Source organism: Pseudoalteromonas sp. AS71, assembly GCF_038900275.1.
Classification (GTDB): Bacteria; Pseudomonadota; Gammaproteobacteria; order Enterobacterales; family Alteromonadaceae; genus Pseudoalteromonas.
The window spans coordinates 1-115,343 of record NZ_JBBMQZ010000013.1; the positions used below are offsets into that span (position 1 = coordinate 1).

General features: G+C 38.8%; 96 protein-coding genes and 2 pseudogenes (1 of these 98 running past the window's edge). 52 read left to right on the forward strand and 46 right to left on the reverse strand.

Annotated elements, in window-relative coordinates; genetic code table 11:
- Window positions 1-908 precede the first annotated feature (908 nt).
- From WNY98_RS11070 to cyoE, 6 genes are all read left to right on the forward strand, one after another.
- A complete protein-coding gene (locus WNY98_RS11070; RefSeq protein WP_342877976.1) occupies window positions 909-1,328 on the forward strand; it encodes a hypothetical protein in 420 nt (139 codons plus the stop codon).
- A 318-nt stretch (window positions 1,329-1,646) separates the two neighbouring features.
- Window positions 1,647-2,600 carry a ubiquinol oxidase subunit II gene (gene cyoA, locus WNY98_RS11075; RefSeq protein WP_076925151.1) on the forward strand — a complete coding sequence of 318 codons (954 nt, stop codon included), beginning with the start codon at window positions 1,647-1,649 and terminating at the stop codon, window positions 2,598-2,600.
- A 2-nt stretch (window positions 2,601-2,602) separates the two neighbouring features.
- Complete coding sequence (gene cyoB, locus WNY98_RS11080; RefSeq protein ID WP_076925150.1) at window positions 2,603-4,591, forward strand: cytochrome o ubiquinol oxidase subunit I; 1,989 nt, start codon at window positions 2,603-2,605, stop codon at window positions 4,589-4,591.
- The gene (cyoC, locus tag WNY98_RS11085) at window positions 4,588-5,229 is read left to right on the forward strand and encodes a cytochrome o ubiquinol oxidase subunit III (RefSeq protein WP_076925149.1); all 642 of its coding nucleotides are present in this window, start codon (window positions 4,588-4,590) and stop codon (window positions 5,227-5,229) included. Before cyoB ends, cyoC begins: the two co-directional genes overlap by 4 nt.
- Window positions 5,229-5,585: a cytochrome o ubiquinol oxidase subunit IV gene (cyoD, locus tag WNY98_RS11090; protein ID WP_076925148.1), complete on the forward strand. Its 357-nt coding sequence runs from the start codon at window positions 5,229-5,231 to the stop codon at window positions 5,583-5,585. The genes cyoC and cyoD overlap by 1 nt, the downstream gene beginning before the upstream one ends.
- Before the next feature lie 9 nt (window positions 5,586-5,594).
- Complete coding sequence (cyoE, locus tag WNY98_RS11095) at window positions 5,595-6,479, forward strand: heme o synthase (RefSeq protein ID WP_010555184.1); 885 nt, start codon at window positions 5,595-5,597, stop codon at window positions 6,477-6,479.
- Window positions 6,480-6,580: 101 nt separating this feature from the next.
- Here cyoE and WNY98_RS11100 read toward each other — a convergent pair whose 3' ends face one another.
- From WNY98_RS11100 to WNY98_RS11110, 3 genes are all read right to left on the reverse strand, one after another.
- Window positions 6,581-7,246 carry a hypothetical protein gene (locus tag WNY98_RS11100; RefSeq protein ID WP_342877916.1) on the reverse strand — a complete coding sequence of 222 codons (666 nt, stop codon included), beginning with the start codon at window positions 7,244-7,246 and terminating at the stop codon, window positions 6,581-6,583.
- 149 nt (window positions 7,247-7,395) lie between these two features.
- Window positions 7,396-9,354 (reverse strand): phytase, encoded by a 1,959-nt coding sequence (locus WNY98_RS11105; RefSeq protein WP_342877917.1) that lies wholly within the window; start codon window positions 9,352-9,354, stop codon window positions 7,396-7,398.
- Between the two features lie 78 nt (window positions 9,355-9,432).
- Window positions 9,433-11,736, reverse strand: a complete 2,304-nt coding sequence (locus tag WNY98_RS11110) for a TonB-dependent receptor (RefSeq protein ID WP_342877918.1) — start codon at window positions 11,734-11,736, stop codon at window positions 9,433-9,435.
- 297 nt (window positions 11,737-12,033) lie between these two features.
- Between WNY98_RS11110 and WNY98_RS11115 the strand changes: the two genes are divergently transcribed.
- Complete coding sequence (locus WNY98_RS11115; protein WP_076925143.1) at window positions 12,034-12,954, forward strand: GGDEF domain-containing protein; 921 nt, start codon at window positions 12,034-12,036, stop codon at window positions 12,952-12,954.
- Window positions 12,938-13,939 carry a helix-turn-helix domain-containing protein gene (locus tag WNY98_RS11120; RefSeq protein ID WP_342877919.1) on the forward strand — a complete coding sequence of 334 codons (1,002 nt, stop codon included), beginning with the start codon at window positions 12,938-12,940 and terminating at the stop codon, window positions 13,937-13,939. Before WNY98_RS11115 ends, WNY98_RS11120 begins: the two co-directional genes overlap by 17 nt.
- Window position 13,940: 1 nt before the next feature.
- Here WNY98_RS11120 and WNY98_RS11125 read toward each other — a convergent pair whose 3' ends face one another.
- The 4 genes from WNY98_RS11125 to ettA form a co-directional block, all read right to left on the reverse strand.
- On the reverse strand, window positions 13,941-14,444 hold the full coding sequence (locus tag WNY98_RS11125; RefSeq protein ID WP_342877920.1) for a TlpA disulfide reductase family protein: 504 nt from the start codon (window positions 14,442-14,444) through the stop codon (window positions 13,941-13,943).
- A gap of 62 nt (window positions 14,445-14,506) precedes the next feature.
- A complete protein-coding gene (locus WNY98_RS11130; protein ID WP_024598273.1) occupies window positions 14,507-15,415 on the reverse strand; it encodes a histone deacetylase in 909 nt (302 codons plus the stop codon).
- Window positions 15,416-15,468: 53 nt separating this feature from the next.
- On the reverse strand, window positions 15,469-15,837 hold the full coding sequence (locus WNY98_RS11135) for a PilZ domain-containing protein (protein WP_342877921.1): 369 nt from the start codon (window positions 15,835-15,837) through the stop codon (window positions 15,469-15,471).
- 146 nt (window positions 15,838-15,983) lie between these two features.
- Window positions 15,984-17,657, reverse strand: a complete 1,674-nt coding sequence (gene ettA, locus WNY98_RS11140; RefSeq protein ID WP_024598271.1) for an energy-dependent translational throttle protein EttA — start codon at window positions 17,655-17,657, stop codon at window positions 15,984-15,986.
- Window positions 17,658-17,879: 222 nt separating this feature from the next.
- On the opposite strand from ettA, the gene metA reads away from it, so the two are divergent.
- From metA to WNY98_RS11185, 9 genes are all read left to right on the forward strand, one after another.
- Complete coding sequence (gene metA, locus WNY98_RS11145; RefSeq protein ID WP_007376156.1) at window positions 17,880-18,827, forward strand: homoserine O-succinyltransferase; 948 nt, start codon at window positions 17,880-17,882, stop codon at window positions 18,825-18,827.
- A complete protein-coding gene (locus WNY98_RS11150; protein ID WP_076925138.1) occupies window positions 18,817-19,890 on the forward strand; it encodes a homocysteine S-methyltransferase family protein in 1,074 nt (357 codons plus the stop codon). The genes metA and WNY98_RS11150 overlap by 11 nt, the downstream gene beginning before the upstream one ends.
- A gap of 9 nt (window positions 19,891-19,899) precedes the next feature.
- On the forward strand, window positions 19,900-22,530 hold the full coding sequence (gene metH / locus WNY98_RS11155; RefSeq protein WP_342877922.1) for a methionine synthase: 2,631 nt from the start codon (window positions 19,900-19,902) through the stop codon (window positions 22,528-22,530).
- Between the two features lie 223 nt (window positions 22,531-22,753).
- Window positions 22,754-23,221, forward strand: a complete 468-nt coding sequence (locus WNY98_RS11160) for a hypothetical protein (protein ID WP_342877923.1) — start codon at window positions 22,754-22,756, stop codon at window positions 23,219-23,221.
- 1 nt (window position 23,222) lies between these two features.
- Entirely contained in the window at window positions 23,223-23,588 is a 366-nt protein-coding gene (locus tag WNY98_RS11165; RefSeq protein ID WP_342877924.1) for a hypothetical protein, read from the forward strand.
- 212 nt (window positions 23,589-23,800) lie between these two features.
- Window positions 23,801-24,415: a hypothetical protein gene (locus tag WNY98_RS11170; RefSeq protein ID WP_342877925.1), complete on the forward strand. Its 615-nt coding sequence runs from the start codon at window positions 23,801-23,803 to the stop codon at window positions 24,413-24,415.
- 31 nt (window positions 24,416-24,446) lie between these two features.
- Window positions 24,447-25,202, forward strand: coding sequence for a hypothetical protein (locus WNY98_RS11175; protein ID WP_342877926.1), 756 nt, complete (start codon window positions 24,447-24,449; stop codon window positions 25,200-25,202).
- A gap of 187 nt (window positions 25,203-25,389) precedes the next feature.
- Entirely contained in the window at window positions 25,390-25,887 is a 498-nt protein-coding gene (locus WNY98_RS11180; protein WP_342877927.1) for a (2Fe-2S)-binding protein, read from the forward strand.
- On the forward strand, window positions 25,884-28,145 hold the full coding sequence (locus WNY98_RS11185) for a molybdopterin cofactor-binding domain-containing protein (RefSeq protein ID WP_342877928.1): 2,262 nt from the start codon (window positions 25,884-25,886) through the stop codon (window positions 28,143-28,145). Before WNY98_RS11180 ends, WNY98_RS11185 begins: the two co-directional genes overlap by 4 nt.
- Before the next feature lie 74 nt (window positions 28,146-28,219).
- On the opposite strand, the gene WNY98_RS11190 is transcribed toward WNY98_RS11185, so the two are convergent.
- Together WNY98_RS11190 and WNY98_RS11195 are read right to left on the reverse strand one after the other, a co-directional pair.
- Window positions 28,220-28,663, reverse strand: coding sequence for a hypothetical protein (locus WNY98_RS11190; RefSeq protein WP_342877929.1), 444 nt, complete (start codon window positions 28,661-28,663; stop codon window positions 28,220-28,222).
- Window positions 28,664-29,052: 389 nt separating this feature from the next.
- On the reverse strand, window positions 29,053-29,250 hold the full coding sequence (locus WNY98_RS11195) for a CsbD family protein (protein WP_166378494.1): 198 nt from the start codon (window positions 29,248-29,250) through the stop codon (window positions 29,053-29,055).
- 279 nt (window positions 29,251-29,529) lie between these two features.
- Here WNY98_RS11195 and WNY98_RS11200 point away from each other — a divergent pair, with 279 nt between their 5' ends.
- The 5 genes and pseudogenes from WNY98_RS11200 (at window position 29,530) to WNY98_RS11220 (ending at window position 33,788) form a co-directional block, all read left to right on the forward strand.
- Window positions 29,530-29,943, forward strand: a complete 414-nt coding sequence (locus WNY98_RS11200) for a group II truncated hemoglobin (protein WP_342877930.1) — start codon at window positions 29,530-29,532, stop codon at window positions 29,941-29,943.
- Between the two features lie 83 nt (window positions 29,944-30,026).
- The gene (gene hrpB, locus WNY98_RS11205) at window positions 30,027-32,453 is read left to right on the forward strand and encodes an ATP-dependent helicase HrpB (RefSeq protein ID WP_342877931.1); all 2,427 of its coding nucleotides are present in this window, start codon (window positions 30,027-30,029) and stop codon (window positions 32,451-32,453) included.
- Window positions 32,454-32,526: 73 nt separating this feature from the next.
- Window positions 32,527-32,955 carry a hypothetical protein gene (locus WNY98_RS11210; RefSeq protein WP_170072028.1) on the forward strand — a complete coding sequence of 143 codons (429 nt, stop codon included), beginning with the start codon at window positions 32,527-32,529 and terminating at the stop codon, window positions 32,953-32,955.
- Window positions 32,956-33,009: 54 nt separating this feature from the next.
- Window positions 33,010-33,383, forward strand: a pseudogene (locus tag WNY98_RS11215) (nuclear transport factor 2 family protein); the annotation flags it as partial.
- 60 nt (window positions 33,384-33,443) lie between these two features.
- Window positions 33,444-33,788 (forward strand): hypothetical protein, encoded by a 345-nt coding sequence (locus tag WNY98_RS11220; protein ID WP_076925131.1) that lies wholly within the window; start codon window positions 33,444-33,446, stop codon window positions 33,786-33,788.
- A gap of 98 nt (window positions 33,789-33,886) precedes the next feature.
- On the opposite strand, the gene WNY98_RS11225 is transcribed toward WNY98_RS11220, so the two are convergent.
- Complete coding sequence (locus WNY98_RS11225; RefSeq protein ID WP_342877932.1) at window positions 33,887-34,711, reverse strand: alpha/beta hydrolase-fold protein; 825 nt, start codon at window positions 34,709-34,711, stop codon at window positions 33,887-33,889.
- Window positions 34,712-34,743: 32 nt separating this feature from the next.
- Entirely contained in the window at window positions 34,744-34,959 is a 216-nt protein-coding gene (locus WNY98_RS11230; protein ID WP_010555169.1) for a hypothetical protein, read from the reverse strand.
- 170 nt (window positions 34,960-35,129) lie between these two features.
- On the opposite strand from WNY98_RS11230, the gene WNY98_RS11235 reads away from it, so the two are divergent.
- The 4 genes from WNY98_RS11235 to WNY98_RS11250 all read left to right on the forward strand — a co-directional run bounded on the left by WNY98_RS11235 (window position 35,130) and on the right by WNY98_RS11250 (window position 40,395).
- Window positions 35,130-37,037 carry a DUF1800 family protein gene (locus tag WNY98_RS11235; RefSeq protein ID WP_342877933.1) on the forward strand — a complete coding sequence of 636 codons (1,908 nt, stop codon included), beginning with the start codon at window positions 35,130-35,132 and terminating at the stop codon, window positions 37,035-37,037.
- Between the two features lie 9 nt (window positions 37,038-37,046).
- Entirely contained in the window at window positions 37,047-38,387 is a 1,341-nt protein-coding gene (locus WNY98_RS11240; RefSeq protein ID WP_342877934.1) for a DUF1501 domain-containing protein, read from the forward strand.
- Window positions 38,388-38,495: 108 nt separating this feature from the next.
- Window positions 38,496-39,209 (forward strand): DUF1499 domain-containing protein, encoded by a 714-nt coding sequence (locus WNY98_RS11245; protein ID WP_170072034.1) that lies wholly within the window; start codon window positions 38,496-38,498, stop codon window positions 39,207-39,209.
- Window positions 39,210-39,348: 139 nt separating this feature from the next.
- On the forward strand, window positions 39,349-40,395 hold the full coding sequence (locus WNY98_RS11250) for an NAD(P)-dependent alcohol dehydrogenase (RefSeq protein WP_197185402.1): 1,047 nt from the start codon (window positions 39,349-39,351) through the stop codon (window positions 40,393-40,395).
- A gap of 342 nt (window positions 40,396-40,737) precedes the next feature.
- Here WNY98_RS11250 and WNY98_RS11255 read toward each other — a convergent pair whose 3' ends face one another.
- On the reverse strand, window positions 40,738-41,943 hold the full coding sequence (locus tag WNY98_RS11255) for an MFS transporter (RefSeq protein ID WP_170072036.1): 1,206 nt from the start codon (window positions 41,941-41,943) through the stop codon (window positions 40,738-40,740).
- 358 nt (window positions 41,944-42,301) lie between these two features.
- Here WNY98_RS11255 and WNY98_RS11260 point away from each other — a divergent pair, with 358 nt between their 5' ends.
- The 3 genes from WNY98_RS11260 (at window position 42,302) to WNY98_RS11270 (ending at window position 47,112) form a co-directional block, all read left to right on the forward strand.
- A complete protein-coding gene (locus tag WNY98_RS11260) occupies window positions 42,302-43,600 on the forward strand; it encodes a PAS domain-containing methyl-accepting chemotaxis protein (protein ID WP_342877935.1) in 1,299 nt (432 codons plus the stop codon).
- A gap of 132 nt (window positions 43,601-43,732) precedes the next feature.
- Window positions 43,733-45,907: a TonB-dependent receptor gene (locus WNY98_RS11265; RefSeq protein ID WP_342877936.1), complete on the forward strand. Its 2,175-nt coding sequence runs from the start codon at window positions 43,733-43,735 to the stop codon at window positions 45,905-45,907.
- Window positions 45,908-46,149: 242 nt separating this feature from the next.
- Window positions 46,150-47,112: a TDT family transporter gene (locus WNY98_RS11270; RefSeq protein WP_342877937.1), complete on the forward strand. Its 963-nt coding sequence runs from the start codon at window positions 46,150-46,152 to the stop codon at window positions 47,110-47,112.
- A gap of 2 nt (window positions 47,113-47,114) precedes the next feature.
- Here WNY98_RS11270 and WNY98_RS11275 read toward each other — a convergent pair whose 3' ends face one another.
- A complete protein-coding gene (locus WNY98_RS11275) occupies window positions 47,115-47,306 on the reverse strand; it encodes a DUF2986 domain-containing protein (RefSeq protein ID WP_083707585.1) in 192 nt (63 codons plus the stop codon).
- A 136-nt stretch (window positions 47,307-47,442) separates the two neighbouring features.
- On the opposite strand from WNY98_RS11275, the gene WNY98_RS11280 reads away from it, so the two are divergent.
- Window positions 47,443-48,930, forward strand: a complete 1,488-nt coding sequence (locus WNY98_RS11280; protein WP_342877938.1) for a dipeptidase — start codon at window positions 47,443-47,445, stop codon at window positions 48,928-48,930.
- 49 nt (window positions 48,931-48,979) lie between these two features.
- Here the strand turns inward: WNY98_RS11280 and WNY98_RS11285 are convergent, their stop codons facing one another.
- Entirely contained in the window at window positions 48,980-49,756 is a 777-nt protein-coding gene (locus WNY98_RS11285) for an EAL domain-containing protein (protein ID WP_342877939.1), read from the reverse strand.
- Window positions 49,757-49,974: 218 nt separating this feature from the next.
- Between WNY98_RS11285 and WNY98_RS11290 the strand changes: the two genes are divergently transcribed.
- Complete coding sequence (locus tag WNY98_RS11290) at window positions 49,975-50,160, forward strand: 2TM domain-containing protein (protein ID WP_342877940.1); 186 nt, start codon at window positions 49,975-49,977, stop codon at window positions 50,158-50,160.
- A 70-nt stretch (window positions 50,161-50,230) separates the two neighbouring features.
- Here the strand turns inward: WNY98_RS11290 and WNY98_RS11295 are convergent, their stop codons facing one another.
- The 3 genes and pseudogenes from WNY98_RS11295 to WNY98_RS11305 form a co-directional block, all read right to left on the reverse strand.
- A complete protein-coding gene (locus WNY98_RS11295; RefSeq protein ID WP_342877941.1) occupies window positions 50,231-50,668 on the reverse strand; it encodes an OsmC family protein in 438 nt (145 codons plus the stop codon).
- Between the two features lie 130 nt (window positions 50,669-50,798).
- Window positions 50,799-50,933 (reverse strand): annotated as a pseudogene (locus WNY98_RS11300) (DUF2256 domain-containing protein).
- Window positions 50,934-50,935: 2 nt separating this feature from the next.
- On the reverse strand, window positions 50,936-52,447 hold the full coding sequence (locus WNY98_RS11305; RefSeq protein WP_342877942.1) for a deoxyribodipyrimidine photo-lyase: 1,512 nt from the start codon (window positions 52,445-52,447) through the stop codon (window positions 50,936-50,938).
- Window positions 52,448-52,562: 115 nt separating this feature from the next.
- Here WNY98_RS11305 and WNY98_RS11310 point away from each other — a divergent pair, with 115 nt between their 5' ends.
- The 6 genes from WNY98_RS11310 (at window position 52,563) to WNY98_RS11335 (ending at window position 59,580) form a co-directional block, all read left to right on the forward strand.
- Window positions 52,563-53,171 (forward strand): flavin reductase family protein, encoded by a 609-nt coding sequence (locus tag WNY98_RS11310; protein ID WP_342877943.1) that lies wholly within the window; start codon window positions 52,563-52,565, stop codon window positions 53,169-53,171.
- A gap of 43 nt (window positions 53,172-53,214) precedes the next feature.
- The gene (locus tag WNY98_RS11315) at window positions 53,215-55,146 is read left to right on the forward strand and encodes a S9 family peptidase (RefSeq protein WP_342877944.1); all 1,932 of its coding nucleotides are present in this window, start codon (window positions 53,215-53,217) and stop codon (window positions 55,144-55,146) included.
- A gap of 74 nt (window positions 55,147-55,220) precedes the next feature.
- Window positions 55,221-56,882 carry a YHYH protein gene (locus WNY98_RS11320; RefSeq protein WP_342877977.1) on the forward strand — a complete coding sequence of 554 codons (1,662 nt, stop codon included), beginning with the start codon at window positions 55,221-55,223 and terminating at the stop codon, window positions 56,880-56,882.
- Between the two features lie 9 nt (window positions 56,883-56,891).
- Window positions 56,892-57,422 carry a hypothetical protein gene (locus WNY98_RS11325; protein ID WP_342877945.1) on the forward strand — a complete coding sequence of 177 codons (531 nt, stop codon included), beginning with the start codon at window positions 56,892-56,894 and terminating at the stop codon, window positions 57,420-57,422.
- Window positions 57,422-58,867, forward strand: coding sequence for an ATP-binding protein (locus tag WNY98_RS11330; RefSeq protein ID WP_342877946.1), 1,446 nt, complete (start codon window positions 57,422-57,424; stop codon window positions 58,865-58,867). The genes WNY98_RS11325 and WNY98_RS11330 overlap by 1 nt, the downstream gene beginning before the upstream one ends.
- Before the next feature lie 38 nt (window positions 58,868-58,905).
- Entirely contained in the window at window positions 58,906-59,580 is a 675-nt protein-coding gene (locus WNY98_RS11335) for a response regulator (RefSeq protein ID WP_182695987.1), read from the forward strand.
- Between the two features lie 24 nt (window positions 59,581-59,604).
- Here the strand turns inward: WNY98_RS11335 and WNY98_RS11340 are convergent, their stop codons facing one another.
- Window positions 59,605-60,462 carry a PA4780 family RIO1-like protein kinase gene (locus WNY98_RS11340; RefSeq protein WP_002958167.1) on the reverse strand — a complete coding sequence of 286 codons (858 nt, stop codon included), beginning with the start codon at window positions 60,460-60,462 and terminating at the stop codon, window positions 59,605-59,607.
- Between the two features lie 302 nt (window positions 60,463-60,764).
- On the opposite strand from WNY98_RS11340, the gene WNY98_RS11345 reads away from it, so the two are divergent.
- Together WNY98_RS11345 and WNY98_RS11350 are read left to right on the forward strand one after the other, a co-directional pair.
- Complete coding sequence (locus WNY98_RS11345) at window positions 60,765-61,040, forward strand: EF-hand domain-containing protein (RefSeq protein ID WP_076925422.1); 276 nt, start codon at window positions 60,765-60,767, stop codon at window positions 61,038-61,040.
- Between the two features lie 12 nt (window positions 61,041-61,052).
- Window positions 61,053-61,508, forward strand: a complete 456-nt coding sequence (locus WNY98_RS11350) for a hypothetical protein (protein WP_165744080.1) — start codon at window positions 61,053-61,055, stop codon at window positions 61,506-61,508.
- 88 nt (window positions 61,509-61,596) lie between these two features.
- Here WNY98_RS11350 and WNY98_RS11355 read toward each other — a convergent pair whose 3' ends face one another.
- The 5 genes from WNY98_RS11355 to WNY98_RS11375 form a co-directional block, all read right to left on the reverse strand.
- Entirely contained in the window at window positions 61,597-62,976 is a 1,380-nt protein-coding gene (locus WNY98_RS11355) for a VCBS repeat-containing protein (RefSeq protein ID WP_342877947.1), read from the reverse strand.
- A gap of 520 nt (window positions 62,977-63,496) precedes the next feature.
- On the reverse strand, window positions 63,497-65,437 hold the full coding sequence (locus WNY98_RS11360) for an EAL domain-containing protein (RefSeq protein ID WP_342877948.1): 1,941 nt from the start codon (window positions 65,435-65,437) through the stop codon (window positions 63,497-63,499).
- Window positions 65,438-65,699: 262 nt separating this feature from the next.
- Window positions 65,700-66,545 (reverse strand): glutathione-dependent disulfide-bond oxidoreductase, encoded by an 846-nt coding sequence (yghU, locus tag WNY98_RS11365; protein WP_342877949.1) that lies wholly within the window; start codon window positions 66,543-66,545, stop codon window positions 65,700-65,702.
- A gap of 77 nt (window positions 66,546-66,622) precedes the next feature.
- Complete coding sequence (locus WNY98_RS11370) at window positions 66,623-67,204, reverse strand: rhomboid family intramembrane serine protease (protein ID WP_342877950.1); 582 nt, start codon at window positions 67,202-67,204, stop codon at window positions 66,623-66,625.
- 116 nt (window positions 67,205-67,320) lie between these two features.
- On the reverse strand, window positions 67,321-68,004 hold the full coding sequence (locus WNY98_RS11375; RefSeq protein ID WP_342877951.1) for a type 1 glutamine amidotransferase domain-containing protein: 684 nt from the start codon (window positions 68,002-68,004) through the stop codon (window positions 67,321-67,323).
- Window positions 68,005-68,161: 157 nt separating this feature from the next.
- On the opposite strand from WNY98_RS11375, the gene WNY98_RS11380 reads away from it, so the two are divergent.
- Complete coding sequence (locus WNY98_RS11380; RefSeq protein ID WP_197183997.1) at window positions 68,162-69,085, forward strand: LysR family transcriptional regulator; 924 nt, start codon at window positions 68,162-68,164, stop codon at window positions 69,083-69,085.
- A 43-nt stretch (window positions 69,086-69,128) separates the two neighbouring features.
- Here the strand turns inward: WNY98_RS11380 and WNY98_RS11385 are convergent, their stop codons facing one another.
- The 5 genes from WNY98_RS11385 to WNY98_RS11405 all read right to left on the reverse strand — a co-directional run bounded on the left by WNY98_RS11385 (window position 69,129) and on the right by WNY98_RS11405 (window position 75,320).
- Window positions 69,129-69,863: a dienelactone hydrolase family protein gene (locus WNY98_RS11385; protein ID WP_342877952.1), complete on the reverse strand. Its 735-nt coding sequence runs from the start codon at window positions 69,861-69,863 to the stop codon at window positions 69,129-69,131.
- A 510-nt stretch (window positions 69,864-70,373) separates the two neighbouring features.
- Window positions 70,374-71,705 carry a glycerophosphodiester phosphodiesterase family protein gene (locus WNY98_RS11390; RefSeq protein WP_342877953.1) on the reverse strand — a complete coding sequence of 444 codons (1,332 nt, stop codon included), beginning with the start codon at window positions 71,703-71,705 and terminating at the stop codon, window positions 70,374-70,376.
- A gap of 69 nt (window positions 71,706-71,774) precedes the next feature.
- Window positions 71,775-72,626 carry a carboxylate/amino acid/amine transporter gene (locus tag WNY98_RS11395; RefSeq protein WP_342877954.1) on the reverse strand — a complete coding sequence of 284 codons (852 nt, stop codon included), beginning with the start codon at window positions 72,624-72,626 and terminating at the stop codon, window positions 71,775-71,777.
- A 138-nt stretch (window positions 72,627-72,764) separates the two neighbouring features.
- Window positions 72,765-74,900 (reverse strand): M3 family metallopeptidase, encoded by a 2,136-nt coding sequence (locus tag WNY98_RS11400; RefSeq protein ID WP_342877955.1) that lies wholly within the window; start codon window positions 74,898-74,900, stop codon window positions 72,765-72,767.
- Window positions 74,901-75,110: 210 nt separating this feature from the next.
- Window positions 75,111-75,320: a hypothetical protein gene (locus tag WNY98_RS11405; protein WP_076925434.1), complete on the reverse strand. Its 210-nt coding sequence runs from the start codon at window positions 75,318-75,320 to the stop codon at window positions 75,111-75,113.
- A 200-nt stretch (window positions 75,321-75,520) separates the two neighbouring features.
- On the opposite strand from WNY98_RS11405, the gene WNY98_RS11410 reads away from it, so the two are divergent.
- From WNY98_RS11410 to yegD, 6 genes are all read left to right on the forward strand, one after another.
- Window positions 75,521-76,381, forward strand: coding sequence for a mechanosensitive ion channel domain-containing protein (locus WNY98_RS11410; RefSeq protein WP_076925435.1), 861 nt, complete (start codon window positions 75,521-75,523; stop codon window positions 76,379-76,381).
- Between the two features lie 433 nt (window positions 76,382-76,814).
- Window positions 76,815-79,079: a TonB-dependent receptor gene (locus WNY98_RS11415; RefSeq protein WP_076925511.1), complete on the forward strand. Its 2,265-nt coding sequence runs from the start codon at window positions 76,815-76,817 to the stop codon at window positions 79,077-79,079.
- 105 nt (window positions 79,080-79,184) lie between these two features.
- Complete coding sequence (locus WNY98_RS11420) at window positions 79,185-79,484, forward strand: hypothetical protein (protein WP_007376885.1); 300 nt, start codon at window positions 79,185-79,187, stop codon at window positions 79,482-79,484.
- Window positions 79,485-79,557: 73 nt separating this feature from the next.
- A complete protein-coding gene (locus WNY98_RS11425; RefSeq protein ID WP_342877956.1) occupies window positions 79,558-80,214 on the forward strand; it encodes an HAD family phosphatase in 657 nt (218 codons plus the stop codon).
- A 33-nt stretch (window positions 80,215-80,247) separates the two neighbouring features.
- Window positions 80,248-81,090 carry a DNA ligase gene (locus WNY98_RS11430; protein WP_076925437.1) on the forward strand — a complete coding sequence of 281 codons (843 nt, stop codon included), beginning with the start codon at window positions 80,248-80,250 and terminating at the stop codon, window positions 81,088-81,090.
- A gap of 62 nt (window positions 81,091-81,152) precedes the next feature.
- Window positions 81,153-82,517, forward strand: a complete 1,365-nt coding sequence (gene yegD / locus WNY98_RS11435) for a molecular chaperone (RefSeq protein WP_170072065.1) — start codon at window positions 81,153-81,155, stop codon at window positions 82,515-82,517.
- Between the two features lie 9 nt (window positions 82,518-82,526).
- Here the strand turns inward: yegD and WNY98_RS11440 are convergent, their stop codons facing one another.
- Genes WNY98_RS11440 through WNY98_RS11450 form a run of 3 tightly spaced genes read right to left on the reverse strand, consistent with a single transcriptional unit; the run spans window position 82,527 to window position 84,870 of the window.
- Entirely contained in the window at window positions 82,527-82,991 is a 465-nt protein-coding gene (locus WNY98_RS11440) for a methylglyoxal synthase (protein ID WP_076925439.1), read from the reverse strand.
- Between the two features lie 38 nt (window positions 82,992-83,029).
- The gene (locus WNY98_RS11445; protein WP_076925440.1) at window positions 83,030-83,674 is read right to left on the reverse strand and encodes a LysE family translocator; all 645 of its coding nucleotides are present in this window, start codon (window positions 83,672-83,674) and stop codon (window positions 83,030-83,032) included.
- Complete coding sequence (locus tag WNY98_RS11450) at window positions 83,671-84,870, reverse strand: multidrug effflux MFS transporter (protein WP_342877957.1); 1,200 nt, start codon at window positions 84,868-84,870, stop codon at window positions 83,671-83,673. The genes WNY98_RS11445 and WNY98_RS11450 overlap by 4 nt, the downstream gene beginning before the upstream one ends.
- Before the next feature lie 185 nt (window positions 84,871-85,055).
- On the opposite strand from WNY98_RS11450, the gene WNY98_RS11455 reads away from it, so the two are divergent.
- Entirely contained in the window at window positions 85,056-85,529 is a 474-nt protein-coding gene (locus tag WNY98_RS11455) for a hotdog fold domain-containing protein (protein WP_342877958.1), read from the forward strand.
- A gap of 21 nt (window positions 85,530-85,550) precedes the next feature.
- Here the strand turns inward: WNY98_RS11455 and WNY98_RS11460 are convergent, their stop codons facing one another.
- The 12 genes from WNY98_RS11460 to bcsR all read right to left on the reverse strand — a co-directional run bounded on the left by WNY98_RS11460 (window position 85,551) and on the right by bcsR (window position 105,540).
- Window positions 85,551-86,033, reverse strand: a complete 483-nt coding sequence (locus WNY98_RS11460) for a polymer-forming cytoskeletal protein (RefSeq protein ID WP_342877959.1) — start codon at window positions 86,031-86,033, stop codon at window positions 85,551-85,553.
- The gene (locus WNY98_RS11465; protein ID WP_076925443.1) at window positions 86,023-87,186 is read right to left on the reverse strand and encodes a M23 family metallopeptidase; all 1,164 of its coding nucleotides are present in this window, start codon (window positions 87,184-87,186) and stop codon (window positions 86,023-86,025) included. Before WNY98_RS11465 ends, WNY98_RS11460 begins: the two co-directional genes overlap by 11 nt.
- 143 nt (window positions 87,187-87,329) lie before the next feature.
- Window positions 87,330-88,643 carry a fumarylacetoacetase gene (gene fahA / locus WNY98_RS11470; protein ID WP_342877960.1) on the reverse strand — a complete coding sequence of 438 codons (1,314 nt, stop codon included), beginning with the start codon at window positions 88,641-88,643 and terminating at the stop codon, window positions 87,330-87,332.
- A gap of 135 nt (window positions 88,644-88,778) precedes the next feature.
- Window positions 88,779-89,825 (reverse strand): 4-hydroxyphenylpyruvate dioxygenase, encoded by a 1,047-nt coding sequence (gene hppD, locus WNY98_RS11475; protein WP_024589439.1) that lies wholly within the window; start codon window positions 89,823-89,825, stop codon window positions 88,779-88,781.
- A 318-nt stretch (window positions 89,826-90,143) separates the two neighbouring features.
- Window positions 90,144-92,876 (reverse strand): metallophosphoesterase, encoded by a 2,733-nt coding sequence (locus WNY98_RS11480; protein WP_342877961.1) that lies wholly within the window; start codon window positions 92,874-92,876, stop codon window positions 90,144-90,146.
- A 147-nt stretch (window positions 92,877-93,023) separates the two neighbouring features.
- On the reverse strand, window positions 93,024-94,517 hold the full coding sequence (locus tag WNY98_RS11485) for a peptide MFS transporter (RefSeq protein ID WP_170072070.1): 1,494 nt from the start codon (window positions 94,515-94,517) through the stop codon (window positions 93,024-93,026).
- A 246-nt stretch (window positions 94,518-94,763) separates the two neighbouring features.
- Complete coding sequence (locus tag WNY98_RS11490) at window positions 94,764-98,582, reverse strand: cellulose synthase subunit BcsC-related outer membrane protein (protein ID WP_342877962.1); 3,819 nt, start codon at window positions 98,580-98,582, stop codon at window positions 94,764-94,766.
- The gene (gene bcsZ, locus WNY98_RS11495) at window positions 98,573-99,703 is read right to left on the reverse strand and encodes a cellulose synthase complex periplasmic endoglucanase BcsZ (protein ID WP_342877963.1); all 1,131 of its coding nucleotides are present in this window, start codon (window positions 99,701-99,703) and stop codon (window positions 98,573-98,575) included. Before bcsZ ends, WNY98_RS11490 begins: the two co-directional genes overlap by 10 nt.
- Window positions 99,703-101,949, reverse strand: coding sequence for a cellulose biosynthesis cyclic di-GMP-binding regulatory protein BcsB (gene bcsB, locus WNY98_RS11500; protein ID WP_342877964.1), 2,247 nt, complete (start codon window positions 101,947-101,949; stop codon window positions 99,703-99,705). The genes bcsZ and bcsB overlap by 1 nt, the downstream gene beginning before the upstream one ends.
- Window positions 101,942-104,611, reverse strand: a complete 2,670-nt coding sequence (bcsA, locus tag WNY98_RS11505) for a UDP-forming cellulose synthase catalytic subunit (RefSeq protein ID WP_007581342.1) — start codon at window positions 104,609-104,611, stop codon at window positions 101,942-101,944. Before bcsA ends, bcsB begins: the two co-directional genes overlap by 8 nt.
- 1 nt (window position 104,612) lies before the next feature.
- Window positions 104,613-105,329: a cellulose biosynthesis protein BcsQ gene (bcsQ, locus tag WNY98_RS11510; protein ID WP_342877965.1), complete on the reverse strand. Its 717-nt coding sequence runs from the start codon at window positions 105,327-105,329 to the stop codon at window positions 104,613-104,615.
- Between the two features lie 31 nt (window positions 105,330-105,360).
- Window positions 105,361-105,540 (reverse strand): BcsR/BcsP family cellulose biosynthesis protein, encoded by a 180-nt coding sequence (gene bcsR / locus WNY98_RS11515; protein ID WP_170072212.1) that lies wholly within the window; start codon window positions 105,538-105,540, stop codon window positions 105,361-105,363.
- 114 nt (window positions 105,541-105,654) lie between these two features.
- On the opposite strand from bcsR, the gene bcsE reads away from it, so the two are divergent.
- From bcsE to tyrR, 3 genes are all read left to right on the forward strand, one after another.
- A complete protein-coding gene (bcsE, locus tag WNY98_RS11520; protein WP_076925453.1) occupies window positions 105,655-107,277 on the forward strand; it encodes a cellulose biosynthesis protein BcsE in 1,623 nt (540 codons plus the stop codon).
- 169 nt (window positions 107,278-107,446) lie between these two features.
- The gene (bcsG, locus tag WNY98_RS11525) at window positions 107,447-109,027 is read left to right on the forward strand and encodes a cellulose biosynthesis protein BcsG (RefSeq protein WP_165744523.1); all 1,581 of its coding nucleotides are present in this window, start codon (window positions 107,447-107,449) and stop codon (window positions 109,025-109,027) included.
- Between the two features lie 194 nt (window positions 109,028-109,221).
- Window positions 109,222-110,778: a transcriptional regulator TyrR gene (gene tyrR / locus WNY98_RS11530; protein ID WP_342877966.1), complete on the forward strand. Its 1,557-nt coding sequence runs from the start codon at window positions 109,222-109,224 to the stop codon at window positions 110,776-110,778.
- A gap of 28 nt (window positions 110,779-110,806) precedes the next feature.
- On the opposite strand, the gene WNY98_RS11535 is transcribed toward tyrR, so the two are convergent.
- Window positions 110,807-111,301 carry a hypothetical protein gene (locus WNY98_RS11535; protein WP_342877967.1) on the reverse strand — a complete coding sequence of 165 codons (495 nt, stop codon included), beginning with the start codon at window positions 111,299-111,301 and terminating at the stop codon, window positions 110,807-110,809.
- Between the two features lie 105 nt (window positions 111,302-111,406).
- Here WNY98_RS11535 and WNY98_RS11540 point away from each other — a divergent pair, with 105 nt between their 5' ends.
- Window positions 111,407-111,943 carry a thioesterase family protein gene (locus WNY98_RS11540; protein ID WP_024603739.1) on the forward strand — a complete coding sequence of 179 codons (537 nt, stop codon included), beginning with the start codon at window positions 111,407-111,409 and terminating at the stop codon, window positions 111,941-111,943.
- 85 nt (window positions 111,944-112,028) lie between these two features.
- Here WNY98_RS11540 and WNY98_RS11545 read toward each other — a convergent pair whose 3' ends face one another.
- The gene (locus WNY98_RS11545; RefSeq protein ID WP_076925456.1) at window positions 112,029-112,682 is read right to left on the reverse strand and encodes an OmpW family outer membrane protein; all 654 of its coding nucleotides are present in this window, start codon (window positions 112,680-112,682) and stop codon (window positions 112,029-112,031) included.
- 263 nt (window positions 112,683-112,945) lie between these two features.
- On the opposite strand from WNY98_RS11545, the gene dapE reads away from it, so the two are divergent.
- Entirely contained in the window at window positions 112,946-114,130 is a 1,185-nt protein-coding gene (gene dapE / locus WNY98_RS11550; protein ID WP_342877968.1) for a succinyl-diaminopimelate desuccinylase, read from the forward strand.
- Window positions 114,131-114,176: 46 nt separating this feature from the next.
- Here dapE and WNY98_RS11555 read toward each other — a convergent pair whose 3' ends face one another.
- Window positions 114,177-115,343 carry the 3' portion of a lysophospholipid acyltransferase family protein gene (locus WNY98_RS11555; RefSeq protein ID WP_342875443.1) on the reverse strand. It continues 540 nt past the right edge of the window, so the window shows 1,167 of its 1,707 coding nt (coding positions 541-1,707); its start codon lies off the right edge, out of view — the gene reads right to left on this strand; the stop codon is at window positions 114,177-114,179.

The window sequence follows — 115,343 nt, forward strand, 5'->3', positions numbered from 1 at the left end:
TATATTGTGTGTGAAGATGTTGTCAGTGTGAAAGGCAACTCAAGTTCGGTGGTGACTGAGTTTGAGTTGTTTTTATTTCCTACAATGCCACGCAGTGTAAACCAAGAATCTTTATATTGTGTGTGAAGATGTTGTCAGTGTGAAAGGCAACTCAAGTTCGGTGGTGACTGAGTTTGAGTTGTTTTTATTCCCTACAATTGCCATGCAGTGTAAACCAAAAATCTTTATATTGTGTGTGAAGATGTTGTCAGTGTGAAAGGCAACTCAAATTCGGTGGTGACTGCATTTGAGTTGTTTTTATTTCCTTACAATGCCACGCAGTGTAAACAAAAAATCTTTATATTGTGTGTGAAGATGTTGTCAGTGTGAAAGGCAGCTCAAATCCGGTGGTGACTGTATTTGAGTTGTTTTTATTCCTTACAATGCCACGCAGTGTAAACCAAAAATCTTTATATTGTGTGTGAAGATGTTGTCAGTGTGAAAGGCGGCTCAAGTTCGGTGGTGACTGAATTTGGGCTGTTTTTATTTGTGCCACACAATTATTACTCCCTCCTAAAAAGCTATAATTCTATTAAATATTTCTATTTAAATCTTTTTTATTTGATCTAATCGATTGTTTTTTATCTTGTTATTTTTTATTAACAAAATAGCTTCTAAAGCTTAACTCAAATTAATTGATTTTTAGTTGAACAGAAAATTCTCTTTGTTATACTCACGTTCGAACTTTCAGTAAGTTTTGAAAGTTTGATTGATACGGATCAATTTTCACAAGGTGAATTTGTGCTAACCGGATTTGATCGTATTTAGCACCTGGTTTTAGGGCTTACAGCGGCAATGTTTTTTTAATTTTTCCATTGCAAACTGTATTACTCTAATTTTGTTATAGTCATTTTAGTAGGTTAATGTCTTTGAACATACTTTCTTTACGTCATACCAATACTGATTTCGCCCCAAGCGAACCAGTTACGTGTGAACGCTTGAATAAAGCGGGTAAGGGCGTGTGTGTAGCTATAACTTTATTAGTGTTTAATACTGTAATGTTGCTAAGCGGTGCATTAGAGGATGCCTTCAAGCTTGAAGCATTATTGAGTGATGGGTTTATTGTAGAGCCCCTGTTACTTACTATTGCTGGATTTTTAGCTCATCCAATCATATCAAGTCAGTTACTTATTGGCCTTTGTTGGTTATTGTTCCATATTTGTCCAGCGCGTCGTGCTGGCATAATCCTCCGTAAAGCAGCCTTTGCTTTTAGCGAGGCTAAAGTTCTTCAGCCTGTGATCTCTTCACATGGTTGTCGTGCTCCACCTAGCTTTACAGGTTGCCTGTAACGCTGCATCTTGTTGCTGGTTTTAATTATTTGTTCTTGCTGTAAATAATTAAGGTTAGCTAAAACAAAGTAGCTCTGTGTTTTTTAAACACATTTCAGCCAACCACCACTCACCCAAGTTAACTTTTATTACGTTATATAAATGCGTTTAGAAAGCTGGGTTTGTTGCTAGGTCATTAATGGCATGAGCTTTAGGTTTTGAATAGCCCCCTTATTTTTATAATTTAATTCTAGTTAACTTGGGTTTTTATTGAAAAATCGTTGCTTTGGTTTTTATTTTAAGCAGCAAACTGAAACTCTAGGTTTGTAGGATACTCCCTTGTTAATTCGTAACCTTTGTAATATTGCTTTAGCTAGTACAGTGCTGGCGTTGTCAGGCTGTAAAGGCGGGATACTCGATCCAAAAGGGCAAATAGGCATTGATGAGAAAAATTTAATCATCATCGCAACCGTGCTTATGTTGCTTGTAGTCGTTCCCGTTATTGTGATGACTTTGTATTTCGCTTGGAAATATAGAGACACGCAAACTCATGAAATTTATGCTCCAAAATGGGCTCATTCAAATAAAATTGAAGCCGCAGTTTGGGCAGTCCCTGTTGTTATTGTAATCATTTTAGGTGTTATTACTTGGGTGTCTACTCAAGAGCTTGACCCATACAAACCAATTGAAGGTAAAGGTAAACATCTTACTGTTGAAGTGGTTTCATTAAACTGGAAGTGGCTATTTATATATCCTGAGCAAGGTATTGCTACGGTGAACGAACTAGTTTTTCCGGCAAATGTACCTGTTGAATATAAAATCACTTCAGAGAGCACAATGAATTCATTTTTTATTCCGCAATTGGGTAGTCAAATATACTCAATGGCTGGGATGGAAACCAAGCTTCACTTAATTGCAAATGAGCCCGGCACGTTTAAAGGTTTTTCGGCAAATTACAGTGGCGCTGGTTTTACTGGTATGAAATTTAATGCCATTGCTACCCCTACTCAAGCAGATTTTGATAAGTGGGTTAGTAACATTAAAACAAATGCTAATAACCTAACTCATGCAAATTATGTTGAGCTTGCAAAAGCGAGCGAAAATAACCCTGTTGCTTATTACGGCAAAGTTGATGACGGCTTATTTCATACCATCGTTATGAAATACATGCAGGCACATGGCGACATGAATAAAAAACATCATGCAATGGGCGAACATGGGCAAATGAGTAAAAAACATCATGAAATGGATGAGCATTCAATGCCTTCATCTCACAGCCAAGGCGAGGAATAATAATGTCGTTATTAGGTAATCTTTCTCTCGACGCAATTCCGTTTCATGAGCCAATTCTTGTGTTCACGATGTCGGTTATTGCGATAGCTGGGCTTATTATTGCTGGGCTTATTACAAAGTATAAAAAGTGGGGCGTGCTTTGGCGCGACTGGATCACGTCTGTTGATCACAAACGCTTAGGCGTAATGTATATTCTTTTAGCACTAATAATGCTGTTTCGTGGCTTTTCTGATGCAATAATGATGCGTGCGCAGTTGGCACTTGCTACCAGTGGTGCGCCAGGTTACTTACCACCTGAGCACTACGACCAAATATTTACTGCCCACGGCGTAATTATGATCATATTTATGGCAATGCCATTTATGATTGGCTTAATGAACATTGTATTACCACTTCAAATTGGTGCTCGCGATGTTGCATTCCCATTTTTAAATAACTTAAGCTTTTGGTTTACAGCCAGCGGTGCCATTTTAATTAATATGTCGCTAGTGTTTGGTGAGTTTGCTAAAACAGGTTGGGTGGCCTATCCGCCGCTTTCGGAGTTGACCTTTAGCCCTGGGGTGGGGGTAGATTATTATATTTGGGCCTTGCAAATATCCGGGCTCGGTACACTTCTAACAGCAGTAAACTTTTTAGCGACCGTGTTTAAAATGCGTGCACCAGGTATGACCCTAATGAAAATGCCTATTTTTACATGGGCATGTACATGGGCAAACATCTTAATTGCAGCATCATTCCCAATCTTAACTGCAGTACTTGCAATGCTAACGCTTGACCGTTATCTCGACTTTCACTTCTTTACCAATGCAGCGGGCGGTAACGCCATGATGTACATCAACCTGTTTTGGGCATGGGGTCACCCTGAGGTATACATATTAGTATTACCAGCGTTTGGTATTTTCTCTGAAATTATTTCGACCTTTGCAGGTAAGCGTTTATTTGGTTACAAATCGATGGTTTACGCCAGCGGTGCAATCTCAATTTTAGGCTTTATTGTTTGGCTACATCACTTCTTTACTATGGGGTCGAGTGCTAACGTTAACGCTTTCTTTGGGGTAATGACCATGGTTATTGCCGTACCAACTGGGGTTAAGTTGTTTAACTGGCTATTTACCATTTACCGAGGTCGTTTACGTATTAGTGTACCCGTACTTTGGACTCTTGGTTTTATGGTTACCTTTACCGTAGGCGGTATGACTGGTGTATTACTTGCTATTCCAGGTGCCGATTACGTACTGCATAACAGCTTATTTTTAATTGCACATTTCCATAACACAATTATTGGTGGTGCTGTATTTGGTTATCTTGCCGGTTTTGTATTTTGGTTCCCTAAAGCAATGGGCTTTAAACTTAACGAAAAATGGGGCAAAGCATCATTTTGGTGTTGGATTATTGGTTTCTTCGTAGCATTTATGCCGCTGTACGTACTTGGTTTCTTAGGTATGACACGTCGCTTAAACCACACTAATAATCCAGATTGGAACATATGGTTATACATTGCTGCAGGCGGCGCAGTAATTATTATGTTCGGTATTATTAGCCAAGTTATTCAACTATATGTGAGCTTTAGAGACCGCGAAGCGCTTGACGATACAACAGGTGATCCGTGGAACGGCCACACACTTGAGTGGGCTACAAGTTCTCCGCCACAAATTTATAACTTTGCAACTATTCCACACATTGATGACATTGATGCATGGACCGAAGCGAAAGAAAAAGGCCAAGCTTATCAAACAAAAGCAAGCTACAGCCCAATTCATATGCCTAAGAATACCTCCGCAGGTGTATTTATGGCAGCCAGCCTAACCGCTTTTTGTTTTGCAATGATTTGGCACATTTGGTGGTTAGCTGTTGTAGGGCTAGTGGGCGGAATTGCCATATTTATCAAGCGTTGTTACACCAGCGATGTTGACTACTACATACAACCTGATGAAATTGCACGCATTGAAGCTGCATATAATTCAAGTGGGAATAAGGAGCTAAAAGCGTGAGTACACTTTCAGCAAATTTAGAATCAGCAAGTTTAGACTCTGTATCACACGATGACCATGCCCACGCGCATGATCATCACGACACATCTGGCGATACGATATTTGGCTTTTGGTTATATCTAATGACCGATTGCCTATTGTTTGCCTCGTTTTTTGCCACTTACGCTGTTTTATTTATGAACACAGCAGGTGGTGTATCGGGTAAAGATATTTTTGAACTCGACTTTGTAGCAGTAGAAACTGCTGCACTACTTATTAGTAGTATTACCTTTGGCTTTGCCATGATTGCCGCTCAAGGGCAAAAAAAGGCACTAACACTGACTTGGTTATTTGTTACGTTTTGTTTAGGTGCTGTGTTTATTGGTATGGAAGTATACGAATTTCATCATCTAATTGTGCACGGTAATGGCCCACAACAAAGTGCCTTTTTAACATCGTTTTTCTCATTAGTTGGCCTACATGGTTTACATGTAACAGCCGGTCTAATTTGGATGACCATAATGATGATTGAAGTTGCTAAACGTGGTCTAGGTAAAGCAACCGTAACGCGTTTAAGCTGCTTAAGCCTATTTTGGCACTTCTTAGACATTGTCTGGATTTGTGTATTTACCGTTGTTTATTTGATGGGAGCAATGTAATGAGCCACAGCGAAACGCATGCGTTAAAGCAAACGCAAAGTGATCATCATGATGAATCTCATGGCAGTGTTAAAACTTACTTAATTGGCTTTGTGCTATCGGTAATTTTAACTGCTATACCGTTTTACATGGTAATGGAAGGTGACTTCTCAAAAGTAACAACGCTTTGGAGCATTGTTACTTTAGCAATCGTACAAATTTGGGTGCATTTAAAATACTTTTTACACCTTAATTTTACGACCGAAAATGGCCGTGCAAGTACTTTCTCATTCCTATTCAGTGCCCTGATCATCGTAATGGTGGTTGGGTTATCTGTTTGGATCATTTATGAATCTAACGCAATGATGATGTACTAGGAGTTGAAGATGTTTCGTCGTTATTTATCAGTGACTAAGCCGGGTATTATCATGGGCAATTTAATCAGCGTAGCGGGCGGGTTTTTACTTGCCTCGCGCGGTGATATAGATCCATGGTTAATGATTGCCACATTAATTGGCTTGTCGCTAGTGGTTGCATCGGGTTGTGCTATCAATAATGTAATTGATAGAGACATAGATGTAGCCATGGCTCGTACTCGTACGCGAGTAACAGTAACAGGCGAAATGTCGGCCTTTGCTGCACTTAGCCACGGTATTTTATTGGGCGTTATTGGCTTTGGTTTACTTATCGCCTATACCACTCAAGCCGCGGTATTTTTTGCAGCCTTTGGCTACGTAATTTATGTAGGGGTTTATAGCCTCTACATGAAACGTAACTCAGTATATGGCACTTTTGTAGGCAGCCTTTCTGGCGCTGTACCGCCAGTAGTAGGTTACTGCGCCGTAACAGGGCAGTTCGATATGGGCGCATTAATACTGCTAGTTATGTTTAGCTTGTGGCAAATGCCGCACTCTTACGCTATCGCTATTTTTCGCTTTAAAGATTACCAAGCTGCAGGTATTCCTGTATTACCAGTAGCTCAAGGTATTGATAAAGCAAAGCGCCATATCGTACTTTACATCGCTGTATACGCATTAGTGGTGATGTTATTGCCAATTACTGGCTACACAGGTGCTGCTTTTATGGCTGTTGCTTGTATTACCAGCTTTTGGTGGTTGTTAATGGCGCTGCGCGGTTATCGTCGTAATATTGATATGAGCAGTTGGGCACGTAAAGTGTTCGCATTTTCAATTATTAATATTACAGCGTTAAGTATTGCTATGGCTGTTGATTATCACAGCGTTGCTCCACAGCTATTAACGCTTACCTAATTTAAAAATTTTTAACTATTCCAAAGTTAATCCAAAGGCTCGAAAGAGCCTTTTTTTATGCCTAAATATTAAAGTAATTGAACATTTTTATTCTCGCTCTTTTACTTTTTTAAATCATCAGCATTGTAATAAAGTGGTTTAAGCGTACCGCAATTAATAAATTTATAGGTAAGCTCATTTTCAGGTGGTACACGTTTAGATGTCCGAAATTTTTGCATACAGGCGTTAACTAAATCGACAAAAATAAGATGGTTATAGCTCGGCGCTTTTTGAATTTTATGAATATAAATACGCTCAGTACCGTTTAGTGTGATCATGTCGTAGTCTTGCCATTGTGATGATTCACTCAACTCTTTAAGCTCTCTAGCATACAATTGCTTATCCAAGACCAGTTCTTTTTTTGAATAAATTAAACTGCCACCTTGTTGATAATCACCCTCGTAAATATCGGCAGTAATTGTAATTTCCTCACCACGCATTAAATGCTGAATATTAAACGCTTGTGGCTTTACGGTGATTAGTTCTGCATTTCTAACAAAGCCCAAAAATGCAACATCGGGGTTCCCTATTTTATAAACTACTTGCACATTATTGGGTGAATTATAAGCAGGTAAATTCATTGCTATAATAGACGAACCTTGATTAACCAACACCATAGGGTGCTCAGCATTGTAAGCGGGGTCTACCGGTGGAAGTTCTGCTTTTTCTTCTTCAGCTGCGGCAAAGCCACTTAAAGTGATTAGTAATAAAGTAAGTAGTAGGCGCATTATAATCTCAATTAATTTATGAGCTTAAATTGTAGTATAAAAATATATATTACATTGTGCTAATTACACTTAATATTCAAATGTTAGGCATATTGTAAAAGGCTCAAATGAGCCTTTTACAATTGAGGGTAAGCACAATTAAATAAGCGTTACTTAATTGCTTTTTTTACTTCTCGCCAATCTATTATTTTAAAGTTTTGTGGTTGCTGCGGTAGTCGGTTATATCCATCTTGTACAACTAAAATACCTTCAGGATAACCCGGTAGCGCTTTCGATGTTACGGTTAACCCATCAGTTTCTGATGCGCCATCAAGACCGTTAGCCAAGTCACTTACTATATTAAACTTACCTGCAAACTCTAAACTGGGTGTTTTAACATCCTGATTATTATTACTTATTTTATACAGCACGTAGCTATCATCGCCTTGGCTAGAAACAACTAAGTAACGTGCGTTTGTGCCGTGGTAAATTTCCATACCCTCAACATCATCAACAAGTTGCTCATTTATGCCTTGTAGCATAACCGGTGTATTATCAGCTGTAGGCTCAGCGCCTATATACCAAATACCGGCGTCTTCCTCACCTGCAAAAAGTTCACCACGCGCATCATCTGCACTACAGCCTTCTGGTTGGCTAGGTAGATTAAATTCTCGAACTAATTTACCTGTTACTTTATCGCCACTTTCGTCGAGTTTATATTGCTGATAAAGACCTGACTTATCATTAACAAATACATAATTCCCTGTTGCTGATGAATACATACACATGCCATATATTTCGCTGAGATTGGTTGCAATATCATTAAGGTGTTTTACCTCGTTATTATCAACTGTTAAAACACTTATGCTGTTATTTGTCCGATTACTCGCGGTTATTAAAGTATTCGTACTATTTTTAATACTAGGGTGTTGGCGAACATCTACATTATTTAAGCGACCAATCTCAATTGATTGTTCAAGCCAGCCTTGTAAGTTGTAAACCATTAAGCCTCGACGTTTATCTGTGCCTAAAATTAAGCTTTTTGCAGGGTTACTTGAGTTTACCCAAATAGCGGGATCATCTGCGGCATCACCAAATGCTTGTACAGGCGTTGTTTGTGCACTGGCATGTATATGTGTCAATTTTTTAACAGTGTTTTTACCCGCATTTTTAACTGGTGTTGCTGGTATTGTACTTTGTGTATATGCGCCTGTTTCATCGTTATATAACACCGCAATAGCCTTATTGTTTGCGGTGTATTTAACCGCAACAGACTCTAAAGCTAAATTGCCATTTAGTTGCCAATTATTAATGCTTTTAGTAACAGGGTTATAGGCATACATTGTATTATCATGTGTACTTGTAAACCACAGCGTGCCGTCGGTTGATGTAAAAAGAGCGCCTATTTCGCTATTTAGTGAGCCAAAAGGAGCAACGAGTGCTATTGGTTTTTTATCAGCTTGCGACTCTGCATTGGCATTTATAGACCAAATTCCCACTTCACCTTCACTTACAAAAAGTGTGTTGCTTTGCTCGCTCACAGCGCATCCTGCAGCTTCGCTTACTCCTGCAAATTCACGCATGCTTACATTTGTTGTTTCATTATTACTTGTGTCGTAAATAACAGTTTCGGTAATCAAACCTCGTACATCAGGCACAAATGCCGACACAGTATTATTGTCTTTATTATTAAATAAACACACTGTATCGGGCTGAGCTTGTGGTGGACTAATACGAGTTAACTCTTTTATATTCCAGCTGTTATTGGCTTGCTGTAATTTAAAAATAACGACATTATCTTGGTCATTATCAATGGTCGCTAATAAATAAGTGGAGTTATTAAGTGCACTTATAGAAAGCGCCTCAAAACTACCTTTAGCAATGTTTTTACTCTGCTGGTTTTGGCTGTTTACCATTACTAAGCCTTGGCTTTCGCTTGCTAGTAGCCAGTTGTTGTCATTAATCCATACGGCTTGCGAGCCTTGCATATTCTCGCTTGGGCCAAAAGCATTGCTCTCGATAGACTCAAATGCTTTTTTAGTTGATATGTTATAGCTACAAGCACTTAAGGTGCTTATTAGCAGGCTTGTAAGCACTAAACCTTTTGCTTTATTTAATTTAAAATTCATTATAATTCCTTTGCTGATCAGAGCGTTTTGAGTAACGTATAGAAAGTCACTTCATTGTTACCACGCAAACACCATGATTTAAAATGCGTAACGCAGCATTAATTGGTAAACCGGACCCGCTTCTTCAGATTCAATTTCGTACTCATCAAAGCTACGGTCGAACTGATCTGATACGGTATCAAACTTATTAAAGGTTTCGTCTTTACTTGCATCAAGCAGGTTGGAGCCCACTAAACGCAGCGTTACGTTTTCCCAGCGTTTTTCTATAAACACTTCAAAATCGGCACTGTAAGATGTTGTTACTTCTTCACCTACAATACGCCCATAAGTATCACCTTGCTTACGGTAAGTTGCCCCAAATGCAGCTTTGAGATCGGGTAAGTCTTGAATAAACCCAACGTTATAAACGTAGTCTGATTGATCGTTAAATTTTCGAGACCCAAAAAAGTCGGTTACTTCACTATCAAGCCATGAGTAATTTAAAAATACTCCAGTATTAGGCATGCTAAATGCGCCAAGCGGAGTAGATAAATCAAGCTCAACTCCTTTTACGTTACCGTCGCCTGTGTTGCGAGGCTGCAATACAAATGTACCTTCACCTTCAGAGCCTTCTTGTCCTGTATTTGCTATTTCTATTAGGTCGTTTACTTTGCGGTAAAATAAATTAATGCCTACAACGCCACTTTTACCTAAGCGGTATTCGTAGCCTAAATCCATACCCCAAGCTGATTCTGGTTTTAATTCTGGGTTACCTAGTTGGTCGTTATCGCCAAGTTCTTTTTCGATAAGTGCTGGTGTTAGAAAATCAAACTCGGGGCGTCGTAAACTACGCGCAACAGAGGCGCTAACGCGTCCATTTTCACTCACGTTATAACGAAAATGTGCTGAAGGTAGAACAAAATCGTAATTGTTATCTTCGGTTACACCAATTGTTTTATCATTAATTTTTGAATCAGTAGACTCCCAGCGAACGCCCAATTCCCAGGCAAATAAATCATCTTGGTGTTTAATAAGGGCAAACACATCAAAGCGATCTTCCTCTAGCGTGTTTACGCCACCAACAACCGGTTCAAATTCACTGGTAAATACAGCCAAAGATAAAGGTGTTCCCGCATATTGATCCCAGCTTGTAAGTGCTAATTCAAGCTCGTCTTCGGCTTCAAAAATATTGCTATCGCGCTTTTTATTTTGTAAAAATGCACCAAACTGAATTTCTTTGCTGTCACCCCAAGGTTGGCTATGTTGCCACTGCAGGGTCCATTCTTTATCGTCTATGTCACTTTGAGCTTGTTCTTCTTCAAATATCATTGGCAGCTCTGACGTATCAAGCTCTACTTCTTGCTCGTATACCGACTCGTCAAATTTGGCGATACCAAACTTTAATTTACTTGTGCCGTTTAGCAGTGGAAATTCATAGGCGGTATTGATGTTGTAATTAGTTTGGTCAATATACTTAACATTGGCATTATCGGTTTCTAGGTTTCCGCCATTTACAATATCATTGCTGGTTGCAGTGGTATCGTCGTATTCAAACGAACGTTCATCTTCAGTGCGCTCTGTATCAACCCACATAGCGCTAATATTAAACTGACTATCGTTATCAAAAACAATTTCGTAACTGGCGTTTAGTGATGTGTCGTCGCCATCGCGAGTGTCAGATTGGTCTTCGCGGTTATCAAACTCTTCGGTTTGAAAATTTACATTGTTTTCTGGGCTATCGCCGTAGCGCAGGCTCGTTTTTTGTTTTGGGTTATATCTGCCTTGTAAATTTGCACCAAGTAATAAACGACCCCCCGCAAATTCAGTACCGTACACTGCAGCCAAGCTTTCTTTAAACTCGCCATCATCATAAAGTAAGCCACCAGCGCGTAAGTAACCACCATCTAAGCTGTAACCATCGCGCAGTACAATATTTAAAGTGCCCGCTATCGCGTCGGCTGAGCGATTGGCACTTGATGAGCGAATAATTTCAACGCGTTCAATTAATTCAGCCGGAATTCGGTCAACAAAAAATGAACGGTCGGCACCTGCGCCAGGTACTTCTTCACCGTTTATAAGTACCTTTGTATAAGCAGGGCTCAAGCCCCGCATACGTGCACCGTCAGATTCAAGTACATCCGATAAAAATGTAACACTAGGTACACGTTTTAATGCATCGCCCGCAGTTAATGGCTCAAAACGCTGAAAGTACTCTTGTGAGTATTCTAAGGTTGGCGCGAGTTCGTCAGAGCGATTTCTATAACCAATTTCACCATATACAACAATTTTATCAGAAACTTCTATATCTTTTTTCGTGGTTTCTTTTGCATCATCTTCTGCATAAGCCGTTAAGTTACATAAAGCTAATGCGGCTACCAGTGCTTTTATTTTAAAGTGTTTCATTGTATTTGCTCTTGGTTATTACAGGGTTGTTTCTTGGTATGGCGAGCAAGCTAAAGATAATTGATTACGTAAATGTGACAGGGTTTATTTTAAATACATGTATTTAGAGGTACTTGAGCAATATGCAGAGCGTATTGAGCTTTTATCACTCCCTGTAAAGGCTGGTGTTATCTACTGTGCAGGGCTGTTTTTAAGGTATGTATCATCTAGTTGTCACATAGCTGAGCTAATATGACCCTGCTAACACAAGCTTGTATGAACTAACTTTAAAGCTCATTTATAAACGAGATACTGCACATGCGATTTAACCCTTTTATCAGCCACCGATTACTAATAAACGCTATTATTGCGATGTTTTTTAGCGCTGTATTTTTAAGTAGTTATTTAGGAGTATTAAAAACTTACGCCAGTATTCAGTGGCTCGATATTATGGGAGAGGGCGGTATTGTATTAATGACACTTGTATGGATTATCGCGTTATTAATTTCAAGACCACCGAGTAAAGTAACCACTTACTTAGTGATAGGAGTAGGGCTGTTTATGTTCTCGGCAACGCTCGATTTACTTGATGAATGGCTAATGCACCCTGCGCACCAATGGCTGAGTTGGATTGAATCTCTGCCCGCTCCGTTAGGCATGTTATTAACAAGTATAGGTTTGTATTATTGGCATCAAGAGCAGTACGTATTAAATCGTCAGCTACGCCGCCGTGAAGCGCATTTACGTGAGCACGATAAGGTGTGTTCAATAACGGGTCTTTATAAGGCGCAGTATCTAGATTCAGCAATTAATGAGCAATCAATTAACACACAGCCGTTTTGGTTAGGAGCTATTGATATACGCGACTTTTCTCATTTTAATAGTGAGTTTGGCTTTAGTGAAGGCGACCGGTTACTACGTGAAATTAGCGAGTTATTATTAATGAACTGCCGACTAAGTGATGTAGTGTGCCGCTACGCAGGAGACTGCTTTATGGTATTAATGCCAGCCACTACAGAGCAGCAAGCTAAAGAGCTGATGGCGCAAATTAAAGGGGCGCTAAAACACTGTGCATTTAAAGTTGAAGCATCTAAAAAAGCAAAATTTCAATATGTCACTACCGCCTTAATACAAGGTAATAAGCATAGCAGTACAAGTAAACTAACAAGCCAACTGCATAGTCAATTACAACAAAAAAAGCATCAACAAAAAGTAGTGCACCGTGCATACGTTTGTTAGCCAAGACGATAAATATTTAAGCGCTCAAGGGCTTATTACGTCAGCTGTAGAGCTTGCTCAAAGCCGAGATATAAATTTACATAAACTGCTACGCGGTACCGGTATTTTTGAACAAGACTTACTTAATTTTCAACATGCATTTAGTGTGTCTCAGCAGGTGCGTTTATTAGCTCAATTTAAGTTATTGATGAAAAGTACTGACAGTGGTTTTTTACTCGGTAGTCAACTTATTAACGACACTCGAGCTGAAGCTCAGGCATTAATATATAGCGATAATTTAGCTCAAGTATTAAAGCAATTATCACTTTTAAGAATGCAATTAGCGCCTTTATTATTTAGCCAAACGTATATTAAAAACGATAACGTTTATATTTATATTCAGCCAGCACATGGGCTTGATGAAAGCCTTTACCGCTATGTGCTAGAGATATATAGCACTGCATTTTATAGTTTACTTAAACGAGTGAGCGAAAGTTACCCGTATTGTCAGTTCGACTTTGCTTTTAAACGCCCTAGGCATATTCAAGAATACGAACAAAATTTAGGGCTAAAGGTAAGTTTTGATAAGCCATGTACTCGCTGGGTATTAAATAAAGCCATGTTAAGAGCTAAAAACCCGCATGCGAGTCAATTACGATTCATGCAAGCGCAGTCGCAGCTAGATAATAAAAACGTAGTTAGCATGACTTTTATTGAAGCCGCTTGTAGATACTTATACTCTCACCCAAGTGCTAATTTAGAGTGTACAGCAAAGCACTTTGATATGAGTTCAGCTACATTTAAGCGCAGGCTCAAACTCAATGGGGTACGCTTTTCAGCGTTAATAGATGAGCAAAATAAGCACAAAGCTATTTACCTACTTACTCTGTGCGCTAAACATAACGAACAAGTCGCTGAGCATTTAGCTTTTTACGATATACCTAACTTTCGGCGAGCCTTTAAGCGCTGGACAGGTCTAACACCTAATCAATTAAAAACGCAATAAGTCACTCAGTTGCCATATCGATGGAGTGCAACAAAGTTCGTGCCTTTAAATGTAGGTTTGGATCTTCTGGGTTTGACGTATTAGTCAGCCAAATTACATTGCCTTCTTTATTTACAAATAATGTAGTAGGTGTGCCTCGTATACCTAATTGCTGTGCTATTGTATCGGCTTTTACGGCTGTTTTAAAAGTATAACCTCTGCTTGAAAGTGCTTTAGCAGGAGCAGCATCGTCATCTTCTTTAAAGCTCACGGCAATAACTTTTAAGCCCATATCATCAATTTTTTGAAGTGCTGGCTGTAGCTTTTTACAGTACGGACACCACGTTGCCCAAAAGTGTAAAACGTAAGGTTGACCTAATAAATCTTGAGTATTGAGAGCAGAACCATCAGCCATTTGTAAATTTAATGTAGGTAGCTTAGGGTATGTTTCTTGCGTGCTTTCTTCTTGAGAATAGCTTGTAAAGCTTATAAAAATTAGTGCGATGGCAATAAATAGTTGTTTCATAATATGTTCGTTCTTATTTTACATATTAAATAAGAACGAGAATTTAACATTTTTATTTCAAACTAAAAGCCAGCAGCTTGCTCAACAACAATAGCATGGCGTTTAGCGAGGCGAAGGTGGTCTTTATCGTAGCCACCACCTATTACTGTGGCAACGGGCGTGTTGTGCTCAAGGCAGCGTTTAAGCACTAAGTGGTCGCGTTTGATTATTCCATCCCAACTGATATCTAATTTACCCAAGCCATCACCTTGCCAAATATCAACGCCTGCATCGTAAAGTACCAAGCTTGGGTTTAGCTCTTTTAGTAAATAACTCAAGGTTTCGTCAACTATGGCAAGGTATTCGTCGTCTTTCATGTTGTCGGCTAAACCAATATCTAAATCGCTAGCGGACTTTCTAAAGGGGAAGTTTTTTTCACAATGGATAGAACAAGTATAAGCGTATGCTTGATGCTCTAACATTGCGGCTGTGCCATCACCTTGGTGCACGTCTAAATCAAAAATAAGTACGTTAGTTACTTCACCCGATTCAATTAAAGTTTGCGTAGTAAAGGCTAAATCGTTAACCATGCAGTAGCCTGAGCCAAAATCGGTATGCGCATGGTGTGTACCACCAGCTAAGTGGCACGCTATACCATGTTTAAGTGCTAAACGAGCTGTTTGCAGCGTACCTTGAGGTGCTGTAAAGGTACGTGCCATAAGCTCTTTTGACCAAGGTAGGCCAATGCGGCGCATTGCTTTTTCATCTAGGCGGTTATTCCACAAGTCATGTATATAGTTTTCGCAGTGTATTAGCTCAAGCGGCTCTGGCGTACCGAGAATTGGTTCTACCAGGTTACTGCCGATTAAACCAAGCTCTGCAACATGCTGATATAAATGTGCAAACTTACTCATTGCAAAACGATGCTTTGGATCAAAATTAAACGAGTAGTTAGGGTGATATACCAAAGGTAAATGTGGATTTAAAGTCATGTTTGCACAAGTTAAAAAGTTTGCACTATGGTAATCAACTAATCCAAATGAGTCTATTCTTGTGTGTCGTGAATCAACATGGCGAGTTCGCGATGTAATAGTTCGTCATCAGCTAAGTTTAGCTCTATTAAACGCTTTAAATAAGTAATGCTGTCTATATCAATATAATGGCATTTTAAACCAATATGATCGGCTTCAATGTGGCAAATTACCACTTCCATTTTAATTTCTATATCGCTTTGAGGAAGCGAAAAACGCAAAGCAGCTTGGCTATTTTGGTTGCCAATAAAAGCATCACAATTTGTAATCAATGCGCCATGTAACGATACATCAAGTAATTTACATGGATACTTGTGGTCATCAAAACATAACAAAGCGGTAGTCGAAAATAACACACGAGAAAACTGACGACGATTTTGCATAACCCAATTTAGCCTTACTGTTTTTATAATAAATTAAGCATAGCGGGTAATTCTCTACATGCTAGCAATATATGCTCCTGTAATGCTGGTGGCATAAAAAAGCCCCGCATAAATGCAGGGCTTAAGAATTTATCTAAAATCAGCTATTAACCGATTTTTTTGTACTTAATACGTTTAGGTTCAGTTGCTGCTGCACCTAGTGTCTTTTTAAGCCACTCTTCGTATTCAGTATAGTTACCATCAAAGAAGTTAATTTGACCTTCGTCGCGGTAATCTAAAATGTGCGTAGCAATACGGTCAAGGAACCAACGGTCATGTGAGATACACATTACACAACCAGGGAACTCTAAAATAGCATTCTCAAGTGCACGTAGTGTTTCAACGTCCAAGTCATTAGTTGGCTCATCGAGTAGTAACACATTGCCGCCAGCTTTTAATAACTTAGCAAGGTGTAAACGGTTACGTTCACCACCTGATAGGTCTTTAACAAACTTTTGCTGATCGTTACCTTTAAAGTTAAAGCGACTTACATACGCACGGCTTGGGAACTCAAAGTTACCAATTTTTAGTACATCTTGGCCGTCTGATATTTCTTGGAAAACAGTTTTGCTTTCGTCCATACCATCGCGGAACTGATCAACTGTCGCAAGGTGTACAGTTTCGCCAACGGTGATGCTACCGCTGTCTTGCTCTTGCTCACCGCTTATCATTTTAAATAACGTTGATTTACCCGCGCCATTCGCACCGATAATGCCCACAATGGCACCTTTTGGCATGCTAAAGCTTAAATCGTCAATTAAAACGCGATCGCCAAAACTCTTACGAAGATTAGTTACTTCAAGTACTTGGTCGCCTAAGCGCGGGCCAGGTGGAATAAACATCTCGTTAGTTTCGTTACGTTTTTGGTAATCAGACTGCTGCATCTCAGTAAACTGAGCCATACGTGCTTTTGACTTAGCTTGACGACCTTTAGGGTTTGAACGAACCCATTCAAGTTCTTGCGCAATTGATTTTTGACGTGCTTTTTCAGATTTTTGTTCTTGCTGTAAGCGCGCATCTTTTTGTTCAAGCCAAGAAGAGTAGTTACCTTCCCATGGAATACCTTCACCACGGTCAAGCTCCAATATCCAACCAGCTACATTATCAAGGAAGTAACGGTCATGCGTTACCGCCACAACAGTCCCTTCGTAATCGTGTAAGAAGCGCTCTAACCATGCAACCGACTCAGCATCTAAGTGGTTAGTTGGTTCATCGAGAATAAGCATGTCTGGTTTTTCAAGCAATAATCGACATATAGCAACACGACGACGCTCACCACCTGAAAGGTGCTCAATTTTAGCATCCCATTCTGGCAGGCGAAGTGCATCAGCAGCACGTTCTAAAACGTTATCAATGTTATGACCATCGTGCGCTTGAATAACAGCTTCAAGCTCGCCTTGCTCTTTTGCAAGTGCGTCAAAGTCAGCGTCTTCCATGGCGTATTCGTTATACACTTCGTCAAGACGTTTAAGTGCGTGTTTAACTTCGCCAACAGCTTCTTCAACAATTTCACGAACTGTTTTACTTTCGTCTAAAACAGGCTCTTGCGGTAAATAACCAATTTTTGTACCAGGCTGAGGATGTGCATCACCTTCAAAATCTTGGTCAACACCGGCCATAATACGTAGTAACGTAGATTTACCAGAACCGTTTAAGCCAAGCACACCAATTTTAGCGCCAGGAAAAAAGTGTAACGAAATATCTTTTAAGATAGTGCGCTTAGGTGGCACAACCTTAGATACTCGACTCATCGAGAATATAAATTTATCAGGTAAAACCATGGAGGAAAGCCTTCAAATAGTAATAAAAATTTCAATGTTGTATTGTAGTGGCTGACGGGTGAAACAGTCAACGAATGGCGGGTTTTAAAGCACCAAAGCATGCTTGTAAGTAAAGTATAAAATCATGAATAAATTTCATTTGGACATCTATACATCTAGAGGTTGATATTTTTTACTTTCAGTTCATAATTGACCTTCGGTTTTTATGAGCAGGAGTAAAGTATGCCAATTACAGTAAAAGACGAGTTGCCGGCCATTGCACGTTTACGTCAAGAAAACGTATTTGTAATGCCAAAAACACGTGCAAAAACGCAAGAAATACGCCCAATGCGTTTGGCTATTTTAAACTTAATGCCTAATAAAGTAGAAACCGAAGTTCAGTTTATTCGCTTGCTTGCCAACTCGCCTTTGCAAGTGAACGTAGAGCTACTGCGCCTCGACACTCACCGCAGTAGTAGCAACTCAGAAGAGCACCTTGATACCTTTTATCGTTATTTTTCAGAAGTAAAAGACAACAATTACGATGCGCTAATAGTAACTGGTGCGCCACTCGCCCATTTAGAATACGACGATGTAGCGTATTGGGATGAGCTAAAGGTCATTATTGATTGGGCCGAGCAGCACGTTACCTCTACGTTATTTTCGTGTTGGGCAGCACATGCAGCGCTATATCATCGCTACAATTTAAAGCGCGATTTAAAAGACGACAAACTGTGTGGCGTATTTACCCACCAATGTTATTTTGATCACGGTGCACTGACTCGCGGATTCGACGACACCTTTTTAGTACCGCACTCACGTTATGGCCACATTGATATAAATAAAATAAACGCCTGCGATGAGCTAGTAGTACTGGCAGGTTCTGAGCGAGTGGGGGCTTACTTACTTAAAAATAAATCGGGTAGCCAAGTGTTTATAACCGGTCACCCTGAGTACGACGCCGACTCGCTAAAAGCAGAATACGAGCGCGATTGTAAAAAAAGTCCTAATGCACCAAAACCCGAAAATTACTTCCCAGATGATGATGCAACCAAACAACCTTCAAAAACGTGGCAAAGCCATGCTTTTTTACTTTTTTCGAACTGGTTAAATTACTACGTGTACCAAACCACACCGTATGATATTAATTTAGTTAGCCAAGATGTGAGGACTAACAACTATGCCGAATAACGCGCCTACAAATAATAAACACGCCGAAATAAGTGCAGCATTAAAAGAACGCATTTTAATTTTAGATGGTGCTATGGGCACCATGATCCAAGATCATAAGCTAGAAGAAGAAGACTATCGCGGCGAGCGTTTTAAAGACTGGCATGTATTAATTAAAGGCAATAACGATTTATTAAGCCTAACCAAGCCCGACTTAATCACTGATATTCATAGTGGTTTTTTATCAGCGGGCGCCGATATTATCGAAACCAACACGTTTAACTCGACCACTATTTCGATGGAAGATTACGATATGGCGAGCCTAAGCCGCGAAATAAACGTAGAGTCAGCTAAATTAGCACGCGCAATTTGCGATGAATTTACGGCTAAAACGCCAGAAAAACCGCGCTATGTAGCCGGTGTTTTAGGGCCGACATCTAAAACGTGCTCAATTTCGCCAGACGTAAACGATCCGGGTTATCGAAATGTCACCTTTGATAAGTTGGTTACTGCGTATGTGGAGTCTACCCTTGCATTAATGGAAGGCGGCGCCGATTTAATATTAATCGAAACTATATTCGACACCCTTAATGCAAAAGCCGCCTCGTTTGGCGTAGAAGAAGCTTTTGAGCAAGCAGGGCGCACATTGCCAGTTATGATTTCGGGGACTATTACCGACGCCTCAGGCCGTACGCTTTCAGGGCAAACAACCGAAGCATTTTATAATTCTATTCGCCATATTAAGCCTATATCAATCGGCTTAAACTGTGCGCTTGGCCCTGATTTACTGCGTCAATACGTAGAAGAGCTATCACGCGTGTGCGAAACATTTACATCGGTTCACCCTAATGCGGGCTTGCCTAATGAGTTTGGTGAATATGACTTAGAAGCACCTGAAATGGCAACCGAGATTATTGACTGGGGTAAATCGGGCTTTATTAATATAGTAGGCGGGTGCTGCGGTACAACACCTGCACATATTCGCGCGTTTGCAAAAGGGCTTGAAGGCGTTAAGCCTCGCCAATTGCCAGAGCTTGAAGTACGCATGCGTTTATCGGGCCTTGAAGCCTGTAACTTAAATTAAGGAGCCAGCATGACACAGCAAATAGCAGTATTTACCAATGTTGGTGAGCGTACCAATGTAACTGGTTCGGCTATGTTTAAACGCCTAATCATGGAAGAAGATTTTGAAGCAGCGTTAACAGTTGCACGTGAACAAGTAGAAAACGGCGCACAGGTTATTGATATAAACATGGATGAAGCCATGTTGGATTCAAAAGCCGCCATGGTTAAGTTTTTAAACTTAATAGCCTCAGAGCCTGATATTTCACGCGTACCAATTATGGTCGACTCCTCAAAGTGGGAAGTAATAGAAGCCGGCTTAAAGTGTATTCAAGGCAAGGCAATTGTTAACTCAATATCGTTAAAAGAGGGCGAAGAGCCGTTTATTCGCCAAGCTAAAATAATAAAACGCTTTGGTGCAGCCGCTGTTGTAATGGCGTTTGATACCGACGGGCAAGCCGACACGGCAGACCGTAAGTTCGCAATATGTGCGCGCAGTTATAAAATATTGGTAGAAGACATTGGCTTTGCGCCAGAAGATATTATTTTCGACCCTAATATATTTGCCGTAGCCACCGGTATTGAAGAGCACGACAACTACGCCGTAGAATTTATTGAAGGTACACGCCGCATTAAGCAAAATTTGCCGCACTGTAAAGTGTCGGGCGGTGTATCAAATGTATCGTTTTCGTTTAGGGGTAATAACCCCGTACGTGAAGCTATTCACTCGGTGTTTTTATATCATGCGATTCAAGCTGGCATGGACATGGGTATTGTAAATGCGGGGCAACTCGCCGTTTACGATGATATACCAGCAGAGCTTCGTAAAGCCGTTACCGACGTAATACTTAACACCGACCCAGGCGCAGGTGAGCGCTTAGTTGAGCTTGCACCTAAGTATTCGGGCATGGCACAAGCCGAGCGAGTAGAAGATTTAGAGTGGCGCACATGGCCCGTGGCAAAACGCCTTGAGCACGCGCTTGTTAAAGGTATTACTACCTTTATTGATGAAGATACCGAAGAATGCCGTGCTGCTGCCGATAAACCTATTCACGTAATTGAAGGGCCGTTAATGGACGGCATGAACGTAGTAGGCGACTTATTTGGCGCAGGTAAAATGTTTTTACCACAAGTGGTTAAATCGGCGCGCGTAATGAAGCGAGCTGTAGCCTACCTAGACCCATACATTGAGCTTGAAAAAGAAGAAGGCTCAACTAACGGTAAAATAGTGATGGCGACCGTAAAAGGCGACGTACACGACATAGGTAAAAATATTGTGGGCGTGGTACTGCAATGTAATAACTATGAAGTAATCGATTTAGGCGTAATGGTACCGGCTGATAAAATACTACAAACCGCCATCGACGAAAAAGCCGATATTATTGGGTTATCGGGCTTAATTACCCCATCGCTTGACGAAATGGTACACGTAGCAAAAGAAATGAAACGCCGTGGTTTTGAACTGCCGCTACTAATTGGTGGTGCAACTACCTCTAAAGCGCATACCGCAGTAAAAATTGAGCCGCAATATGACAAAGGCGTTGTGTATGTAAATAATGCCAGTCGTGCGGTTGGTGTGGTTTCAAACTTATTATCAAAAGATATTAAACCTGACTTTTTAGCTAAAACTAAAGCTGAATATGTAAAAGTGCGCGAGCAGCAAGCGCGTAAAAAACCACGCTCTAAGCCGGTTACCATTGGGCGTGCCCGCGATAACGCTGCACAGCTTGATTGGGATAACTACACGCCACCGGTGCCTAAAAAGCTCGGCGTGACTGAATTTAAAAACGTATCAATCGCGACTTTACGTAAATACATAGACTGGACGCCATACTTTATGACGTGGTCAATCGCCGGTAAATACCCGCGCATAATGGACGACGAAGTAGTAGGCGAGCAAGCACAAAGCTTATTTAAAGATGCTAACGACATGTTAGACGACCTTGAAAAAGCATGCAGTTTGCAACCACTTGGCGTAATTGGTTTATTCCCAGCAAACCGCGTTGGGGACGACATAGAAATATACACCGACGAAACACGCAAAGAAGTATTAACTACTTCGTGCCATTTACGTCAGCAAACCGAAAAAACCGACTTTGCTAATTACTGCCTAGCCGACTACATAGCACCCAAAGGCACGCCTGACTATTTTGGCGCGTTTGCAGTAACGGGCGGTTTAGAAGAAGACGACTTAGCAAATGCGTTTGACGCACAGCAAGACGATTACAACAAAATAATGATTAAAGCGGTTGCCGACAGGCTCGCCGAAGCGTTTGCAGAATACTTACACGAAAAAGTACGTAAAGAGTATTGGGGTTTTGCACCAGACGAAAATCTAGCAAACGATGAGCTAATACGCGAAAACTACCAAGGTATTCGCCCAGCGCCAGGTTACCCTGCGTGCCCTGAGCACACTGAGAAAAAGAAAATTTGGCAATTATTAGACACCGAAAAGCGCATTGGCATGCAGCTAACTAGCTCGTACGCCATGTGGCCAGGTGCTGCTGTTTCAGGTTGGTATTTCTCACACCCAGAGGCTAAGTACTACGCAGTAGCCGCAGTGCAAAAGGATCAGGTAGAAGACTATGCTAAACGAACCAATATGACGCTTGAAGAAGCTGAACGTTGGCTATCGCCTAACTTGGGGTATGATCCGGAGTAGAGCGAAGCTTTAAGAGGTAAACTATCAGCCGTCAGTTTAATGATTTGCTCCTCTTAATTAAAGTCGGGGTTTTAATTTTGCGTACCATGGATACTTAGTAAGTATTAGTATTTTTTATTTATTAAAATCCAATTTTTATTGTACCTGTATTGAAATATATCGAGGGTCAGTATAATATTTGTACCTCGCATCTAAAAATTAAGGAAAGTTAGTGGAAAATCTCATGGAAATTAGATTAAGTATTAGTGGTTTTGGTATTGGCTTAGCTAACACAGGATTTGGTGTTAATGCCGTTTCTGGTTGTTACGTTGAAATTCGTGAAAATAGAGGCGCTTCAACCAGAGTATATGGCGTTACAGATCATTTATCTCTAGGGTCAGATTCAAGTACGATATTAGTCGGGCATGTTTCTACCGAATGGATGAAAATAAATGAAGGTAAGCCAAGAGAATTATTAAAACATATAAACCTAGTAGGCAAACTATCAGATATAACAGTTTCAGGGACTACTATTGGCTCTAGCAACGCGGATGTAACTGTTAAGGTTGTGGATGAAACGGGATCGCCTGTCACTGTAATTGAAAAAATGGGGATTAAGGCTTCTGGCTTCCAGATATCTTCGACTAAAATAAGAGGGAAGCTTAAATCACTCATAACAAAGCAACAATTAGAAGCTGTCAAAGGGAAATAAAATGACTCTCTTATCTTCTAATAAAAATGAGAGGGTCAGCTTGTGGAAACGGATTCTGAATTCTGCGTTGTTGTTTTCCCATATAGTTTTGTTATTAGGGATTTCAGTTATAGCATTCGACCGCGAGAGATTTAAAGGCATTAGCGATGCAACATACGGTGATAATGCTCTTTTAATGGAATCTAACTTGGCAGATATATTCGTTTCCCCTTGGTTTGCATATTTGTGCTTAGCTTTGATTCCAATAGCTTTAATAAAAGAGCGTTTATTGAAGAGTTATAACCTTAGGATTTACTTAAATGCATTAGCTTCTCTTATATTCGGAGCAATGACTTTTATATTTATTGTTAATCTTTATAGATTTTAATAAATCTATAAGCAGACAATATTATCAATCTACTAATAAAGATAAGCGAGCCTAATTAGGCTCGCTTTTTTGTGGTCAGGTTAGTGAGCAACTTTAAATTTTTTCTCTTAGCTGCTTATGGAATGTATTGATCTACTTTGTTAAGTGAGATGTTGTTTATCGTTAAATAATATAGAATTAGTTGTCATCGTTGCACAGGGAAGTTTAAGTTTATGAAAAAGTGGATAATTCCAATAGTATTATTAGGCTGGGTTATTTTGGCTCTCAGTTTATATTTCTCTACATTTCATGGCGAGCTATCAGTCCAATCAAGTGATTGGGGCAGTTTTGGTGGTTATATCTCAGGTGTTATTACAGTCCCTTTTAGCGTAATTAGTGCGTACTTTCTATTTCAAACATATATAGATACTCAGAAGTCATATTCTCATACTTTATATGAGAGCAAGATCAATATCTCACATTCAGCAATACGTGAAGCTGCATTATATTTAGAAAAAGCACTTGATGGTAAAATAGTCATAGATGAGAAAGAGTTAAGTTTTAGAGATGTTCATAGTAACCCTAAAATAGCTAAAGAGATCTTCCAGTATATTAAATCAGATAGTAACCTGAACGCCCATTATAGAGTCACTGTTGGGAAAGCATATATTTGCTTATATGACTTTTTGAACTCTTCTGAAGATAAGTATCGCCAAACTGATGTAATCAAGTTTTACAAGCTCCAATATCAGTGGATCATAAAAATTCATAATGAATATGAATTAGAAGTTATTAGATTTAGTAAAGTTAATTCAAAAGGAATCGAGAAATATTTTTATAATACTTAATATCTTCATTCTTGTAGCTAGATGGTTATAAATGAAACGTCTAAACCACATCCTACTGTGCCTATCTCTACTTTTTACATCTAACACATTTGCTCTTGAGCAAAAATATCACGAGTTCATTTCACCTGTTATTGCTGCATTTGAAGCTAATGACAAAGCCGCAATTGCAGCACTTGTTAGTTACCCGCTGAAACGACGATACCCGATACCTGACATTAAAAATAAAGCTGAGTTTATTAACCGCTTTGATGAGATATTTAATGATGAACTCGCCGCAGTTATTGGTAGCTCTAATATTGATACCGATTGGGACAGTGTCGGTTGGCGTGGCATTATGCTAAATAACGGCGTTATGTGGATTGATACAGACGGTAAAATTATTGCTGTAAATACACAAAATACTAAAGAGCAGGCACTTGCTAAAAGCTTAATCGAACAAGGTAAGCAATCCTTGCACACAAGTATTAATACTTTTGAAAAGCCAGTACTCGATTGGAAAACGTCTAGCTACCATATTCGAGTTGATGATTTAGGCGATCATCATTATCGGTATGCAGTGTGGGGTATTAATAAAAAACCAAGCGACAAGCCCGATATGGTTTTACTAAATGGCGATATTACATTTGAAGGTAGCGGTGGGAATCATCATTATACCTTTAAAAATGGTCGCTATAGTTATGTGCTACAAGTAACTATTATTGGCTGCGATACATCACCGCCAGGTTGGCTTGAAGTTTATAAAGACGATGAGAGGTTGTTGTCTGAAGATGTTATAAGCACTCATTAATGTATTTTTTAGTATGCTTGGTAATGTAGATCTGTTTTTAGCAGTTAAACGTTCTAATAATTAGTATTTTTATAAAACAGATCTAAGTGGTAGGCTAAAAGTAGTAAGTATAAAATAGTAAGTAATTAAAAATAGTTCTCGCGCAACAAGGAACCGTCCTTTAAAGCGCTTTGCCAAGGAGTTTAGTATGATCACGCTTACCATTAATGGTAATAAACATGAGTTTTCTGGCGATCCGTCAACGCCAGTATTATGGTACCTGCGAGACGAATTGAATTTAACTGGGCCTAAATTTGGCTGTGGTATGGCTCAGTGCGGTGCGTGTACCGTGCATATTGATGGGGTAGCTCAGCGCTCGTGTGTATTGCCTGTAGCGGCAGTAGAGGGTCTTTCAATTACAACAATTGAAGGGTTAAGCGAGCAGGGCGACCATCCCGTGCAACAAGCATGGGTTGAGCATAAAGTACCGCAGTGTGGTTTTTGCCAGTGCGGCCAAATGATGCAAGCTGCGAGTTTATTAGCAGCAAACCCAACCCCTACCGATGATGAAATAGTAAGTAATATGTCAGGTAATATTTGCCGTTGTGGTACGTATCCGCGCATTCATAAAGCAATTAAATCAGCTGCTAAAACAATGGCGAGTGTTCAATATTTTGACCCAAATGAACAAGGGGAAGGAGTATGAACCAAGATAACAAATACTTTGATTTAAACCGCCGTCAATTTTTAAAAACCAGTGCAATAGGTGCGTTGGTACTCGGTACTTACTTTGTAGGCAGTGCGCCAAGAGCGATTGCTGGCGTGTTAGAGCAGCCATCTGAGCAAGCAAAGCGCGCAAACTTATTTATTGCACTGCGCCCGGATGGCATGGTTGAAATAACCTGTCATCGCTCTGAAATGGGTCAGCAAATTCGCACTGCAATTGCACAAATAGTTGCCGATGAAATGGAAGCCGCGTGGGATAAGGTTATTGTTATTCAGGGGAAGGGCGACCCTAAATACGGCGATCAAAATACCGATGGCTCGCGCAGTATTCGCTACAACATGCAGCGCCTACGTGAAATGGGCGCAAGTGTGCGTTACATGATGCAGCACGCTGCCGCTAAGTATTGGAAAGTTGACCCGCAAACCTGTACTGCTAATCAACACGTTGTTACTCACAGCTCAGGTAAATCACTTACTTATAAAGATTTAATCGACTTAGCGCTTACAATAACGCCACCAGAAGCTGATAAACTAACACTTAAAACACGCAAAGAATGGCGCTATATTAATACCGGCATGGCGCACATAGATTTAGCCGATTTAGTAACAGGTAAAGCAATATTTGCAGCCGATGTACGCGAACCACAAGCGTTGGTGGCTATAATTGAACGCCCGCCAGTAGTGGGCGGTGTTGTTAAGTCATTTGATGCCAGTGCTACAAAAGCGATAAGCGGCGTTATAGATGTTATTGAAATCCCTGCACCAAAAGGCGCACCGCAGTTTCAGCCAAAAGGTGGCATTGCGATTATAGCTAAAAATACATGGGCTGCATGGCAAGGGCGTAAAGCATTAAAAGTCGTGTGGGATGATGGCAAAAATGGCGATTACAATTCAGAAGAATTTAAAAAGTCATTATTACAAACAGTACAAACTCCACAGGCAAACATACGTGATAAAGGCGATGCCATGGGCGTGTTGGCTAAATCGAGCAATAAATTGGTAGCTGATTATTACGCGCCGCACCTTGCTCAAGCCCCAATGGAGCCGCCTTGTGCAACAGCTATGTACAACAAAGACAGTATTGATATATGGGCTGCTACGCAAAATCCACAAGCCGATATGAAAACAGTGGCTGCAATGCTTGGCATGGATGAGAGCAAAATTAATGTTCACGTTACTATGCTCGGCGGCGGCTTTGGGCGTAAATCAAAACCTGACTTTTCAGCAGAAGCAGCTTACCTTTCAATGAAAGTAGGCAAACCTATTCGTGTTCAATGGACGCGTGAAGACGACATACAACATGGCTTTTACCATGCAGTTTCGGCTCAGCACATTGAAGCATCGCTAGATAAAAATGGCGCTATAGAATCTTATTTACACCGCACCGCGTTTTCACCAATTACCTCTACCTTTTCAGAAGGGGCGACTACGCCAGGGAGCTTTGAACTGCGCTTAGGATTTACCGATAACCTCATTAACACACCTAACATGAAGTTAGAAAACGGTGATGCGCCTGCCAAAGCACGAATTGGTTGGATGCGTTCTGTATCAAATATTTTTCATGCTTTTGCTATTCAGTCATTTATTGGCGAAGCAGCACACAAAGCAGGTCGCGACCAAAAAGACTATTTACTAGACACTATAGGTCCGAGTCGTATTGTTGATGTAACTGAGCAAAATGCTACATACGATAATTACGGTGGCGATAAAGCGGTTTATCCGTTAGATATTGGCAGGCTGCGCCATGTTATTGAAAAAGTAGCTGACATGAGTAAATGGGGGCGAGAACTTCCTAAAGGGCGAGGTTTAGGTATAGCAGCACATAGAAGCTTTTTAACTTACGTAGCGACGGTAGTAGAAGTAGAAGTGTCGGATGCTGGCGATTTAAACGTAATTAAATCGTGGGTTGTCATTGACGCGGGTACGGTTGTAAACACCGACACCGTTAAAAACCAAACCCAAGGTGGCTCTATTTACGGAATTACAACTGCAATCAGCGATGGTATTACCTTTGACAAAGGCCGCGTGCAGCAAAGTAATTTTCATGATTATCGAGTACCGCGTATGAGCGACGTACCTCTTGAGATTGACGTTGAAATTGTACAAAGTGATGCACCACCAGCAGGGATAGGCGAGCCGTCTACACCAGTTTATGCGCCAGCATTATGTAATGCTATTTTTGCAGCGTGCGGAAAGCGTATTAGGCAGTTACCGATTGGTAACCAATTAAAAACGTAGCTAAATAACCTACAGCTTAAACAAAAAACCGCCAAAAATGGCGGTTTTTTTAAAGCGGTTAACGCACTTAAAACTCATAAATTACATATTTTTTTCACTAAATCATTATTAATTTGATTCGGTTTAAACGCACTTATATGTTTAGGTATATCAGCTTGTGTATATTCGAGCTGAACATATTCATATGACTGAGGTTCAACAACCTCTTCAAGTAGATAGCTCTGCTTTGACTTTTTACTAAATAACACAGAGTAATTTTTCAACTCAGTATGAGTAAGCTGGTTGGCTTTATACACATTAAAGAATTCATTGTTTGAAGCGACAAAGCTATTGAGAGTTGATGACCAATCTGCATACCATTGTGATTCTTCAAGCGGTACGTTTCCAATAATAACAACAGCTTGGTCGTTATTATAGTCGTCGCATAGCTGTTTTTCTAAAGATGTTTGTTCAGCTATTACTACTCCAGTGCATCCCATAATGCAAAAAGCTAAGCATCCTAAAAGGCTTTTTTTCATTTTAGTATCCTATATAACAAGTGGAATCACCTGATTGTTTGAAATTGATGACTGGTTAAAAAGTAATTAGCTTAATGGGCAAATGTTGAGGTTGTGGGACTTATAAAGTGCAGTGAGTCCATTTTGGATAAATTACCATCCCACCTTAGCTCCCAGCAATATTTGGAGTCCTTAGAGCTATTTAAACTCTTTTTCCTCAAGATAAACATCGTAGTATTGGACTAAATAGTATAACTAACTAAATATAAAAGATAGGCTCAATATTTATCGTAAAATCAGTATGTAAACATATTAAAAGACAAAAAATAGGGTCTTAATTTTTTATGAAATTTATAACCCATAACAAAAAACCGCCAAAATGGCGGTTTTTTTAAAGCGGTTAACGCGGCTTAATGGCCTTTTTCAAATTCATCTACTTCGCGCTCAGCTTCTTCTTTAGATTTACCGTATTGCTGTTGAATTTTACCAACAAGCTCTTTACGGCTACCTTCAATTTTATCTAAATCATCGTTGGTAAGATCGCCCCATTTTTGTTGAGCCTTACCTTTAAGTTCTTTCCAATTACCTTCGATACGATCGCTGTTCATAAGTTTATCCTTACTTTAGGTTAGTGAATTGACTGTCAATTATAAAGTAGCAAGCCTTATACCAAGAGATAATGATGAATTTATTGTTTTTATTATCAGTTGGTTATATTTTTATGTTGAGTGTTGTTGTTTTTAATATTGTGTTTTTATTAAAAAATATACATAGCAGCCTGTAATTATTGCTGACATAAGTTACGCCGCTTTGATGTAACTCATTCTTAAACTTTTGTTTTAAGCTAATATGCAGGTATTAAATAAAGTAGTTAACCTGAGTGAGTTATGAATATTAAAACGTGTGAATATGGGGTAGGTGACTGCTCATACAAAATGGCAGGTGAGTTAGCAGGTATTACACAATTGGTGAATGCGTTTTACGATAATATGGTCGCTTTAAAAGAGGCTGAAAATATAAGGAGTATGCATTCAAAAGACTTATCGGCATCGCGAAAAAAGCTCACTTATTTTTTGTCGGGCTGGCTAGGTGGTCCTAAATTATACGCTGAACATTTTGGCAGTATTAACATTCCTCAAGCGCACAAACATTTACATGTAGGAATTGAGCAAAGCGGTGCATGGCTGTTATGCATGCAAAAAGCGGTTGATGAGCAACCTTACGAAGCCTCATTTAAAATTTACTTAATGGAGCAATTACGCGTACCTGCTGATCGAATTAGAATGGTATCCGGTAGTTAATAGCAATTATTAATAAACATCAATCGCAGCTAGGCTTTGGTTTTTTGTTACAATGCCTGCAAAGCAATTTAGGGTAAATAGCTGTGCTGCCTGTTCAAGACATATATCAACAACTCATTACTACATTACAACGTAATCCTATTACGTTACTACAAGCGCCGCCTGGTGCTGGTAAATCTACGTGGTTGCCGCTACAGCTTATGCGCGACGGGCATTTTAAACGTATTGTAATGCTAGAGCCTCGCCGAATAGCTGCACGTAATATTGCCAGTTATTTAGCAAAGTGCCAAAACGAGAGTGTTGGGCAAAGTGTGGGTTTGCGGATTAGAGGCGAGAGTAAAGTAAGCGCTAATACGCGCCTCGAAATAGTCACCGAAGGCATGCTTACGCGCATGCTGCAAAACGACCCCGAATTAAGCGATATAGATTTACTTATATTTGATGAATTTCATGAGCGTTCAATTGCAGCAGATACCTCACTTGCCTTTGCGCTCGAGACCCAAAGTGCACTGCGTGAAGATTTAACCATCATGCTTATGTCGGCAACGCTAGATACTGAGCGTTACACTGCGTTTTTTGATTGCCCTGTAATTCAGTCAAGCGGTCGCAGCTACCCAATAGACGAAATATACATACCCATAAAAGATGAAAGCCGCTGGCTTGATGCAATTCCTACCATAATAAAACAAGCACTTAATGAGCAAACAGGCAGTGCATTGGTATTTTTACCTGGGCAATTTGAGATACTACGTGTGCAACAAGCACTGAACGATTTACCCAGTAACTGCATAGTCGCAACGCTATTTGGCGAGCAAGATAAAGCTAATCAGCAAGCTGCTATTGCCCCTGCACCAAACGGTATGCGCAAAGTAGTGCTTACCACCAATGTAGCCGAAACCAGTTTAACTATCGAAGGTATTCGCATTGTAATTGACAGCGGCAAGCGCCGTGCAGCTACCTTTAATTTAAAAACAGGGGTTACTGAGCTCACAACACAAAGTATATCGCGCTCCTCTGCTGTGCAGCGTGCAGGACGTGCAGGGCGAATAGAGCCGGGTATTGTATATAGGCTTGGTTCAAAGCAAACCTTTGAGCGCCGTAATAGCCACGACAATCCCGAAATACTCACATCAGACATAAGCCAACTTATGCTAGAGGCAAAGCAATGGGGAGCCAGTATTGATGAGCTAACCTTGCTCGATAAGCCCACTGAGCAGCAATGCGAGCAAGCAAGTAACCTGCTTAACATGCTAGAAGCTATTGATAGCAAAGGTAAGCTTACCCAGCTTGGCAGTAAAATGTTAGGTTTTGGTGCTGATATTCGTTTGGCGCATATGCTACTAAAAGCCCATATGCTTGATGACCAACTCCCTGGTATTTTTAGGCTCGCTATTTATTTAGTGGCATTACTTGAGAGCCGAGTAAACAATGCAAACGAGTTGAGTTTAGCGTTGCATAGCCAACAGCAACGTCCACATCCGGTATTTAAACAACAGTTAAAGTATTGGCAAAACCGCTTAAAAGTAAAAGACGAAAACAGCGAATTAAATACGCATTATATAAGTTTGCTAGTGGCATTGGCATACCCAGATCGTATTGCTAAAAAACGCGGTAATGGTTACCTACTTGCCAATGGTGCAGGTGCTGAGTTAAACGCCGATTACTGGCACAACGACGATTACTTAGCCATAGCAACCATGGGTGGGCACAAAGGAGGGCGTATATTTACAGCCACTGCGCTTAACCCATTTGAGTTACAAGAATTTTTACCGCATTTATTTAGTGAACTTACTCGCTGTGAGTTTGACGAAAAATCAGCACGTTTTATTCATCAAGATGAAGTAAAGCTCGGGGCTATAACACTCACCAGCCAACCTAGTAAACAAAAACTAGATAAGGGCGAGCGCGCTAAAGCGTGGCTTAACTTATTTGCTAAACACGGTTTTGCATTATTTAACGAGCAACCTGATGCGCAGCAATTGCTGATACGCATGAGCTTAGCAAGTAAGTTAATGCCCGATAAATTCCCGCAAATAAATGAGCAACAACTCATTCAAAGTGCAGCGCAGTGGCTAGGCGTGTTTTTAGAAGATATTAAAACGCTCACGCAGCTTAAAAAGTTTAACTACTTTGAAGCATTACAAAACTGCTTTGATTGGCAACAACAAACCGCTTTAAAAACACTGTTACCACTGCGCTTAACTGTGCCCAGTGGCTCAAATATAAAAATAGAATACCAACTTGATGGCCCCGCAAAGCTAAGCGTGCGTATGCAAGAAGTTTACGGCTTGACCAGTACACCTATGCTCGGTAACGGTAAACTGCCATTACTTATGGAGTTGCTATCGCCAGGTAAACGCTCACTGCAACTTACTCAAGATTTAGCACACTTTTGGGCTAGCAGTTACCGCGATGTGCAAAAGGAAATGAAAGGCCGCTACCCTAAGCATTTTTGGCCGGACGAACCTGCCAACAGCGTTGCAACAAATAGAGTAAAGAGCAAAATGTAATTTGCCGTATTTTATAACTTTATTTACTTTAAATAGTGTGTTTTTATATTAGAAACAATAAGGAATGTTAAAAATGAAAATAATATTTGCTGCTTTACTTCTACTCTCATCGGGTGTCAGTGCTAACAATTACCAAGAAGAAGTTGATAAATTTTTTGAATTGTACGCTGATGAAAAAACAAGCGATGCTGTTGATTCCATTTACGCAAGTAATAAATATGTGTCGTCGATACCTGATCAGGTAAAACAGATAAAAACACAGCTATCCTCACTTGATGATCTTGTTGGTGAAATTAATTTCATTAATAAGGTTTCTGATTATAAAGTTGGGGAGCTTTTTGTTCATGTAACCTACCTAGTAACCTACGATAGGCAGCCTATTCGTTTTGAATTTCAATTTTTTAAAGTGAAAGAAGGTTGGAGAATTTATTCAATGTCTTTTGATGACAATATCGATGAAGATATAAAAGAGCTTGCAAGAAAAGCTGCGCTAAAAAATTAATGTATTAATAAATTTAGTCGTTTTAGTAAAAATACTTTTTTAAAAGTAATCGTTATGAAGTGTAAGCTAAGCTTTCTATTAATTATATTTTTTAGCTTTTCAGCCCGTGCCGATGAGACGTTAGACCTAAAGTTGTTTGCACAAAGTTATTACAATGCCATGACCGCAACACAAGCACCTAACGCAGGTGCTAAAGAGCTTGAAGCTTACCTTGCATTGTTAACCGATGATATTGGCAATCAACATATTCCGTATCAACCGGATGACTCACGTACTCCAGATGGTAAAAGCAGATGCGCAAAGGTATGAGTTTTTACTTAGGTGCGCACACATTGTTTGAAAGCACACTGCTTCATACATTTGTGTTTAACGATACAGGCTTTGCTATTCGTTATAAAAACTATGTAAAAGGTATTCATCCGCAAAATGGCGATGATCCGCAAGTATCACGAATAAACGAATAACTAATAAAACAAATAAGGATATATATGAAACATTTACTTATCGCATTATCAATATTAATGCTTAGTGCATGCGTTAGCACAAAAAATGATTTTAGATTTGATGGCTCCACACCAGAGACAACTCAAGTGGGAGTTAATAAAGTTTTAAAAGCATTAAAGCCTCAAGATTCCATGCGTTTTTTAGGCGCTTTAATCGCAATTCAGTTTTCTGACGTGCAAAGCGCAGAAGATATAATAGGCGACCCGACCATGATGGGAGAAATGAATTACTTTATTATTGGCAAAAAAATAGATGGTTTAAATTATTACGAAGTACTGGATCTTGCGAGTTCGTCTCCATCAAAAGTTGAATTTTCTGTAGAAGAGTAATTTTATTTTGTTAGTTACAATATAATTTTACGCCAATGATGCAGTGCATTATTAGCGTTTTTATATGAAATTATTTATATTTAACTATTTATACTTAACTATTCGGGATGATAGTTCATTTTTTTAAAAGCATCGTATATCGCTAAATGTAGTGTTTCAGTGTGATCTAGGTTTTCAAAATAGCCAAATTGCACTTGGCTTTTACTACTAAGAATAGGCGTGACTTTTTTATGTAATTGCTTTGCTAAACCTTCCATTAGCTCACCTTCTTTACCTACACCAATATAAACCGATTGAGGAAAGGTAGTTGGCTCAAAAGGGCCATTTAGTAATTCATTATCGGCCCACCATAGGCTTGGGCTAATTATTACGTAATGATTAAACATTGCAGGATGATTAAATAAAATTTCGGTGGCTAGTAAACCACCTAACGACTGACCAATTAAAGTGCTTGTTGAGTTGGTACGGTAAGTTTTATTGATCAGTGGGCGTAGTTCGTCGTTTATAAAACTAATAAACTTTTTTGAGCCACCGTGCGTTGGCAAGTCTTTTAAATCGAGGGCATTATTACTCGGTGATGTAAAATCGTGTTTACGATCGATATTTGCTATACCCACAACGATGGCTTCGGGTATATGGTTTATCCACGGAAAAGAAGCAAATTGTACAAGCCCTGCAATATGAATAAAGTCTTCATCTTTTGAGCCATCGAGTAAGTAAATAACAGGGTAATGCTTATCGCTTGATTGCTCATAACTATTAGGTAAGTAAACGTTTATAGTGCGTTGCTGCTCAAGCGTGGTTGATTTAAAGGTAAAGGTTTCACCAATACTAAAAGGTTTTGTTTTAATCGGTTCTGCATGGCTTAATAAGCTAAAAGCTAAACATATTATTGTAAATAAACTTAACACTTTATTTTTCATTAGATTGCCTTTAGTTATTGTTATCACTTAATTTAAACTTCTTTACCGCCATGCTTTTCTGCTAGGTCGTCGAGCTCTGCTGAGGTGTAGTCAAAACCACTTTCGTCGTATTCGTATGTCACTTTTACACTATCGCCGCCATTAAAAAGTCGTGTTTTTACATCGTTAACCGGCCAGTCTTTGAGCTCGTGTAAAAATCGGTTAGCAACTTGTGAAGATTCAAAACAATAGCGAATTTCTGTTTTCATAAATAATAAAGCTCTGGCTGTTTACCCCTGCAGCTGGTGCATTATTAATGGGGCGTTCATGATTCGGTTACAAAAAATAAAGAGTTAAATTGTAAATTTTGTGTTTCAATAAATGCATCAAACTCGGTACACACTAGCGTACTTTAATTAACAAGTGATGACGACTTTACATGCATTATAAATTTGCTCTGATCGCAAGCTCGGTTTTTATACTAAGCGCTTGCGGTGGTTCAGGCTCCGATGATACGCCAACCGTTAACGGAAATAAAATCCCCATTTTGTCAGTCGCTGATATTCCTAGTGAATTAAGTAAAGGCCAAACAATTGAGCTAACAGCAACAGCCAGTGATAAAGACGGCACTATTACATCGGTTGTATGGCAACAAACGCAAGGGCCTCAACTAATTAATGGACCTCTAGAGGCCGCAACTACCTCAGTAACACTGCTAAATGCGCAAAGTTATAAGCCTGTTGATTATGCTTTTTCGGTAACTGCAACCGATAACGAAGGGGCAAGCAGTGTAAAAACGCTAAGCTTTACTGCACGTAATAATATGGATGACATTAGCGCCGCACGATTACTACACCAAGCAACAATGGGGCCTAAGCTTAGTGAAATACAAAGCGCACAAGGTTTAAGCGAGCAGCAATGGCTTGATAAACAAATAGCGCTACCTATTAATTATCACCGTGATTATTTAGTAAAGCTAAATGACGATGACGACTTTAAATACATAAGCCGCATAGACGCATGGTGGAAGGCAGTAATGCAAAGTGACGATCAACTTCGTCAACGTGTTGCATTTGCGTTAAGTGAAATATTAGTAGTGTCGGATGAAAACAGTGCCTTAAGAGGCCAACCTGAGGGCATGGTCACTTATTACGATTTGCTACTAAAGCATGCTTTTGGTAATTATCGTGACTTACTCCAAGATGTCACGCTTTCGCCTATTATGGGTACTTACTTAAGCCATTTGGGTAACGAAAAAGCAGACGATGCACTTAATATTCGCCCAGACGAAAATTACGCACGTGAAGTAATGCAATTATTTACTATTGGCCTTGAAGAGCTAAACCTAGATGGTAGCGCCAAGCTTGATGCCCAAGGGAATACTATTGCCACTTACGGGCAGGACGAAATAGAGGGTTTTGCACGCGTATTTACAGGTTGGACGTTTGCCGATAGTGAAACATTTAAGCGTAAAATTCGTGATTATATTAAGCCAATGGAAGCGTTTGACGAGTACCACTCTAGTAAACAAAAAACCTTACTAAATGGCGAGGTTATACCACAAGGTTATGCAGCAGAAGAGTCATTGCATATAGCGCTTGATAACTTATTTAACCATCAAAATGTTGCGCCGTTTATTAGCAAACAGCTTATTCAGCGATTAATTACGTCAAATCCAACACCTCAATACGTTGAGCGAGTAGCTAATGTATTTATTGATAACGGTGCTGGTGTACGCGGCGATTTAGCGGCGGTAGTAAAGGCTATTTATTTAGATGATGAAGCGCGGCATTTTGGCTCAGTGCTTAATTACCAAGGTAAAATTAAAGAGCCTATTTTAAAGACTGTACAGTTTTGGCGAAACCTCGATGCTAAATCGCCAGCGGGTTATTATAAAACATGGAATTTAATAAATAGCTACGGGCAAGGGCCCATGCAGTCGGCTTCGGTATTTAACTTTTTTAGGCCTGATTATCAAACCGCAGCTTTACGAAATGAAGGTATTGTTGCGCCAGAATTACAAATAGCAAACGATGCAACACTGATTGGCACCATGAACGCGCTTTACGCAAGTTTAGTGTGGAGTACCGCAGAAGCGCACAGTGATTTAAATTCAAATGGTATTTATGTTTATGTTCAAGACGACATGAATGTTTTAGAGAAAAACGGTGTTAGCGCGCTATTAACTCAGTACAACACGCTATATTTTGCAGGCGCAATGAGCAGTGACACTCGCCAAGCATTATTTGATTTAGATGCCTATTTTAATGAAGAGCAATACCGTGAACGGGTTTCGTATTTATTATATATGATTGCTATTTCACCTGAATTTAACGTGCAGTATTAGGAGCGCATAATGAGCATTAATAGAAGAGAGTTTTTGTCGTTATGTGTAAAAGGCAGCGTATCGGCCGCCGCGTTAACAAGCCTGCAATTACAAGCGTTAACTGGAGCGACTAATGCTGTTGAGCTAGGTGATTACAAAGCATTAGTGTGTGTTTATTTATACGGAGGGAATGATTCGTTAAATATGCTCGTTCCGCTTGAAGGCGAGCAACGTAGTGTTTACGAGCAAAGCAGGCAGAACCTAGCGGTAGAGAGCCCACTTGAGTTAAGTATTAAAAGCCAGTTTGCCGGTGGAGTCGGTATTCACCCTTCACTTGAACCTATACAAAGTGTATTTGAATCTCAAAATTTAGCATTTATAGGCGGGGTAGGTACTTTACTCGCTCCCACGACATTGAGTGACTATAAAAATAAAACAGTAGGCTTACCTAAGCATTTGTTTTCGCATAACGATCAGCAGGCTGCGTGGATGTATGGTAGAGAAAAACAATCACTTAACAGTGGTTGGGGCGCACGACTTTTAGAACGTTTAGAGTTACAAGATGAGTTTGCAGCTAATGTATCACTCGACGGTACTAATCTATGGCAAACGGGAAGTACAACGAGTGCATTTGCGCTTAACAAAAGCGGCATTAGTAATATCAACGCGTTTGGAGGGTATCAACCTCGAAGCGAGCACGTAACCGCTATTATGAATCGCTTATTAGGTAATACAGGGCATCCGTTAAGTACTGCTTATGCTAATGGTTTAACAAGTGCGATAAATAACACTCAAGCAATGAACAGCGCCTTGGAAAGCGCGCCTGCATTTATTACTCCATTTAGCGATAATAGCCTTAGTGAGCAATTCGCAGCAGTCGCGAAAACAATTCGCGTACAGGCAAAATTGAGTACTCAGCGCCAAGTGTTTTTTGTTTCTATGGGAGGTTATGATACGCACGACAACCAATTAACAACGCACCCTGCTTTATTAAATACGTTAGCTCAAGGATTAAGTGAATTTGATAGCGCAATGAAAGAGCTTGATATGGCTGATAAAGTGACTGCGTTTACTATGTCTGATTTTGGTCGCACGTTGACCTCAAATGGCGATGGTACTGACCATGGTTGGGCAGGAAACCAAATAGTAATGGGCGGCGCAGTAAAAGGTGGCAATATATATGGCGAGCTACTAACGCAACATTTGGATGGGCCACAAGATACCGGTGGCGGGCGTTTAATTCCTAGTGTTGCTAATGAGCAGTACTTTGCCACATTAGCCCAGTGGTTTGGTGTGCCAAGCTCTGAGCTTGCTGATATTTTTCCTAATTTAAGTAACTTTGATTACACAACATTGGACTTTTTTGTGTAATTAGTCGCTAATAGTAATCTAAAAGCGCTTGTTAGTAGTATAAGCTACTGGTTAATAGTGCTTATCTGTTTCAATAATAAAAATCACACACAATAAAGGAATTGTAAAATGAAAGTTTTAGTGAGCTTAGTTAGTTTAATCGCTTTTTTACTCGTACTACTGCCAGGGCCTTTGTATAAATTTGGTATTGTAGAATTAGGCGTTGCGTTTACGGGTTTTAAATATGGCGTTTACGCTGGTGGCGCTGCTTTGGTATTACTTATAGTACAAGTATTATTTATGCGTAAAACATTAACGCTAAGTAGTGGTGTTATTGCACTTGTGTTTTCGGTTGTGGCTATTGCTATGCCACTTAATATGATGAACAAGGCTGAAGGCGTACCGGCAATTCATGACATTTCAACTGATTTAGTTAACCCACCAAAATTTGTAGCAATTGCGCCACTACGTGCAAATGCATCTAACCCAGTAGAATACGCGGGTGAAGAAATAGCAGTGCAGCAACGCAAAGCATACCCTGAACTGGCAACGTTAAGCTTTGCACAATCAAAAGCCGATTTAATGACAGCAAGCGAACAAGCAGTTAAAAACCTTGGTTTTGCTGTAGTAAGTGCAAATACGGCTACAGGTATTGTAGAGGCTACTGATACAACAACATGGTTTGGTTTTAAAGACGATGTGGTCATTCGTATTAAAGATGAAGGCAGCCAACGTTTTGTTGATATTCGTAGTAAGTCGCGAGTAGGGCGCAGTGATTTAGGAAAAAATGCAGAGCGCATTCATTCAATTATTAATGAACTAAATACCTTACTTGAAAAATAAAACGACTTAACCTGTATTAGGTTATTAAAGCCCAACATTGTTGGGCTTTTTTTGTGCCTATTTTATATTGTCAGGTTCTATTCACGGGCTATGCACTATGCTATTGATGATTTAAATTTTTAACCACTATGGAGTTATTATGAAAACAGTAGGATATGCAGCAAAAAGCCAAGGTTCTGAATTAACAGAGTTTTCTTTTGAGCGCCGCGATTTACGAAATAACGATGTAGAAATTGAAATTTTATACTGTGGTGTGTGCCATTCAGATTTACACGCCGTACGAAATGATTGGGGTGGCAGTGACTACCCGTTGGTGCCTGGGCATGAAATTGTCGGTAAAGTTATGTCGGTAGGTAGCGACGTTAAAAAGTATAAGCAAGGCGACACGGTTGCTGTTGGTTGTATGGTTGATTCGTGCCAAAGCTGCGACCAATGTGATAATGACGAAGAGCAATTTTGTCGCGAAGGCATGATTGGTACTTACGCAGGTAAAGACCGTATTAGTGGTGAAATGACCCAAGGTGGGTATTCTAAACATGTTGTTGTACGCGAAGAATTCGTACTTTCTGTGCCAAAAAATTTAGACCTTTCTCGCGTAGCACCGCTACTTTGTGCAGGTATTACTACTTACTCGCCACTTCATAAATGGGGCGTAAAAAAAGGTAGCCGTGTTGGTGTTGTTGGTCTAGGCGGACTTGGTCATATGGCCGTTAAAAATGCAGTTGCAATGGGCGCAAGCGTTACGGTAATTGGCCGTAGTGAGTCTAAAAAAGAGGATGCGGTTAAATTAGGTGCTCAGCACTACTTAGTGTCATCTAATGATGACGAAATGAAAGAATCGCAATCTGCCTTTGATGTCATTATAGATACCGTACCTGTGAAGCATGATTTATCTATATACACACCGCTACTTGATGTAGATGGTACTTTAGTTATTGTTGGCCAAGTTGGTCCTGTAGATGAGCTAAGCACGGTGCCATTATTAATGGGTCGCCGTCGTATTGCAGGCTCACTTATTGGTGGTATTGCAGAAACACAACAAATGCTCGACTTTTGTGGTGAAAACAACGTGCTACCTGAGTGCGAAATGATCAACATTGACGAAATTAACACTGCATACGAGCGTATGGAAAAGTCTGACGTACGATACCGTTTTGTTATTGATATGGCATCGTTAAACGCTTAATTTACTAGGGCCTGTTTATCTTTCGAGGTTGAATTTGCAGCAGACTGTTTGGTATTTAGGCAAGGCAGAGCCTATGTAGTGTGGTTATTCCCCATAAGTAGGCGATAACGCAGCATAAATGCCAAACATGCGCTGCCCTTTGGGTTCTTTCTAGGGGCAATTTACTCTTTGTTGCTCGGTTTTTACTTAGCCCACTAGGTTACAAACCTCACGCCGCGATTAAATCGCCCCTAGATTGAACAAATTTCAATCCTGAAAGGTCAACAGGCCCTAGGTAAATTAAAAATAAGAGAGCCGCTAATTAGCGGCTCTTTTTGTATTTCAAAGTAATCTGAACTCAGGTTAATTAGCGGCTTGCGCTGTTGGTTGCTGTTTATTTAGTTGTAAGTAACTTAGTAGCCACATACCCAAGCCACCTAAAAATAATGCAGCTGCTACGTAACCTGTTTGATTAGGTGCAGCACCTTGGGCTATTGCAATTCCGCCGACCCAAGGGCCTATAGCATTGGCAGTATTAAATGCGCACTGTACTAAGGCACCAATCATAGCGTGGCCTTCGGGTGCAACGTCCATTAAAAGCGTTTGAATCAGCGTAGCTAAGCCCACACTGCAACCAATAAAGAAGATCACCGCGTAAAGAGCCCAAATATTATGGCTTGCCGTTACATAAGCGAAGGCAAATACAATGGTACATACAAGCGCAAGGCCAGTCGTTTTAATTGCTGATTTATCGGCAGCTTTACCCAGTACATAGTTACCGAGCGTACAACCAATACCAAACATTACCATTGCGATAGAAATAGTATACGGGGCTGTTTTTGTTACCACTAAGATGGTGTCGGCAATGTAAGTATAAATACAAAATACCCCGCCAAAGCCAATAATTACAATACCCAAAATAGACCAAACCAGTTTGTTTTTAAGTACGCCAAACTCGTTTAGTAAGTTAGAAGGCTTAGCGTTATCTATATTAGGCACTACTTTATAAACAAAAATAAAAGCAATAAATGCAAGCACTGCAGCGCCGGCTAAACAATACCGCCAACTAAGGTTTTGACCCACAAGTGTTACAACAGGCACACCAACAATAGTGGCCACAGTTAAACCCATAAACACCTTAGACATAAAGCTAGCACGCTTACCTTTTGGGGCAATATCCGATGCTAATAAAATAGCCGCGCCAAAATATGCACCATGAGGTAAACCACTTAAAAATCTAAATATAACCAACTGCTCAAGCGACGTTGCCATCGCGCTTAATCCGTTTGAGATAAACATTAAGCTTATAAATATGAGCAATGCTTTGCGCTTTCTCATATTAGCAGTGGTAAGCATTAAAATAGGCGCCCCCACTACAACACCAATGGCGTAAGCACTAATTGCATAGCCACTTTGTGATGGCGTTGAGCCAAATGTTTCGCTAATTAGTGGCAGCATAGGCATCATCGAAAATTCAGATAATCCTAAAATAAATGTGCCAAGCGCTAATACGAGTAAAATAGCAGTTCTGTTAAGTTGACTAGATGCCGACGTTACATCTGATGTCATAGATGATCCCTTAGGTTTAATTTAAAAATGAAACTGCACAATAAATTCTGAATAGAAAATATTATATGTATGCTTAAATTTTGGTGTGAGAGGGTAGTCTGTGAGAGCGTTATTTTAAGTTAAAAAAAGTACAGAGTCATGCATAAATTAGTGGTTTTGTTAGGTTTTTAAAATGTTAATTAGAAGAAAACACTACTTAATATTTATAAAATAAAAAAACTATTTATAAAGCAGGTGCCTATAAGATATTAAATATTAGCAGAAAGGCTATTTAAAGCTTATATTTACAGTATAGTTACATATTGATATCACATTGATTTGCTAATGTTTGTACTAATTTACTCCTTAAGGTTTTTATATGTTTGGTATTTCTAAAAGAAACGCAAAAATTGAAGAAATGGAGCTTCAATTAATTCAAAAGCAGTCTGTATTATCTGCAATTAATAAGCATGTAGCTTATATAGAATTTACACCTGAAGGAATAATATTAGACGCAAACCAATTGTTTTTAAAAACCATTGGTTACAGTAAAGAGAAAATAATAGGTAAGCATCATCGTATGTTTTGCGAAAGTGAGTATGCCAGCTCACACGAATACAGTAAGTTTTGGCAAGAATTAAAGGCTGGTGACTCTAAAGCAGGAGCGTTTCTAAGATATAAAGCGAATGGCGATAAACTTTGGCTTGAAGCAACTTACTTCCCGGTAGAAGAGCGCGGCGTCGTTACCAAAGTTATTAAAATAGCCTCTGATATTACAAATAGTTACATACAAAGAAAAGCGCAAGAAGCTATTGCAAATGCACTCGACAAAGCTTTAGCCACCATAGAGTTTACCCCTGAAGGTAATATTTTAAAGGCGAACCAAAACTTTTTAGCAACAGTAGGTTACAGCTTAAAAGATATTGTAGGTAAGCATCATAAAATGTTTTGTACTGAAGTATTTTATGAGAAAAACCCACACTTTTGGAATGAGTTGGCACAGGGGCAGTTTAAGTCAGGAAAGTTTAAACGCATTACTGCCGATGGCTCAGAAATTTGGCTAGAGGCTACTTACAATCCAATATTAGATAGCAAAGGTAATGTAACTAAAATCATCAAGTTTGCATCCAATATTACTGATCGTATAAACAATAATAATGCAGTGACTGAAGCCGCTGCAATCGCACACGAATCAGCCGTTTCTACAGTAGAAACAGCTAAAAAAGGATCTGAAATACTGCAACGATCCATAGCAAACTCCGACGCAATTGTAAGCCAAGTACTTAAATCGGTAGATTTAATAAAAGACCTTAATGAGCAATCTGCTGTAATAGGCTCTATTGTTTCTACAATTAGTAGCATTGCAGATCAAACTAATTTATTGGCACTTAATGCAGCCATAGAGGCTGCACGTGCTGGTGAATACGGTCGAGGTTTTGCGGTAGTAGCAGATGAAGTAAGACAACTTGCAGCCAGTACGAGTCGTTCTACTAATGAAATAGCAACGGTTGTTAAAAATAACCAAGAGTTAACTAATGATATATCAAAGCAAATAACGTCGGTTTCAGACTCTTCAGAGCAAGGGCGAGAGCTTATTGCTAATGTATCTGAGGTTATTAAAGAGATTGAGCGCGGAGCTGATATTGTTTCTCAAACAGTCGCAAAGTTAAATGCTTAATTTATTATATGACCTTTAGATAAAACACACCTAACAACATTCTAAATTGATAAAGTGCGACAATATGTCGCGCTTTTGCTTTTGCAGTTCACACTATAATTACGCCAATTATTACAGTGGCATAAATTAACAATGGTTTATAAAAGCAAAACTCAAAAAACATATTTACTAACGCCTGTCGCACTTTTTATTAGCGGTGTGCTATCTCCTTTTGCATTTGCCGACGATACGCCTTTAGAAGTAATTGAAGTACACGGACATGCTCAAAATAAGCATTTAGCACTTGGTTCGTCAGAATCGTTATTAAGTGATTTAGGTGTCGACTTTTCAGCAGCGGGCGGCGTATCTAACCTCCCTGTTTTAAATGGTTTAATGGGCGACAGAGTTAAAGTGTTGATTGATGGTGCAGATGTAACCGCTGCATGCGCTAATCATATGAACCCACCACTTTCGTATATCTCGGCTAATCAAATTACGTCTTACAATGTGGTTGCAGGCGTGTCACCAGTAAGCGCGGGCGGAGATAATATTGCCGGTGTAATAAGCGTTAATTCTATTTCACCACAGTATAGCGATAGCAATGAATTAGGTTGGCACTCAGGTTATGTGTCAGCAAAGTACAGTAGCGTTGATAACGGACGTAAACTTGGCGTGGGTGCACGTTTAGCAAGTGACACTTTTAGCCTTAATTATCAGGGTTCGTTTAGTGATGCAGATAGTTATGAAGACGGTAACGGCGACGTAGTATTAGATACATTGTATCGAGCACAAAATCACAGTTTAACCGCAGCTATACGCGATGATAAACAGCAATTAGTTATAAAGCTAACACATCAAAAAATCCCGTATCAGGGATTTGCAAATCAGTATATGGATATGACCGATAACACCAGTTACGGTGCGATTGCTCAATACAAACGCTCTTTTGATAACAGTGAGCTTGAAGGGCAGGTTAACTGGCATAGCGTAAAGCACGAAATGGGTTTTTTTAGCCAAGAAAAACCCGGCATGATGCAAATGAAAACCGACGCACAAGATATAAGTACGCAGCTTAAGTGGCGTATTGCGCTTGATAAAAATAGCAGCATTTTGCTTGGCCAAGAATATTTTAATTACAGCATTGATGATTGGTGGCCAGGTATTGAAGGCTCAACCATGATGGGACCAGACGATTACGTAAATATAAATAACGGTAAACGAGAGCGAATAGCGGCATTTGCAGAATTTGAGAGCCAAATAAATACAAAATTATGGTTAAACGTAGGCGTACGTATTGAAAGTATTAATACCCAAGTTGGAGAGGTTCAATCTTACAACGATGGTATGAGCATGACGGATATGGACGATATGAGCGACATGGGTAGCATGGAAAGTATGGGAAGTATGACCATGAGTGATACGTCTACAGATAATACCATCGCTGCACAGAATTTTAATGCTGGCGACAGAGATAAAACCGACACTATAGTTGATGCTAACGTATTAATTAACTACCAAATAACAAATTATGATGAGCTGCAATTTGGGCTTGCCCGTAAAAACCGAGCACCTAATTTATACGAGCGATACAGTTGGGGTGTAAGTACCATGGCAACCACCATGATTGGTTGGTATGGCGATGGTAATGGCTATATTGGTAACCCTGATTTAGACGTTGAAACAGCGTATACAATAAGTGCTACTTATATTAAATCGGCTAAAGATGACCGTTGGCGATTAAGCACCAATGTTTGGTATACAGATGTGAACGACTACATTGATGCTGATATTGTAAGAAGCTTCAATAGTTATGGCTTGGACAATACAGCGCGCAATATTTTGCAGTTTACTAATGTAGATGCAATTTTGTATGGTGCAAAAATAGATTTAACAGCCAATATTTATGAATCTAAGCAATTAGGTAACTGGCAGTTACACGCTAATGTTACTAATACGAGAGGCAAGCGCGACGATACTAACCAGCCGCTTTATCAAATTAAACCACTGCAAACCCAGCTAGGTATTAGCCAGCAAATAGGTCGATTTGAAAATGCATTATCTTGGCAGTGGGTAGATACTAAAAGCCGTGTAGATAATAATCGTTTTGAAAACCAAACAGACAGCTACAGCTTGGTTAATTTAAGCTCTAAAGCCACATGGGATGCATTAACGCTAAGCGCAGAAGTGAGTAATGTGTTTGATGAGTATTACCAGCTCCCATTAGGTGGTGTAAGTATTGCGGCACTTAAACAAGATAGTAGCAACGGGTTTGAACAACTTGCAGGGCAGGGGCGTTCATTTAATTTAAGCGTTAGTTACGCGTTTTAATTAACCTCATATTCAAATTTAAAATAAAGCAAAAGCCATAACCACGTTATGGCTTTTTTTGCGCTTTAATAACTAATAACTAATAATTAATAACTAATACGTAAGCCGTAAACTTATTTTATGAAATATTTGTACGCAAAAAGCGTTCTATTAAGCACGCTTGTACTAATTTTACAGTGTTATTTTAAGGCAATGCAGTAAAAAGCAGTAACTTGTTCATCACCCAATGATTAGGAAATACAGTGTTTAAGCAATTTAAAAATAAAGTGATGGGTGCGCCAACGGCCATGGCTGGTTTAGCTTTGGGTATTGCCAGTATGGGGTGGGCATGGGAGAACGTTTTTAATTTAAATTATTACGGGCAATTTTTGGGAGCTGTTTTTGCTAGCCTATTAGTTTTACTTTTGGCTGCTAAATTTTTACTACACCCTCATTTATTAAAAGCCGATTTAGCACACCCAGTTGCAGGAAGTGTGATCCCTACATTTGCAATGGCTAATCTTGTTATTTCAAACTCAATTGGGCAATTTAACCCATTGGCTGGTGATACTATGTGGGTTTTAGCTTTTGTGTTGCATCTCACATTTTTGGTGAGCTTTTTATACCAGCGGGCAAAAAAGTTTAATTTTGAAGATATGGCACCTAGCTGGTTTGTGCCACCAGTGGGGATAATTATTGCAGATGTTACTTTTTCGGGTAATCCGACATTAGCGTGGTTAGCTTATAGTGCGTTAGTTATTGGTATATCAACGTACGCCATAATGCTGCCAATTATGTTTTATCGTTTTTTATTAGCCTTAAAAAGTGACTACGAAATACAGCCTACACTTGCCATTTTAGCGGCGCCTGCCAGTTTAACATTAGCGGGGTATTTTCATGTTGTAGCTAATCCATCACTTGTTATAGTGGGCGCATTATTTATATTAGCGATAATAAAAACACTGATTGTTTATGTGTTATTTATAAAGTTATTACGCAGACCTTTTACGCCGAGCTACGCTGCTTTTACATTTCCAATGGTTATTGGGGCAACTGCATTATTTAAAATGAAAGACTGGATGCAAAGTATAAACCTCGCAATGCCATATGTAGATACAGTTAATTACTTAGCTACGTTTGAACTTATAGTTGCCACGGCAGTGGTATGTTATGTAAGTGGTCGGTACTTTTGCCACTTTAAATTATCAAAGCAACAGGTAACGTAAAGTTACTCTTGGATTACCTGTGGCTCATTATTTTCTTGCTCAGCTAGTTTTTCGCGCTCAGCTTTTGACACATAACCAGGTTTGTTGCTTTTGTGTAGTTTAGCGTTAGTGCGTTTATCTTTCTTTTGAAATTTAGTGACGATTTTTTTACGACGGTTCACAATTAAATGCCCTGTTAATTTTAAGTCGCGCATTATACAACCACCCTATAAAAGCTGCTATATAAATATTCAGCTTAAGTTACCTGTGTGTTTAGCGTAAAGAGCTATAAGTAAGCGCTTCATAGCGTTATAATTACCGCTCTTAGTTATTAATTAAATGGGAATTGTTTTGAAAAAGTTAGCTTTAGCCAGTATTGCTTTATTTGCGTTTGGTGCTCATGCGCAGTTAAATAAAAATATTGATAGCGTTGCCGATTACGCAGTAAATACCTACCAAAATGCTCAAATACACACACTAACTAACTTAGTGGCTTTTCCGACGGTTAATAAAAGCGACATTACAGCTCCTCAAAATCCCGATTTTATTGGCTTTAAAGCACTGTTAAAAATGAAATCCGCAGAGCTTGGTTTTGACTATCAAGATTTAGGTTACACCGTATTAATAGGTATGGGCGAGCAAAGCGAAAAAGTAACGGTAGTAACGCACGGCGACGTGCAACCGGCTAATGCCAGAAAATGGAAACAAAGTCCTTTTATTATTGATACGTCTGAGCCAGGTAAATTAGTTGGCCGTGGTACTGAGGACGACAAAGGCGCAATAGCGACAGCGCTTTACGCCATGAAAGCAATTAAAGATAAAGGCATAACGCTTAATAATCGTATTGAGCTAATGATTTATCTTGCTGAGGAGTCTGATTGGGGTCCGCTTACAGAGTTTATGAAAACGTATGAGCAGCCAAAATATGCCGTAACGATTGATGCGTCATATCCTGTAGTGGTTGCAGAGAAAGGTTGGAGCTTAATAGCCCCTACTTTTAATGCAACATCGCCACAAACGGGTGTGTATGTAAGCGATGTAACGGGCGGTGCGTTTAGAAGCCAAATCCCAGAAGATGCAAGCTTAGTTCTGCACAATGCAGACGCGGTACTTATTGATACATTAAAGGCAAAAGCTAAAACATTAGATAAAGTTGAATTTAACTTTAGTGAAAAAAGCAATGGCTTAGCAATAAGTGTTAAAGGTATGTCGGCACATTCATCAGAGCCAGAGTCAGGTATAAATGCCATTGCGTATTTGGCTGAATTATTTAAAGGCGTGGAGCTTGAAAATAATAGCGACGGCGAGCTAATCGACTTTGTAAACCAGTTAATTGGTTTAGACATTCACGGTAAACAATTTGGCGAAATAGCCTATAAGCACGACTTTATGGGCCCGATGACGGTTGCACCAACAGTTATTGAGCGCGATGGTAATGCGCTAACACTTGCTGTAAATGCACGTCGCCCTATGGGTAAAGACGAAGCTGTACTGCAAAAGCAAATTGATGATGCACTCGCGAATTGGCAGGCTGCTAACAATGTAACGCTTGCTAACATAGAAACAATTATTGGTACACCTATGCTACTAGATGGTGCGCCGCATGCGCAAAAGCTACTTGATATTTTCAAGCATTTTACGGGTGACGAAAAAGCTGACTTTGTATCGATTGGTGGTGGGACTAATGCAAAGCTGTTTGATAACGCCGTATCGTTTGGTCCTTCAATGCCAGGTAAGCGCTACACAGGTCACTCAGAGCATGAATTTATGACGCTTGAGCAACTAGAGCTTAATTTACGTATGTACACAGCGATGATGATAGAGCTGGGCAATATGTAGTTTTAGCATTACTTAGATTCAATAAGATATAAATAATAGGTGTTGGGTATTAATCAGCACCTATGTCCTCAAAATTTACCTTAGGCAAGTTTTCAAAGCTTGGTTTGGCAAATAAATACCCTTGCATAAGTTCAACACCTGCGTTTTTAAGCCATGTATATTCTTGTACTGTTTCAATCCCTTCAGCCAATGGAGTAATGTTTAAATCGCGAAACATATTTAAGCAATGAGTTACTATTAATTGGCGTTTTTTGTCGTTGTTTATATTGCGTATGAGCGCCATATCAAGCTTGATAATATCTGTTTGAAAGTCAGCCAGTAAATTTAAACCAGAATAACCTGCACCAAAGTCATCGGTGGCGGTTTTAAACCCAAGAGACTGATAGTAATCAACAACGCGCTTTATGTGCGTGGTATCTTCTATTTTTTCTACTTCGGTAAATTCAAACATAATATTTTGAATTGGAAAGTTATACTTTTTTGCAGCTTCTAGTGTGGTGCGTATACATCGCTCAGGTTTATAAATAGCATTAGGTAAAAAATTAATACTTAGCATTGATGTTATGCCTAGCTTTGAAGCTAGTTGAATGGCTTTAATACGGCAAAGCTGATCAAATGCATAGCGGTTGTCTTCATTCACTTTTGAAATAATTGAATAGGCAGACTCGCCATTTAAACCCCTAACCAGCGCTTCATAGCCGTAAATGAGATTAGTTTTACAGTTTATAATCGGTTGAAAAGCCATAGAAAAATCAAATTCGAGATCGTTAGCGTCAGCACAGTTACTACACGTCACTTTTTCGCAATCTTTTGATTTTTCGCTCATTTAGCTCATCCTCTTATGCATATTTGTTTAGGTTGGTTGAGATTAGATTCTAACACAAATAGATTAAAGTATTGTTTTTTATGTTTTTATACGTAATAAATAACTATGTAATTAAATGAAAAATAATGACTAATGTCAGATCACTTAGTGACATTTGGCAGGTGTGTACGTTGCTTATTAAAATAATAATAGCGACATACATTACTTGGAGAATATAAATGAGCAATACAATTACAATAGGCAAAAAAATTAAAGCATATTTACTTATTTTAACTTTGCTAAGCGTTATAAATTTACTAACTTCGCCTAGTTATATCTGGGTAGTATGGCCAGCGCTTGGGATGGGAATTGGGCTAGTAGTAAGTGCTTTGAGTAGGAATAAACCTAAAAATAATTCTTTATAATAAAAAAGCCAAGTAATTACTTACTTGGCTTTTTTATTAAGGAACTGTCTAAATAGTTAAGTCTAAATAGTTAAAATGCTGATTGAAGTGTCGCATCTAGTGATATTTCAGTATTTAAGAGCTTGGAAATAGGACAGTTCTTTTTGGTTTGCTCGCATAAGGCTTGGAACTGCTCATTTTGAATATCATCAATACGCGCTTTTACTTCAAGGGCAATATACGTAACCGAAAAACCATCATCTACTTCATCAAGGCTTACAGTGGCTTTAGTATCAATTTTGTCTGCAGTAAAGCCTGCATCACCTAATGCAAGCGAAAGCGCCATACTAAAACATGCACTGTGCGCTGCACCTACTAATTCTTCAGGATTTGAGCCTGCCTTATCTTCAAAGCGGGTATTAAAACCGTAAGGTTGTTTGTTAAGCGCGCCACTTTGAGTTGATATACTACCTTTGCCTGTTTTAATGTCGCCAGACCATGTAGAACTTGCCGTTTTTTTAATAGTCATCATCTTCTCCTTGCTTGGGTGTAAGCTTTTCAGGTTAGTTAAGCGTTATTTACAAAATAAACTTATACAAAGCCTTAAAAGCACTAATTACTGATGATGTTGCAAAATAGACGCCAGTTAATTGTTACTCTTATTTATTACGTCTGCAGCGCTCTGAACAGTAAATAACGTTATCCCAGTCGCGTTGCTATTTTTTACGCCACGTAAAAGGTTTATTACAAAGAGGGCATATTTTTTGAGGTAAGTTTAGTTTTTTATGCGTCATGCTTACTTAGTCTTACTGTTGTTTTTATTTTTTACTTGGCTTGTTTTTGGTGTAATTGCTACGTGCCTCCTAAGAATTTTCCCTATGGCGCGTTTAACATCGGCTCGCTCACGATATTGCCATAAGCGTTCGCGTGCTTCTTTTGAGGCTGCTGTTAAATCAAGCATAGGTTCGGGATAATCCTCCCCTAATTTAAAGTCGTTAAAGAGTGCTTCCATTGGAGTTTGCTCCCAAGGCTGATGTAAATATTCAATAGGGAGTTTTTCAAGCTCTGGGCACCACTTTTTAATAAACGAGCCTGTTGGGTCTTGATCTTCTGACTGCTTAATTGGGTTGTAGTGCCTAATGGTGTTAATGCCTGTTACCGAGGCTTGCATTTGAATTTGCGGGTAGTGAATTCCGGGCTCAAAATCTAAAAAGTAATTAGCGAGCGGAAAGCTTGCTTGCTGCCAACTTATATTTAAATGATGGGTTACAAAGCTTACAAGCATGGCGCGCATTCTAAAGTTTATATAACCGGTGGCTTTTAAGCAGCGCATGCAAGCGTCAATAATGGGAATACCTGTTTGACCTTGCGCCCAGCGTTCAATATCGTTTTTAACATGTTCATCATCGCGATACGGAAATACGTGATAACCCGAATTAAGGGCTAAAAATTCCATAGAGGATTCGCTTTCAAACTTTTGCATAAAGTGGCAGTGCCAATGCAAGCGCGATACAAACGCAGCAAGTGGGCGGTTCCAGCCTCTTTTATCGGGGTGCTTTGAGTGATATTCATCAATTGCCATTTGATACACTTGCCTAAGGCTAATGTTCCCCCACGCTAAATAAGGCGAAAGCCGAGAGCAATGGGTTTGGCTTAAACTTGGGCTCGATATTCCTTTTTGATAACCTTTACCGCGCTCGGCAAAAAAGCTCTGCATTACTTGGCGTGCATGCAACGGGCCGCCTTGTTGAAAGCTGTCGTGATCTTGCGTGTAAGCGCTTGGCAGCTCAGGTGCTTGGTAGTTATTGAGGGTAATTGTTTTTATACTCTTCCAATTAGGAACAGCAATAGGTGCTTGCATTGTTTGCTGCCAGCGTTCATTCCAATTATTACGATTTTTTTTGCCGCGAATAACCGCGCCTGTTTGCGACTCTAGCCAGTTAATGTGATTATGCTGGCACCAGGCTTTTATTGCCTTATCGCGCTCAAAGGTGTTGTTTAAGCCTATTTCTTGATGACTAAAAATATTTATTATTTCAAACTGCGCCTTTAACGATTCAAGTAAATCGTTCATATTTAAATTAAATATATAAACACAGGTATTAAAACGAGCAAGCTGATTGTTTAACTCAACTATAGATTGATATACAAAACGCCAATGTCGCTCATTGTAGTGCGCATCTTCAAGCAGTAATGGCTCAAAGTTATAAAGTAATAGGGTAGGTAAGCCATTACTAAATGCATTTTTTAATGGTTGATGATCGCTAAGACGCAAATCACGTTTAAACCACACGATGTTTATTTTCATATAATTTGTGTATTGCTTTAAATGTAAAATATATTTAGTTTTTTACTAAACTGATATATCTCATACGTAACTAATTCAAATTACGACTTAGTTTAAGATATTAAAAAGGAAAAACATGTTTTTAGATTTAACTGTAAATAAAGAGCTTAATGTTTATTCGTATTTAGTTGGCGGGATTAGTCCTCGCCCAATTGCATGGATAAGCACATTAAGTAGCGACGGTGTGGCTAATATTGCCCCTTACTCATTTTTTACAGTAGCGAGTTGTAACCCACCAGTATTGAGTGTGACGCAAGTAAATCCGCGCGATAAAGCAATCAAAGATACATTAATTAACATATTAGCGACTAAAGAATGTGTGATTAACATTGTGAGCCATCAGCAGGTTGAAAAAATGAATCAAAGCTGTGCTGATTACCCTAGTGATGTGAGTGAATTTGATGCTGCAAATATAACTAAAATTGATAGCCAAATGGTCGCAGTGCCGAGTGTTGCTGATTCAAAAGTACGCTATGAGTGTAAGCTACGTGAAGTGATTACTATTTCAAGCGAGCCAGGTGGCGGGCAAATGATGCTACTAGATATAGTGGGTATTTGTGTTGACGATGAAGTGTTTGTCGATGGTTATATTGACCCAACACTTTTAGATGCGGTAGGTCGAATGGGTGGGGATTACTATGCAACCACTAAAGATAAGTTTTTGCTTAAAAGGCCACAGTTGTGAAATAATCGTTTACCTAGGAATATAATAATAAAAGGATTTACGAATGTTTAAGTACATTTTCACTTTGTTAATTGCTTTGCAAAGTTTTGGCTCTTTTGCCACACAAGATAAAAAACTACCTATAGAGGTTTTTGCAGGCTTAAAAGATTTTAGCCAAGTGAAGCTATCTCCCAATGGTAAGAACCTCGCTTTTATAAGAAACCATCAAGGGACTTTAATCTTAATGGTTAAAAACTTGGAGACGGGGGTTACAACACCAATTATAAACTCAAATAACCATACAGTGTTTTTTGATTGGTATAACTGGGCAAATGATGACGTACTGTTACTTGGTGCTCGCTATATAAAATATCAGTTTGGCGGAGTTAAATATACATCAACGCTTATGTATGCGTATAACTTTAAAAATGATAAAGGTCTTAAATTAGCTTTTAAAGCCAACACAGTAAGAGATGAAATCCAGCCACAATATTCAGACCGAATTGTTAGTTTTTTACCTGAAAAAGAAAATAAAATTTTAGTTCAAGGGGATTTTAAAATAGCAAATACCCCAGCAGTTTATGAGTTAGATTTAACCACATTACGTAAGACACAAATACAAAGACCACGCAGTAATGTAGTTACTTGGTTTGCCGACAGGCAAGGTAAAGTTCGTATTGCAAAAAAAATGGACGATACGCAATTTACTTACGATTATTTTGATGAGAATAAACAGTCGTGGGAAACTTTATTTGATTATGAGGTTTTTAGTAAGCAAAGTATTTCTATATTAGGGTTTGATAAAGACTCTAATTTTTTATACATCACTGCGTTACATGAAGGGCGCGATGCATTATTTAAACTCAATTTAACGACTAAAGCTCGCGAGCTAATTTACAGTAATAGTAAATATGATTTTGATGGGTCTATTTTTTATTCACAACAAACTGGCGAAGTTGCAGGCTTTACTGATTCACATTTAGATGATGGTATTAAATATTGGGATAAAGACTTAGATAAATTACATCGTTCTTTGCGCGTATCACTCCCTAAAGATGAATATAAATTAGACATTGTAAGTACCAGTAAAGATCAGCAAAAATATATACTCTATATCAGCTCAGACAAAACGTCGGGTAGTTATTTATTTGGGGATAGAGTAAAAAAGCAGGTGAGTGCAATTGCTGATGTTTATCCGCAAATAGATGCCTCTGTATACAGAGGCAAAAAGCGCATTAGCTACAAGGCAAGAGATGGCTTGAAAATAGAAGGCTATCTAACTCTACCAGTAGAATATAAAGAAGGTGATAAGTTACCAACAATTATATTTCCACATGGCGGCCCCATGGCAAGGGATTATGCTAATTTTGATTACTGGACAGCTTTATTAGCCTATAACGGATATGCTGTTTTACAGCCTAACTTCCGTGGTTCAAGCGGCTATGGGTACGACTTTTTAATGCAGTCAATTCAAGGTTTCGGTTTAGCTATGCAAGATGACTTGCAAGACGGTGCAAACTGGTTAATTGACCAAGGAATAGCGCAAGCTGATAGCATTTGTATTGGTGGTGCTAGCTATGGTGGCTATGCAGCGTTAATGGCTGTAATTAAGCATCCAGAAACGTTTAAATGTGCGGCTAGCTTTGCTGGAGTCAGTGATTTAGAGTATTTAGTGAGTAAAGCACGACACTTTACAAACAAAAATATCGTTAGAAAGCAGTTTGGAACTGATGATGATTTACTAGAAGCTAATTCTCCAGTGAATTTTGCTAAAAAAATAACAAGACCAATATTGCTTGTACATGGAACTGACGACAGTGTGGTACCTGTTTATCATAGTAGAGAAATGCAGGATGAACTTGATGATGAAGCAAAAGATGTTACTTATATTGAGCTTGAAGATGGTGACCATTACTTATCTTATCAAGAACACAGAGTTAAAACTCTTCAGGCATTTTTAGACTTTTTTGATAAACATTTGAAAAATAATAAATAGCCAGACTCCAGTAAATAGCAAAAAGACAACTTAGGTTGTCTTTTTTGATCATAACTTTCCTTAGTTTGTGCACATTGCTTGCACTTTTACTTGTTAACTTTGTTTTATTAAACGTTAAAGTAAAGGTTCAAGCATTGAAAACACTTCTTAAAATAAAAGCCTCTGATATAACTAAGCTATTTGCGTTAAGTGCGCTTTGTATCGCTTTAAGTGCATGTAATAGCGATTCAACAAGTACTACAACAGACGGCGATACAGCCAGTAATAGTGCTCCAACGGTTGACGCCGGTATTGACCAAACTGTTAATGCGGGTGATACCGTTTATTTAAGTTCAACAGTTGAAGATGATGGTGAAGTATCGGTTAGTTGGTCACAAACATCAGGCACTACCGTTAGCTTATCTTCAAGTACAGCAACGTCTACAGAGTTTGTTGCCCCAGAGGTATTAACCGATGAAGCACTTGTATTTGAAATCAGTGCAGATGACGGAACAAACGATGTAGTTGTAGATACAATTATAATTAATGTTGTTGCTTCATCAGGCTCTGATAGCGGCGCAGTTGATAATAGTGCAAAACTTACCAGCTGGTTGATCAACAACGATACAACCTCTACTTACATACAAAATAATGGTGCAGTGGTTGAAGATGTTCAATTAGTTGAAGTTGTTAGCGTTACACAAGATGATGCTGACGTTGAATACATGTATGTGCAAACAACTGACATTCCTAAATATGACGTAACGCTTACACAAGACCAAGTAGATGCGTTAAATAACCGTCCGCGTGCAGCTACTGATTTTTATAACGGTGTAACCTCAGCAGCAGTAGGTCAAACTATTTCGTTTGGTGAAGATATTGGCTATAACAGCAGCACTGAAAACTGTGATGACACAGGCGGTGCAGGCTATTGGCCTCCAGGACCCGGTTGCCCAACAGAACAAGCGGTTGAAGCATATTTTCCGCTAACACCTACCGATTTATCTGACACTGAAACTTGTGAAACAGGTTTAGGGACAGTTGGCTTAATGGTTAATGGCACCAGTATATTTAACTGGGGCGATGGTATGAGCTACGGAAATAATATTTGGTATACATTAGCGCCCATTGCTGAGCAATATGATGTTGATGTGTGTGGCGGACATGCTGCTAACGGTGAATATCATCACCATTTTTATACTAGTTGCTTAGCTGATTTACTTGAAGATGATGGCGATGCGCATTCACCTATCTATGGGTTTGCAGCTGATGGCTATCCGCTTTATGGTCCTTATGAAAGTAACGGACAACTAGCATTAAGTGGCTGGGAAATGCGAGATTACGGTGCACCTACAAGTGAAGGGGGTTGTGGTACTGAGGGTGAGCGAAGCTGTACCTTAGTTGATCAATACGATGTTAGCCAAGGTACACAAACAAGTGATGCAGGTCCTGCTATAGGTGCACAAGTAACGACGCTCTCTGGTAATACATTGAATGCCGACGATGGTTATTACTTTGAAGATTATTACTACGCGCAAAAAACAGTAACCGGTGCTCAATTAGATGAGCATAACGGCCACGATACTAATGATGGTAAGGGTTATCACTACCATATAACACTAACGTTAGACAGTGATGGTAAATTACAGCCTTCTTTTCCTTATCAAATAGGGCCTCGTTTTAAAGGTCAATTAGCCGCTAATTCAATTGGTCGCTGTGATACTGGCGAAACAATGGGTCCACCACCGGGAATGTAAGGAGTAACTATGCGTTATTTTAAATACGCATTGATCCTAACAACTGCTGCGCTATTGAGCTTCAAGCTCTTTGCGCAGCAGGAAATGATGGATCATAGCCATATGCCTATAGCTGTGCCAAATGACACGCCAATCCCGGCATTAAGCCTTAAGTTATTAAAAGATAGTATGTCGGGTTATAACTTAATTTTAGATACACAGCGTTATGATTTGTCTGTGCCGCCAGAGGGCACGATGAACATGCAACAAATGATGGGCGTGACAACAAACGATGACACCGGTTTTTTACAAGGTCATGCTCATTTATACATTAATGGGGTTAAAATACAGCGAATTTACGGACAAGCGTTGCATTTACCTGCTAACTTATTTAAAACTGGTATAAATACCGTATCGGTTACTTTAAATAATCATGGTCATATGTATTGGACCGCTCAAGGTAAAAAAATAGTTGCTACGCTGTATGTTAACGACCAAACCAAAGAGTTTATAACATACCGATTTGAGAGCTTTCCTAGCAAGGTTGAAAATACGCATTAATGAAAATTCATAATAAACTTTTTTTAATACTATTTAGTTTTACTTTTAGTGTTATTGCAGGGCTGGTGGTACTTATACAGTGGAGTATAGGGCAAGGCGTAATTGATTTTGTTAATGCAAAAGAGGTGAAAGCGCTTGAACCACTTGTTGTGCAACTAGCAAAGCAGTACGAACAGACACCCTCATGGGAACGTGTTGTCGGCAGTGGCGAAAATTTTAGAAAACGTGTTGAATCGCAGTTAGAAAGCAGCCAATTTTTACCTAGACCACAAGAAGGGCCTGGTCCGCGTGGGCGAGTGATGCGACGACCGCCGCCAGATCATATGCGTTTAGGAGAGGATCGTCGCCCACCGCCAGAAAATATTGCTCACTACGCTTTGCTTGACGAAAATAAGCAGCGAGTAGTGGGAAAATACCTCAACGATTTAAAATATATAACAACCCCAATTATAGTTAACGATAAAATAGTGGGTTACTTAGCTGTTTCCAAAAGAGATAGCTTGGTTGATGGCTACGAACTTGATTTTTTACAGCAGCAAACTAACTACTTATGGTTTATTGCTTTAGCTGCGGTACTGCTAACATTACTGGTTACCTTTTTATTATCTCGCCACTTAGTTAGTCCAGTAAAGCAAATTGCTAACGGTATGCATCGTTTAACGCAAGGTAATTACGAGACCAAACTTACGCTTGAGCGAAAAGATGAATTAGGCCAATTAAGCGAAGATTTTAATACCCTTGCATTTACACTCGCCAAAGACGAGCAAGTGCGTAAACGTTGGCTTGCTAATATTTCTCATGAGCTTAGGACGCCAATGAGTATTTTACTCGGTGAACTTGAAGCTATGCTACTTGGTATACGAGAACCGAACGCAAAAAATATAAGTTCGGCTAACGATGAAGCTTTGCATTTAAAACGCTTAATAGACGACTTGCATATGCTTAATAGCGCAGAGTTAGGAGGTATGCACTACACTATGCAACCTACTGATATGGCGTTATTATTAAATACTATTGAGCAAAAATATCAGGTTGTGCTTGAACAACATAATATAAAAATATACCTACTAAATAGCGCTAAACACATAACTGTACAAGCAGATAAAACACGCCTTTTGCAGCTACTCGATAATATTTTAATGAACGCAGTACACTATGCACAATGTACAACTATTTCTTTAACGGCTAATAATATAAGCATTAAAGGGCAAACTTATTTAGAGCTTATAATCGAAGATAATGGCGTAGGTGTAGAGCAGTCGCATTTATCGCATTTATTTGAATATTTATACCGAGTAGATAGTTCGCGTAATCGCCAAGAGGGCGGTTCTGGCTTAGGTTTATCTATTTGCCAGCATATAGTTAAAGGTCATAAAGGTGAAATAGCTGCAGAAAAAGCCAGCTTAGGCGGCCTTGCTATTATTATTAGATTGCCAACTATTTAGCTTATAAAATAAAGTTAAGGTTACTTACAGAGATGCCTATGAGTGAACAAATACTAATTGTGGAAGATGAAGTAAAGCTAGCTAACTTAATGAGTGACTTTTTAAGCAGCCATCACTTTATTACTCATCAAATACATCACGGGAATGAAGTATTACCTTGGCTTGAAATTAACAGGCCGAGTGTAATCTTGCTAGACATAATGTTACCAGGTCAAAGTGGTATTGAACTGTGTAAAGCAATCAGGCGCTTTTCAAACGTGCCTATTATTATGGTATCGGCAAAAGTAGAAGAAATAGATAGGCTGCTTGGGCTGGAATTAGGTGCAGATGATTATATTTGTAAGCCGTTTAGTTATGCTGAGCTGGTGGCACGTGTAAAAGCTATTTTAAGGCGATTAAATAACGCAAGTGACGTTACAGAGTCAACAATGAAGCTTGACGAAAGCAGCTACAGCGTAAAATTTAAATCAAACAGTATAGAATTGACGAACTTTGAATTTCAACTATTTAAACCTTTGTTTAACAACCCAAATCGTATTTATTCGCGCGATAGCTTAATGGACACTATGTACGCCGATCAGCGTATTGTGAGCCACCGTACTATTGATAGCCATATTAAAAAGTTGCGTAAAAAACTAGATGAAGTGACACAAACTGAAAGTGTTATCCAGTCTGTTTATGGGGTTGGCTACCGGTTTGTGCATCCACAGTAAGGTGGAATGAGCTATGACGATGAGTTACTCATCATCGTCAGCATTTTTAATTCGCTCTAAACGGTCAAACTCTTCGTATTCGGCAGCTTGGATTTCATCAAGAATAGAATCTACATCAGCAAGTTCGTCGCTGTCTTCAAATTCACCTGTAAGCGTTGAATTAGGCGTTAAATTGGCCTCTTCAAATAGTGCCCACATTTCTTTAGCGTATTGAGTTTTTAGTATGCTTGGCGCAAATTCACCATAGTAGCGGCGTATGTTATTTACATCGCGTGCAAACATAGCTTGTGCACTGTTATTTGCTGAAGCGTTAACGGCTTGCGGTAAATCTATAATTACAGGGCCGTTATTATCTACAAGTACATTAAACTCAGATAAATCACCGTGTATTATACCAGCGCAAAGCATTAACTTAATGTAATGTATCATGAGTTTATACTGCTCAATCGCTTGCTCTTCACTAAAAACGACATGTCCTAGTTGAGGGGCTACGTTACCATCTTCATCAGAGACGAGCTCCATAAGCAGCACGCCATCAATACAAAAGTAAGTATCAGGAACACGTACACCCACGCCAGCTAAACGAGATAACGCATCAACTTCGGCATTTTGCCAAATTTCTTCTTCTAATTGGCGGCCATAGCTAGAGCGTTTACCCATAGCACGCGCTTGGCGTCCACCACGTACCTTCCGGCCTTCTTGATATTGTGCCGCTTTTTTAAAACTACGTTTAACCGCATCTTTATACACTTTCGCACAGCGAATATGTTCACCACAACGCACAATAAATACATCGGCTTCTTTACCGCTCATTAGTCGGCTTATTACTTCGTCAATAAGGCCATCATCAACAAGAGGTTGTAGGCGTTTAGGTATTTTCACAGATTGCCTGCTAAGTAGGGTTGGTTATTAATCATTATTTATGAAAGTGCTCTGTATTTGTTTGTTTAATTGGCTCAAGCAGTATATCAGCTTTGAGAATTAAGGGCAGTAACACTACTGCCAGAGAGTAATTAATCGTATTATTTTATTAGCTTATATATTGATTGCAAAGCAATCAACCAGAACTTTTTTTGAATCATCAGTTTTTATTAAAAATAATTTATTACTTCCTCATTATTTGCACATTGTTTGCGTTTTTAAAGCGTAAGCTTAGTTTAATTCTTAAATACGAGGTTATTACTATGAAGCATTTTTCAACTCTTGCCACTGTGGCAATATTATCTATTGCTTTTTCAGCTAATGTAGCTGCTCGAGGCGGTGACAATCCTCCTGAAAAACCTGACTTTTCAGCTATTGATACTGATGGTGATGGCGTAATTAGCTTTGAAGAGTTTAGTGCAAAAAAACCGCCGCACGGCGATGCACAAACAATTTTTGATTCTATAGATGCTGATGGTAATGGTGAAATTAGTGAGCAAGAACTTAGCGAACATAAACCACCTCGTCGTGAACGTTGAAAGGATACTAAAATGATTAATAGTATTAGTGGTAGTTCTGCGAGTTTCATATCGCAACAAAGCAGCCAAGCTTCAAAATTAACAACAGAGCAAAGCGATTTTGTTAAAGAAACGCTTGCAGAGTTTGATGCAGAAAACTTAAGCGCAGAAGACGCGCAAAGTATTCAAGCGGCATTTAAAGAACAAGGTATTGAGCCAACAAAAGAGCTTGCTGATTTAATGAGCGAACTTGAGTTTGATGCTAAAAGTATAGGTGATGCAGGACGAGTGGAAGGTCAAAGACCGCCGCCACCGCCACAAAACTCATTAGAATCAGTAGATACAGACGAAGTAGTAAGCTACTTAGATGAGCTATTAACTGAGTATTCAAGCCAGTTGTCAGATGAAGATAAAGAATCAATCCTTGCATCAGTGCAAGAGAAGTTTGGTTTAAGTGAAGGCGATTCACTGCTAAATGTAACTGCTTAGGTGTTATAACTTAGAGTAAAGCTGACTGTTACTCGAAAGTCTTAAGTCCAAAGCCCAACGGTTAATTCTGTTGGGCTTTTTTAATGGCTTAATTTAAACGCGTTTCTATTTTGCTGGTGCCATCTTCTTCGGTAAATTTAAATACAAAATCTTTTTTACCGTCTTGGTTTATATCTACCAAAAGAATATCTTTATTATTCTTAGGCAGCGTTAACTTTAATTTTTTACGCTTATCATTTAGCAGTGAGTCTTGCTCACCATAATAAATATACAGTGTTTTTTTACTGTATTTGTATACTGCATCAATATAGCTGTCGCCGTTAATATCACCTAAATAGAGTGCTGGTTCGGAGTCATCGCCATTCATTCTCACTTCCATTTCTAAATCAAGTTCGATACTCGATTTATTGGCAAATGAGCCATCAGGTTGCTGCTTATAAAGATTCATTTCTACATCTACATCAGTACTGCCGCCGCCTAATGCCATAGACGCAATAGTACCTAAGCCAATATCTAAATCCATTTTTTGTAAATCAATTAAACCATCATTATTAAAATCTGTTTTGAGTAATAACTCGCTAGGGCCTTGTGTTTCAAATAAGGGAATGGGCGTATTACTAAACCCTTTAGCACTTCCTAGGTACAAAGTGTGCGCTATTTTTATATCTAACGAATCCATACCTTGCGTAGGTTTAAACTGCCTAGTTGTAAAATCTAGAAATCCGTCGTTATTAATATCAATAATTTGCTTAATTTTGCGAGTTTCGCCATTGCTTAGCTCGCCTAACTCGATGTTAAAATTAATTGAGGTGAGCTTTTGCTCAAAGCCCTCTGAATTAGCAAGTAGTACATCTGCTCCAAAGTCATTTGAAAAAACCAGGTCGTTTAATCCGTCGTGGTTAAAATCAATAACGACAGGTTTATTGTTAATATTAACTTCTAGAGAAAGCCCTTTTCCTGAAAAGTGGCCTTCATACTTAGGCGTTTGCTTAAATTGGTTAGGCTTAAAGCTGCCATCTTTATTTTGAATGTATAAAGTACTGCTTGCTAACCCAGGAATGAAAATATCGCTTAGACCATCATTGTTAGCATCGAAAACAAAGTCTACTTTTTCAAATTTATCTATTTTTAATTGATTTAGAACCGACTCATAATTAAACAACAGTGTAGGTTTACCAGCTTGGACTTTGTATACGCCATCACTTGTTAGTACGAGTGCTTGTTTATCGGTAATGTTAGCAAGTGTAGCCACATCAAACCCGATGGCATTTTTTGGTAAAGCAAGTTCACTACTTAGTGATGTGAGTAAATTGATGGCTTCTAATTGTTTTGATTCTTTATTATATGCAAATAAAATCTCTGAATCGGTTGATACTAATTCATCCGTTGTTTTTATAGCCATTGTTTGAGCTATAGCGCTAATGGGGGTAATTAAAGTGATGAGTGAATAGCAAAGTGGTTTTATCATGCAAATTCCTTTTTTATATTTAGTTGTATCGTTACATTTTTATTATTCACTTATATAAGCAACATCAGCGCACAACTTAACGTAGGGTCTCGCGCTGGTGATTTGCTAATTAGCGTAAATTTAAACGTAATACACTTATGTAAGTTGGTTTATATTTAGCCTACGCTAATAACTATGTATCGGGTGTAAGTAATTGTAAGATTATGTTTTAAGGAGGGTTTGTTGAACTTTCAGGATTGAAATTTGTTCAACCCAAGGAAGATTTAATCGCGGCGTGAGGTTTGTAACCTAATAACAAAGAGTCAATCTCCACTAGGCAGAGCCATTCGGGCAGCGCATGTTTGGCATTTATGCTACGTTATCGCCTATTTATAGGGAATAACCATACTACATAGGCTCTGCCTTGCCTAAATACCAAACAGCCTGCTGCAAATTTAACCTCGAAAGATAAACAAGCCCTAATAAGAAAGGTAGCGCAAAACTCATATGGTAGTTAAGCGCTTTTAGCGGGTTTTGGCTGTTAACTACATAGTTTATTTTGCTCATTTAAATAAGCATCTACAAAATTTACTTCCATTGGTTTTGAAAAGTAATAACCTTGCAGGTGAGATACACCAATATTAGTAAGCGTGTTTGCTTGTTCAATAGTTTCAACGCCTTCGGCAACAACAGTAAAATCTAAAGATGAGGCCATTTGTACAATTGCATGAATAATACTTAACCCTCTTTTATCCATATTTTGAATAAAACTTCTGTCTATTTTTACTATGTCTACACCAATATCAAGCATGCTTGATAGTGATGAATAGCCAGTTCCAAAGTCATCAATTGAAATACAAAAACCTTGTTTTTGTAGTGCTTTAACGGCTGTTAAAAACGTGAGTTTATCCTCGGCAAATACTGATTCGGTAATTTCAATGTGTAGGTTTTTAGGTTCTACTTGGTAGGTATTTACTATTTTTAATACCTTAGTTACAAAATCTGGATCTTGCAGTTGAATAACCGATACGTTCACGCTCACTGCAATTTGGGGTTGTAAATGGCTAAACTTTTTAGCTTGTATGCAGGCTTGATCAATTACCCAAAGACCTAATTGAGTTATTAAACCGTATTGCTCGGCAATAGTTATAAACTCATCAGGGAAAATATTTTCACCGTCTAATTGCCAGCGTAATAATGATTCGAAAGAGGTTACTTTTGATGTTTTACTATCTACAATTGGTTGAAATACTAGCCTTAAACTATTTTCTTCTATCGCATTGGCTAAGCGTTGACTTAAAAGATACTCTCTTTCTTGTTTTAATTTGAGTGAATCGTTATAAATATTGATATTACCTTTAGCAATGCGTTTTTGGTGATACATAGCAGTATCAGCAGAGCGAATTAAAGTATTTAAATCACTCCCGTGTTCTGGATAAATGGCAATCCCCATCGTTGCTGATATCCACTTTTGATATTTATATGTTTCATGCTCGGCACTAATACTTTTAAGTACTTTATTAGCAAATTCGACAAGCTCAGCTTGATTTTGATAGGTTGCTAAAATTAAAAACTCATCTCCGCCCCATCGACATTTAAAAAGTTGTTGGTTACATATATTACTAATTCTCAGTGCTATTTCTTTTAATACTTTGTCGCCTACTTTATGACCCAACGAATCATTTATTTGTTTAAACCCATCTAAATCTACGAATAATAAAGCAAAGGGTTCTTGAGGGTTGTCTGCTAGTTGTCTGTTTGCATTTTTTAAAAATGCGGTTCGGTTTAATAGATTTGTAAGTGGATCGGTATTCGATAAACGGTAAATTTCTTCAGTGCGTTGCTCTACCTTGTTTTCCATTTCATTAAGTAGCTCTCTGTTTTGGTTTTTGAGCTTGATTGCGCTGTGTGTAAATGTGGCTGATTTGTAAGATGAAGCAATCATAATGGTGGCAAAAGTTAAACCTAACAGCCCCAATACGTGTTGGTAGTGATTGTTTGAAAGCGTTAGCAAAAAAGAGTAGGGCGCCAATAAAGTAAAACTGTATAAAACAGCGGTAAAACGACTGCCAGAAAGTAAATTTGCAGAGCCACCGGCAAGCGCTGATAAAATAGCAATGGTCGTAGTAACTTCCACCGTAGATGAAGTGCTGTGAAACCAAAGAGCATAGCCACACCAAGACACGGCTGTTGATATACAACCAATAGCAAAGCGATTTAAATAACAATGTGTATTGTAAGGTTGGCTAGAATTTTGATCTTTAAAAAAAAGACCCAAATCAATAATTCGCAAAGTAAGTACGCACATCATTATGCCTAACCATACTATTTTATCGTGGTTTGCTTCCTCATTATTTATATCAAAAGCAAATACCAAAGCAACGCTGACTAATACAGAGACTGCAATTCCGGAAATAGCATTTGAGTATAAAATTTTGAGCGCTTCTTTTCGCTCATTATTACTTAAATTGTTATATGGCACTAATTAAAACCTTTTTCAAAAACAACCCCTAGGGAATTAAGTAAACCATTTAGCAAATTCCACCAATGCAATACTGGTAATACAAAGAGCTTAATAAGCTTTTACGCAGCTAAATAAAACTTTAATGTAAAAGTAAATATAGTTTACGGAAGGGATAAAAAAAGTTTAAAAAGTAAAAAGGCTCAAAATAAATATTTATTTTGAGCCTTAAAATTATCAAGCAGGTTAAAGTCTTAAGAACTTTACTTGCTGTTCTATAGATTTAACCTTCGAAATCGCTATCGTTATGGCGCTCTGCCATTTGCTCTTCTTCAGGGCCCCATGTGCGATTTACGCGGCGGCCGCGCTTTACAGCAGGGCGATCAGCAACTTGTTTTGCCCAACGAACAACATGAATGAATGAGGCAACATCTAGAAACTCTGCGGCATCATATAAGTCGCCTAAAACAAGCGAGCCATACCATGGCCAAATTGCAATATCGGCAATTGAGTATTCATCACCTGCCATGTATTCATTTTCGCTTAAATGGCGATTTAACACGTCAAGTTGGCGTTTAGTTTCCATTGTAAAGCGGTCAATAGGGTATTGCATTTTACTTGGTGCGTAGCTATAAAAATGGCCAAACCCACCACCTAAGTAAGGTGCTGAGCCCATTTGCCAAAATAGCCAGTTACGACACTCTGTTTTAGCTTTTAAATCTTTAGGGATGAGTACATCAAATTTTTCAGCCAAATACTGTAAAATAGAACCTGATTCAAAGATGCGAGTAGGTGGCGTGGTTGAATGATCCATTAGCGCTGGGATTTTTGAGTTTGGATTAATATCAACAAAGTCAGATCCAAACTGATCGCCATCACCTATGTTTATTAAATATGCGTCGTAGTCTGCATCGGTGCAACCAAGCTGTAAAAGCTCTTCAAACATGATTGTCGCTTTTTGGCCATTAGGTGTCGCAAGAGAATAAAGCTGAAATGCGTGCTCACCAATAGGTAGGGTTTTGTCATGAGTCGCGCCTGCAATTGGGCGGTTAATGCTGGCAAACTTACCGCCACTTTCACTTTCCCACGTCCATACTTTTGGGGGCGTGTATTCGTTTTTATCACTCATAAATAACCTCTGTTAGATGAAATACATATATGGTAAATGTGGCCATAAAAAATTAATTAAAGGCCCTAATATTTAATTTACCGACCTTTTAATTTATCGGCTTTTGCTAATCTATAACCTAAAAACAATCCGCTTAGCGCTCCAAATAAATGGCTTTCAAACGATACATGATAGCGCTGAGGTAAAACACCCCATATAAAACCGCTATAAAGTACAGCCACTACAACAGCAATTATAATTGATTTTAATGAGCGTCTTACTAAGCCGTAGCATAGGATAAAACCCCACAAACCATATATAACACCGCTTAAACCAACATGTATGTTACCGCGCCCAAATGCCCAAACTAACAGCCCACCAACTAGAGCGGTAAAAATAAATACGTTATAAAAACGTTTTACGCTGTACTGGCAAATTAGCCAACTTAACACTACAAATGGGATCATATTACTGGCGAAGTGCCACCAGCTACCATGTAAAAATGGTGCACATAAAATACCAATTAAGCCTTGAATGCTACGCGGATAAATACCCAAGCCATTGAGATTAATGCCGGGAAGACTATTGATTATCTGCAAAACAAAACAAATAGTAACAACGCTAAAAATTGCAAAGCGTGTGCTGGTTAGTAATAACTGTGTGGTTGGCTTAGCTGCCATATAATCGTCCTAATTGACTTTAAGAGTTGCCAGTATAGGAATTGTATTTGCTAATGAAAAGCAATTAAAAAAGCACAGCATAAAATGCTGTGCTTAATTTTAATTATTACTCACTATTAACCTAATTTAGTTAATAGTTTTTTGGCTGCTAGTTCAGAACTTGCAGGGTTTTGGCCGGTAATTACTAAACCATCTACTAGCGCTAATACACCCCAGTCGTCAGTTTTTTGATAATCGCCGCCTTTTTTGATTAGCTCATCTTCAACTAAAAATGGCACGATATCGGTAAGTTGCACTGCAGCTTCTTCAGAATTAGTAAAACCAGTTACTTTTTTACCCGCTACTAATGCATTGCCATCAGCATCTTTAACATTTAAAAATGCAGCACTTGCATGACATACCGCAGCAACAGGCTTTTGCTCTTTTACAAAGCTTTCGATAAGCGAAATTGAATCTGTGTTATCAACTAAGTCCCATAATGGACCGTGACCGCCTGGGTAAAATACAGCGTCAAAATCGCTAGATTTTACTTCACTCAACACTTCAGTGTTTGCCATAAGTGTTTGTGCTGCGCTATCGGCGTCGTAACGTTTAGTTGCATCTGTTTGAAAATCGACAAGTGTACTTGTCGGATCAATTGGTGGTTGACCACCAGCTGGAGACGCTAATGTTACTTCAACGCCTGCATCAACAAATGCATAATAAGGGGCTGCAAATTCTTCTACCCAAAAACCTGTTTTTTCGCCAGTGTTACCAAGTTCTGCGTGAGATGTAAGAACCATAAGTATTTTTTTAGACATTGAATATATTCCTTCTAATGATTTGAATTAGTTTATCTTGCTTACCAACTACTATATGCACTAACAGAGTTTTAAACAACGATGATAAATTTAACTTTATTGATTTAATAATTGATACAATAGAGGGGTTGAATTTAAAACACGCTACGGAGCACATATGAAGGTGTCGTTTGAGCAGTTAAAGAGCATGGTCGTATTTGCGCAAATTGTAGAGCAGGGCAGCTTAACTGCTGCCGCTAAACAGTTAGGGCTTACGCGAGCAGTAGCAAGTTATCATTTAAAAAAGTTAGAAACCCAGCTTGAAGTCACTTTACTAAATCGCTCAACTCGTACCATGGCGCTGACTGAGGCGGGCATTGCTTATTATGAACGTTGTAGAATAATTACCGAACAAGCTAATGCAGCTAATCAGCAAATAGAAAATATAAAGAGTGAGCCACAAGGTTTACTTAAAATTAGCTGCCCTGTAAATGTGGGAATGCAGCTAATTGTGCCCGCAATAAATACGTTTAAGCGCCAATACCCTAAAATTCAAATAGACTTACAGCTTACTGACGATGTGGTTGATATTATTAAAAATGGGTTCGATTTTGCAATTAGAGGGGTGGCACTGAGTGACTCCAACTTGCAAGCAACCAAGCTTACTACAATGAGCACTTGTATTTGTGGCGCGCCGGATTACTTTACACATTTTGGTAAACCTAAAACGCCTTTAGAATTAGCAGATCATCAATGGGTGGTTTATCAATTGGGCAGTAAAACATTAACACTTTCAAAAGATGGTAAAAAGCACGACATTACAATGCAAGGCGGGTTAAGTACTAATAACGCAGCTGCGCGTACGGCATTTGTAGAAGCAGGACATGGCATTGGGCGTATTCCGCTTTACGATGCGTGGCCTAAAGTACAAGCTGGGCTGCTTGAAATAATATTAGATGATTATAAAAGTAAAGATATAGAGCTTTATGGGGTATTTCCACCAGGAGCTGCGGGTTCTAAAAAACTACGATTATTTATTGATTACTTAAAAGCGTACTTTGTAAAACAGCATACCGCTTTAGGTATGCTGAAAAGTGTTTAATTATTTTCGCTTTTTAAATATTTATAAAGCATTTATAAAACACTTATAAAGTACGGCTAAATAATGCAACCGCTTGTTGATACATATTAATTGCAAGGGCTGCATCGTATCGCTCACCTTCATCACGCATAAAGGCATGCTGCGCGTTAACTTCTTGCCATTGGTAATTAATGCCCGTGCTTACGCATTGTTGGTATATTTTAGTACGGCCTTCCTTTGGCACATGCGGGTCTTGTTTACCCCATATAAAGTGAATTTCGCCTTGTATATCAGCCATGCGTTCAAATGAGTTATTACCTGGTTTTGCAGGTAATGTGTTGCTGTGAATATCAGTAGCGTATAAGCAAAAAGCCGCTTTAATTTCAGGGTTTAGTGCCGCTCTGTAAGCTAAATGCCCTCCAATACATACGCCCATTGCGCCGACAGTGCCTGTGCAATAGCTTTGCAATCTAATGAAGTCGATCATAGTTTGTGTGTCGCTGTCGTGGTGCTCAAGTGACTTTGCCCACTTATCGGCATTGCCTTTGTCTTTACCTGTATCATCATAAGCAAGCACAGTGCCTATAGGATTTAACTCATGAAACACTTCAGGCACTAACACTACAAAGCCATGGCTTGCTAAAATAGCTGCGCTGCGTGCAATAGGTGCAGTTTGCTGAAATATTTCAGAATAAAAAATAATAGCAGGGAACTGTCCTTGCGCCTGAGGGCGATATACTGTTGTTCGCATTAAACCTGTAGGTGTTGGCAAGTCTGCATTATGTTGTTGAATTATCATAAAAGCGCTCAGTTAAATAAAATTATATATGCTGATATGGTAACTGAGCGCGATAAAATATACGACTTTTGTCGTTGAGTATTTATACCAACCTGCATAAATCTTTGATCAATTTAACGAATTAAATTTCACTACAACGTCGTTAAAAATTTTTTATTTAGAACAACTAGATAAAAAAATTTTTGCCTAGTTCTAGGGCCTATTGACCTTTCAGGATTAAAATTTGTTCAATCTAGGGGGCATTTAATCGCGGCGCGAGGTTTGTAACCTAGTGGGCTAAGTAAAAACCGAGTAACAAAGAGTAAATAGCCCCTAGGCAGAACCCTTTGGGCAGCGCCTGTTTGGCATTTATGCTACGTTATCGCCTATTTATGGGGAATAACCACACTACATAGGCTCTGCCTTGCCTAAATACCAAACAGTCTGATGCAAATTTCACCTCGAAAGATAAACAGGCCCTAGCGTAATTTTCTTAACGTTAAATAGACCCCATATATAAGCAGATTGGTATTAAATACTTGCAGGCATTTTATTACAACTGGCGTAGTAACTTACCGTAGCCGGCCAATCTGAAAAAATACCCATTACCCCCACGTCTTGTGCGAGCACATCAACGACTGTCATCATATCGCCATCGTTATCTATAACATCAGCAATTGATTGATAGTAATAACCACCACCTTCATTAAGCGGACCTGAGCGCTCAAGGCTCCATGCAATAAGCTCTAAACCTGCTGCTTTAGCGTCAATTGCGTATTGTGATGGCACAATATTGCTTTCGTTATCTATTGTTAGCATCATCCAAATTGGAGGGGCTAAAATTTTAACGCCATCGGCCACTAACTCATCCATACCCGGTTGCCATGTTTGTGGGTTACTTGTATCAAATCCGGCTTCACTGTCGCGACCATCTAGGTATACGCTTTTATCTGCAAAGTCAGGGTTAGTGTTAATCCAGTATTTTACGTCATCAAGGCTAAACGATTGCGGATAAACTCTTGAGGCAGGTACACCCATTTGCGTGTACTCATCTAACATTTTTTGCGCATATTGCTCTTGCGTCATTCCATCAAACGGCATGCTTACTTGTGGCGATTTAAGTTCTGGGGTCATTTTTACACCCAGCTCATTAAACAGTGCAATGCTTTGCTTATGGGTCATTAATGTACCTTGGGTAGCATATAAATCAGTGCGCCAATTTGGAGTACCATCCATGTAATCGGCAACGGTAGTTGCATTAGTGTTTGCACCATCCATTTTACCTTCAAGGGTTAAAAATTCCGCTAAGCTTATATCACTGGTACAGCATTTAGCTGACGCAGCAATGCCATTAGTAGGGTCGGCTGGTGTAAATGGCACACTGCATTTAGCTGCAAGTTCAGGAATGGCTAAAATATTAGTGGTGGTGTGTAAGTCACATTGAGAGTGGCGACAAACAAGCTCTTTGTCGTTTGTAAATGTAACATCGCATTCAACAATGCCTGCGCCCATTCTGGCTGCAGCTATGTAGGCTTCTTTAGTGTGCTCAGGGTATTGTATTGATGCACCGCGATGACCAATCGAAAAATCGGTACGGTAAAAAGGACCTTCACTGCACGACTCTAGTTGTGTTTTTAAAGCGCTGTCGCTCATGTCATTAACTAGATAATAAGGGCGAGTGCCTAGTTGAATATCTGGAGCGCTACCGTTTGGCACTTCTACAATAACAGGCGTAGGTACTTCAATAATCTCAACTTCGGTGTTGGTAACAGCGACTTCTTTTTCTACTATTTCTACATCGTCATCGCAGCCTGCAAGTGTGGCTAACAATATACAGCTTGTAAGTAAGGTAATACGCTTCATTGTTTATCCTTAAAAAGTAAAATTTTTACTACCTTAATGATTGTTAATGACAATTTAGCTACAAGCTTATTAATTTACTTTTTTATTAATAATTTGATTCACCAATAATGCACCTAACATTATAGCTGCCCCAATACTTAACCTAACTATATCTGCATCTTTATTCCAAATAAGCACGTTAACAATAATCCCAGCTGGGATTAGTAAGTTATTCATGATTGCCAGAGCTCCAACGTTGACGAGTGTTGCGCCTTTATTCCACATAAAGTAACCAAGGCCTGATGCAACGACTCCTAAATAAATCAGTATGCTCCACTGAGTGGAAGTGGTTGGTAATTTGTTTGAGTTACCAAATAACGCATAACAAATGGTGGCAATAATAAGTGCGCCTATAAAAAACCATCCAAATACGGTTTTATCGTCAAGCTGATTGCTATTCATTAATCGTTTGTAGGTAACTTGGCCTACAGCAAAACTTATATTCGCGCCTTGAACGAGTAATAAGCCGATTATAAAATTGCTATTTAGGTTTTCGTAACGAATGGTAATTGCACCGATTACAGCAATAAGCGCGACTATAAAAAAGCGTGGGTTAAAGCGTCTGTTCAATGCATCATTTAGCAAGGTAATGTACAAAGGGGTCATTACTGTAAATAGTAGTACTTCTGGGACGGTTAAAAATAAAAATGAGTGGTAGTAAAAGCTATACATAACACCAAGTTGTATAGCGCCAATCAGCATAAGCTTTAAGGCTAAAGGTTTAGGCGTATGTTTAAGCTTTAAAAATGGTAAAAATACGAGAGTTGCTAGTGCTATGCGAATTAACACACTAAACCAAGCATCAACTTGGCCGGCTAAATACACGCCAATTAAACTAAATGAAAATGCCCAAAGTAAAGTTACTGCAAATAAGTACCGCATAGCCGTCGTCTTTAAATAATTAATGGCAGCAGTTTATCTGTTATAAATTAATGTATAAACAATAAAAGCCCGCAAGCGGGCTTTTATAAAGTCTAAAATTAATAAACTACGTTATTAATTACTCAAGTAAGCTATTAATTATTCAACCAAACCACGGCGCTTAAGTAGTGCGTCGGTTGTTGGTTTTTGACCTCTAAACTCAATGTAGCTTTGCATTAAGTCACGGCTGTTACCTTTAGATAGGATTTCTTTACGGAACTTGTCACCATTTTTACGGGTTAAGCCACCATTGTTTTCCATATGTGCAAAGGCATCTGCTGCAAATACTTCAGTCCACAGGTACGCGTAGTAACCTGCTGAATAACCACCTGCAAATGTGTGGCTAAAGAAGTTTGATTTATAACGCGGTGGTACAGGGTAGTAAGCAATACCATGCTTTTCTAATGCGTCTTGCTCAAACTTTTGAACGTCAGTAATTTTCTTATCAGAACCAAATGAATGCCATTCCATATCAAGTAGGGCAGCGGCTAAATATTCAGTAGTGCCGTAACCTTGGTTGAATTTTTGCGATTCAAGTACTTTATCAAGTAAAGCTTGTGGAATTGGCTCACCTGTTTTGTAATGTTTCGCATAGTTAGCAAGAACGGTTGGTTCAATCATCCAATCTTCATTTGCTTGTGACGGAAACTCAACAAAGTCACGCGCCGTTGCAGTACCCGCTAGGCTTGGGTATTTTACGTCTGAGAATAAACCGTGTGCAGCATGACCAAATTCATGGAACATAGTAGACACTTCGTCAAACGTCATTAGCGTAGGTTCGCCTTCTGCAGGCTTTGGAATGTTTTGCGCATTGTAAATAACAGGTTTAGTGCCTTTTAAGCCACTTTCGCTAACGTATGCGCTCATCCATGCACCGCCACGTTTACCTTCACGTGCGTAAGGGTCTAAGTAAAATAAACCAATAGCGCTGCCATCAGCGTTAAATACTTCGTATACGGTTACATCTTCATGATAAACAGGAAGGTCTTTACGTTCTTTAAACGTAATACCGTAAAGTTTGTTCATCGCAAAGAATAAACCATCGTGAATAACCGACTGCATTTCAAAGTATGGCTTAACAAGTGCAGGGTCTAAGTTGTACTTTTCTGCACGTACTTTTTCAGCATAAAAAGTCCAATCCCATGGTTTAAGCTCAAAGCTTTCGCCTGAATCGTTAATCACTTTTTGAATAGCAGCCGCTTCAATTTTTGCTTTTTCAACTGCTTTTGGCGCTAGGTCATCAAGGATGCCGTAAACGTTTTCAGTTGTTTGTGCCATACGCGACGTCATTACATAAGAAGCCCAATCTTTATAGCCTAAAAGCTCTGCTTTTTGGGCACGTAGGTTGGTTTCTTTAATAATAATAGGACCGTTGGTTTTTGCTGCGCGGTTTGCAGAGGCTTTAAAAATACGCTCACGTAGATCGCGGTTTTCAAGGCTGCTTGAGATAGGCTGCTGTGTTGTGTTAACAAGCGTGATCATGTAGCCGTCTTTGCCTGCTTTTTTAGCTGAAGCTGCAAGACCGGCAATTTCACCTTCAGAAAGACCTGCTAATTCACTTTTATCTGTAACTACAATAACGTCTTCTTTAAACGATTTTAAAATGTTTTGTGAAAATTCAGTAGATAGCTGAGCTAGTTCTGAGTTAATTTCACGCATTTTAACTTTTTCAGCGTCGTTTAACTTAGCACCCGCTTTTACAAACTGCTTGTAGTAAAAATCAACTAGGCGTTGATCTTCAGCATTTAATTTATCTTGATTGTCGTAAATTGTTTGTACGCGCTTAAATAACTCGCCATTTAGGTAAATATCATCTGAGTGAGCAGATAGTATCGGCGCCATTTTTTTGCTAATGCGTTGGTATTCGTCATCTGAGATTAAGCCTGATAAATTGAAAAACGCAGCCGATACGCGATTTAATAGCTCGCCTGACAATTCCATTTCAACTAAGGTATTTTTAAATGTTGCAGGAGCAGGGTTGTTAGCAATCGCTTGGACTTGCGCTGTATGTTGCGCAATACCAGCGTCAAAGCCTGCTTCGTAGTCTTTTGTACCAAATTTATCAAACTCTGGTGCCATGTATTGTAATGGGCTTGGCTTAAATAAAACATTGTTTGCGTTCATGTCTTGCACTTGTGCTGCACCTTCTTTTGCCATGTTTTGTGTATCGTTAGATGAACAGGCCGATAATATTAAGGCACTAGCAATAGTAGTGGCGATCAGGGTTTTACGCATAATAACTCCATAAAAAGATTAGCCGGAATAGGCTTTGCGAGTCGAAAAACCTAGTTAACTTATCAAATTTTGGAGTTTATACAATAAAGTTTATCGGTATTAAGGGGGATTTGAACGCAAATTAGCTAATATTTAGCTTTAAGGCAGGTAAAAGTAGCTCTAAAAGTAAACACTTGAGCTACTTAATTAAGCGGTCGAGCCATTGTTTACTTAGTTATATCCAAGTACAAATTTTCTCTCAGAGCCAAAACTGCTAGGTTGTTGTTGGCCAAATTCTTTGTTAATAGTTGCCAAGGCTTGCTCTTGCTCCGCAAGAAGACACAAAATTTTATTTCGATAATCTAGACTACTTTCAAATAAATGTAAGTCTACCTGTGGCTGCAATGTTGCCAACCTTTGATTTAAAGTTAGTTGTGACATAGTGATCTCCAGTGCTTGTACAATATTTATATAGCACTCGGTGCAATAAAGAGTTAATAAATTGTTCATAAAAAGCATATTGAACTTATTAACTTGGCGTTTTAGTTATATTATGACTGCTAAACTTACCCAACACTGAACCGCTTTCACTTTATAGCGATTTTAATTTAAAGCGCTCCTTTGCTTGTTTTGGAAAATAAATGACGTTAGAACACATAAACCAAATTCTTGCCTTTGTTGTATTTAGTTACAGCGATGTACACATTACCGTAGCAAAAATTATTAAAGTGCCTTTAATACTTTTCGCTATTTGGTTTATTGTGACGCGTATTGGCAAGCTAATAACAAAAACATTATTGGCAAAAAAACTAAGCCAAGATGCCGTGCATTTATTTACACGTATCTACTTTATTTTAAGTATCGCAATTTTAATTTTTACATCTTTAGAAGTATTAAGCATACCGCTGACTGCGTTTGCTTTTGTGTCGGGTGCAATAGCCATTGGTGTAGGCTTTGGTGCGCAAAACATAATAAATAACTTTATTAGTGGCTGGATATTGATGTGGGAACGCCCAATACGTATTGGTGACTTTTTAGAGGTAGGGAATGCAAAAGGCGTAGTAGAAACAATTAACACTCGCTCAACGCGTATCCGTCGAAATGACGGCGTACATATGCTTATTCCTAATTCTCAATTGCTCGAAAATACAGTAACAAATTGGACGCTAATAGATGGCAATGCACGCTCATCGGTCAGTGTAGGTGTTGCATACGGTTCAGATGTGATACTGGTTAAAAAGCTTATTCAACAAGTGCTTGACGACCATGAAGCAATATTGGTTAATCCAAAGTCGTCGGTATTATTTGATGACTTTGCTGATAGCTCGCTCGTATTTAATGCTATTTTTTGGGTGTGCGCCGAGTCTGAAACCATGCTTAGAAAAGTGCGCAGTGATATTCGTTTTAGTATTTACGCTGTATTTGAAAAGCATGATGTAGTGATTGCCTTCCCTCAGCGCGACATTCATATCGACGGTGAAATTGCGTTTAAGCGCTCATAATCCAAATACAGTAGCTATTTAAAGTCATTTTTGGATGGCTTTATTTGTATATAAGTAGATGTTTCTATTTTAGGTTAACATGTAAAACAATCCATTCTTCCTACTCCAGTTTATTAAAACCAACAAAGGACATATGTCCGCACTATTAGGTTTTTGCATCTAAATAGTGATAAAAATGCGTAATCTTGTAGTTAAATGTTGCAAAAAAGTTTCTAATTATGTCAATATTTATGCAGTAAAATTATTACAAAATGATATAATCTTAATCGTTCGTTCAGCCTTATAGCATCGTTTTTGTACTCTCGATAATAAGGTCCGCGCGCATGACGCAAGTCGCGAAAAATTGAACGAGCCCGCAACTTACCTTCAAGGTATAAGTAGCGCAACACAAAAAACCGTTGAACAAGAGTGCACAAAAAAGGTTAAACCCAACATGAAAGCAATGAAAAGATCTACGTTAGCCACCCTAATCAATGCAACGTTGTTCTCTGCAGTAGCAGGTACTTCATTTTCTTCTTTAGCCGCTGAAGAAGCAGCTAAAAAAAGTAACCAACTAGAAGTTATTCAGGTAACAGCTCGTAAACGTGTAGAAAACGCTCAAGAAGTACCAGTAGCAGTATCTGCTCTACAAGGTGATAACCTTGATGCGTATAGCTCAGCTGGTATGGATATTCGTTTTTTAAATGCGAAAATTCCAAGTTTATCAATTGAATCTTCATTTGGTCGTTCATTCCCACGCTTTTACGTTCGTGGTTTAGGTAATACCGATTTTGATCTGAATGCATCACAACCAGTATCACTTGTTGTTGATGAAGTCGTTCAAGAAAATGCAATTTTAAAAGGCTTCCCAGTATTTGATGTTGAACGCGTAGAAGTATTACGTGGACCGCAGGGAACTTTATTTGGACGTAACACGCCGGCTGGCCTTGTTAAATTTGATACTGTTAAACCAAGCCAAGAATTTGATGGTTATGGCTCTGTTTCATACGGTAGCCGTGGCGCTGTAGACACAAGTGGTGCTGTAGGTGGTGCTTTAACTGACCGTTTATCTGCTCGTGTTTCATTATTATGGCAAGATAAAGACGATTACATTGATAACCAAGCTCCAGGCTTTGAAGCTAAAGACGAGCAAGGTGGTTACACTGAAAAAGCGGCACGTGTTCAATTTTTATATGAAGGCGATGATTTTACTGCTTTATTAAACTATCACACACGTGACTTAGATGGCTCGCCAATTGCCTTTCGTGCAAATGTAATTAAAACGGGTACTAACGAGCTAGTAGATAACTATGAAAGTGATGTTGTTTATCAAGATGCGGCATCTCGCTCTACTCAACAAGTAGAATCTGAAGGTGCGAGCTTAAAGCTTGAGTGGGAACTTAAAAACCACACAATCACTTCAATTTCTGCATGGGAAAGTGCTGAAATTTATTCTCGCGCTGACATCGACGGCGGTTACGGTGCTTCTTATATTCCTGATTTCATGGGGCCTGGTTTTATCCCTTTCTCTTCAGAAAGTGCTGATGGTATTCCAGATCACGACCAGTTGACGCAAGAGCTACGTTTATCTAGTAACTTTGATGGCGATTTAAATTATCAAGTAGGTGTTTTTTACTTCGATGAAGAACTAACTATTGAAAACTACAGCTACGATACATTCTCAACACCCGATGCTGGTGCTTTAAATGGCTATGTTCGCCAACAGCAAGATACTACAGCTTGGGCTGTATTTGGTTCTGTAGATTATACTTTTTCAGATGACTTAAAAGTAACAGCGGGACTTCGTTACTCTGATGATGATAAAGATTTTGTAGCAGACCGTACACTTAGCCCAATTGGCGGCGGTGCATTACTGGTAGAGCGTGATGTTAGTGACGACCATGTTAGCTGGGATTTATCTGCAAATTATAAAGTAAACGATGATGTTAACTGGTACGGCCGTGTAGCCAATAGCTTCCGCGCACCTAGTTTACAAGGTCGTATTTTGTTTGGTGATGATGTAACAACAGCTGAATCAGAAACTGTAACATCGTACGAAACGGGTATAAAGTCAGACGTGCTAGACGGCCAAGGTCGTGTTAACGCAACTGTGTTTTATTACACAATGGACGACCAACAGCTTACAGCTGTTGGCGGTGGTGCTAACTTTAACCGTTTAGTTAATGCTGATAAAACGACTGGTTATGGTTTTGAGCTAGATACACAGTGGGTATTGAGTGATGAGTTCAATGCAACGTTTAACCTAAGCTATAACAAAACAGAAATCAAAGATAACGATTTAGCTGTAGCTGTTTGTGCACAATGTACTGTAACTGACCCAATTAATGCTTCTGGGCTTGCTGTACTTGATGGTAATAGCTTACCGCATGCGCCTGAGTGGATCTCTAACTTTACGCTTCGCTACACTAAAGAACTTGCCGATGGTAACTTCTTCGCAAGCGGTGATATTTCTTATCGCAGTAAAATCAATATGTTCCTTTACGAATCGGTAGAGTTTGAAGGTAAAGAGCTTATTGAAACAGGTTTGCGTACAGGTTACACATGGTCTGAAGGCGATTACGAATACGAAGTAGCTGCTTTTGTTCGTAACTTATTTGACGAGCAACAAGTTATTGGCGCAGTAGATTTCAATAACAATACAGGTATTGTTAACGAAGAGCGTTATGTTGGTGCTGAATTTAAAGTTAACTTCTTCTAAAGATAACCTTAAATTATATTAATTTTTAAAAGCCTGCCTTGTGCAGGCTTTTATGTTTTTATAAAGCTGGTAAAGTAGCGTTAATTAATTTAAAGAGATAAGAAAATGGCTGGATTTTGGAATTACCGTGTAATTTTTTGTGAAGCAACGAAAGACGAAGCAGCGCAATATCAAATACACGAAGTAGAATATAACCTAAATGGTAAAGTAACTAACTGGTCAGAAACTGGCGCAGCCCCTTTTGGTACGACCTTAGATGAATTGAAAGATGACTCAGAACGCTTAAAAACAGCATTTGAAAAACCTGTACTTAAAGTTATGCGTAAAACGCGTGGCTATGAGCTTGTTGATGTTGATACGGGTGAAGAAGCCACTGGTGAGCCACCAGCTGGTCTAACGCAATAACTACAATTTAATAAAGGCGCTTAGGCGCCTTTTTTATTATCAAAATTTAGCTTAGGTTAAATAAGGAATGAGGATGACATTAGAAGCAGTATTATTTGATATGGATGGCACATTAGTTGATTCAGAAAGCATGCATTTTGTATGTTGGAGTAAACTACTTAAGCCTTATGGTGTTAGTTATTTAGAAAATGATTTTTGTCAGCGTTTTTCGGGGCGACCGACTTTAGAAGCTGCAATAGAGATTAAGCAAGAGCATAGCTTATCGGTAAGTGCACAGTTTTTAGCGGATGAAAAATACCGTCTATTTGGCGAATATGTAATAACACATTTACCGCCACTCATGCCATTTACAGAGCAAACATTGAAAGCCGTAAAAGCGAGTGGCTTAAAAATGGCGCTAGTAACTGGTAGCGCTAAAAGTGAAGCCATGCCAATACTTAAAGGTTTAGGGTTTTATGAGCTGTTTGATACGGTGGTAACAAAAGATGATGTAACTAATCCTAAGCCTGCAGGAGACCCATATTTACTGGCGCTTAAGCAGATAAATATACAAGCTGGCAATGCAATTGCTGTTGAGGATACATTTACCGGCGTTACGGCGGCCAACAACGCCTTGTTACGTGTTGTAGCTATTGCTAATAGCCACACTAAAGATCATGATTTAAGCCAAGCTACCTATAAAATGAGTAACTTAGATGATTTTTGGCAATGGGCGCAATCTCAACTATAGTTTAAGCCAACTTTTACTTGCTTAGATGCGCCAATGTTTACTTTTAAACATCTGCTTTTAATTGTTGCTGTACTTTTTACGCAATGTATAAGTGCAGCACAACCCTCTGTTTTACTGGCTAAAGTATATGACGAAACTAAACATTATGATGTAAGTAAATATTTAGTCAGTGAAAAATATGATGGTGTCAGAGCTATATGGACTGGCACGCAGTTTGTTACTCGCAAGGGCAATATTATCAATTCGCCAAGTTGGTTTACGGCCACATTGCCAAATGTATGGCTTGATGGTGAGCTATGGACCAAGCGTAAGCACTTTTCTGTGCTTAGTGGCATAGTAAGAACTAAAAAACCTAATAATCATGATTGGCAAACTATTACTTATAAAGTATTTGATATGCCAGATAAAAACTTGCCTTTTAGCACTCGCTATAAAAACTATAATGAGCTCATTACTAGCCTAAACTCGCCGCATATTAGTGTTGTAGTCCAATATAGCTTTACCAATAATGAGCAGCTTACAGAGTATTTTGAAAACATAACTAAACAGGGCGGTGAGGGCGTAATGCTTCATTTGGCTAGTGCTAAGCACAGTAATGGACGGAGCAATTCATTACTAAAATTAAAGCCTTATTTAGATGCTGAAGCGATTGTAGTTGCGCATTTACCAGGTAAAGGCAAGTACCAAGGTATGTTAGGGGCATTAAGAGTAAAAACAGCACAAGGGCAGGTGTTTTCTATTGGTACTGGGTTTAGTGATGCACAGCGCGCAGCCCCGCCCGAGATAGGTAGCACTGTAACATATCGATTTCATGGTTTAACAAAAAATGGTTTACCGCGTTTCGCTAGTTTTTTACGTGCCAGAGACAGTTTATAACATTTATAAATTTTACAAAGTGTGCTAAATTGCGCGGCCTTTTTGGTAATGTGTGGTGAAGTATGTTTGTAGGTTTTGATTACGGTAGTTCTAATTGTGCTATGGGTGTAATGAGCGAGGGTAATGTTCAATTAGTACCGCTAGAGCAAGGAAAACATTACCTACCGTCTACACTTTACACTCATCACAGTGCCTTGGTTGTTGACTTTGTTGCTAAGCATTTACACGGCACAGACCATGAACATAACTTTTTAACTCAGCGCCAAGCATTATTAAATACCTTGCCGCGTATTAAGTCAGACCTTGATTTACAACCTTCAGATGAAACCCTATTTATTGGTCGTGAAGCGATTAGCGAGTACGTGCAGTTTCCTGAAGAAGGTTACTTTGTTAAGTCCCCTAAATCATTTTTTGGCGCAACGGGCCTTAAACAAGGTCAAATTAACTTTTTTGAAGATATCGCAACAGCGATGATCTTAAAAATTAAGCAACGCGCTGAGCTCTCTCTAGGTAAAACACTTACGCAAACAGTGATTGGTCGCCCAGTAAACTTTCAGGCTGTAGGTGGTGAGCAATCAAATCAACAAGCGGTAGGTATTTTAGAACGCGCTGCTAAACGTGCTGGTTTTAAAGACGTAGAGTTTTTATATGAGCCACTTGCTGCGGGTATCGATTATGAGAGTGATTTAACTCAGGATCAAAAAGTACTTGTTATTGATATTGGTGGTGGTACGAGTGACTGCTCGTTTGTACAAATGGGCCCAAGCTTTAGAGGCAATAGCCAGCGCGATGGCGATTTTTTATCTCACAGCGGTAAACGTATTGGCGGAAATGATTTAGATATTGCATTGAGCTATCATGGTTTAATGCCGTTATTGGGTTTAGGCAGTACGTTTAAATCGGGTTTGCCTTTGCCAAATCAAGCATTTTGGCAAGCGTGTAAAATTAACGATGTAAACTTACAAAGCCAATTCTATAGTGAGAGCCATACCCGAGAGCTGAATGCACAATTACGTGATGTAAGTGCGCCAGAGCTTTATAAGCGTTTAATACATTTACAGCAAAACAAGCAAGGCCATCAGTTAGTGCAACAAGGTGAAGCGGCTAAAATAGCACTTTCATCAGCTAGTGCGTTTGATTGTGATTTAAGCTTTTTAGATAGTGGGCTGAATAAAAATGTATCGGTAAGCGATTTAGCTGTTGCCGTTGAGAGTAGTATTAGCCAAATAGTTACTTTAGCAAAACAAGCAATCAGCGACGCTGCAACCACGCCAGACATTATTTACTTAACAGGCGGTAGTGCACAATCACCATTGATTAAAGCGGCTTTAAGTGAGCACTTAGGCGATATAAAAATGGTTAACGGGGATCACTTTGGTAGTGTAACCGCTGGCCTGACTAAATGGGCCAGCATGCTTTATAAGTAGCTTAAAAATTTAAAGATCTATTTGTCGGGTTGCGAGGTATTTTTCGTAATCTGGCAATGTACGCTCAAGCTCTACGTCCATAAGCGGTGAGCTCAATAACATATCGGCGCTTACTTCATTACACGCCACCGGAATATTCCAAACAGCGGCTAAACGTAGCAGTGCTTTAACATCAGGGTCGTGAGGCTGTGATGCTAATGGGTCCCAAAAAAATATTAAAACATGTATTTCATGCTCCGCTATTTTAGCGCCTAGTTGCTGATCGCCGCCCATTGGGCCACTTAAAAGCTGAACTACATCAAGCCCTGTGGTCTTTTGGATTAAATGCCCCGTAGTACCGGTGCCATATAAAGTGTGTTTGCTTAATATGTCTTTGTGCTTTTCACACCATACTTTTAATGCTGCTTTTTTACCGTCGTGTGCAACTAAAGCAATATTCTTTTGCGCGGGAAGAGATTGTGTTTTTTGTTCCATGCTGATTCTTTTTATTAGTTAACCACTGTTTTGGTTAGTTAAAATAATAGATTGATAGCAAGGGCAATAAATACAATGCCGGTGATTCTATCAATCCAAAGTTGGCTATTTGGGTTACGTCTAAAAAACTGTGCAATTTTGTCGCCAAAATAAATATACGTGCAGTCAATCGGAAAAGCAAAAAGAGGGTAAAGTAAGCCAAAAAAAGCGAGCTGAAAAGTAGCAGATGAAAGCGTTGGATCTACAAATTGCGGAATAAATGCAATAAAAAACAGCGCCACTTTAGGGTTCAGTACTTCAGTCATCATGGCCTGAAACATGACGTTACTTTTTTTGCTGGTATTTATATGCGGTTTATCGGTTTGCGTGCCCTCTGATACAAGCTCTTGCTGCTTTAACGTGCCTTTAATCATCACAAGCCCTAAATAACATAAGTATGCAGCACCTGCATATTGCACTGCGGCATAGGTACTAGGAGAAGCTTTTAGTACTGCGCTTAGGCCTACAACAGCAAACAGTGTATGAACAACCCCACCTAATGCAAAACCAAAAGCACTTTGCATACCAGCGCTTCGTCCATTAGCAAATGTTTGTGCCATCAAAAATGCATTTGATGGCCCAGGCGCTACTGCCATTAAAAAGCTGGCTAATAAAAATGAAACTAAAAAATCAGGATTGATCATTGAGCGCTTTTAGTTGGATGTAAAGTATGTGCTTTTTTGCTCATTAAAATTATCCAAAGCGGAACTAGTAATAATAAATGAAAAGCAATTAACCACGGTGTACTTAACCCCAAATATTGGGTTAAAACAACGAGTATACTCGCGCCACTCATTTGCATAGCACCAAGTAATGCAGAGGCTGTGCCTGCTTGTTTAGGAAAGCTAGATAGGGACATACCTGCAGCAGAGCCTAAACTTAAAGCAAACCCTAATGCTGCAATTAAGATAGGTAACATAAGCGCAAATGCTGTTTCTATACCGCTAAGGGCTAGCATTAAAATACCTGAAAAAACCAGTACACTCACACCGACACGCAAAGCGCGCTGGCTATTTCGTTTAATGTACGTTGGTAATATAAAACTTGCGACAATACTTATTACGGCATTTAACGTAAACCAAAAAGTAAAGTCGGCTACTGTGCCGTCTAAATGCGTAATAAGCCAGCCTGGTGCGAGCGTTACATAAACTAATATAGCCGACATGGCGACCATACAAATTAGACTATTAAACAAAAATATTGGTGTTTTAATAATCGGTGTAAAGCGACGCAAATCTAAAATATGGCCCTGATAATGGCTATCAGCAGGACGGGTCTCTCTAAAAAAGAATAGAGTAACAATAAGGCCTAAAATGGCAAACGCGGTTAAAAACATAAAGTTCATACGCCAGCCAAATTGTACGGTAAGCCAGGCCCCTAAAATAGGTGCCATTGCCGGAATAAAGCACACAATCCCGTTAAGATAAGTGATCATTTGCCCGCTTCGTTCACTACCATATTTGTCACGCACTATCGCAAATGCGACAACAAATGTGGCACACGCTCCAAAACCTTGAAGCGCACGTGCAATCATTAATACTTCAAAAGATGGTGAGTAATAGGCAAGTAATGCTGAGCCTGCATATAAACTAATGCCCACTATAGCCACTGGCTTTCGGCCAAATTTATCAGCTAAAGGACCTGCAATTAATTGGCCTAAACCTACTGTTAGCATAAAAATAGCAACGGTTTGCTGTACTTGTTGTTCTGTTACTGCAAATTGTTCTGCAATAGTAGGAAAAGCGGGTAAGTAAATATCGATTGCCATAGGGCAAAATATAACGAGTAACGCTAAGATAAGTAATAAAGTCATATTAGGTTTAGCGGGCTGTGTTTGCATTGAGTCTCCTTTTGCCGAGTATTTTAGGTGGGCACTCGTAAAAAAGAAAGGGCTTATGGCCCCTGCATAGATTGTCATTATTATTATTTGATTAGATTAAGCTAAAAAGGCAGTATAAATGCGCTTTTTAAAACTGGTCTGATGTGTTAATTTGAGAAAAGTAACTGTTGATGGAAAAAATAATAATGAGTAATAAATCTGCACTTGTACAAACATGGCATAAATTTAAGCGTCTACCTTTTGGGAATTGGCTTTTTACTAAAGCTGTTTGTTTTAAAGCGCCATACTTTGGTTCGATGAAGCCTTACGTACTTGACCTTCGAGAAGGGCATTGTAGCGCAGTGGTTAAAAATCGTCGCAGCGTTCATAATCATATTGGAACTATTCATGCTATTGCGCAGTGTAACTTAGCTGAGTTGTGTGCGGGTGTGATGGTCGATGCAACAGTGCCAGTTAAAACCCATCGTTGGATCCCAAAAGGGATGACTGTCCGCTACTTAGCAAAAGTAGATACTGACGTGACTGCAATTGCGGAAATTGATTTACCACATAAGTGGATTGATAAAGAGGACTTAGTGGTACAGGTTAAGCTTTATAACACCCGCAATGAACTCGTTTTCACTGCAGATATTACAATGTACATTACTGAAAAAAGGTAACTTACGTTAAGCAGATTTGACTTAGCTTTTATCAGCGGCTTGTTTATTTACAAACGATAAGTCGCTGCCGTCTTCCTTCAACAATGCTTTAACTTCTTTTGCGGGTTTAAGTTCTTTAGAAATTAGTTCAGGCTCTTCTTTTTCAAAACGTTGCTTTAAACTGCCTTCAATTACTGCGCCTGCATCAATACTCAATGTATCGTGAAACACATCGCCATGAACATGCGCACCGCTTTGTACTTTCACTTCACTGGCATTAATTGAGCCAATAACTTTGCCTTTAACAATGACGCTTTTAGCTTCAACAATACCTTCAACAACACCCGTTGAACCAATAACTAAATGCTCCACTTTTATGTCTCCATCAATGCGGCCATCAAGTTGTACTTCACCCTTGCTAATTAAAGTGCCTGTAAGGCAGACGTCTTGTGAAATAATAGACGGTGTGTGATTTACTCTTTTTAAATTAGAGCTAACTGTTTTTTGTTTTTTTCTACCAAACACGAGAAAGCGCCTTTGTTATTTTTAGAGGATTGACTTGTTTACCGTTAAGCAATACTTCGTAGTGTAAATGAGTGCCTGTGCTTCTACCTGTGCTGCCCATTAAACCAATTATGTCGTGTTTAGTGATCTGCTGACCTTTTTTCACCTTAATTTTATTTAAGTGTCCAAATCGTGTCACTAAGCCATTTTTATGCTCAAGCTCAATAAAGTTACCATAACCACCATTGCGACCGGCACGAAGCACTACAGCGTCTGCTGGCGCAAATATTTCGGTTTTATGCCAACCGGCTAAATCTATTCCTTTATGAAAGGCATGATTGCTATTCATTGGATCTTTTCTGAGGCCAAAGTTGCTTGAAATATAATATTTAGCTTTAGCTAAAGGCAGGGTATTTGGTAGCTCAGTTAAAAAGTTTTCTAAATTATTTAATGCTAATAACTTATCAACGATAGCTAAAAAGTGGCTTGGGATTTTTGTTTCGTTAAATGTATCAAGTGGGCCACCTTGTGCGGTTGTTTGGTCGCTTAAGATTAAATGTTGCTCAAGCGCAGACTCAATCCCTGCACCTTTCACCATAGCTAAAATAGCTTGGTGACGTTCGCTAATTTGGTTATCTAAAAAATTAAAGCTTTGTTCATAATGCTTATCCAAGTTAGCAATTCTTGCTGCGAATGTAATCGGAGCTACTAACTGAGCCTGTTTATCTTTTAGGTTTTCATCGACTAATGGTTCGTGAAACTCATTGCTGTTTTCATTGATTGGTACGTCAAGATCTGTATCAAGCTTAATAACGTCTTTACTGATTGAAGCGGGAAGGGACTCTATCATGCTTTGCAGTAGCGCCTGCTTTTGCTCAAGTACTGCAAGTTGTTCTAATTGCGTAGCTTGAAGAGCTTGCTGCTCATTTACTTTTTGTTGCCAAAGTGTTTGCTCGTTTATTTGACTTTGTTCTATGTCGGAAATTTTATTTGTTTGTGTGTAAACACGAAAGCTCGAAATACTCAGCCAAGTGAAAGTGACTAAAATAAGCAATGCTACAAGAAGTTGAAACCAAGGAGCTAAAACAACGTGCTTAACTTCGCCATTTTGACGAATAAGTAGCTGTCGAGCTGGGAAAAATTTATGATAAAAAGACTTTATAAATACTGACATGGCATATAAACACTGGCTATTAACCGAATTAAGATAGCAATTTGAGTTAAAAAAGCTAGAAAAAAATTGTAACTGTTCAAAAATTAATAAAAAAGGGCTGCTTTTAGCAAGCGGCCCTTTTATGTTTAATTTATGAAAATGTATTATTTTGTAGGCAGTACGGTGCTCTCTACCGAGCCAAAACCTATGCGTGCATAGCCTTCTTTTTCACACCAACCGCGCATAATAACGTTATCGCCATCTTCTAAAAAGCTACGTTGTTCGCCATTGCTTAGCGTAATTTTCTCCTTACCGCCACTAGAAAGCTCAAGTAAAGAACCCGCTTCTTCGTGCGTTGGACCAGACTGAGTGCCCGAACCTAACATGTCACCTGGCATAAAGTTACAGCCATTTACTGTGTGGTGAGTAACCATTTGTGCCACAGTCCAGTAAGAGTGCTTAAAGCTAGATGTTGATACGCGCGTTGGGTTATGGCCTTCGCTACGCATTTTTTCCGTTTGGATTTTAACATCCATTTGAATATCAAAAGCACCTTGGTCGCGATTCGCTTTTGACTCTAAATAGTCCATAGGCTGTGGGTCGTTTTCATCACGTGTCCAGCTTGTTCTATAAGGTGCTAGCGCTTCGGTTGTAACAATCCAAGGCGATACAGTTGAGGCAAAGTTTTTAGCTAAAAAAGGACCAAGCGGTTGATATTCCCACGCTTGTAAGTCGCGAGCTGACCAATCGTTAAATACACAAAAGCCAAATACATGGTTTTCTGCATTTTCAATCGCAATTGCATCGCCAAGTGCATTACCTTTACCTAAATAAATACCAACTTCTAGTTCGTAATCAAGGCGCTTACATGGACCAAATGACGGCACTTCTGCATCTGGCGCTTTGGTTTGACCTTTAGGGCGATGAAATGTTTGACCCGATACGTCAATAGATGAAGAGCGACCATGATAACCAATAGGTACCCATTTATAGTTAGGTAGTAATGGGTTATCAGGGCGAAATAAACTACCTACGGCTGTAGCATGATAAATAGAAGTGTAAAAGTCGGTGTAATCACCGATGCGACAAGGTAGTGAAAACTCTATATTAGATTGTGAAATAAGCGTATCGTTAAGTGCTTGTTGGTGCTCAGAGCCTGCTCGTAGTGCTTTTGAAAGCGCTAAACGAAGTGCTGACCAATACTGCTCCCCTAAACCCATAAATGTATTTAGGGTTGCTTCACTTGCTGCATCAGCGGCTGTTTTAGCATCACCTTTTAAAACGTTTAATTTGCTCAGTTTTGCTAAATCAATTACTTGGTCGCCAATTGCAACACCACCACGAAAGGCCTCATCAGACCCTTTGCGACGAAATTCTGCAAACGGTAAGTTTTGAATTGGGAAGTCACAATTATCAACATTAGCTGACTCTACCCAGCTGGTTAAATTAATATCATGGGTTTCGTTAATTAGGCTCATTACATTTCCTTTGGATTTTACTGTATGGCGACAAGGTATAGTTTATTTAATCATACTTGTACTTAGCGCAATACTTTTTAAATATTAAAACGACAAAAGCAGCGAAGTTCGCTGCTTTTAATTTACTCAAATATTTTATAAAACGCCGCGACGCTCTTGGTCGCGTTCGATTGATTCAAATAATGCCTGGAAGTTACCTTCACCAAAGCCACCATCATCAACGCGTTGGATCATTTCTATAAAGATTGGACCAAATAAGTTTTTAGAGAAAATTTGCAATAAGTAACAATTTTCACTTTGGCTATCTACGAGTATCTGATGTTGACGAATTTTTTCTTTATCTTCTGCAACCCAAGGTACACGGTCAAAAATAGTGTCGTAGTACTCTGGAATAATATCCAAAGTAGCGATTGTTGATTTATCAAGCTTATCAAGAGAGCTTACTAAATCATCTGTTAAAAACGCTAAATGTTGAACGCCAGGGCCGTTGTACTCACCAAGGTATTCATCAATTTGGTTGTTATCGTTACCTTTACCTTCGTTTATTGGAATAGAGAAGGTGCCACAAGGGGACTTAAGTGCATACGAAATAAGCGCCGTTTTTTGACCTTTAATGTCAAAGTAGCGTACTTCTGTAAAACCAAACACGTCTTTATAAAAGTTAGCCCATTTTTCCATGGTGCCTTTATAGACGTTATTAGTTAAATGATCGATTCGGATAAAGCCTTTATCTTCTACAACATTTTGCGTTTCTAAATCTTCAAAATCACTTTCGTAGATAGTGCCTTTGTCGCCAAAGTTTTCAATAAAGTAAATTAGGCTGTCGCCAATGCCATAAATTGCAGGGTAAGGCATATTTTTATGCGTTGAATCAGTGGCTGGTTTCGCACCACGCTCTACTGCAGTTTCAAATGCTTTTTGCGCATTCTCAACACGCCAACCCATTGAACAAATAGCAGGACCATGGCTTTTAGCAAATTCTGCAGAAAAACCTTCACGCTCGTTATTCAGTAAAAAATGAATATCGTTTTGGTTGTAATAAACAATGTCTTTACCTTTGAATTTTTTAAGCTTAGAGAAGCCAAAATCAGTAAATACTTTATCCATATAATCAGCATCAGGTGTTGCGTACTCGGTAAATTCAATACCGACTAAACCTAAATAGTTATTTACTTCACTCATTATTATTACTCCCGCAATTAAGCACTGCGATTATGTGTTGTTGTCATATTGCAGTAGATAATCAACCAGATTTTTGATTTGGGGAAGAGGGGAGCACTATTTAGTAAATGTGGTATGTGTAAATTTAATAGGACGGTTATTATAAAGTTACGCGTTTGTAATACAGTTAAATAAAATGAAGTTATATGGTACAAATTAAAGTGGAAGCACTTGTTTTTAAGTTGCTGTATTTAAATACTAAAAAGGAGGTTTAACCTGCGTCAACCCCCCTTTTGTAATGAACAAGCCAAAGCCTGTTTGTATTTAATTGTTTACACTTTAAGAGCCATTATCAAAGAACTTGTTTCGCTGCTCTATCCACAAGTTAGTTTTAATTGCTGGAGCTGATTGGTAATGGCGCTCAATGGTTTGATTTAGCACTCGTGTCGATTGCTCAAAAGAGAGCTTTTGTTGTGCGCCGCCCATACTTTTAATTTCACCGCGAGTCATAGCACGACCAGCATAGAGTAATGCATTTAAGTAACCAGGCCGGGTTTCGTAGTTGTTATCTGTAAATAACAGGATTGTTTTATCAAGTGCCCATCGACGGTTTATCTCGCCTTCTTCTTTAACACCTTCGAGTTCACCATCTACATATATTTCAAATACGCCATTTGTTGGTGCAGCATAAAATACAAAGGCAATACGATGCCAATTACCTGGTTCAGTATCGCCAAAGTATCCACTATTGCTGGTTGCTTCACCGTACCCACCGTCAGGGCTTGCAAATATATCTGCATCATCTGTATCGTAGTTTTCGGTATCGGCTTGGATTATTGCGCGGTAAATGTCGTTTGTTTCCAATGGCCAGTTTATATCCATAACTATTGTGTAGTCAGACACTAACCCGTCATGTTTAAAATCACCATTTGCAGCTGTGTTTAACGTAATCAATAGGCCTTCTGTTGGGGAGTGACGAGTAAAAGCCATTACACCAGAAGGACCATCAGTTAAATCGGAAATATTAAGATCAGTGGTTGTCTCATAGCGTGTATCTTCTGGGCCCCAACCGTCATTTTCTGGGTCAAAGTAGCTTAAAACAGATGGGCCTGAGTTTGGAGTTAGTGGGTTTGTTGGATCGTCAAAGTTCCAAGTTGTTATATTTGCAACATCTTGGCAAGCATTAAGCTGTGTGTCTGTATCAAGGTGAAGACATTGAGTTGTTCTAAAGCGCGCGTATTGATCAAGTAGCCACCATGCTTCGGCAATTGGCTTTACATCATTAAAAGTAACACTGCTAAAAAATAAATCTGGATTAAGTGCCGCACCTTTAAATAAAGCGACATTATAATTTGTCGTTACTTGAATATCTTCTGGCTTTAACACAAACCAATCGGGTTGGCTGGCAATCATTGTGTTTAAATCAGTGCCTGTAACGGTTACTTGATACAGTGAATTAAAGCCAGGTGTGTTTGAAGGCTGTCTTTCAACATAAAATGCTTTGTGAAAATCTTCTTGTGTAACAGTGCCAGGCGTCCATCTTTTTTGTACAAGTTCAGGGTTAAGCAGCGCTGCGTTGATTGAGCTTGAGTGTTTAGTTGCAAGTGCTGTTATTTCTGCAACTTCAAAGCTACTTGAGTAGTTTTCTGAAATGGCAATTTCTGTATCAGCATCGGGTGCATATCGGCCCATTATTTCATCGATAGCTAGCTTAGTTTCTTCGTCAGGTTCTATAGATGTTCGCGTATCTACATGTTGATACTCGTAACGACTTAGTGCTTTATCGGTAGTATTAAATACTAAATTTAAATCGGTGACTCCGCGAGCATAAAATTCTGGTTGAATGACTAAAGCATTATTTTCAAGCTCTATAAAGTCTTCACCACCATGAGTATGCCCACCAAGCACTAAATCTATACCCGGTACATTGGTTGCTATCTCAACGTCAGTTCCTTTGCCCAAATGGCTTAGCATAATCATGTAATCAACGTCATCGCTGTATTGGCTTACAATACTTTGTGCGATTTGTTGCCATTTCCAACTCATTTTAAATTGTTTTATAAAGTCAGGAATAGGGTCGTTTTCAATTGGTTCGTCAAGCTCATCCCATGGTACCGACGTCATCCCAAACACACCTAATGTTATGCATCCAACCTGCACCTTAGCAAAGTCGACACCATCAAAATTCTGACTGTTTCCTCCCTCAAAGCGGGTATTACTGGCAAGTACAATGGCATTATCGTCTTGTGAAAATTCAAGTAGTTTTTCAGGGCCCCACGCATAGTCATGGTTCCCTAAAACACGTAAATCAAAAGCCATTAGCTTTACGGTTTCATCAGAGGCTAACCCTTGTGATATTTGCTCTGCTACAGTTCCTTTTTCGTAATCATCGCCACCATCGGTGAATAATGTATACGGAGATTCGCTTAGCGCTTTTTTGTAATAAGCTTTAATGCGACTAAAATATTGTTCTTGATATCCAAAGCGAGAATGCATGTCGGCAACGTGAACAAACCTTACAGATTGCTCTGTTGCATTAGCATCACAGGTTGGGCCAATATCAGAAAATGCAACTGTACGTTGCATTTCGATTGCATAGCTACCTAGTTGGTTTACTTGTGCACTAACAAAGCCTTGCGATACCGTTGAATTAGTAATACCTGACCAAGAGTCTCCGCTTAAACGAGCAATAGATAACTGGCCTCCTAGTACATAGTCGTCAGGTATTTTTATAGTGATTGTCATTGGGCTAGAAAGTTGAAGTGTATTCGGGGTAAGCGTATGTATATCTGAAATGATATTTTTTGCTTGATTATTTTCATCAAGGACTAATTTTTCGTAGGTTATTTCAGTATCGTTAGCCACTATTTGCCCTGGGGCATTGATAGTAAAGTTACCTTCATCTAATGACGTTTGTAAGCCATTAGCATTGGTAATAATTAAGCCACTAGATTCGGGCTCTACAGGATCATTTGGATTTACTGTTACTTCATCACCGCCACCACAGGCAGATAAAAAAATAAGGAGAGATAATGCGATTAGAGTGGTACGTGATAACGTTAATGAATGCATATACTGCTGTCCCTGAGTCTATTCAATAATCAATCAGGACATAATATCAGTTAACGGGGGCAGGGCAAAGTTGAATAAAAAATTCCCCCATAGAAGCTATGGGGGAATTATCTTAGGTTATATTGCTACATTTAAAATAAGTAATAATTAAGAGGCTTTCTCTTCTAACCCTTGTTTTTCCCATACTTTAGCTTTAAAGGTCATTAGTACTAAAACAACACCAACACCAATGCTAAATAATGCAATTTGTAAATATAAATTAGGAATTTCATCAACATTGTTCGGATCGAAATTACCAGCAAGTAAGCCTGCAATAATATTACCGATTGAATAAGTTAATACAAACACACCCATCATTTGACCTGTGTAACGTTTAGGCGATAACTTACTTACAGCACTTAATGCTACAGGGCTTAAACAAAGCTCACCCACAGTATGTAAAAAGTACGTAGTAACAAGCCAGTAAGGCGCTACTTTTAAGCCTTCAGCTGCGTAATGAGCCGCCATAAACATAACTAAAAAGCCTGAAGCCATAATAATTAAGCCAATTGCACACTTAACGCTATAGCTAGGTGATACTAAGCTTTTAGATAAGTTAATCCAAAGCGCTGCAAAAAATGGCGATAAAGCAATAATAAACAGTGAGTTTAATGATTGAAACCACGTTGTAGGGATTTCAAAAGTACCAATTAGACGGTCAGTATAGTCGCGAGCAAATAAGTTTAATGATGAACCCGCTTGTTCAAAGCCAGACCAAAAACATGCAGATGCAATACAGACTAAAAATAATGCCCACATTCTTTGTTTCTCTGCATCTGTTAAATTACCTGTAAAGTAAATAACACCAAAATAAACAAAAAAGATAATAGTAAATACAATCGCTGTGTAACCTGCAACCACTGTTGGATTAATAACAATAGCGCCGGTCATTGCAGCTGTAGTAACTGCAGCAGCTGCAATTACAAATGCAGCAATACCAATCCATGCACGTGAAGTACCTTTAGGACCCAATGGATTGGCAGGTAAAGCGCTGTGCTCTGGTAAGTTATTAAGTGTGAGTTTGTACTGAACTAAACCAATGGCCATACCGACAGCTGCCGCACCAAATGCCCAGTGCCAGCCTACGTTCTCCATAAAGTAACCACATACGTAGTAACCTATTAAAGAACCCATGTTAATACCCATGTAATAAATAGCGTAACCGCCATCACGACGCTCATCAGCATCGCTATATAATTGGCCTACCATTGCACTGATATTTGGTTTTAGTAAACCAGTACCTGTTGCTACAAATATTAAGCCAATGAAGAAAGAATAATCATGTGGAATAGCCAAAATAATATGGCCAATCATAATAATTATGCCGCCATACCAAACTGCTTTTTGACCACCAAATAATCTATCAGCTAGCCAGCCACCCGGTAAGCCTAAAAAGTATACTGCGCCTGTGTACAAGCCATAGATTGCAGCAGCTGATGCAACAGTAAAGGCAAGGCCCTCTTCTTGTAAGCTTGCTGTCATGAATAATACGAGCATAGCTCGCATACCGTAATAACTCATTCGTTCCCACATTTCAGTGAAGAACAATGTCGAAAGTCCTTTAGGGTGGCCCCACCAGCCACTATCTGGAGTTGAACTCATATTTACTTCCTAACTTTAAGTATTGTTATGATGGCCTTATAATTTTTTGCTTTAGCTATTTTAGAGTTTTTACACACTAAAATGCTCGACCATCAGTATAGTATTTGTAGCTAAGATAATGATTTGCTGTATGGCTATAACACCACAAAGTAAGAGACACACCCTTATCCTAGTTACAATTGCGCTCAAGTATACATATACCTCTGTGCTAGGGGAAGTATTCGCGGTATATCACCTTATGCCAAGTTAAAACTCAGCATAAGGAATAATAGGAGTGCCTGGAAACTCAAGTGTTCCGTACACAGGATTAAAGTAGTAACGTATATAAAGCTGACCAAAGTTTGGTTCGTAAAAGTCAGAACGATCGATGGCTAAATAACCACCAAAGAACCAATTCGGCGTTATTCTATACTCAAAACTACCTTCAAGATTATACGAAACACCAGAACTTGTTTCACCTTCAAATACAGGATCAACACCTGTTATTGACTCTCTATCATATGCAGCTATTTGCAAATCGCCATCATTAGGGAAAAAATCAATAGATTGAGTTTTTGTTTGCGAGTACGAAACACCGGTTTTTAATCGATAAACAAAATCATCGCCCCAACGCGCGTCATAAGTGAGTGGCACAGATAAGCCTACATAGTTTTGTGGGCTGTAATAACCACCATGGCCCCATGTTTCTTCACTTAAATTATACTTGTATGCCCAATGTAATAAGCTAGCGCCTGCGGTAAATTCACGCTCTTGATTGCTAATTACACGGTAATAAGTACCGCCCATCATACGATAGCGTTGGTTGTCTTTTACATTTTGGCCTTTATATAGGGTAAAGTCGGCACTTGACCAAAACCCCCATTTTCCGCCTAAGTCATGCGATACATTAGCAGTCAGGCCTGTAGAGCGTACACCACCCCAAACTTCACCCGTATTTACATCTTTTAAGCCCGCATAAGAAAGTACCGAGCTTGTAACTGGGCGCTTTTCAAGTTCTAGGCTGTATCCAAAATCGCCAAAACTGTCTGCGTAATTTACACCCCATACAATGTCTTCAATTAAAAAGCCGAGTGGAGTTGTACCTACATCTACACGCCAGTTTTCGTTCTGCCAACCAATACCTACATCTACACCACTTTCCTCAGGTGTTACTTCATCGATTGAACAGGTAAAAATACACAGTGCACCTTGTCCATAGCGGCTGCCAGCAAATTGCTCATCAAAGCGCGTTGTTTGTGCGCTAATAGTAGTTGGGTCTACTTTAATAAACCCTTGGCCTTGCCAAAGCGGAAAGTAAGCTTCAATCGGGACTAAGCCCGCGCCAAGTGTTGCTTCGCTTTCGGTGCTTGTTTGCCCACTAAAGTTAACACCAATAGCAATGTATGCTTGGTTTTTGTTTTGCTCGTTTATTAGCTCTCTTTTAGCACCGTTTACATACCATTCATCGTTTTCATCTATTTTTGAAAGCGCTCCGTAAAGCTCTTTTTCATTTAATGTACGATTAGGAAATAGGGTTTGCGTGTACCAAGATTGTGCTTGTTCGGTTTCGTTGAATTTGCTGGCTACTTGAGCGCCTAAATAACGTAGTTCTTGATCGTTGGGTGACTTTTCAACAAGTTGCTTAGCTAAGTAAAGTGCATCCCCTGAGTAATTAAACTCATTGAGAGATGACATGATTTGGCGTTGCAAATAACCTTCTTGCGATGTGGTTTGCGTAATCGCTTTTTGCGTAACTTCTTTTGCTTGAAAGTCGTCCCCAAGTTCTATGTATGCATTAGCAATAGCGAGTAGTGCTTGAGGCTCAATGGTTTGTTTATTTTGTACTTTTTGCTGGTACAAAATAACGGCCGCTTCGCGTTGTTCAAGTGCTAAATTTGCATTAATAAGGGCAGTAGTTGTTGCTGGAGTATTTTTATATTTTTGATCCAGCTGGTTAAGCTTAGCGATTAAATCACTACCATTGTAATACTGAGTAATATAGCTATTTTGTAGCTGTACATATTGAGTTGTTTCGTTTTCAGTTGCGCTCTCTGGTAATACGTACTTTTCAAACCATTGCTTCGTTTTATTTTCATCACCTTGCTCTAAAAGCCACTCACCATAAAGTGTATGCCAATAAGCAGAAAGCAAAGGCTCAGCTTTCAGTGCTTTGCTTATAAGTCTTATAGCGTGTTTTTTTTCGTCGATTCTATACCAACTTCGCGATAACTCTGCCTGCATAGCGGGTGTTAAGTTCTGTGCTTCTAAGCTACTTAAATGATAAATCGCAGTGGCTTTATCTTTAGCATCAAGGTGGCGCTCACTTTGTGTTAAAGACTCATTAAGTTGCAGCTGCTGTTCAAGCGCAATAATGTCTTTATCTCTGGATTTAAATGGAATGTACTGCAATGTTTTAATAGCACCTTGATAGTCATCAAGAGAGCGTAAAAAAAGCGCGTGGCTATAACGAATCTGTGGGTTTAACGGAAATTGCCACAGTACATTATTAAATAAAGCGCGGGCCTCTTCTGTCAGACCTTTTTGTTGATATATAAAGGCTAAATCGTAGTATAACCAAGGCTGTTCTGGCGCTATTTCAATTGCATTTTTTAATACTTTTTCAGCTTGCTCTAAATCTCCAGATTGCGTTAACGCCTCTGCCTTTGCGCGGTACTGACTGCTTAAAGATACAGAATAAGGTTCTTTAATTAGTTTCTTTTGATTAAACGATAAGCTGTTATAAAAAGAGGTTAGGGCTTTTTCATTCTGCTCTAATTCAGCTATTTCAAGTAGGCCTATTAAAGCACTGCTATTAAGCGGCTCGCTTTTTAAAACAATTTGATATGTAAGTGCTGCTTGTGAATATTGACCTTGAGCAAATTGTAATAAGCCTTTGTTATATATTACTGTATTAGTTTCTTGTTCTAAGGTGGCAGCTAAATCAAGCTTAAGCTTAGCCGTTTTAAATTCTTTATTATTAATGGCATTTTTAGCTTCGCGTATATAAAGCCAAAGCTTAGCTGTTTTTGCTAATTCTTGTAGTGTTTCACGCTCAGCGAACTCAGTTGTGTATTTTTGCGCACGCGTAAAGTATTGATACGATTTTTGATTTTGACCGAGGCGTAAATAGAGTGTGCCAATGCTTCGCATTATAGCGCCGTCTTGCGGACGACCTCTTAAAGCTTTTAAAAGCAGAGGCTCTGCAGCAGCTAGCTTATTTTTCTCAAGTAATTTATCACCTCTTACCCAAAATTGATAAGCAGGGTCGGCAAGGAGTGTTTGGCGTTTTTTATAATCTTTTAGAAAATCTTGGTACTGCAATTCACCTTTACTACTAAAGGGATAAAGCGTGAAATAGCGCTGATACTGCTTGACTGTTTCATCCGTTAAGGGCATTTCTAGTAAAGCACTAAGCCAGATGTATTCTACTTCATTGATAAAAGTAGGGCCTGCACCATATTTACTTAAAATATCAATCGCTTTTTTATCTGTCAGATTACGCCTAAGTAAGTGACGCGCATAAGCGACTTCTACTTGCGCAATACTTGGATAGTTTTGAGCTAATCTATCATAGCCTTTTTTTACACTCTCCCATTGGGAGTTATCTTGTCCATACCAGCTTAAATGTTCAAGTTCGTAATCTAGTGTTGGGTAGACATTTTTAAAAATCTTATTATAGATTTCGCGAGCTTGTTCATAACGACCCGCACGAGCCAATAATTTAGCTTGTTGAATTGAAGATTTATCTTTGCCTTCAGTACGAGAAAGAACTTTTAGTTTTTCAACGCACGAAGCCTGTTCGGTAAGCCCATTATCTATTTTACTTAATAACTGGTTGGCTTTTGCTGATTCTCCATTGGCAAAATCATAACGCGCTACTGCGCACTGCGTTTCTATTCGGGCAGGGGCAATAGCGACTAGCTTTCGTAAGCTATCTTCAACTAGTTTTTTATTTTGCTGTGCTTCACCAATACCTATTTGGCTTAGTAACCAATCAACAGATTGCGTATCAATATCGTTGACTGTGTTAGCGCTCAATCCAGAGCTAAGCGCTAATGTGCAAGCTAGGGCAAACCTTAACGGCATTCAATGCTCCATACCGGTTGTAGCGTCCCATCTGCTGTAATTGAAAAACGTTTATTTAAAGCACTTGTACCAAACAAGTTAAGCACGCTGTCGTAATAACGAGTCTGGGTAAATGATTTATCAATCATTAGTTTTTGCTGAATAGCCATTACTGTAGAATTATCGTTATTAGTCGCTAGTAAAGGTAATAGAGCTGAGTTAAAGCCTAGAGGGCCTCTTTTTTCAGACTTTCCTGATTTAGCAAAAGTATTTAAAGGCACGTAACCACGTTTATTAATTGTTTCTATAAAAGGGTTAAATTGCGCTAATAGCTCTTTTTTATAAGGTGCGTTGTCTGCCATCATACTTGCCCATAAATACACTCTAATAGCGTTGTAACTGCCCAAGTCAGTTGTTTTTTTATCGTAGTAAAAGCCGTTATTTGCATCAAACATTACCCAGTCAGGGCTAACACCTTGCTTTGCTGTATCTAAAATCAACTTTGCTGAGCCTTCGTGCAGTTGATGCCAAGGCGAGTGTGGATAAAGCTTTTTAAACTGCTGATAAATAAATAACGGTGAGTAGCTTGGGTTTAACTTAAAACGCTCATTATCAAATTCAAAACCAGTAGGGGCGGGTAGTAATGATAAACCTAGGCCCGAAATATAGGCGGTTTCTTCACGCATTATTCGCTGTGCAAGTACGGCTGCTAATATGCTGTAGCGGCGGTCATCCCAAAGAATAGCAGCTTGCGATAAACTGTATGCTATCCATAAGTCAGAATCAGACGCTGGATTTGAATCTAAAATTCCGCCAACATTTTGATTGTTAACACCCCATTGCCATGCCGGTAAACGAGTGCTTAAATCACCTTCTGATAAATGCTCTTGTGTCCAATCAAGCACTAGATCAAACATTGCTTTGTCATTTGCCACAACAGCAAAAAATAACGCATAAGATTGGCCTTCAGAGGTTGTGATATTTTGCTCACTCCCCAAATCAATAACGCGGCCATCTTTGCTTATAAAATTATTTTTAAATGTTTGCCATGTATCCCATGGCTGGCACTGCTCTACTTGTGCATTGGCATTAAAAGTAAATAATGCAATCACGGTAAAAAATACATTAATGAGTGACTTCATTACTTATCTCCTTCAGCTAAGCGCTTGTATGTTAATGCTTGCAGTAATCGCCATATTATAAATGAGATCAGCAGTAGTGTTAAAATAGACAATAGCGCCAGCACAAATGGGTGATCCGACAAATGGAACCAAATTAGTGTATGCACTGGAATATGACCAACAAAATATTGCTCATCAGTTTTAATAGTTTTAATACCTTGGGAGTTTATAACCGCTGCACTGCCTTTAATTTGTGCAAGCGCTTCTGAACTCATTAACGCATCATCAAGCAGAGTAAAGGCTTTTTGTGATGTTGCACTAAGCGATACAATTGAACGCTCTGAATCAAACGGTGATTGAAAGCCAGTGATAACGGCCATATCCCCGCTACTTTTTATACTTACTTCTACTTTATCTGTAGTTTGTTCATCATATGCACCATTGTATATAGCTTGTTTTATAGCACGCTGATTGTTATCAAGGAGGATATTAGTTTGTGCATCTTCATCTAAGTTATTAGCAATGCTATTAGGTTTTGCGATAACTAAGATGTCTTTGTCATCTAAGTTTGCATCTTCATTTAAATGAGCAACGCTTATTCTATGAGCTGGGTATCCTGTAATAGCGCCAAAATGACCTGTTAGGTTAAATAATACAGAAAGTGCTTTTGGTGATGGAACTTCGTCTATTAACACTAAAGTTTGCTGTAAATCTGCATACTTTGTAAATGGGAACCCGCTATTTGCAAATACATTTAAATCAGGTAAAGCCATGTAATGGTCAAACCCACTTACATCAATATTAGAATTTCCATCAATTACACCGTATTCGCCGCCAGGGGGAGCAACGGCACATTCGCCTTTCTTAAGTACTGCAAACCTAAAATCAAAGTTTAGTTCATTGCGATTGGCAAGATTAATACCTTCCAATGAAAAATCTTCTGCGCTTTGTGTTGTGTCTGTATTAGCAATTAAAGGCAGCAACGTTTTAGCAGTTGTTAACGATGTATCTTTTTTATCAAGTAAGAAACCACTTATAAATTCTTGGTTTATTAGCATATTTAAACGCGAATTTAAGGTTTCGCTCTCAGGAGTATTACGGTATTGCAAAGTTATCGGGATCCCTTTTTCACGCCAAGTGAATAAATCAGGTGCAAAACGGACATTTAGTTTTATAGGGCCGTTGTTAAGACCTTCAGCTTGTAACTGAGTTGGGTAGTCAATAAGCTCGTCAAAGTGGACTGGACGATCGTTTCTAAGCCATCGCGGGGCATCGTATGCTTTACGCAGAGGTAGCTTATTAATTGCTTCGATGCTTGCACTTCTGCCTGTCATAATTTTATGACCAAATACCAAACCAGTGACCGCTGTTTTTAAATCTTTTTCATCACGGCCTAAAATTAACAACATTTTATTGTATCGGTGGATTGGGCTTGAAATTAGCTCAACTGTAGGTTTTTCGACATCAGGATAATCTTTTAAAAAATCAGGTTTTGAGTCATTAGTAATAAACACCACACTATGCTGCTCTGGTGCTTTATTTAAAACTACTGGAAAGTTAGCGCCACGCCAGTCAGCTTGTGCGCCAAACCAACTAGATAAAGTGGCTGCAGCTTCTATTGCTTGTGTATTAGGTGTGTTTGCAAATACAAAAGGTAAGTTTAATTTGTTGTAATCTTTAGCATCAAAAAATGGTTCTGGTAAATACTCAAGACGGCTATCAATTGCTAACTGTTTTTGATCAAGCGTGATGTGGCTTGATTTGTTTATTTCAGTCCAAATTGAGCGGCTAAAGTAATCTTGGCATCGTAAATCGTAGTAGCCAACTAGTTCAAAGCGAATTTGGTTGTAGTCTTGAATGTATTTAGCATTTAGGTCTAGGCTATGACTTACCGTATTTTTTACAATACTTAATTGCTCATTAATAGGTAAAACAGTAACTAAGTTATCGTTAAAATAAACTTTTAAATGCGATACATTAGCCAGCAATGAAGGTGAGTTGGTGTACGAAAAGTTAAGCTTTAGATTAGTGCTTAATTTATCAATTCTATTTGTGAAATCGACTCGAGAATTATTATTCACGCCGTCGAGTTTATAGTCGTTGAACCCTAACTTTTCAAAGCTAAGACGTAAACTAGAAACCTGAGCGCTCTCAGGGTAGCCATTTACAAACATAGTTTTGTCGTGCATAGGCTCGATAGCGAGCACTTGATATGCGCTACTAATAAGTAACAATGTTAGAAATGTATTAAGTAACTTTTTAATCATAATTATTATGCACTATCGGTTTTTTTGGAGTAAATGAATTTATGTAAATGACAGTATTAGTCATAAACTTAATTATAGGTTGTAACGCTCTTGGGGCATGAAACAATAAATTACTAAAGCCCCGTAAACTGGTTTTTTGCACTTCTTTGAAGCTATACGATGGACGGTCATGTCTAAAGTTATTTTGCCAATCTAGCCAAGCATCTGCTCTGGAGAAAGTACATTGTATAAAAGCTCTTTGCTTTTCGAGAGATAAATCTTTAAGTGTAAGGCCAATTTGTTTTTTACGGGTATTACATACATACGTTGTAAACGAAAATTGCTTGTTACCGCGACTCATTAATAATTCAATTTTATCGTTAACGCGGCATAAATGTGCGTGTTCAGTCTCTATACCTACACCGTTATCTGAATAATCCGTTATTTTTACTTTTAAAGTATGACCATTTGCTAAACGAACGCCGGCAGGAAAGTTTGCCTTTATACGATGCGAGTGCCTCACTTGGCGAGCCTCAGCAGCAACCGCAACCGCAGCACCCAAAATAATAATATTATAAAAAGCCCAACCCATACTTATTATAAGTACGCCAATCTGGCTTGAATCACCTAAAAACAGACGTAATACACCCACTATTATTCCAAGTAAGTTAATAAGTAAGAGGATTAAATACGGTTTAGAAATCCCCCAGTCGTAATGCTCTTCATCATTTAAACCGCCTTTTTCGGTTACGTTAAATTTACCTTTATTAGGATTAAATAAAGCAACGGTAGTTGGTTTTAATATGTACCAAGCAAGTACTGACTCATACACTTCACCCCAGAAGGAGTAACGGTATTTACCTTGAATGCGTGAGTTAGTCGCTTTTATTTGAATTAGTGTCGGTACCACATAGATAAAAATAGCAATAAAAGGAGCATAAATTATGTAGGCATTAAAATATATTAGCGCCAAAGGAGCTGTTAAAAATACAATACGAGGAATACCCGAAAGGAAATGCAGCATTGCGTTTATATAGCATAATCGTTGAGGGATGCTTAAACCTTTACCCATCAATGGGTTATCAAGCCTAAATATTTGTGCCATACCACGCGCCCAGCGAATACGTTGGCCTATATGCGCTGACAAGCTGTCGGTAGCAAGGCCTGCGGCTTGTGGGATGTTTATATATGCAGTTTTATAACCTGCGCGCTGCATACGAAGGGCCGTGTGAGCATCCTCAGTTACTGTTTCAAATGCAAAACCACCAATATTATCAAGCGCTTCTCGTTTTAATACGGCACAAGAACCACAAAAGAAGGTTGCATCCCACATGTCGTTACCGTCTTGAATTAGTCCATAAAACAACATGTTTTCGTTAGGGATTTGACTGTGGTTATTAAGATTTCGCTCAAATGGATCGGCAGAAAAAAAGTGATGCGGTGTTTGGACCAAACACACTTTACTGTCTTTTAAAAACTGTCCCATTGTCATTTGTAAGAACGAGCGAGCAGGGACGTGGTCACAATCAAAAATTGCGATATATTCGCCATCGGTATAACGCATAGCGCTATTCATATTACCGGCTTTAGCATGATTGTTATCCGAACGCGCTAAATAACCCACTCCAATCTCGGCTGCAAAATCCTTAAACTCTGAGCGCTTACCATCATCTAATATATAAACATTTAGCTTGTCTGCAGGCCAATCGATACTTAAAGCAGCGAGAGTAGTAGGTCTTACAACGCTTAACGGCTCGTTATAAGTTGGAATATATACATCAACAGTTGGCCATAGGTCAGTGTCTTTAGGTAAAGGCACTGGTTTTCGCTCAAGCGGATTAACTGTTTGAAAAAAACCTAAAATCAGTACAAGCCATGCATATGTTTCAGCAAGTAGTAAACCGCCACCTAGTGCAAGTGCAAGCGGATCATCCCAGTTTAAAGTCTCAGTGTAACGCCACCATAAGTAACGAGAAGAGGTAGTTACTGACAAGGTGATCATGACAATGGTTGCCATTTGGCCTTTTACTCGTTTAAGTGCATACGCAACTAATAAAATAAAGCTTATAAATACGGCTTGAGCTTCCAAGCTAAAAGGAATTGTAATGAATATTGCTAATAAAAATAAAATAAACGCGAGGATGACGTATTTAACTAATTTATTTTGCCATACACGTGCATCAGCCATGGCTTTAAATGCACTTTTTTTAGGGCCTTTTTTGTTTTTTGATAGTAGGCGTTTTAATAATTTACCTAACTTTAAATCAAACCAACGTAATTGCCTTAAAAGGTAGCTAACGCCATCATAGAAATAATTAACTGCATCTTCTTTTACTGAACTAGATTTAAGCTGGTTTTTGAAAAACACTAAAAATACACTTTGAATAATAAAGCGTAATATATTTGAGTAAATATAGGTTCGGTAAGGCAACCTTAAATGAGGGTAGTAGTCATAAAGGGTAAACTCAAAGCTGATTTTATGCTGTTTAATATTTATAAATAGCGAGCTTAAAAGTGTAATAAAAGGCATTAAGAAAGCTTCAATTACATTTACTTTATGTTGATTAAAGTAGCTATGAAACTTAAATAAAATATACCGAACTAACTTATCAGTAAATAAAATGCTCAGCAGCAAGTATAAAGTGCTGTGAATAGGGCGCTGATAAAATAGTGTAATACTCATTTTATAAGTTCGCTTTACTAACTAGCCAACCGGCTAGCGTTTCAAAATCATCGTTTGCGACACTATAGGGCGCGCAGTTAAGTGCTACATTTCTGTATGCGGTTGACTCTTTGATTACTTCGTCACTGTTGATAAAAAACGGAGCCATAAGCGGAAGCGTTGATTGCCATAGGGAAAACAAGTCAAACTCTAGCGTTGATGCGGAGTTATAGCGGTTAACTAAAAAATAATGCTTCCAAGTTGTATCTGAATTCTTGAGGTTTTGCAGGCGTCTATAAATTAAGCTGTGACAAATGGCGTCACAATTCACTAGTTCAATAACAATATCGTTTTTTTCTAATGGGTAGTAAGAAAGATTAATATGTGAAGGGCAATCAAAAAGTATCCAAGCTTCATCGCTATAATTTAGATTTTTGCATTTATTGACTATTTTAGTAATTTTATCGATGCTGGTGTCATCGCTATCACCAAATGGTAAAAATATAATGCCATCGTTATCTTGGTGAAAATGCGCAAGAGCATCTTCAAAACTAGCTTCATTACTCCAGCCTTTGGTGTATTTCCACGGCAAACCAAAATGTAAACCTAAGTCACTTTTTGCATCTAGGTCGATAGCAATAACATCAACGTCAGATTTTTTTAGCACGCACGCTAGGTTTGCAACCACAGAGGTACTGCCTGAACCGCCTTTGATACCTTTAATGAAAACTCTTTGCAACGGATGTTTACCTATCGTTAATTGAACTAGCTTACGTATTTAGTTCGTTGTTTATTTCTTTAAGTAATGCATACTTATTAATTGTATTATTATTTTGCTGTTTGTTTACAATTTCTATGTAGTCATCACTCTTACCACCGAAGCGCAGCGCAAGGTTTTCTATGTCACTCGATGTTAACGTTTGTGAGTTTTTAGACGTTAAGCTATTCATCATTACCTTTACAGTTACTTTAATTATTTTGATTAAAAGTGGACAATATTTGGCTATTATATATAGAATAACGGTTAAAACTAGTAAAAAAGTATTTTTTATAGGGCATTCTAAGTGCATAACTTTAACATAACGGGATTAGAGCCTGCTGCAAAAGAGTTAAAATCGGCTTCAAGTTATGCTGTTTTAGCCCCTTTAGACAATTTTGCAATCGAATTAGCGTTACATTCAATTAACCAAAGTTTGGCTAATGATATATATATAGTTTCTCAAGAGGCTGAATCATTTTTTGATTCTTCTTTTTCTGCATCGTTAAATTATGCTTATGAACATAATCGAGTACATCCTTTTTCGTTGGCCCCAGAAACACAACACTATTCAATTGAGCGAATCAATTCAGGTATTATAAAAGAGATAAGTGCTTATAAACGTCTAAACGAAGCGCTTATTTTTGTTCATTTTAATACAACACAGTTAAACAGTGCTGGCGAAAAAAGCTTAAAACTGATGATGAATGAGTACAACGATTTTGTCCGTCGTACTGGGGCTACATTACTATTTTTAATATCTGGGCCTGATATTGCTAATTACCGCTTTTTAATTAGACGATTAAATAATGTATTTGATGGACTGGTTTTTGTTGATAATGATTCTGCAATGCGAGTTCTTGAATATGATTATTGGCGCCATAGCACGGGCGTTATTGCTGGTGAACATTACCCGTTATTATTAAGTAATAATCAGTTTGTTGTTCAAAAGGGAATAATAAACGAGAGCAAAGCACCTAAAAGTTCAGACTTTTCCGATGAAGATGACGTTTGGCTCGTGAAAAGTGCTGTACCTGAAGGTACTAAATTACCAATGCACTATAAAAGTGTGAAAGATAATAATGACCTATTTAATAAAGGTCCAAAAGTAGAAGCAGCCACATTAATTTTTGCAGTTACGCGCTACACAGATTTAGCACAGTTAGGTAAGCAATGTTTTGAGCTCAGAAAAAACTGTGGGCGCTGGTTAAAACTTGTTATTCAAAATGTAGATGGTGTTATTCGCCATCAAGATGAGTGTTTATTTTTAACCTTGGGTGTAAACCTTATCTTGTATAGCTTTTCAGAGCCTTCTAGGTTGCTCTCACAAATTCAATCTATTCAAGGTTTTCAGTTTTCAAGACCTTTACCTCCCTCTGTTGAAGATGTTTTAAAATACACCGAGAACACTTTTTCGAAAGGTTACCTACCTTTCATTGAGTTTACAAAACAAGTAGAAGTTCATAGTGATTCAGCTGTCAACTTAGGCGTAAGTGGTGTGCTAGTTAAGTTAGAACTACTGCCAAGAATTGACCCAATACACCCTTTGCATTTATTTCATATTAAACGCGAAGGTGATGTATTTAGTATTGCAGATAATACAGTTTATTTATATTTGCATGCTTGTAGAGAGAATGACGTTGATAATGCGATTAAGCATTTGTTTAAATTAAAAACAAGCGATTTTTTTGTACAGCAAAATGTAATTTCTGATCATTTTTACATCCAGCAAGAATGTAAACAATTAAGGCGTTTTTATAAAGGTAAGAGTGTTGTAGATTTCTCGCAAAAACTTGCCGAGAATGATAGCTATAAATTTGCACCTGATATAGCAAACAGCGTTACTGAAAATATTAAAACACCAGAGTTTTCTAACAAAAGCCGTCCAGATGCTAAGCCTTTCATAATGAAATTAAGAGATAACTTATGAGTATGAATCAGCTTCTAATTACCGTGTTTCTTGCTATGGTGCTTGGTGCGGTGCTTTGTGTACTAGGCAAATACATTTTATCTCAAATAACAAAATATTATTATAAGCTTACTTTTAAACATGAAGTACTAGAGCCTTATACACCAAATACAGTAAAAAAGGATAAGAAGTGAAATTATCAGGTTTAGGGGTTTGGAACCTTTATTTTTTAGTTAAGTTTGCTCTGTTTTATTACGGTGCAATTGATTTTAACGTACTTACCAATGCGGCTTTTGCTGCATTGCTTGCGATTAAATTTAAAAAACCATTAATAGAAAAAGTTAAACATCTATTAGGTGGTGTATTTGCAGTTGTATTACTTTACCAAGACTCATGGTTGCCACCAATAAACAGGTTGACTAAACAAGCGGGTAACGTTCAAGATTTTAGTTTTGGTTACTTTATTGAGTTATTAAGCCGTGTTATTAATATTGATATGTTATTAGCTTTGTTCGTAATTAGTGTGTGTTTTTGGTACACATCGCAATGGATACGTTTTACAACAGTCACTATTGTTGGGCTTTTAGTTGTAGGGTGGCAAGGAGATAACTCTCAAACACAATTCGTTAATAATGTCGCTAATCCTGAGCCGGTTACACAAAATCAAAGTAATCCCCAAACACAAGTGATCACTCAGGCATCACAATCTCCTGATCAAAAACTAGCTGATTTTTATCAACAACAAAGCTTATTAATGAGTCACTTTCCAAGCCAGGTAAATGGTGAACTGTTTGATGTTATCATTTTGAACATATGCTCAATGGCTGTTGCTGATTTAAATGCCATTGGTGTAAGTGTTACTGACATGTATAAAGATTTTGATGTAGTGTTTTCAGACTTTAACTCGGCTACATCATACAGCGGGCCGGCTGCGGTAAGGTTACTGCGCGCCAGTTGTGGGCAAACTAGTCAAACAGCATTATTTAAAGAGGCACCTGAACAATGTCACTTATTTAAAAACCTAGAGAAACTAGGTTATCAAAATAACGTTGTGATGAATCACGATGGACATTTTGATGAGTTTAAAGGCTTAATAAATAAGTACGGAGGCTTAGATAGCCCACCATTTAATATTGATTCAATGCCGGTGGCGCTTCGAGGATTTGATAATAGCCCTATATACTCTGATGAAGCTGTGCTGGATGGTTGGTTAGAGCAATCTGAGGACTGTAAACCTTGTGCAATGTACTACAACACCACAAGTTTACATGACGGTAATCAGCTAGAGAATCAACCAAGGGTGAATAGTAAAGAGACATACCCAATCAGGCATAAAAACTTGTTTGCTGATATTAACCAGTTTGTAAAAAAATTAGAAAAGCGTGGACGCAACGTTATGTTAATGATAGTGCCTGAACACGGCGCTAATTTGAAAGGTGATAAGGTACAATTTGCAGGATTACGTGAAATCCCTAGTCCTGCGATTGTGTCTGTACCTGTAGCGATTAAATTTATAGGCCCAGACGTACAAAATTACTCGCAAATTGTGGTTGATGATTCAACAAGTTACTTTGCGCTTTCAGAGCTGGTAAGTAAGGCGCTGCAAACTGATGTGTTTGGTGGGAATAACAGTGTTGCTAATTTACTTGAAAACCTACCTAAAGCACCTAAAGTTGCTGAAAATGAAGGCACAATAATGATGTACGTTAATCAACGACCATTTATACAATTAGATGGTGGTGATTGGTCAGCTTATCCACAAGGTAAGTAGTCTCATAATAAGAATTAATAAACAGCACTGGTATAGTTAAATATAAATATCAGTGCTGTTTTTCTTCGTTTAATTACAATCCCACCCTTTGGCTTTAAAAGCTGTTTTGTCCAAAAATGTTTACAATAAACTACCTTCTCAAAGCGACTTAGCGTATTATTCGGCTAATATAGTTTTTCCTTCTTTGAGGATGTATGCGTCTAGATATTCACTGTGCTGATCGAATTGGTATTGCTCAAGAAATCCTTAATATATTAGTTAACTACAGCGTTGATTTAAAAGGAATTGAGGTCGATTCTGTAAATTGTCGTATGTACGTTAGTTTTCCCGAAATTGAATTTGAACAATTCCAAAAAATTATGCCATCGATACGTTTAATCGACGGTGTACATGATGTGCGTACCACTGCATTTTTACCATCTGAGCGTGAACACAACGAATTAAATACTTTACTACGTGCATTGCCTGATGGTGTTATCTCTATTGATGCCAAAGGTTGGGTACGTTTATGTAATGATGCAGCATGTAAAGACTTACAGCTAATTGAAAAAGACGTGATTGGTGCAAATATTAATAACCTGCTTAAGGGCTTTAACTTTACACGCTGGTTAGAAGGTAAAGAAGTACTCGGACAAACTACTCGCGTTGAAATTGCTGGTGAGGATTTTATTGCAGACATTTTGCCAATTGCAGTTCCTCAAGGCAGTGAAGGTGATGTACTTGCTGGTGCGGTTATTAATATTAAATCGCAAAGTCGCTTAGGGCAGCAAGTCAGTGCGTTTAGACGTTACGGGCAAGAAAGCTTTGCCACTATTCATAACTTTAGTACGGCAATGCGCCGAGTTGTGCGCGAAGCCCGAAAAATGGCGCAACTAGAAGCCCCTATTTTGATTACTGGTGAAACAGGAACAGGTAAAGAGTTATTAGCTAGAGCGTGCCATTACGCATCTAATCGTTCTGTTAAACCTTTTATTGCTCTGTCGTGTGCTTCTCTTCCTGATGATGTTGCTGAGTCTGAATTATTTGGTTATGCCGGGTACGAAGAAAATGCAGCGCCAAAGCGCGGTGTATTAGAGCAAGCCGATGGTGGAACTGTATTTTTAGATGAAGTTGGCGAAATGTCGACTCAACTACAAACTAAGTTACTGCGTTTTTTACAAGATGGTACGTTCAGAAAAGTAGGCGATGAGAACGAAGTTAAAGTAAATGTACGTATTGTTGCTGCTACTCAAAAAGACTTACCTGCAATGGTACAAGAAGGGGTTTTTAGAGAAGACTTATATTACCGTATAAACGTGCTTACTTTAGAAATAGCGCCACTAAGAGATAGAAAAGCAGATGTAGGACCACTTGCAGAGCATTTTATTCAAAAATATGCGCAACAAAATGGTCATGCAATTCCTGTTTTATCACAAGAGTGTTTGAGCTTTTTACAAGAGTATCCGTGGCCAGGAAATGTTCGCCAGCTTGAAAATGCAATTTACCGTGCAGTGTCGTTACTAGATGATAGCGAGCTTCGCGTAGAGCATTTACAGTTACCCACTTTTACTCACGATTTAGGGTATTTAGAGTCTGATTTTGAAGGTTCGTTAGATCAAGCGGTTAAACGTTTTGAAGCGACCTTACTTCGTAAACTCTACCCAGCTTATCCAAGCTCACGCCAGTTAGCTAAGCGATTGGGCCTAAGTCACACCGCTGTAGCTAACAAGTTACGTGATTACGGTATTAACCGAAAAACAGTAAAAGTGTAATTAACATAAAGACATTAAAATATGGGGACTAATTTTTAGTCCCCATATTTTTTGTAACCCCATCAATTGCAATCGTTTCAATACCTTCTTCATTAAAGTTCATTACAATACTGGCGTTATTACGAGTGAAAAAATAGCTACGGCCATTAAGTTCAATAACATAATCGCCTTTTACGGGGTCGCTAAATTGCTGCTTTTTTAAAGTGATCCTATGTTCGCCAATTTGCCATTCAAATTCTTTAATAAACCCATTATTAAATTCTTGCACCCATACTTGGCTGTCATCTTTTGAAAGCGTTATAGCAACTGAATAAGAACTAGGGATCTGCTCCATATTGTAACTTTTAGAGCCAATAATGAATTTTTCAGCTTTTTGTTGCCATTCAAAACCAAATCTAAACTCTTTAACTACACCGGTAGGGTAAGTAACAGAGCCTTTACCTGGTAATGAAAAGTCGGCAAACGCACTATAACTGGGTATTAATAAAGCTAGCGCAGTGATAATTTTTCGTTTTGATTTCATGAGTTATCTTTTTATTATAATAATGATTTAAGATTAAAGTAGAATATTCGTCTTCGCAAGAGGCTATGCTACACTCGAATAAATTTAACTGGTAAGACCTTTTTTGTGAACTTATATATTCGACTTTTATTATTGTTTTTTAAAATTAAACGTAACAAGCAATATCAAAATTTACTTGATACGGTAGATATTGATTACAAAGCTTTACCTACTGATTGTGACATTAATTTACATTTAACAAACTCACGCTACCTTGCGATGATGGACTTATCTCGTACTTGGATGACAGAACGGGTTGGCTTATTAAAGCAAATAATGAAGCGTCGTTGGTTTCCCATTGTTAACGCAACGGCCATAACTTATATCCGCGATATTAAACCCATGCAGCGATATACAATAAGCACCAAGTTAGTGGGCTGGGATCATAAATACTTTTATATTGAGCAAAAGTTTCACTCAGAACGAGGCCTACATGCTATTGCTTATGTACGCGGTGTATTTAAAAGTAAAAAGGGTATTATAAGTATTGAAGAAATGCTTGAGGTTGCTGGTTTTGATGGGCAAACACCTATATTGCCAAGTGAAGTAATGCACTGGAAAGAAATGCTAGAGCAGAAAAAGTTAAGTAACTTACCAAGGTAATTAATACTCTACAAATGAAAAAAAGGCCTTTCGGCCTTTTAACACACATTGTAATTGGGTAACTACGTACTATTTTATATATGCTTTAAAAGCTGTATCTAACACCGAACATAGCAACAACGGGGTCAAGCTCAACAGTTGATGTAAGTGCTTTTGCACCATTTGCATAAACAGTGGCATCGGTATCAATATCCATAATTGATACCATAGCGTGTAAACCCCAGTTTTTATCAATTTTATAGTTAGCACCTACCTGAGCCATAAAGCCAAACGAATCATCTAGCTTTACTTCTACATCATCTGTTCCTAGCGTCGTTTTAAGTGCTTGAGAAGGTTGCTCATCAAAAAATGCAGTGTAGTTTATGCCTACGCCTATAAAAGGTCTTAGCGCATAGCTGGTATCTAAAAAGTGATATTGCGCAACTAAAGACGGCGGAAGCTGTTTTATATCAGCAATTTTGTTGCCAGCTAAGCCTCCGGCACCATTCACATCGTGTGAAAACGGTGTTGCTGCTATCAGTTCCAACACCCATTGATCGTTAAAAGCATAATCTACTGTGATACCTAGTTGGGTATCTGAATCACCTTTAAGACCCAGTGTCGGCGCCTCATTAATTGCTGAGCTACTGTTATCTGGATTTACGTTAATAGCGCCAACATTTACGCTAAAGTTAGCGTGTGCAGCTGGAGAGATTGCTAATAAAGAGGTTAATAATGCGATGCTAATTTGGGTTTTCATGTTGTTCTCCAAGAACTACTGTTTAATTGGCGCTATTATTACCGAGCAATAAAAATGAAAACCTGTTCTAGATCAAAGTTTAAAAAATATTTTAACCTTGTGAATTGTTTTATTGATTTAGATTAATTTTAGTGTCGTTCTGTCTTTGTAACGATTGACATATATATTCCATTAACAGTCATATGAATGTATTAAGGCTGACATCGCTTAGTCATATACTCACGTTTTAATAAAGGCACATTAAATAATAAAGTGTGTTTACCATGTTTTTAGAAGCATTTGAAAAAAAATCAAAAACAACGGATATTCAAAAAGAAGTTGTAAAGCACTTACAAACACTAATTCGCTTTGAATCAGTAACCCCTAATCAAGCGGGTGCAATTGATTGGCTTGCAGATAAATTGGTGGATTTAGGTTTAAGTTGCGAGCAATTTACTATAAATGGTGTAACTAATTTAATTGCCTGCATAAAATTCAAAGAAGGCCCATGTGTTGCTTTCTCAGGGCACATTGATGTAGTACCAGCAACAAGTAACGGTTGGCTAAGTCCTCCTTTTGAAGGGCGAGTGCGAAATGATGCAATATACGGTAGAGGAGCAGCTGATATGAAAGGCGGTGTTGCTGCTATGTTGAGTGCCACAAAAAAATTAATTGATAGTAAATCAGCTAAAGCAGGGACTCTTTACTGGCTTATCACGTCAGATGAAGAGGGAGAGGCTGAATTTGGCACTCAAGAAATAGTTAATAAGCTTGCCAAGCAAGATGTTGTATTAGATGGCTGTATTGTGGGGGAGCCAACAAGTGTGGCACAAGTTGGCGATACGGTTAAGAATGGCCGTCGTGGTGCGCTTTCAGCTCGCATTTTAGTTACTGGTAAGGCAGGTCATGTAGCTTATCCTCAAAACACACTCAATGCTGCTCATATTGCTGCAAAAATAGTAAATAGCTTGAGTGATCAGATCTGGTTACTCGATGTGGCTAGCTCAAAAACCACACTGCAAGTGACTGGAATTAACATAAATAATGTGGTCGATAATTTAGTGCCAAGTCATTGTGAAATTACATTTAATGTACGTTATAGCCATGGTTACAGTAGCACAGCAGTTAAAACGCAATTAATGAAGACCCTAAACAAGTTTGCTGAGCATTTTACGATTGAGTGGGAGCGCCCATGCGAGCCTTATTACACAAGCCATAATACGGGATGGAGTTTACTTATTCATATTGAGCAAGCTATTTATAAAAACACATCAAGTCACCCATTACTAAGTACAGATGGAGGGACATCAGATGGACGATTTTTTGCCAGCCCCCATACTCAAGTGATTGAATGTGGTGTACGAAACAATACGATTCATCAAGTTAACGAACATGTATCTATTAGTGACTTACTTAAAATTGAAGCTATTTATACAACTTTACTTGAGCAAATATTTATTAATAATTAAATATAAATAGAGTACTTTATAGATATAAGGACTCACTTTTTATTGGTTATTGTAAATAACGTTTGGCTTTATTTTCTTTTACATTTTCAAGATCGACCAATACTAATCCATCAATACAATTATTGAAATCGGGATCAATACTAAAGCTTAAAAATTGCACTCCACCGGGTTTACAAAGTTCAGTGTATTGTTTAAATAAAGTAGGGACTTGAGCACCCATATTAGCTAGTACATGTTTTAGCTCTACAAAATCTTCTTTCACGTCATTGCCGCTAAAAAGAGTATTACACTGGGTTAGCTGTAGCTCGGTTAACTTAAACTCATTATTAGGCGTAGCTAATTCAATGCCACTTTTATAATAATGCTGATAATAATAAACGAGCATGGCCTTTGCTTGCTCGGGTAGAGCGTTTGATACACTTACAGCACCAAACAAGTATCTGTACTGTGGATAGTTTTTGATAAAAGCGCCAATGCCATACCATAAATAATCGAGGCTTTTACGTCCCCAATATTTAGGCTGCACAAAGCTGCGACCAAGCTCAATTCCTTGTTGTAGGTAAGGGGCCATATCGTCGGTGTAAGAAAATAAGCTATCAGTATATAAACCTTTGCGGCCGTGCTTTTGTATTATCTCTTGTGCGCAGGCTAATCGATAAGCACCTACCAGTTCTAGTTGCATGGGGTCCCACAGTACAAGGTGCTGGTAATCCATATCGTATTTATCTATATCACGACGTTTACCGCTACCTTCACCTACCGCTCTAAACGCGATTTCTCTCAGGCGCCCTAACTCTCTAAAAATAGGTGAGCTACCTACATACTGGTATAGATGAATATGCATACCGTCTTGTGTTTTACCAAGTAGCTGGCATTGCTCAATTGCTTTTTTTAGCTCCTTGCGGCACTCGGGAATAGCGATGGGTGTTTGTGTTTTTAGCGGTAGGGCTTTTTTTGTTGTAAGCCTATAAAGTTGTTTACGAATAAGGTTTACAACTTCTTTATCTTTAAGGTTTTCTATTAAGTAAGATTCAGGAGGGATAGAGGCACCAATCTCAAACTCTAAAGATTTTTGGCGTTGCTTAAACATTTCTGTTACTAAGAGCAAACTTGCCAACGGCTTATAAATCATTGATGTGCCATAAAAAAGTGGACTATTTTTGGCTTTAATATAAATAGGTAAGATAGGGCAGTTAGCTTTTTTTGCCATACG

Excerpts from the sequence above, each read along its gene's own strand:
- WNY98_RS11240 (WP_342877934.1), top strand. The coding sequence starts at position 37,047 with ATGAGCATTAATAGAAGAGAGTTTTTGTCGTTATGTGTAAAAGGCAGC.
- metA (WP_007376156.1), top strand. The coding sequence starts at position 17,880 with ATGCCAATTACAGTAAAAGACGAGTTGCCGGCCATTGCACGTTTACGT.
- WNY98_RS11335 (WP_182695987.1), top strand. The coding sequence starts at position 58,906 with ATGAGTGAACAAATACTAATTGTGGAAGATGAAGTAAAGCTAGCTAAC.
- bcsR (WP_170072212.1), bottom strand. The coding sequence starts at position 105,540 with ATGAATAGCTTAACGTCTAAAAACTCACAAACGTTAACATCGAGTGAC.
- WNY98_RS11390 (WP_342877953.1), bottom strand. The coding sequence starts at position 71,705 with ATGAAGCGTATTACCTTACTTACAAGCTGTATATTGTTAGCCACACTT.
- WNY98_RS11175 (WP_342877926.1), top strand. The coding sequence starts at position 24,447 with ATGAAACGTCTAAACCACATCCTACTGTGCCTATCTCTACTTTTTACA.
- WNY98_RS11395 (WP_342877954.1), bottom strand. The coding sequence starts at position 72,626 with ATGCGGTACTTATTTGCAGTAACTTTACTTTGGGCATTTTCATTTAGT.
- WNY98_RS11545 (WP_076925456.1), bottom strand. The coding sequence starts at position 112,682 with ATGAAAACCCAAATTAGCATCGCATTATTAACCTCTTTATTAGCAATC.
- fahA (WP_342877960.1), bottom strand. The coding sequence starts at position 88,643 with ATGAGCCTAATTAACGAAACCCATGATATTAATTTAACCAGCTGGGTA.
- WNY98_RS11380 (WP_197183997.1), top strand. The coding sequence starts at position 68,162 with ATGAAGGTGTCGTTTGAGCAGTTAAAGAGCATGGTCGTATTTGCGCAA.
- WNY98_RS11440 (WP_076925439.1), bottom strand. The coding sequence starts at position 82,991 with ATGGAACAAAAAACACAATCTCTTCCCGCGCAAAAGAATATTGCTTTA.
- hppD (WP_024589439.1), bottom strand. The coding sequence starts at position 89,825 with ATGAGTGAAGTAAATAACTATTTAGGTTTAGTCGGTATTGAATTTACC.
- WNY98_RS11325 (WP_342877945.1), top strand. The coding sequence starts at position 56,892 with ATGCGTTATTTTAAATACGCATTGATCCTAACAACTGCTGCGCTATTG.
- WNY98_RS11415 (WP_076925511.1), top strand. The coding sequence starts at position 76,815 with ATGAAAGCAATGAAAAGATCTACGTTAGCCACCCTAATCAATGCAACG.
- WNY98_RS11170 (WP_342877925.1), top strand. The coding sequence starts at position 23,801 with ATGAAAAAGTGGATAATTCCAATAGTATTATTAGGCTGGGTTATTTTG.
- WNY98_RS11115 (WP_076925143.1), top strand. The coding sequence starts at position 12,034 with ATGCGATTTAACCCTTTTATCAGCCACCGATTACTAATAAACGCTATT.
- WNY98_RS11400 (WP_342877955.1), bottom strand. The coding sequence starts at position 74,900 with ATGCGTAAAACCCTGATCGCCACTACTATTGCTAGTGCCTTAATATTA.
- yghU (WP_342877949.1), bottom strand. The coding sequence starts at position 66,545 with ATGAGTGATAAAAACGAATACACGCCCCCAAAAGTATGGACGTGGGAA.
- WNY98_RS11285 (WP_342877939.1), bottom strand. The coding sequence starts at position 49,756 with ATGAGCGAAAAATCAAAAGATTGCGAAAAAGTGACGTGTAGTAACTGT.
- WNY98_RS11485 (WP_170072070.1), bottom strand. The coding sequence starts at position 94,517 with ATGAGTTCAACTCCAGATAGTGGCTGGTGGGGCCACCCTAAAGGACTT.
- WNY98_RS11295 (WP_342877941.1), bottom strand. The coding sequence starts at position 50,668 with ATGACTATTAAAAAAACGGCAAGTTCTACATGGTCTGGCGACATTAAA.
- yegD (WP_170072065.1), top strand. The coding sequence starts at position 81,153 with ATGTTTGTAGGTTTTGATTACGGTAGTTCTAATTGTGCTATGGGTGTA.
- WNY98_RS11410 (WP_076925435.1), top strand. The coding sequence starts at position 75,521 with ATGACGTTAGAACACATAAACCAAATTCTTGCCTTTGTTGTATTTAGT.
- WNY98_RS11180 (WP_342877927.1), top strand. The coding sequence starts at position 25,390 with ATGATCACGCTTACCATTAATGGTAATAAACATGAGTTTTCTGGCGAT.
- WNY98_RS11345 (WP_076925422.1), top strand. The coding sequence starts at position 60,765 with ATGAAGCATTTTTCAACTCTTGCCACTGTGGCAATATTATCTATTGCT.
- WNY98_RS11125 (WP_342877920.1), bottom strand. The coding sequence starts at position 14,444 with ATGAAACAACTATTTATTGCCATCGCACTAATTTTTATAAGCTTTACA.
- WNY98_RS11130 (WP_024598273.1), bottom strand. The coding sequence starts at position 15,415 with ATGACTTTAAATCCACATTTACCTTTGGTATATCACCCTAACTACTCG.
- WNY98_RS11250 (WP_197185402.1), top strand. The coding sequence starts at position 39,349 with ATGAAAACAGTAGGATATGCAGCAAAAAGCCAAGGTTCTGAATTAACA.
- WNY98_RS11235 (WP_342877933.1), top strand. The coding sequence starts at position 35,130 with ATGCATTATAAATTTGCTCTGATCGCAAGCTCGGTTTTTATACTAAGC.
- WNY98_RS11110 (WP_342877918.1), bottom strand. The coding sequence starts at position 11,736 with ATGAAACACTTTAAAATAAAAGCACTGGTAGCCGCATTAGCTTTATGT.
- WNY98_RS11450 (WP_342877957.1), bottom strand. The coding sequence starts at position 84,870 with ATGCAAACACAGCCCGCTAAACCTAATATGACTTTATTACTTATCTTA.
- WNY98_RS11385 (WP_342877952.1), bottom strand. The coding sequence starts at position 69,863 with ATGATAATTCAACAACATAATGCAGACTTGCCAACACCTACAGGTTTA.
- WNY98_RS11200 (WP_342877930.1), top strand. The coding sequence starts at position 29,530 with ATGAATATTAAAACGTGTGAATATGGGGTAGGTGACTGCTCATACAAA.
- WNY98_RS11370 (WP_342877950.1), bottom strand. The coding sequence starts at position 67,204 with ATGGCAGCTAAGCCAACCACACAGTTATTACTAACCAGCACACGCTTT.
- WNY98_RS11225 (WP_342877932.1), bottom strand. The coding sequence starts at position 34,711 with ATGAAAAATAAAGTGTTAAGTTTATTTACAATAATATGTTTAGCTTTT.
- WNY98_RS11350 (WP_165744080.1), top strand. The coding sequence starts at position 61,053 with ATGATTAATAGTATTAGTGGTAGTTCTGCGAGTTTCATATCGCAACAA.
- metH (WP_342877922.1), top strand. The coding sequence starts at position 19,900 with ATGACACAGCAAATAGCAGTATTTACCAATGTTGGTGAGCGTACCAAT.
- WNY98_RS11330 (WP_342877946.1), top strand. The coding sequence starts at position 57,422 with ATGAAAATTCATAATAAACTTTTTTTAATACTATTTAGTTTTACTTTT.
- WNY98_RS11150 (WP_076925138.1), top strand. The coding sequence starts at position 18,817 with ATGCCGAATAACGCGCCTACAAATAATAAACACGCCGAAATAAGTGCA.
- bcsZ (WP_342877963.1), bottom strand. The coding sequence starts at position 99,703 with ATGAAGTCACTCATTAATGTATTTTTTACCGTGATTGCATTATTTACT.
- WNY98_RS11310 (WP_342877943.1), top strand. The coding sequence starts at position 52,563 with ATGTTTTTAGATTTAACTGTAAATAAAGAGCTTAATGTTTATTCGTAT.
- bcsA (WP_007581342.1), bottom strand. The coding sequence starts at position 104,611 with ATGAGTATTACACTATTTTATCAGCGCCCTATTCACAGCACTTTATAC.
- cyoB (WP_076925150.1), top strand. The coding sequence starts at position 2,603 with ATGTCGTTATTAGGTAATCTTTCTCTCGACGCAATTCCGTTTCATGAG.
- WNY98_RS11165 (WP_342877924.1), top strand. The coding sequence starts at position 23,223 with ATGACTCTCTTATCTTCTAATAAAAATGAGAGGGTCAGCTTGTGGAAA.
- WNY98_RS11315 (WP_342877944.1), top strand. The coding sequence starts at position 53,215 with ATGTTTAAGTACATTTTCACTTTGTTAATTGCTTTGCAAAGTTTTGGC.
- WNY98_RS11230 (WP_010555169.1), bottom strand. The coding sequence starts at position 34,959 with ATGAAAACAGAAATTCGCTATTGTTTTGAATCTTCACAAGTTGCTAAC.
- WNY98_RS11305 (WP_342877942.1), bottom strand. The coding sequence starts at position 52,447 with ATGAAAATAAACATCGTGTGGTTTAAACGTGATTTGCGTCTTAGCGAT.
- WNY98_RS11190 (WP_342877929.1), bottom strand. The coding sequence starts at position 28,663 with ATGAAAAAAAGCCTTTTAGGATGCTTAGCTTTTTGCATTATGGGATGC.
- WNY98_RS11195 (WP_166378494.1), bottom strand. The coding sequence starts at position 29,250 with ATGAACAGCGATCGTATCGAAGGTAATTGGAAAGAACTTAAAGGTAAG.
- WNY98_RS11375 (WP_342877951.1), bottom strand. The coding sequence starts at position 68,004 with ATGTCTAAAAAAATACTTATGGTTCTTACATCTCACGCAGAACTTGGT.
- WNY98_RS11445 (WP_076925440.1), bottom strand. The coding sequence starts at position 83,674 with ATGATCAATCCTGATTTTTTAGTTTCATTTTTATTAGCCAGCTTTTTA.
- cyoD (WP_076925148.1), top strand. The coding sequence starts at position 5,229 with ATGAGCCACAGCGAAACGCATGCGTTAAAGCAAACGCAAAGTGATCAT.
- WNY98_RS11290 (WP_342877940.1), top strand. The coding sequence starts at position 49,975 with ATGAGCAATACAATTACAATAGGCAAAAAAATTAAAGCATATTTACTT.
- WNY98_RS11245 (WP_170072034.1), top strand. The coding sequence starts at position 38,496 with ATGAAAGTTTTAGTGAGCTTAGTTAGTTTAATCGCTTTTTTACTCGTA.
- WNY98_RS11160 (WP_342877923.1), top strand. The coding sequence starts at position 22,754 with ATGGAAATTAGATTAAGTATTAGTGGTTTTGGTATTGGCTTAGCTAAC.
- WNY98_RS11480 (WP_342877961.1), bottom strand. The coding sequence starts at position 92,876 with ATGCATTCATTAACGTTATCACGTACCACTCTAATCGCATTATCTCTC.
- WNY98_RS11100 (WP_342877916.1), bottom strand. The coding sequence starts at position 7,246 with ATGCGCCTACTACTTACTTTATTACTAATCACTTTAAGTGGCTTTGCC.
- WNY98_RS11405 (WP_076925434.1), bottom strand. The coding sequence starts at position 75,320 with ATGTCACAACTAACTTTAAATCAAAGGTTGGCAACATTGCAGCCACAG.
- ettA (WP_024598271.1), bottom strand. The coding sequence starts at position 17,657 with ATGGTTTTACCTGATAAATTTATATTCTCGATGAGTCGAGTATCTAAG.
- WNY98_RS11135 (WP_342877921.1), bottom strand. The coding sequence starts at position 15,837 with ATGCAAAATCGTCGTCAGTTTTCTCGTGTGTTATTTTCGACTACCGCT.
- WNY98_RS11490 (WP_342877962.1), bottom strand. The coding sequence starts at position 98,582 with ATGCCGTTAAGGTTTGCCCTAGCTTGCACATTAGCGCTTAGCTCTGGA.
- dapE (WP_342877968.1), top strand. The coding sequence starts at position 112,946 with ATGTTTTTAGAAGCATTTGAAAAAAAATCAAAAACAACGGATATTCAA.
- WNY98_RS11105 (WP_342877917.1), bottom strand. The coding sequence starts at position 9,354 with ATGAATTTTAAATTAAATAAAGCAAAAGGTTTAGTGCTTACAAGCCTG.
- WNY98_RS11185 (WP_342877928.1), top strand. The coding sequence starts at position 25,884 with ATGAACCAAGATAACAAATACTTTGATTTAAACCGCCGTCAATTTTTA.
- WNY98_RS11430 (WP_076925437.1), top strand. The coding sequence starts at position 80,248 with ATGTTTACTTTTAAACATCTGCTTTTAATTGTTGCTGTACTTTTTACG.
- WNY98_RS11420 (WP_007376885.1), top strand. The coding sequence starts at position 79,185 with ATGGCTGGATTTTGGAATTACCGTGTAATTTTTTGTGAAGCAACGAAA.
- WNY98_RS11425 (WP_342877956.1), top strand. The coding sequence starts at position 79,558 with ATGACATTAGAAGCAGTATTATTTGATATGGATGGCACATTAGTTGAT.
- cyoE (WP_010555184.1), top strand. The coding sequence starts at position 5,595 with ATGTTTCGTCGTTATTTATCAGTGACTAAGCCGGGTATTATCATGGGC.
- WNY98_RS11535 (WP_342877967.1), bottom strand. The coding sequence starts at position 111,301 with ATGAAATCAAAACGAAAAATTATCACTGCGCTAGCTTTATTAATACCC.
- WNY98_RS11265 (WP_342877936.1), top strand. The coding sequence starts at position 43,733 with ATGGTTTATAAAAGCAAAACTCAAAAAACATATTTACTAACGCCTGTC.
- WNY98_RS11220 (WP_076925131.1), top strand. The coding sequence starts at position 33,444 with ATGAAACATTTACTTATCGCATTATCAATATTAATGCTTAGTGCATGC.
- tyrR (WP_342877966.1), top strand. The coding sequence starts at position 109,222 with ATGCGTCTAGATATTCACTGTGCTGATCGAATTGGTATTGCTCAAGAA.
- WNY98_RS11210 (WP_170072028.1), top strand. The coding sequence starts at position 32,527 with ATGAAAATAATATTTGCTGCTTTACTTCTACTCTCATCGGGTGTCAGT.
- WNY98_RS11355 (WP_342877947.1), bottom strand. The coding sequence starts at position 62,976 with ATGATAAAACCACTTTGCTATTCACTCATCACTTTAATTACCCCCATT.
- WNY98_RS11465 (WP_076925443.1), bottom strand. The coding sequence starts at position 87,186 with ATGTCAGTATTTATAAAGTCTTTTTATCATAAATTTTTCCCAGCTCGA.
- WNY98_RS11255 (WP_170072036.1), bottom strand. The coding sequence starts at position 41,943 with ATGACATCAGATGTAACGTCGGCATCTAGTCAACTTAACAGAACTGCT.
- bcsB (WP_342877964.1), bottom strand. The coding sequence starts at position 101,949 with ATGATTAAAAAGTTACTTAATACATTTCTAACATTGTTACTTATTAGT.
- WNY98_RS11260 (WP_342877935.1), top strand. The coding sequence starts at position 42,302 with ATGTTTGGTATTTCTAAAAGAAACGCAAAAATTGAAGAAATGGAGCTT.
- WNY98_RS11455 (WP_342877958.1), top strand. The coding sequence starts at position 85,056 with ATGAGTAATAAATCTGCACTTGTACAAACATGGCATAAATTTAAGCGT.
- WNY98_RS11275 (WP_083707585.1), bottom strand. The coding sequence starts at position 47,306 with ATGCGCGACTTAAAATTAACAGGGCATTTAATTGTGAACCGTCGTAAA.